This is a genomic window from Paracoccus sp. (in: a-proteobacteria), assembly GCF_035556475.1.
GTDB lineage: Bacteria > Pseudomonadota > Alphaproteobacteria > Rhodobacterales > Rhodobacteraceae > Paracoccus.
Window position 1 is genome coordinate 1 of sequence record NZ_DATMFA010000052.1, and the last position, 84358, is coordinate 84358.

77 protein-coding genes, 2 tRNA genes and 1 pseudogene are annotated in these 84358 nt (G+C 64.5%); 50 read left to right on the plus strand and 30 right to left on the minus strand.

Annotated elements, in window-relative coordinates; genetic code table 11:
- The 5 genes from VNQ78_RS06755 to VNQ78_RS06775 form a co-directional block, all read left to right on the plus strand.
- On the plus strand, positions 1–324 hold a 324-nt coding region (locus VNQ78_RS06755; RefSeq protein WP_325687949.1), incomplete at its 5' end, for an enolase C-terminal domain-like protein.
- Positions 321–1181: an amidohydrolase family protein gene (locus tag VNQ78_RS06760; protein ID WP_325687951.1), complete on the plus strand. Its 861-nt coding sequence runs from the start codon at positions 321–323 to the stop codon at positions 1179–1181. The genes VNQ78_RS06755 and VNQ78_RS06760, both read left to right, overlap by 4 nt.
- A 52-nt stretch (positions 1182–1233) precedes the next feature.
- Entirely contained in the window at positions 1234–2220 is a 987-nt protein-coding gene (locus VNQ78_RS06765) for a TRAP transporter substrate-binding protein (protein ID WP_414694049.1), read from the plus strand.
- Positions 2221–2305: 85 nt separating this feature from the next.
- A complete protein-coding gene (locus tag VNQ78_RS06770; protein WP_325687954.1) occupies positions 2306–2818 on the plus strand; it encodes a TRAP transporter small permease in 513 nt (170 codons plus the stop codon).
- A gap of 1 nt (position 2819) precedes the next feature.
- Positions 2820–4100, plus strand: coding sequence for a TRAP transporter large permease (locus VNQ78_RS06775; RefSeq protein ID WP_325687955.1), 1281 nt, complete (start codon positions 2820–2822; stop codon positions 4098–4100).
- 32 nt (positions 4101–4132) lie between these two features.
- Here VNQ78_RS06775 and VNQ78_RS06780 read toward each other — a convergent pair whose 3' ends face one another.
- The gene (locus VNQ78_RS06780; RefSeq protein WP_325687957.1) at positions 4133–5041 is read right to left on the minus strand and encodes a helix-turn-helix transcriptional regulator; all 909 of its coding nucleotides are present in this window, start codon (positions 5039–5041) and stop codon (positions 4133–4135) included.
- Between the two features lie 216 nt (positions 5042–5257).
- On the opposite strand from VNQ78_RS06780, the gene VNQ78_RS06785 reads away from it, so the two are divergent.
- From VNQ78_RS06785 to VNQ78_RS06810, 6 genes are read left to right on the plus strand one after another with little or no spacing between them, the layout of a single operon-like run.
- Positions 5258–6139 (plus strand): sugar ABC transporter permease, encoded by an 882-nt coding sequence (locus VNQ78_RS06785; RefSeq protein ID WP_325687960.1) that lies wholly within the window; start codon positions 5258–5260, stop codon positions 6137–6139.
- Between the two features lie 3 nt (positions 6140–6142).
- Positions 6143–7042 (plus strand): carbohydrate ABC transporter permease, encoded by a 900-nt coding sequence (locus tag VNQ78_RS06790; RefSeq protein WP_325687963.1) that lies wholly within the window; start codon positions 6143–6145, stop codon positions 7040–7042.
- The gene (locus VNQ78_RS06795) at positions 7042–8151 is read left to right on the plus strand and encodes a sn-glycerol-3-phosphate ABC transporter ATP-binding protein UgpC (protein WP_325687965.1); all 1110 of its coding nucleotides are present in this window, start codon (positions 7042–7044) and stop codon (positions 8149–8151) included. The genes VNQ78_RS06790 and VNQ78_RS06795 overlap by 1 nt, the downstream gene beginning before the upstream one ends.
- A 24-nt stretch (positions 8152–8175) precedes the next feature.
- On the plus strand, positions 8176–9441 hold the full coding sequence (locus VNQ78_RS06800) for an ABC transporter substrate-binding protein (RefSeq protein WP_325687967.1): 1266 nt from the start codon (positions 8176–8178) through the stop codon (positions 9439–9441).
- A 55-nt stretch (positions 9442–9496) separates the two neighbouring features.
- Entirely contained in the window at positions 9497–11053 is a 1557-nt protein-coding gene (locus VNQ78_RS06805) for a glycoside hydrolase family 28 protein (protein ID WP_325687969.1), read from the plus strand.
- Positions 11040–12152 carry a glycoside hydrolase family 88/105 protein gene (locus VNQ78_RS06810; protein WP_325687971.1) on the plus strand — a complete coding sequence of 371 codons (1113 nt, stop codon included), beginning with the start codon at positions 11040–11042 and terminating at the stop codon, positions 12150–12152. The genes VNQ78_RS06805 and VNQ78_RS06810 overlap by 14 nt, the downstream gene beginning before the upstream one ends.
- Before the next feature lie 37 nt (positions 12153–12189).
- On the opposite strand, the gene VNQ78_RS06815 is transcribed toward VNQ78_RS06810, so the two are convergent.
- The 4 genes from VNQ78_RS06815 to VNQ78_RS06830 all read right to left on the minus strand — a co-directional run bounded on the left by VNQ78_RS06815 (position 12190) and on the right by VNQ78_RS06830 (position 18566).
- Positions 12190–13497 (minus strand): nucleotide sugar dehydrogenase, encoded by a 1308-nt coding sequence (locus VNQ78_RS06815; RefSeq protein WP_325687973.1) that lies wholly within the window; start codon positions 13495–13497, stop codon positions 12190–12192.
- 77 nt (positions 13498–13574) lie between these two features.
- Positions 13575–15278: an adenylate/guanylate cyclase domain-containing protein gene (locus VNQ78_RS06820; protein WP_325687976.1), complete on the minus strand. Its 1704-nt coding sequence runs from the start codon at positions 15276–15278 to the stop codon at positions 13575–13577.
- 58 nt (positions 15279–15336) lie between these two features.
- Positions 15337–15831 (minus strand): cyclic nucleotide-binding domain-containing protein, encoded by a 495-nt coding sequence (locus VNQ78_RS06825; protein WP_325687978.1) that lies wholly within the window; start codon positions 15829–15831, stop codon positions 15337–15339.
- 8 nt (positions 15832–15839) lie between these two features.
- Complete coding sequence (locus tag VNQ78_RS06830) at positions 15840–18566, minus strand: ABC transporter transmembrane domain-containing protein (RefSeq protein WP_325687980.1); 2727 nt, start codon at positions 18564–18566, stop codon at positions 15840–15842.
- Positions 18567–18723: 157 nt separating this feature from the next.
- Between VNQ78_RS06830 and VNQ78_RS06835 the strand changes: the two genes are divergently transcribed.
- Both VNQ78_RS06835 and VNQ78_RS06840 read left to right on the plus strand, forming a co-directional pair.
- Positions 18724–19794 (plus strand): glycosyltransferase family 4 protein, encoded by a 1071-nt coding sequence (locus VNQ78_RS06835; protein ID WP_325687982.1) that lies wholly within the window; start codon positions 18724–18726, stop codon positions 19792–19794.
- Positions 19791–20549 (plus strand): polysaccharide deacetylase family protein, encoded by a 759-nt coding sequence (locus tag VNQ78_RS06840; protein ID WP_325687984.1) that lies wholly within the window; start codon positions 19791–19793, stop codon positions 20547–20549. The genes VNQ78_RS06835 and VNQ78_RS06840 overlap by 4 nt, the downstream gene beginning before the upstream one ends.
- On the opposite strand, the gene VNQ78_RS06845 is transcribed toward VNQ78_RS06840, so the two are convergent.
- Positions 20506–21471: a glycosyltransferase family 32 protein gene (locus VNQ78_RS06845; protein WP_325687986.1), complete on the minus strand. Its 966-nt coding sequence runs from the start codon at positions 21469–21471 to the stop codon at positions 20506–20508. The two genes, VNQ78_RS06840 and VNQ78_RS06845, sit on opposite strands and share 44 nt — an antisense overlap.
- Here VNQ78_RS06845 and VNQ78_RS06850 point away from each other — a divergent pair.
- The 7 genes from VNQ78_RS06850 to VNQ78_RS06880 are packed head-to-tail and all read left to right on the plus strand — an operon-like array spanning position 21470 to position 31115.
- Positions 21470–23452 (plus strand): ABC transporter ATP-binding protein, encoded by a 1983-nt coding sequence (locus VNQ78_RS06850; protein WP_325688104.1) that lies wholly within the window; start codon positions 21470–21472, stop codon positions 23450–23452. The two genes, VNQ78_RS06845 and VNQ78_RS06850, sit on opposite strands and share 2 nt — an antisense overlap.
- Positions 23449–25380, plus strand: a complete 1932-nt coding sequence (locus VNQ78_RS06855; RefSeq protein WP_325687988.1) for an ABC transporter substrate-binding protein — start codon at positions 23449–23451, stop codon at positions 25378–25380. The genes VNQ78_RS06850 and VNQ78_RS06855 overlap by 4 nt, the downstream gene beginning before the upstream one ends.
- Positions 25377–26375: an ABC transporter permease gene (locus tag VNQ78_RS06860; protein WP_325687990.1), complete on the plus strand. Its 999-nt coding sequence runs from the start codon at positions 25377–25379 to the stop codon at positions 26373–26375. The genes VNQ78_RS06855 and VNQ78_RS06860 overlap by 4 nt, the downstream gene beginning before the upstream one ends.
- Complete coding sequence (locus VNQ78_RS06865) at positions 26372–27538, plus strand: ABC transporter permease (protein WP_325687993.1); 1167 nt, start codon at positions 26372–26374, stop codon at positions 27536–27538. Before VNQ78_RS06860 ends, VNQ78_RS06865 begins: the two co-directional genes overlap by 4 nt.
- 9 nt (positions 27539–27547) lie before the next feature.
- The gene (locus VNQ78_RS06870) at positions 27548–28741 is read left to right on the plus strand and encodes a glycosyltransferase family protein (RefSeq protein WP_325687995.1); all 1194 of its coding nucleotides are present in this window, start codon (positions 27548–27550) and stop codon (positions 28739–28741) included.
- Entirely contained in the window at positions 28741–29991 is a 1251-nt protein-coding gene (locus tag VNQ78_RS06875; RefSeq protein WP_325687997.1) for a glycosyltransferase family 4 protein, read from the plus strand. Before VNQ78_RS06870 ends, VNQ78_RS06875 begins: the two co-directional genes overlap by 1 nt.
- Positions 29982–31115 carry a glycosyltransferase family protein gene (locus tag VNQ78_RS06880; protein ID WP_325688000.1) on the plus strand — a complete coding sequence of 378 codons (1134 nt, stop codon included), beginning with the start codon at positions 29982–29984 and terminating at the stop codon, positions 31113–31115. The genes VNQ78_RS06875 and VNQ78_RS06880 overlap by 10 nt, the downstream gene beginning before the upstream one ends.
- Here VNQ78_RS06880 and VNQ78_RS06885 read toward each other — a convergent pair.
- Entirely contained in the window at positions 31108–31896 is a 789-nt protein-coding gene (locus VNQ78_RS06885) for a metallophosphoesterase (RefSeq protein WP_325688002.1), read from the minus strand. The two genes, VNQ78_RS06880 and VNQ78_RS06885, sit on opposite strands and share 8 nt — an antisense overlap.
- Before the next feature lie 243 nt (positions 31897–32139).
- On the opposite strand from VNQ78_RS06885, the gene VNQ78_RS06890 reads away from it, so the two are divergent.
- From VNQ78_RS06890 to VNQ78_RS06910, 5 genes are all read left to right on the plus strand, one after another.
- Entirely contained in the window at positions 32140–33744 is a 1605-nt protein-coding gene (locus VNQ78_RS06890; RefSeq protein ID WP_325688004.1) for an ABC transporter substrate-binding protein, read from the plus strand.
- A 72-nt stretch (positions 33745–33816) separates the two neighbouring features.
- Positions 33817–34824 (plus strand): ABC transporter permease subunit, encoded by a 1008-nt coding sequence (locus tag VNQ78_RS06895; protein ID WP_325688006.1) that lies wholly within the window; start codon positions 33817–33819, stop codon positions 34822–34824.
- Entirely contained in the window at positions 34821–35723 is a 903-nt protein-coding gene (locus VNQ78_RS06900; protein ID WP_325688008.1) for an ABC transporter permease subunit, read from the plus strand. The genes VNQ78_RS06895 and VNQ78_RS06900 overlap by 4 nt, the downstream gene beginning before the upstream one ends.
- Positions 35724–35726: 3 nt before the next feature.
- Positions 35727–36566 carry an ABC transporter ATP-binding protein gene (locus VNQ78_RS06905; RefSeq protein ID WP_325688010.1) on the plus strand — a complete coding sequence of 280 codons (840 nt, stop codon included), beginning with the start codon at positions 35727–35729 and terminating at the stop codon, positions 36564–36566.
- Positions 36563–37405 (plus strand): dipeptide ABC transporter ATP-binding protein, encoded by an 843-nt coding sequence (locus VNQ78_RS06910; RefSeq protein WP_325688012.1) that lies wholly within the window; start codon positions 36563–36565, stop codon positions 37403–37405. Before VNQ78_RS06905 ends, VNQ78_RS06910 begins: the two co-directional genes overlap by 4 nt.
- A 54-nt stretch (positions 37406–37459) precedes the next feature.
- On the opposite strand, the gene VNQ78_RS06915 is transcribed toward VNQ78_RS06910, so the two are convergent.
- Positions 37460–38512 (minus strand): lysine-2,3-aminomutase-like protein, encoded by a 1053-nt coding sequence (locus VNQ78_RS06915; RefSeq protein WP_414694050.1) that lies wholly within the window; start codon positions 38510–38512, stop codon positions 37460–37462.
- Between the two features lie 130 nt (positions 38513–38642).
- On the opposite strand from VNQ78_RS06915, the gene VNQ78_RS06920 reads away from it, so the two are divergent.
- Positions 38643–39410 (plus strand): SDR family oxidoreductase, encoded by a 768-nt coding sequence (locus VNQ78_RS06920; protein WP_325688014.1) that lies wholly within the window; start codon positions 38643–38645, stop codon positions 39408–39410.
- A gap of 60 nt (positions 39411–39470) precedes the next feature.
- Here the strand turns inward: VNQ78_RS06920 and VNQ78_RS06925 are convergent, their stop codons facing one another.
- The gene (locus VNQ78_RS06925) at positions 39471–40667 is read right to left on the minus strand and encodes a calcium-binding protein (protein WP_325688016.1); all 1197 of its coding nucleotides are present in this window, start codon (positions 40665–40667) and stop codon (positions 39471–39473) included.
- A 377-nt stretch (positions 40668–41044) separates the two neighbouring features.
- On the opposite strand from VNQ78_RS06925, the gene VNQ78_RS06930 reads away from it, so the two are divergent.
- The 18 genes from VNQ78_RS06930 to VNQ78_RS07015 all read left to right on the plus strand — a co-directional run bounded on the left by VNQ78_RS06930 (position 41045) and on the right by VNQ78_RS07015 (position 55408).
- The gene (locus VNQ78_RS06930; RefSeq protein ID WP_325688018.1) at positions 41045–41905 is read left to right on the plus strand and encodes a sugar phosphate isomerase/epimerase family protein; all 861 of its coding nucleotides are present in this window, start codon (positions 41045–41047) and stop codon (positions 41903–41905) included.
- 229 nt (positions 41906–42134) lie between these two features.
- The gene (locus VNQ78_RS06935) at positions 42135–42566 is read left to right on the plus strand and encodes a hypothetical protein (RefSeq protein WP_325688020.1); all 432 of its coding nucleotides are present in this window, start codon (positions 42135–42137) and stop codon (positions 42564–42566) included.
- Positions 42563–43867 carry a helicase RepA family protein gene (locus VNQ78_RS06940; RefSeq protein ID WP_325688023.1) on the plus strand — a complete coding sequence of 435 codons (1305 nt, stop codon included), beginning with the start codon at positions 42563–42565 and terminating at the stop codon, positions 43865–43867. The genes VNQ78_RS06935 and VNQ78_RS06940 overlap by 4 nt, the downstream gene beginning before the upstream one ends.
- 99 nt (positions 43868–43966) lie before the next feature.
- Positions 43967–44269, plus strand: coding sequence for a hypothetical protein (locus tag VNQ78_RS06945; protein ID WP_325688025.1), 303 nt, complete (start codon positions 43967–43969; stop codon positions 44267–44269).
- Positions 44270–44364: 95 nt separating this feature from the next.
- Complete coding sequence (locus VNQ78_RS06950) at positions 44365–44592, plus strand: DNA-binding protein (protein WP_325688109.1); 228 nt, start codon at positions 44365–44367, stop codon at positions 44590–44592.
- Between the two features lie 82 nt (positions 44593–44674).
- Positions 44675–45910, plus strand: a complete 1236-nt coding sequence (locus tag VNQ78_RS06955; protein ID WP_325688027.1) for a phage portal protein — start codon at positions 44675–44677, stop codon at positions 45908–45910.
- Positions 45897–46286, plus strand: a complete 390-nt coding sequence (locus tag VNQ78_RS06960) for a hypothetical protein (protein ID WP_325688029.1) — start codon at positions 45897–45899, stop codon at positions 46284–46286. The genes VNQ78_RS06955 and VNQ78_RS06960 overlap by 14 nt, the downstream gene beginning before the upstream one ends.
- Positions 46286–47791: a phage major capsid protein gene (locus VNQ78_RS06965; RefSeq protein ID WP_325688031.1), complete on the plus strand. Its 1506-nt coding sequence runs from the start codon at positions 46286–46288 to the stop codon at positions 47789–47791. Before VNQ78_RS06960 ends, VNQ78_RS06965 begins: the two co-directional genes overlap by 1 nt.
- 363 nt (positions 47792–48154) lie before the next feature.
- The gene (locus VNQ78_RS06970; RefSeq protein ID WP_325688034.1) at positions 48155–48634 is read left to right on the plus strand and encodes a hypothetical protein; all 480 of its coding nucleotides are present in this window, start codon (positions 48155–48157) and stop codon (positions 48632–48634) included.
- Between the two features lie 2 nt (positions 48635–48636).
- Positions 48637–49077, plus strand: a complete 441-nt coding sequence (locus VNQ78_RS06975; RefSeq protein WP_325688036.1) for a hypothetical protein — start codon at positions 48637–48639, stop codon at positions 49075–49077.
- A 1-nt stretch (position 49078) separates the two neighbouring features.
- Positions 49079–49408: a head-tail connector protein gene (locus VNQ78_RS06980; RefSeq protein ID WP_325688038.1), complete on the plus strand. Its 330-nt coding sequence runs from the start codon at positions 49079–49081 to the stop codon at positions 49406–49408.
- Positions 49396–49830: an HK97-gp10 family putative phage morphogenesis protein gene (locus tag VNQ78_RS06985; protein WP_325688040.1), complete on the plus strand. Its 435-nt coding sequence runs from the start codon at positions 49396–49398 to the stop codon at positions 49828–49830. The genes VNQ78_RS06980 and VNQ78_RS06985 overlap by 13 nt, the downstream gene beginning before the upstream one ends.
- Positions 49827–50234 carry a DUF3168 domain-containing protein gene (locus tag VNQ78_RS06990; protein WP_325688042.1) on the plus strand — a complete coding sequence of 136 codons (408 nt, stop codon included), beginning with the start codon at positions 49827–49829 and terminating at the stop codon, positions 50232–50234. Before VNQ78_RS06985 ends, VNQ78_RS06990 begins: the two co-directional genes overlap by 4 nt.
- Positions 50231–50545 carry a head-tail adaptor protein gene (locus tag VNQ78_RS06995; RefSeq protein WP_325688044.1) on the plus strand — a complete coding sequence of 105 codons (315 nt, stop codon included), beginning with the start codon at positions 50231–50233 and terminating at the stop codon, positions 50543–50545. Before VNQ78_RS06990 ends, VNQ78_RS06995 begins: the two co-directional genes overlap by 4 nt.
- Entirely contained in the window at positions 50542–50931 is a 390-nt protein-coding gene (locus VNQ78_RS07000; protein WP_325688046.1) for a phage terminase small subunit P27 family, read from the plus strand. The genes VNQ78_RS06995 and VNQ78_RS07000 overlap by 4 nt, the downstream gene beginning before the upstream one ends.
- On the plus strand, positions 50931–52589 hold the full coding sequence (locus VNQ78_RS07005; RefSeq protein WP_325688048.1) for a terminase large subunit: 1659 nt from the start codon (positions 50931–50933) through the stop codon (positions 52587–52589). The genes VNQ78_RS07000 and VNQ78_RS07005 overlap by 1 nt, the downstream gene beginning before the upstream one ends.
- Before the next feature lie 9 nt (positions 52590–52598).
- A complete protein-coding gene (locus tag VNQ78_RS07010; RefSeq protein ID WP_325688050.1) occupies positions 52599–55058 on the plus strand; it encodes a phage tail tape measure protein in 2460 nt (819 codons plus the stop codon).
- Positions 55055–55408, plus strand: a complete 354-nt coding sequence (locus VNQ78_RS07015) for a phage tail assembly chaperone (RefSeq protein WP_325688052.1) — start codon at positions 55055–55057, stop codon at positions 55406–55408. Before VNQ78_RS07010 ends, VNQ78_RS07015 begins: the two co-directional genes overlap by 4 nt.
- 300 nt (positions 55409–55708) lie before the next feature.
- Here VNQ78_RS07015 and VNQ78_RS07020 read toward each other — a convergent pair whose 3' ends face one another.
- Both VNQ78_RS07020 and VNQ78_RS07025 read right to left on the minus strand, forming a co-directional pair.
- Entirely contained in the window at positions 55709–55852 is a 144-nt protein-coding gene (locus VNQ78_RS07020) for a hypothetical protein (protein WP_325688054.1), read from the minus strand.
- Between the two features lie 501 nt (positions 55853–56353).
- Complete coding sequence (locus tag VNQ78_RS07025; protein ID WP_325688056.1) at positions 56354–56722, minus strand: hypothetical protein; 369 nt, start codon at positions 56720–56722, stop codon at positions 56354–56356.
- 242 nt (positions 56723–56964) lie between these two features.
- On the opposite strand from VNQ78_RS07025, the gene VNQ78_RS07030 reads away from it, so the two are divergent.
- From VNQ78_RS07030 to VNQ78_RS07045, 4 genes are all read left to right on the plus strand, one after another.
- A complete protein-coding gene (locus VNQ78_RS07030; protein ID WP_325688058.1) occupies positions 56965–57234 on the plus strand; it encodes a hypothetical protein in 270 nt (89 codons plus the stop codon).
- A gap of 122 nt (positions 57235–57356) precedes the next feature.
- The gene (locus tag VNQ78_RS07035; protein ID WP_325688060.1) at positions 57357–57743 is read left to right on the plus strand and encodes a hypothetical protein; all 387 of its coding nucleotides are present in this window, start codon (positions 57357–57359) and stop codon (positions 57741–57743) included.
- A gap of 641 nt (positions 57744–58384) precedes the next feature.
- Positions 58385–58624, plus strand: coding sequence for a hypothetical protein (locus VNQ78_RS07040; RefSeq protein ID WP_325688062.1), 240 nt, complete (start codon positions 58385–58387; stop codon positions 58622–58624).
- Positions 58621–59715, plus strand: coding sequence for a tyrosine-type recombinase/integrase (locus tag VNQ78_RS07045; protein ID WP_325688064.1), 1095 nt, complete (start codon positions 58621–58623; stop codon positions 59713–59715). Before VNQ78_RS07040 ends, VNQ78_RS07045 begins: the two co-directional genes overlap by 4 nt.
- A gap of 54 nt (positions 59716–59769) precedes the next feature.
- Here the strand turns inward: VNQ78_RS07045 and VNQ78_RS07050 are convergent.
- The 13 genes from VNQ78_RS07050 to VNQ78_RS07110 form a co-directional block, all read right to left on the minus strand.
- A tRNA-Phe gene (locus tag VNQ78_RS07050) sits at positions 59770–59845 on the minus strand.
- A gap of 77 nt (positions 59846–59922) precedes the next feature.
- Complete coding sequence (locus VNQ78_RS07055) at positions 59923–60072, minus strand: DNA gyrase inhibitor YacG (RefSeq protein WP_325688066.1); 150 nt, start codon at positions 60070–60072, stop codon at positions 59923–59925.
- Entirely contained in the window at positions 60072–61130 is a 1059-nt protein-coding gene (locus VNQ78_RS07060; RefSeq protein WP_325688068.1) for a ribonuclease E/G, read from the minus strand. The genes VNQ78_RS07055 and VNQ78_RS07060 overlap by 1 nt, the downstream gene beginning before the upstream one ends.
- Positions 61127–61756 (minus strand): Maf family protein, encoded by a 630-nt coding sequence (locus VNQ78_RS07065; protein ID WP_325688070.1) that lies wholly within the window; start codon positions 61754–61756, stop codon positions 61127–61129. The genes VNQ78_RS07060 and VNQ78_RS07065 overlap by 4 nt, the downstream gene beginning before the upstream one ends.
- A gap of 49 nt (positions 61757–61805) precedes the next feature.
- A complete protein-coding gene (gene infA, locus VNQ78_RS07070) occupies positions 61806–62024 on the minus strand; it encodes a translation initiation factor IF-1 (RefSeq protein ID WP_010397442.1) in 219 nt (72 codons plus the stop codon).
- 170 nt (positions 62025–62194) lie between these two features.
- Positions 62195–63271: a FliM/FliN family flagellar motor C-terminal domain-containing protein gene (locus tag VNQ78_RS07075; protein WP_325688073.1), complete on the minus strand. Its 1077-nt coding sequence runs from the start codon at positions 63269–63271 to the stop codon at positions 62195–62197.
- Positions 63272–63336: 65 nt separating this feature from the next.
- Positions 63337–66015, minus strand: coding sequence for an ATP-binding protein (locus VNQ78_RS07080; RefSeq protein ID WP_325688075.1), 2679 nt, complete (start codon positions 66013–66015; stop codon positions 63337–63339).
- Positions 66005–66265, minus strand: a complete 261-nt coding sequence (locus VNQ78_RS07085; RefSeq protein ID WP_325688077.1) for a hypothetical protein — start codon at positions 66263–66265, stop codon at positions 66005–66007. The genes VNQ78_RS07080 and VNQ78_RS07085 overlap by 11 nt, the downstream gene beginning before the upstream one ends.
- Positions 66262–67569 (minus strand): short-chain fatty acyl-CoA regulator family protein, encoded by a 1308-nt coding sequence (locus VNQ78_RS07090; protein ID WP_325688079.1) that lies wholly within the window; start codon positions 67567–67569, stop codon positions 66262–66264. The genes VNQ78_RS07085 and VNQ78_RS07090 overlap by 4 nt, the downstream gene beginning before the upstream one ends.
- A gap of 3 nt (positions 67570–67572) precedes the next feature.
- On the minus strand, positions 67573–68256 hold the full coding sequence (locus VNQ78_RS07095) for a response regulator transcription factor (RefSeq protein ID WP_325688082.1): 684 nt from the start codon (positions 68254–68256) through the stop codon (positions 67573–67575).
- Complete coding sequence (locus tag VNQ78_RS07100; protein WP_325688084.1) at positions 68253–69620, minus strand: LapD/MoxY N-terminal periplasmic domain-containing protein; 1368 nt, start codon at positions 69618–69620, stop codon at positions 68253–68255. The genes VNQ78_RS07095 and VNQ78_RS07100 overlap by 4 nt, the downstream gene beginning before the upstream one ends.
- Before the next feature lie 91 nt (positions 69621–69711).
- Positions 69712–72837 (minus strand): efflux RND transporter permease subunit, encoded by a 3126-nt coding sequence (locus tag VNQ78_RS07105; RefSeq protein WP_325688086.1) that lies wholly within the window; start codon positions 72835–72837, stop codon positions 69712–69714.
- A gap of 34 nt (positions 72838–72871) precedes the next feature.
- Positions 72872–74152, minus strand: a complete 1281-nt coding sequence (locus VNQ78_RS07110) for an efflux RND transporter periplasmic adaptor subunit (RefSeq protein ID WP_325688088.1) — start codon at positions 74150–74152, stop codon at positions 72872–72874.
- A 206-nt stretch (positions 74153–74358) separates the two neighbouring features.
- On the opposite strand from VNQ78_RS07110, the gene VNQ78_RS07115 reads away from it, so the two are divergent.
- Positions 74359–74432 (plus strand) — tRNA-Gly (locus tag VNQ78_RS07115).
- Positions 74433–75061: 629 nt separating this feature from the next.
- On the opposite strand, the gene VNQ78_RS07120 is transcribed toward VNQ78_RS07115, so the two are convergent.
- Both VNQ78_RS07120 and VNQ78_RS07125 read right to left on the minus strand, forming a co-directional pair.
- On the minus strand, positions 75062–75436 hold the full coding sequence (locus VNQ78_RS07120; RefSeq protein WP_325688090.1) for a sugar transferase: 375 nt from the start codon (positions 75434–75436) through the stop codon (positions 75062–75064).
- A 137-nt stretch (positions 75437–75573) separates the two neighbouring features.
- A pseudogene (locus VNQ78_RS07125) lies at positions 75574–76155 on the minus strand (IS5 family transposase); the annotation flags it as partial.
- 522 nt (positions 76156–76677) lie between these two features.
- Here VNQ78_RS07125 and VNQ78_RS07130 point away from each other — a divergent pair.
- On the plus strand, positions 76678–78492 hold the full coding sequence (locus VNQ78_RS07130; protein WP_325688092.1) for an ATP-dependent nuclease: 1815 nt from the start codon (positions 76678–76680) through the stop codon (positions 78490–78492).
- 1279 nt (positions 78493–79771) lie between these two features.
- On the opposite strand, the gene VNQ78_RS07135 is transcribed toward VNQ78_RS07130, so the two are convergent.
- The 4 genes from VNQ78_RS07135 to VNQ78_RS07150 form a co-directional block, all read right to left on the minus strand.
- A complete protein-coding gene (locus VNQ78_RS07135) occupies positions 79772–80071 on the minus strand; it encodes a hypothetical protein (protein ID WP_325688094.1) in 300 nt (99 codons plus the stop codon).
- Positions 80068–80556: a hypothetical protein gene (locus VNQ78_RS07140; protein WP_325688096.1), complete on the minus strand. Its 489-nt coding sequence runs from the start codon at positions 80554–80556 to the stop codon at positions 80068–80070. The genes VNQ78_RS07135 and VNQ78_RS07140 overlap by 4 nt, the downstream gene beginning before the upstream one ends.
- Before the next feature lie 3 nt (positions 80557–80559).
- Positions 80560–82704 (minus strand): DNA polymerase, encoded by a 2145-nt coding sequence (locus tag VNQ78_RS07145; protein ID WP_325688098.1) that lies wholly within the window; start codon positions 82702–82704, stop codon positions 80560–80562.
- A 304-nt stretch (positions 82705–83008) separates the two neighbouring features.
- The coding region (locus VNQ78_RS07150) for a helix-turn-helix domain-containing protein (protein WP_325688100.1) at positions 83009–84358 on the minus strand (1350 nt) is incomplete at its 5' end.

Below are 84358 nucleotides of genomic sequence, written 5' to 3' on the forward strand. Positions count from 1 at the left end.
GGCTGCGGCGGGCTGTCCGAGGCCATGAAGATCGCGGCCATCGCCTCGTTGCACGGGGTCCGCATCGTGCCCCATGTCTGGGGAACCGGCGTCCATATCGCCGCCGCCTTGCAATTCATGGCGGCGCAGACCCCCGACCCGGTGCGAGTGAACCCGGTCGAGCCGATCATGGAGTTCGACCGCACCCACAACCCCTTCCGCCAAGCAGTGCTGAAAACCCCGATCGAGGCAGTGGACGGCGTCGTCGCCATTCCCGACGCGCCGGGCCTCGGGATCGAGGTCGATCGCGACGCGCTGGCCGAATTCAGGATGCCTGACGCATGATCACCCGCAAGCTGACCGGGACACCACCGAAACAACCCTTTCCCAAGGGCACGGTGGACACGCAGATGCACATGTATCTGCCGGGCTATCCGGCTCTGCCCGGCGGGCCCGGATTGCCGCAGGAGCCGCTGCCCGATGCCGGGGCCTATCGGCAGGTGATGGGCTGGATGGGGATCGACCGCGTCATCATCACCCAGGGCAATGCGCATCAGCGCGACAATGGAAACCTGATCGCCTGTCTCGATGAGATGGGCGATTGTTCATTTGGCGTCGCCGTCATCGACGAGACGACCAGCGATGCCGAGATGGCGGCGCTGGCCGCGAAGCGCGTCGTCGGCGCGCGGATCATGGACCTTCCCGGCGGCGCGATGAACCTCGCCCATCTGGAGGCGGTGGACGACCGCGCCCATGCAGCGGGCTGGATGATGGCGGTGCAGTTCGACGGCTCGGACATCCTGACCCATCTGCCGCGGCTGATGGCCTTGAAATCGCGCTGGGTGCTTGACCATCACGGCAAGTTCTTCCGCGGTGCGACCGCCGACGCGGCCGAGATTGACGCGGTGCTGAAGCTGATTGATCGTGGCAATTGCTGGTTCAAGTTCGCCGGCGTCTATGAAAGCAGCAGGCAGGGCTGGCCCTATGCCGATATCGAGGGGTTGTCGCGCCGCATCGCGGCCCATGCCCCCGAACGTATCGTCTGGGGCACGAACTGGCCGCATAACGGCGTCTCGCGGGCGGAGGACTATCCCGACGAGGTCGAACTGGCAGAACTGGTGCTGGGCTGGCTGCCCGAGGGCGCGAGGGAGCGCGTCCTGGTGACCAACCCGGAGGAGCTTTACCGAATACCGCCCCTTTGAGGCGATAACGAAGCGGGCCGGAGGAAGGGCCCGCAAACAGGGAGGAAGACCAATGAAACTGACCCGCACATTGCTGATCTGCGGCACGATCCTTGCCACCGGAGCCGGGGCCGCCGCCGCGGCCGATTGCGAAGTGACGCTGCGCTCGTCCGACACGCATCCCGACGGCTATCCAACGGTCGAGGGCGTCAAGGCGATGGCCACCGAGGTCAAGGAAAAGACCGGGGGCCGCGTCTGCATCGAGGTGTTCCCCTCGTCCCAGCTTGGCGAGGAAAAGGATACGATCGAGCAGACCCAGTTCGGCGTGATCGACATGATCCGCGCAAGCTTCGGTTCCTTCAACGACATCGTGCCGGTAACGCAGACCGTCTCGCTGCCCTATCTCTACCGGTCGGAAGACCACATGCATAAAGTGCTGGACGGCCCGATCGGCGCGGATATCGCCAAGGAATTCGAGCCGCATGACCTGGTGCTGCTGGCCTATTACGACGGCGGCGCGCGCAGCTTCTACAACTCGCAGAAGGCGATCAAGACCGTCGACGACCTGAAGGGGATGAAATTCCGCGTCATGCAGAACGACGTTTTCGTGGACATGATGTCGGCGCTTGGCGCGAATGCGACGCCCATGCCCTATGGCGAGGTCTATTCCTCGATCCAGACCGGCGTTATCGACGGGGCCGAGAACAACTTCCCCAGCTTCGACAGCGCCGGCCATGCCGAGGTGGCGAAGTTCTTCACGCTCGACCAGCACCTGATGGTGCCCGAGCTGGTCGCGATCTCCAAGACCAGCTGGGAGAAGCTCAGCCCCGAGGATCAGGCGGTTCTGCGCGAGGCGGCCGTGAATTCGGCCACGCTGCAGCGCAAGCTCTGGGCCGATCAGGAGAAGGCCAGCGAGGAGAAGGTCGTCGCCGCGGGCGTCGAGGTCACGCGCGACGTCGACAAGACCGCCTTCATCGAGGCCATGGCCCCGGTCTACGAGAAATACGTGACCACGCCCGAGGCCAAGGAACTGGTCAAGCGCATCCAGGAAACCCAATGAGCCCATCGGCCCGCAGCATCACGCTGCGGGCCGTTTCGCTCCAACCCGTGACATGGGGGGAATAATGGGACAGGGAATTGCCGTATTGTCCCGGCTGAATGCCGTGCTGGCCAGGGCAAGCCTGTGGCTGGCCGGTTTCGGCCTGACCGCGATGACGGTCATCGTATTCGCGCAGGTCTTCATGCGCTACGTCATGAATGACAGCCTGCTTTGGGTCGAACCGGCCGCGATCCTGTTGATGAGCTGGTTCATCTTCCTGGGCTCGGCCGTCGGTGTGCACGAGAATTTTCACATGGGCTTCGACGTGCTGATGCATTTCCTGCCCCAGAGCTTCGGCACATGGCTGCGGCTGGCATCCGATCTGTCGGTGCTGGTCTTCGGGTTGGGCATGTCGGTCTATGGCTGGCAGCTGATGGCCAAGACCTGGGGCGCGACCCTGCCGGTGATCCGCTTGCCGGGCGGCATGAGTTACATGCCGCTGTTCGTGGGCGGGATCCTCATCACGCTGTTCGTGCTGGAACAGATCCTGCTGCGCCTGACCGGCAAGACGCTCGAGGCCGAGCTTGATGCCGAAGACGTGCTGATGACCGAGGCATGACATGGAATATCTGATCCTCTTCGGTGTCTTCACCATCCTCATGCTGATCGGCACGCCGATCGCCTTCTGCCTCGGGATTTCGAGCCTCGCGACGGTCGGCTATCTGGGCCTTCCGGCGCTGGTCGTCTTCCAGCGTGTCTCGGCCGGGATCTCGGTCTTCACGCTGATGGCCATTCCCTTCTTCATCTTCGCGGGCGACCTGATGGTCAGGGGCGGGATCGCGGCCAAGATCGTGGCTTTCGCCGGATCGCTCATCGGGCATGTCCGGGGCGGGCTCGGGCAGGTCAATATCGCGGCCTCGACGCTGTTCGGTGGCATCTCCGGCTCGGCCGTGGCCGAGGCGGCGGCGGTCGGCGGCATCATGATCCCGCAGATGAAGGCGCGGGGCTATGGCGCGGATTACGCGGTGAACGTCACCTCGATGGCGGCGCTGATCGCGTTGCTGCTGCCGCCGAGCCATAACATGATCATCTATTCGATCTCGGGCGGGGGGCGGATCTCGATCGCGGACCTGTTCACCGCGGGCATCATCCCGGGCCTTCTGCTGGCCGTGGCGCTGTCGATCACCGCCTATATCGTCGCCCGCAAGCGGGGCTATCCGACCGAGCCCTTCCCCGGCTTCGCCCGCGTCTTCCGCTTCCTGCTGGAATCGCTGCCGGGAATGCTGCTGATCGTGATCATCTTCGGCGGCGTGCGCTCGGGTGTCTTCACGGCGACGGAAAGCTCGTGCATCGCGGTGATCTATGCGCTTCTGGTAACGGCCTTCGTCTATCGCAGCCTGAGCTGGAGCGATTTCGTCCACGCGACCCAGCAGGCCGTGCGCACGACCGCGATGGTCCTTCTGATCATCGGCATGGCCGGGGCCTTCGGCTGGCTGATGGCCTATCTGCATGTCGCGCAGATCTCGCTCCAATGGATGCAGTCGATCTCGAACAACCCGTTCGTGATCCTCCTGATGATCAACATCGTGCTGCTGGTCCTTGGCACATTCATGGACATGTCGCCGCTGATCATCATCACGACGCCGATCTTCCTGCCGGTCGTCTCGGCCTTCGGGGTCGATCCGGTGCATTTCGGGGTGATCATGATCCTGAACCTCGGGATTGGCCTCAACACGCCGCCCCTGGGTCCGGTGCAGTTCGTCGCCGCAGCCGTCGCCCGCATCACCATATGGGAGGCGATGCGCAGCGTCTGGCCCTTCTATGCGGCCGGGCTGATCGTGCTGATGCTGGTGACCTATATCCCGGCCCTGTCGCTCTGGTTGCCCTCGGTCTTCCGGTGACCCGGAAAGGCCCGCCCCTCCGGCGGGCCTTTTCAATTCCCGGCGAGGTGTTCGGCCTGCTCCGGCTCATCGAGGCGCATCAGCCCGCCATGCCGGCTCTTCTCGATCCGGCGCATATGCTCGCGCGGGGAGAGGCCAAGCGTGCGCTTGAACATCCGCGAGAAGTAATAGGGGTCGGAATAGCCCACCTCCGCCGCCGTGGCCGAGACGCCAAGCCCGGATTCAAGATGGTGCATCGCCCTCTCCATCCGGCGGTATTCCTGATATTTGCGCGGCGTCCGCCCGACCCGGCGCTGGAACTCGCGCAGGAAATAGTCGCGGTTATAGGGCGCCGCATCGACCGCGCGCGCGGCGATGGCCGGATCGGTCGGATTGGCCGAGATCATCGTCGCGGCCTTCATCACCGCCAGATCCAGCGCATCCGCGCCCTCGGGCTGATAGGTCGCGCTGTCCCGCCAGCCAAGAAAGGCGTCCTCGATGAAGGCGATCAGCAGGACCATGAACAGGTGATGCTGGCCCAGCGTCACCGATTCCGGCGGTGCGCTCTGCCGGTAATGCCGGGCCATCGGCTCCAGCAGGCCCCAGCGCGACAGGTGCAGATGCGGGCGCAGCTCCATCTGGCCGATCAGGTCGTGCCGGCCGTAGATGTCGAGAGTGAAATGCTGCGCCACGCCGCGATAGGTCGCAGGCCCCTCGTTCCAGCCGCGAAAGCGCTGGCCGCGCCGGATCAGCATGGCGTCGCCCGGCGTCATCACCCGCGTCTCGCCGTCGATGTCATAGAGGCCACGCCCCTCGAGGCAGATGACGAGGTCGTCAACCGGGTTCACCTTGTCGATCGCCCAGGTCAGCGAATGCTCCATGCGGATCGCCGCGCGGGTCAGGGTCAGGGTCAGCGCCGAGGGAGGAATGGCGGCCAGAATGCCACCTTCGATTTCGTCCATCTTTTTTCCCTCCTTTGTCAATTCAATCTGCGGGCTGATTCCGGTTAAGTCACCCCCGAACAGACAGTCATCGACCGAATTCCGAAGGGGGGAACCGGGACAGCCATTGCCGCATCGCCAGGCGCGGGCGGCGGCTTTCAACCCGGTCTGGAGGTAACATTTGCACAATTCCGAAACTCGCAAACCTCGGCACGCCCGGACGGGAAGGGGCCGCGCATGAAATCGCAGCGCTTCCTGGGCCTTGCCTATCTGGCGCCCTATGTGATCGGGCTTCTGGTCTTTACCGCGATCCCGTTCATCGCCTCCTTCTATCTCAGCTTCACCAGATATGACCTGATGAGCGAGCCGCGCTGGGCCGGGCTCGCGAATTACCAAAAGCTTTTCACCCGCGACCGGACCTTCGAGAAGTCGCTATGGGTGACGCTGACCTATGTGCTGCTGACCGTCCCGCTGAAGCTCGCCTTCGCGCTTTTCATCGCGGCGATCCTGAACTATCGGCTGCGCTTCATCAATTTCTTCCGCACCGCCTTCTATGTGCCGTCGATCCTTGGCGGGTCCATCGCGATCGCGGTCCTCTGGCGCTACATGTTCGCGTCCGAGGGGCTGGTCAACATGGCGCTGGCCGTGGTGGGCCTTGGGCCGGTGGACTGGTTCGGCGATCCCGGCAACGCGCTTTTCACCATCACGCTGCTGCGCTGCTGGCAATTCGGATCGGCCATGGTGATCTTCCTCGCCGCGCTGCAATCCATCGACAAGTCGCTTTACGAGGCGGCGGCCATCGACGGGGCCAGCAAGACGCGGGTGTTCTTCTTGATCACGCTGCCGCTGCTGACGCCGGTGATCTTCTTCAACCTGATCATGCAGATGGTCCAGGCGTTTCAGGAGTTCAACGGCCCCTACATCATCACGCAGGGCGGGCCGCTGAAATCGACCTATCTGCTGCCGCTCTACATCTACGAGGAAGCCTTCAAGAAATTCAACATGGGCTATGCCTCGGCGATCGCATGGGTGCTGTTCGCCATCATCATGGTCCTGACCCTGATCGCCTTCTGGTCGTCGCGGAAGTGGGTCTATTACGCCGGCGACAAGAGGAGCTGAACCATGGACGCAAATGCAATGCTGGACATGGAGGCCTTCAACGAGGCGCAGGCGTCCCGGCGCGCGCGGCTGCGCACCGTCTCTGCCGCGATCCGCTACATCCTGCTTTTCGCGGTCGGGCTGGTCATGCTCTATCCGCTGATCTGGCTGATCGGGGCAAGCTTCAAGACCAATTCCGAGATCTTCTCGGGCGCGGGCTTCATCCCGCGCGAGCCGACGCTCGACGGCTATATCAAGGGCTGGCAGACCTCGACGCCCTATACCTTCGGGCATTTCTTCTGGAACTCGTTCCTGATCATCCTGCCCAAGACCATCGGCACGGCGATCAGCTGCACCATGGCCGCCTATGCCTTCGCGCGCTTCGATTTCCCGCTGAAGAAACTGCTGTTCGTGACCGTGATCGGGACGCTGCTGCTGCCGAACGTGGTGACGCGCATCCCGCAATACATCCTGTTCCGCGATCTGGGTTGGCTGGACAGCTACCTGCCGCTCTGGGTGCCGTCGGCCTTGGCGGGGGATGCGTTCTTCGTCTTCATGCTGGTGCAATTCCTGCGCTCGCTGCCCTCGGATATGGAGGAGGCGGCGCGGGTCGATGGCGCGAACAGCCTGCAGACGCTCATCTATATCGTGGTGCCGATGCTGGCCCCGGCGCTGATCTCGGTCTGCCTCTTCCAGTTCATGTGGACCATGAACGACTTCCTCGGGCCGCTGATCTACCTGTCCTCGGTGGACAAGTATCCGGTCAGCCTCGCGCTCAAGCTTTCAATCGACACAACCGAAGCCTTCGAGTGGAACCGCATCCTTGCCATGTCGGTCCTGACCATCGCGCCCGCGCTGATCATCTTCTTTGCCGCGCAGCGCTATTTCATCGAGGGCATTTCTTCAGGGGGGGTAAAGGGCTGATGGCACGCGTCCAGCTTCGCAACGTCGAAAAGGTCTATGGCGGCACCGTCAAGGCCGTCCACGGCATCAACCTCGACATCGAGGATGGCGAGTTCATGGTCCTTGTCGGCCCTTCGGGCTGCGCGAAATCGACCACGCTGCGCATGGTCGCCGGGCTTGAGGACATCACCGGGGGCGAGGTCATCATCGGCGGGCAGCGGGTGAACGACCTGCCGCCGGGCAAGCGCTCGATCGCGATGGTGTTCCAGAACTACGCGCTCTACCCGCATATGAAGGTGCGCGGGAACCTTGGTTTCGGGCTGAAGATCGCCGGCAAATCCAAGCCCGAGATCAATACCGCCATCGACGATGTGGCCCGCATCCTTGAAATCGAGCCGCTGCTCGACCGCCTGCCCAAGCAACTCTCCGGCGGTCAGGCGCAGCGGGTGGCGCTGGGGCGCGCGCTGATCAAGAAGCCGGGCGTGTTCCTGTTCGACGAGCCGCTCTCGAACCTCGACGCGAAGCTCCGCGCCTCGATGCGGGTCAGGATCACCGACCTGCACCGGCGGCTGAAGGCCGAGGGGCTGTCCTCGACCGTGATCTATGTCACCCATGACCAGACCGAGGCGATGACCATGGGCGACCGCATCTGCGTCATGCAGGCGGGCCGGATCATGCAGGTCGCCTCGCCGAAGGAGCTTTACAGCCACCCCGCCAACCTGTTCGTCGCGGGCTTCATCGGCAGCCCCGAGATGAACCTGATAGAGGGGAACCTTCAGGGCGGCACGTTCCGCATCGGCAGTCAGTGCCTGCCGCTGGGCGAGGAGGTGCTGTCGCGCCTTGCCGCGCAGCCCCGCGACGCCGTGCTGGGCATCCGCCCGCAACATCTGGTGCTGGCCCCGGACGGTCTTCGGGCGCGGCTGACCAATGCCGAGTTCATGGGGCATGAGGTCTATCTTCATGCCGAGGCCGAGGGGCAAAAGATCGTGGCCGTCGTCGGCGCCGCCGAGTTTGACCGCATGGGCGGGGCGGAGACCATCGGCCTGATGCCGCTGGCCGAGCATATCCACGTCTTCGACAAGGCGGATGGCAGCAATGTCTCGCTGCATCGTCAGAGCCTTGCCGCGTGACGAAATAAGCAGAGGAGGGGAAGAATGAAACTTGATCGTCTTGCGGCGGCCCTGACCGGGACGGCGCTGATCACCATGATGACGCTTCAGGCAGCGACGGCGGAGGAGCTGCGCATGTCCTGGTGGGGCGGCGAAAGCCGCCATGTCGCGACCCAGAAGGCGCTTGAGGCCTGCGGGGTCAAGCATGGCCACACCATCAAGGGCGAGTTCACCGGCTTTGACGGCTATCTGGAAAAGCTGACCACCCAGATGGCCGGCGGGACCGAGGCCGATATCGTGCAGGTCAACTGGCCGTGGCTGCCGCTTTTCTCGCGCGATGGCACCGGCTTTGCCGATCTCGGCAAGCTGCCCGGCCTCGACCTGACGCAATGGAGCGAGGCCGACCTCGCCTCCGGTTCGGTCGACGGGATCTTGCAGGGCATCTCGGTCTCGACCACCGGCCGGGCGTTTTTCTTCAACGAGACCACGTTCCAGAAGGCCGGGATCGCCATTCCGACAAGCTGGCCGGAACTGGAGGCGGCGACCGCGCAACTCAAGGAAAAGCTTGGCCCCGATTATTACACCTTCAACGCGGTGAAGGAGACGGCGCAGCTTCTGGTCACGCTGGCCGTGGTGCAGAAAACCGGCAAGGACATGGTCGATCCCGCGACCAACCGCGTCGCATGGACGCCCGAGGATCTGACCGCCGGCATCGCCTTCCTCGGCCATCTGGTCGAGATCGGCGCGCTGCGTTCGCAGAAGGAGGAAGCCTCGGACGGGAACGTGAACCTTTTCGAGAAACCGGCCTGGGCGGCAGGCAGGATCGCGGGTTCCTATGAATGGGATTCGACCTTTTCCAAATACGCCGATCCCTTGGAGGAAGGGCAGGTGCTGAAGCCGGTGCCGATGCTGCATGTCGAGGGGGCGGTGACCGACGGGGTCTATCGCAAGCCCTCGATGCTGCTCTCGGTCTCGAAGAACTCGAAACATCCCGAGGCGGCGGCGCAGATCCTGAACTGCCTGCTGAACGAGCCGGAGGGGATCGACGCGCTGGGCACCTCGCGCGGGCTGCCCTCCTCGAAGATCGCGGCCGAGCGGCTGGCCGGGCAGGGTGAGCCGGAGGTCCGGCTTGCCAACGAGATCGTGGTTGCCGCTTCCGGGCCGACCGTCTCGCCCTTCAACGAACATCCCGAGATCCGGGGCATCTTCATAGATACGCTCGAGGAATATGCCTATGGCCAGCTGACCGCCGAGGACGCCGCCGAGCAGATGATCGACGGCATCAACGACGTGCTGGCCGAGTTCGACTGACCAGACGCCCGCCGCCCCACTGACGGGGAGGCGGGCCATCCGCAAAGGCAAAACCATGTCACGACCCATCCCCCTTGCCGTCACGGCACGGGTCGCCGCTTTGCGGCTGCCCGTCAGGGGTGCGCTTTACCATCTGCCCGAACCGCTGGGGTGGTCGCTGACCGCGCCCGGCCTGCCCGCGCGTCGCGGCACCGCGCTGACCGCGACCCTGATGCTGGACGACCTGCGGCCAGACACGCGCTATCATCTGGCGGTCGACGGCCTCGTCCCGATCGGGTTCGCCACCGCCCCCTGCGCGGGTCTGGCCCGGCCCGAAGGGCTGGTGGCCGAGGCCGATCCGGCCGATCTCGACGCGGCGCGCCACAACGCGCTGGTGATCTCCAATGCCGTCGCGGCGCTGCCCGAGGGGGGGACGCTGCTTTTGCCCGAGGGCGAGTGGCTGGCGCTGCCCGTGTGCCTTCGCTCGATCATGACCCTGCATCTGGCGCGGGGGGCGGTGCTGCGCGCGCCCGCGCGCCGCGAAGGCTGGCCGATCCTGCCCGCACGCGACGGCGCGGGCCGGATGCTCGGAAGCTGGGAGGGCCTGCCCGCCGCCTGCTTTGCCGCACCGCTCCATGCGATCCATGCCACGCGGCTGGTGATCGAGGGCGCGGGCACCATCGACGGCTCGGGCGATCTGGGCGACTGGTGGAGCTGGCCAAAGGAGGTGCGGGAGGGCGCGCGCCGCCCGCGCGGCCTCCATCTGATCGGTTGCCGCGACGTGGCGCTGCTGGGCTTCACCATCCGCAATGCGCCAAGCTGGACCATCCATCCGCAGGGCTGCGACGGTCTCATTGCCGCTGGCCTGACCATCGAGGCGCCGGCGGACAGTCCCAATACCGATGGCTTCGACCCTGAGATGTGCCGCGATGTCACGATCGAGGGCATCCGCTTTTCCGTGGGCGACGATTGCATCGCGGTGAAGGCGGGCAAGCGCGGACCGGGGGGCGAGGCGGACCACCTTGCGCCGACGCGGCATGTGCGGGTGCGCCACTGCCTGATGCAGCGCGGGCATGGCGGGCTGGTGATCGGGTCGGAAATGTCGGGCGGCGTCCATGATGTCGCGATCGAGGATTGCGAGATGATCGGCACCGATCGCGGTTTGCGGATCAAGACGCGGCGCGGCCGGGGCGGCGAGGTTCGCGACATCGCCATGCGCCGGGTGCGGATGACGGGGGTGCACACCGCGATCTCGGTCAACGCGCATTACCATTGCGACGCGGACGGCCATGCGCCATGGGTGCAGGACCGTACCCCCGCGCCTGTCGATCAGACCACGCCCCGCATCGCGGGCATCACGGTCGAGGATGTGACCATCCGCGACCTTGCCCATGCGGCGGGATGCTTCCTCGGGCTGGCCGAGGCGCCGATCCGCGACATCCGCATCCGGGGCCTCAGGATCCTGTCCCTTGACCCCGAGGCGCGGCCCGCCCCGCCCGACATGGCCGATCACCTCCGGCCCATGCTGCACGAGACTCTGCTTTGCGAACAGGCCGAGGTCGATTGCGACGATCCGGGCCTGATCTCCTCCGCCCCGATTACCCTGCAAGAGGTTCCCCATGTCCGTGACTGACTATTTCGATACCTATTGTCGCGCGTATCGCGCCTATAAGGGCGGGGCATGGTGCTATGAGGACGGCTGCATCTATCGCGGTCTGGACCTGCTTTCCGAGGCGACCGGCGATCCGCACTGGCGGGTGCATCTGCACCGGCTGGCCGATGCCCAGATCGGCCCGGACGGCGCGCTTGCGGGCTATCGCGCCGAGGAGTTCAACATCGACAACATTCTCTCGGGCCGGGTGCTGCTGCCGCTTGCGCGCGAGACGGGCGATCCGCGCTATATGGCGGCGGCGCGGCTGCTGATCGGGCAGCTTGACCGCCATCCCCGGACCCAAGCGGGGAATTACTGGCACAAGCTGCGCTATCCGCATCAGGTCTGGCTGGACGGGCTTTACATGGCGCTGCCCTTCCAGATCGAATACGGGCTGGCAACCGGCGAGGCGGGGCGCATTGCCGATGCCCTCGCCCAGTTCCAGACGGCGCTGGACCTGACGGCGACGGTCGCGGGCCTCAACGTCCACGGCTATGACGAGAGCCGCGCGCAGGGCTGGGCCGATCCGGTGACGGGCAAGTCGCCTGCGGTCTGGGCGCGGGCGATGGGCTGGCTGGCCATGGCGCTGGTCGATGCGCTGGCGCTGCTGCCCGCCGATGCGCGGACCGCCACGCTGCGCGGCCGGGCCCTTGGCATCCTCCTCGCGCTGGCGGATCGGCAGGGCGCATCCGGTCTTTGGCCGCAGGTGCTGGACGCACCGGACCTCAAGGGCAATTACGAGGAAAGCTCGGCCTCGGCCATGATCGCCTATGCCTTCCTTGCCGCGGCGCGGACCGGGCTTGCCGAAGGGGTGGAGGCCGCGCGGCTGCGGGCGGCGGGGCAGGGGGCGCTCCTCGCCCTCAAGACGCAGCGGCTGGGTGCCGAGGGCCTTTCCGGCATCTGCCGGGTAGCGGGCCTTGGCGGCTTTGACGGGATCTATCGCGACGGCACCCCGGCCTATTACCTGACCGAGGACGTGGTCGCCGACGATGCCAAGGGCGTCGGGCCGCTGATGATGGCATTCGCCGAAGCAGAGTATCTGGCGAGCCAGCCCGAAGCCGCCGTTCAGGCGCAGGTATAGCCCTGTCGGGGCGGGGCCGAGGCCGGCCGCGCGCCCTTCAGGCCGGAACGATATGCGGCGCGGGCTGGCTGCTGAAGCGCCCGCGCGCGTCGATGATCAGCCGGGCATTGTCGCGCAGCATCGCGTAATCCACATCGCTGTGATCGGTCAGGATCAGCACCGCGTCGTATGAGGCCACGCCCTCGGGCGTCAGTTCGACCGAGGCGAGGTCGAAGCTGTGCTCGCGCATGACCGGAAAGACCGGAACCTGACTGTCGCAATAGTCGATCTTGGCCCCCCAGTCGCGCAGGCGTTCCATCACCAGCACGGCGGGGCTTTCGCGCACGTCGTCCACGTCGCGCTTATAGGCGATGCCAAGGACCAGCAGCCGCGCCCGCGACATCACCAGCCCGCGCGCGTTCAGCGCCTGCAGGGTCTTGCCGACGACGTATTCCGGCATCGAGGCATTCACCTCGCCCGCGAGTTCGATGAAGCGGGTGTGGATGCCGTATTCGCGCGCCTTCCATGTCAGATAGAAGGGATCGACCGGGATGCAATGCCCGCCGATTCCAGGTCCGGGGTAGAAAGCCTTGAAACCGAAGGGTTTTGTCGCCGCGGCGTCGATCACCTCGAAAATATCGAGGCCCATGCGCTGCGCGACGATCTTCAACTCGTTCACCAGCCCGATATTCACCGCGCGATAGATGTTTTCGAGAAGCTTCACCATCTCGGCCGCGCGCGAGGAGCTGACCGGGACCACCGTGTCGATGAAGGCCGAGTAAAGCGCGACCCCGGCCGCCTGCGAGGCCGGGTCGTCCCCGCCCACCACCTTCGGGATCCGGCTGGTGTCGAAATCCGGGTTGCCGGGATCTTCGCGCTCGGGCGAATAGACAAGGAAGGCGTCCCGGCCGGGGACAAGGCCTGCTGCGTCCAGATAGGGGGCCAGCACCTCGGCCGTGGTGCCGGGCCATGTAGTGCTTTCCAGCGCGAGAAGTTGGCCAGGGCGCAGATGCGGGGCAAGCGAATCCATCGTTGAGATGACGAATTGCAGGTCCGGCTCGCGGTGCTTGTCGAGGGGCGTCGGCACGCAGATCAGCAAGGCATCGCATTCGCCGGCGCGGCTGTAATCGCAGGTCGCCTCGAAACCGCGCGCGCGCATGGCGCGGATCGCCTCGGGCGGGATGTGGCGGATCGGGCTTTGGCCGGAATGGAGCTGCTCGACCCGCTCGGGCAGGATGTCGAAGCCGAGGACCGGCAACCCGACCTCGCTGATGCGCATGGCAAGGGGGATGCCGACATATCCCAGCCCGACAATGCCGACTTTTGCCCTGCGGTCCCTGATCTTCTCAAGCAGTTCGTCCAGCATCGGGCATCCTTCGGCTTAGGGCTGCCACCGCCTAGCACGCGGCGGCGTGGCCTGTCACGCGGCCGCCTTGGCGCGGGTCACAAAAACCGGGCGCTTTCCTCGTCTTGCAGGGCATAGACGACCAGCCCGCTCTCGCGTCCGCGGATGCTGACCATCTGGCGCGTCAGATCGCCCCACGGCCGCTCCTGCGCCTTCATCACCACTTCCGAGGCGACGATGGGAACTTGCAAGTCCTTGGCGACCCCTTCGAGGCGGCTTGCGACATTGACGGTGTCGCCGATGGCGGTCTCGCTCAGGTCTCCCGCAAAGCCCATGGCCCCGATGATCGCGGAGCCGGCATGGATGCCGATCCCCACGTCGATGCTGAGGCCGAGATCCCTGACCAGTTCTGCATTGAGGACACCGATATTGCGCCGGATCATCGCGGCGGCGCGCAGCGCGGCGCGGCTGGCGCTGTCCATGTCGGTCTCGATCCCGAAGATCGCCATGGCGCCGTCGCCGATGAACTTGTCGACCTTGCCCCCATTCGCCGCGACGGCATTGCCGACCACGTCGAAATAGAGATTCAGCAGGAACACCACGTCATAGGGCAGATGCCGCTCGGTCAGCGAGGTGAAGCGGCGCAGGTCGCAGAAAAGCACCGCGACATCATGTTCGCGGGGCGGCATGGTCGCGCCCTCGATGGGCTGGCTGCGCGGCGGTTCGACCAGACGGGCGACGGTGACCGCGCCCAGCGGACGCAGCTGGCAGGCAAGGCGCACATCCGGCCCGGCTTGGATGCGCGAGAGCGTCGCGGCCTCGAGCGGCGAGGGCTCGGGCAGGGGGCCGTCGCTGGCCATGATCCGCACCCGGCAGGTCGAGCAGCGCCCGTTCCCGCCGCAGACCGAATAATGCGAGACGCCGTTGGACCAGCTCGCCTCGAGGATCGACATGCCGGGGCGGGCGCGGGCAACCTCGCCGCCCAGATAGCTGATCTCGATCTCGGCCGACCGGCCGAGCAGGGCGCGGATCTGGCGCAGGATCAGGACGAAGGCGACCAGAAGCACCCAGCCGGTGCGCAGCCCGGTCGAGATCATCGCGATCATCGTCGCGCCGGGCGAGGATCCCTCCATCGAGGGCATGGGCGGATGGACCGACATCATCTCTTGCGCGATCCGGGCGCGAACCTCGAACCCGGCGACGCCATAGCCGATGAGGGCCAGAACCGGCAGAAGGACGGCGGCCGAGATCAGCGCGGTTCGCATCCGCCAGAAGGCCGGGCTGGAACCGAGCGCACGGCCAAGGCCGAAACAGCCATGGAACCAGACGATCAGCAGCGCCACCGATTGCTGGACCGACATGATCGGGTTGTCGTGGAAATGTGCCGTCAAGACCAGCCGGTAGCTTGGCTCGATCCCCCGCATCGGCTCCTGCAGGCGCATCGCCAGCGCGTGGTCGATCAGCAGATAGGGGATCAGCAGGCCCAGGATCAGCAGCACCAGCTCTCCCAGCGGCATCTGGAGGGTGCGCCGGGAATAGAGCGTCCAGAGCGACAGCCCGGCATGGACGAGGCAGGAGCCATAGAAGAGAATGGTCCCCGGAATCGTGCGCCACGGCTCGGCCAGCCATGCCCGCGCCGCCTCGGCCAAGGGCAGCGAGGCGATGAGGAGCGAGTGGTTGATCAGGTGCATGATGACAAAGCACAGCATCACGCAGCCCGAGACCTGCCGCGCCAGCAGGAAGCCGTGGCTGCCGCGCCCGGAAAACGCGCTTGCGGATATGTCCTGGCCAGCGACGCTCATGCCGATGCCATCGGGGTTGCCGGTCCTTCGCCCGGAATTGCTGCGGGGAACATGCGCGTCACGCCCCGCCCGGCTTCCCCTGATCAGGCGGAGTGAAGCCTGCGGCGTTCTGCGCGCGGGCGGCGATCAGCTGCTCGGTCGTCCAGGCCAGGCGCTCGGCCAGAACCTGCATCATGCGCACGCAGACGCTGCTGTCCTCGCTGAGGATCTTCAGGAAATATTTCGGCTCGATCGCCAGCAGGTCCAGATCCTCGGCGGCGCGCAGCGTGGCGGTTCGCGGGCCGCCGCAGAGCAGGGCGATCTCGCCGATGATGCTGCCTTCGCCAAGTTCGGCGACCTTGATCGGCGGCCCCGGCTCGCCCGCCAGCACCTCGACCCGGCCGCGGATGATGATATAGGCGGTATCCGCGTCGTCGCCCTTGTGAAACAGCACTTCGCCCGCATCGAAGTGAATGCGATGCGAGGCGAAGGCGAGCTTCTTCAGCCGCCCTATCTCGATGCAGGAGAACAGCGGGGTCTGCCTCAGCGCGTTCACTTCGTCATTCAGCGCCATGTCGGGCCTCATGTGAATACCAGCGATCTGTCCGATTTCTGCGCCTCCTTCAGCTCGGAATAGCTGCCGTCGAATTCGACGCTGCCGCGATCGAAGATGATCACCCGTTCGAAGTGACCGGCCATCTGCGTGTTGGACAGCACCCAGATCACAGCGGGCTTTTCCTCGTGCCGTTGCAGAAGCTGCAGGGTCGTCTTCACGATAGCCTCGTGCTGGCGCTGGTCAACTACGGAAAGCGCCTTGTTGAGGACGTAGTATTCCGACTGCCGGATCAGCGCGCGGGCAAGGCTGAGGCGCTGGCGCTGCGCAAGGTTCAGCCGCCGCCCCGCGATGCCGATATCGACACCCATTCCCAGCTTGAGCACGTCCCCCGCCACCCCCGCCTGCCGCAGATAGGCGACGATGAGGTCATGCAGCTTGCGCTGAACCTCGGGGTTGTTGCGGGCAAGCTTGCCGAACAGGATGTTGTCCATGACCCGCGCCGAGTCGTTGTAGACATCCGCCTCGTAAGGGGTGATCCGCAGGCGCAGCCGCTCGGGCAGCTCCTTGATCAGTAGGGGGCGGATCTGGACGATCTTGTCGCTGAGTTCCGGGGTCATCAGTCCCAGCCGCATCTGGGATTCGTTATAGGCCATGCTGAGCGTCATGATCCTGAACCGGTCATCGGGATCGGCGTCGACAACGCCCCCGCGCCGGGTCCGGCCAAGAACCTGCCGCAATTCCGGTATGTCGCGCGGATGCAGGGACGGCATGCGCGCGAAAAGCGTCTCCTCCTCCTCCTCGCCATCGTCGCCGACCAGCTCGACGATGTTCTCGGCAATGTCATAACCCAGATCGAAAAGCTGGCTGCGCAGCCCGCTGCGGTCGGCGATCGTGCGCGCCGCCGCGCTGCGCAGGACTTCGGCGCCGACCTCGGGGGACTCGGTCTCGCCGAAGAGCAGGTTTTCCCCCACGCTGGCGCGGGTGTTATAGCGCGTGCTGTCGAAATGCTCGATCGGGATCTTGACCTTGCCGCGCTCCTGATCGTCGTTCAGGCGGCGGCGCAGCTGGACGATGACCGCTTTCAGATGCTCATGCTCGCCCGGTTTCAGGCGGGTGCGCAGGCCCATGCCCATCACGTCGGGCGCGAGCCCGGTCGCCTCCAGCGCCTCGACGATGGCGGCATCCAGATCGCGTGCGCCGTCCGGGCCGAGCGGGATCAACTCACGGTCGATCCAGTCCGCGTCCAGCGGATATTCGGCATTGCCCGAGGCGCGCGCCTCTTTCTGTTCCCAGCGTTTCTGCCGCGCGGCGGCGGCATCGGCGGGATCGGGAACGCGGTAGGGGGCGTGGCGCAGGCCATAGAGCAGGTTGTCATAAAGGCTGCCCTGAAAGAAATAGTCCTGCGCGGTGATATAGGTGATCCGCCGCCCGACCATGTATTCGGGCATCTCGTCGATCAGATGCCCGCCGACGGTCAGGCGCCCGCTGCTGGGCCAGACCGCGCGACCCATCGCGGCGGCAAGGACTTCGGCACCCGACCCGGTATCGTCGATCATCGCCACCGTCTCGCCCGGCGCGAAGGAGAGCGAGACGCGGTCGAGCAGCTTTTCGCCGCCATCCTCCTGCACGACCAGCCCCGAGGCGGTCAGCGGCGCGCCCAAGGCGCCGGCCTCCAAGCTCAGGCAATGCAGCTGCTCGTCGATCAGGACGGGGGCGCGGAACTGCTCGACCACCTGCTCGCATTTGACGCGCACGTCCTGGCGGGCCTGATCCCAGTCGATCAGCTCCTTCAGCGGGCCGGGCAGATCCTTGTAGGCGTTGATCACGGCGACGAGCTGGCCGACATCCAGCTCTCCCCTGATGGTGAGGAAGCCGCCGAAGGAATAGAAGATGAAGGGCGTGATCTGGGCGAGGAAGTTGTTCAGGAACTTGACCATGAACTTCCACTGATAGAGGTCGTAGCGGATCTTGAAGATCCGGCCCAGCCGGGCGCTGATATCGGCGCGCTCGTAATTCGTGGTGTCGAGGGCGTGGATGGTCGAGATCCCGTCCATCAGCTCGCCGATGCGGCCCGAAAGCTCGCGCGCGGTCAATTGGCGCTGGCGGCCAAGCTCGATCAGGCGGCGGCGCATCCGGGGAATGATCGCGACCTGAATGCCGGCGATGAAGCCCGCAACCGCGCCCAGCCACAGGTTCTGCACGCAGATGAAGATCATTGCCATCAACGCCTGCCCGGTCAGCATCACCGGCTGGACGAAGGCGTCGCCGGTAAAGCCGCCCAAGGGCTCGACCTCGTCCTTGATCATGCTGGCGGCCTCGGCCGGCTTGATGCGGCGGAACTGCTGGGGTGGAAAGCGCAGGATGCGGTCGACAAGCTGATAGCGCACGCGGCGCAGCAGCCGCTCGCCCATGCGGCCCTTGTAGGTGTTGATGTAGAACTTGAAGAGGCCGTTGATGATCACCAGCCCAAGGAAGGTCAGGCTCAGCGCCATCAGCATCTGCATGCGTTCGAGCGGCACCCCCTCGAACAGGACGACCTCGCCCAGCCAGGGCAGGTCCGGGGCGATGCGCATGAACAGCTGGGTGGCGCCCTCGGTCTCGAATCCATTGGCCTGAATCGGGCCGTTGACGATCTGCTTGGGCAGGTCGAAGGCGAGGTAATAGGGGATCATCGACACGACGACGACCAGCAGGATCCAGATCTGCGAGCTTCGCGTATAGGTCCATATGAACCGGGTGAGGCCTTGTTCCATCGCAAATTCCTGCCTGTCCCCATCCGGGTCCGCGAAATGCCGGACGGCGCAACGGGTTGTTCAGGATCGTTCGCAATTGCGTCTGCGGAATGCAAGTGCTTGTGTCGCATGGATCCTTCACCACGCCGCAGTTCCGCGTTTCCGATTGCCCGAGCCGATGAAAACCGCCTTCTACGCGCCACTCAAGCCGCCTGACCATCCGGTGCCCTCGGGCGACCGGACGATGGCGCGATTGCTGATGCGCGCGCTGGCGTTGGGTGGGCATGAGGTCGGGCTGGCCTCGTCGCTGCGGGTCTTTCTGAGCGCCCCGGATCGGGGAGGGCTGGCCGAGGCGCGGGCGGCGGCCAGCCTCGAGATCGAGCGCATCTCGGGCGAGTGGCGGCGCGACGGCGCGCCCGATCTGTGGCTTTGCTATCATCCCTATTACAAGTCGCCGGACCTGCTTGGCCCGGAACTCTGCCGGCGCTTCGGTCTGGCCTATGCGACGGTCGAGGCCTCGTGGTCGAGGCGGCGGGGTCACGGCGACTGGGGCGAGGCGCAGCGCGAGGTGGTCGCCGGGCTGGAACAGGCGGCGGTCAATATCTCGATGACGGCGCGCGACGCGCGGGGCCTTGCGGGGCTTGGCCTCCGTATCGCGCGGCTGTCCCCCTTCATCGACGCCGCCCCCTTTGCGGGCGGTGCCCGGCCGCAGCCGGGACATCTGGTGACGGCGGCGATGATGCGGCGGGGGGACAAGCTTTCCAGCTTCCTCGCGCTGGCCGAGGCGCTGGCGCTGGTGCCCGGCGACTGGCGCCTTTCCATCGCCGGAGACGGTCCCGCCCGCCCCGAGGTCGAAGCCGCCTTCGCGCCCCTTGGCCCGCGCGTGCGGTTTCTGGGGCAACTGGACCAACCCGCCCTCGCCGCGCTTTTCGCGACCGGGGCGATCTATCTCTGGCCCGGTCATGGCGAGGCTTACGGGCTTGCGGCGCTCGAGGCGCAGGCGGCGGGGCTGCCCGTGATCAGCGAGAACACCGCAGGCGTCCCCGAGGTGCTGCGGGACGGCGTGACCGGCCTGCTGACGCCCGAGCGCGAGGTGCCCGCCTATGCGGCGGCGGTTGCCGGTCTGCTGGCCGATCCGGCGCGGCGCGACGCCATGGCCCTTGCGGCACGAAGCTTTGCCGGGCAGGAGCGCAGCCTCGGGCGCGCGGCCGTGACGCTGGGCGCGATCCTTGACGAGGCGATGCGATGATCCAGACCTTCCGGCGCGCGCTTGCAGCGGCAAGCGATCAGGGCCGCGTCTTGCGCTTCTGGCTCCGCGACGATGACGCGACCCGGCCGGGGCCGCGGCTGGAGCGGCTGATGGCGCTTTGCCGGCGGCATGGCGTGCCACCCACCCTGGCGGTGGTGCCTGCGGGCCTCGATCCGGCGCTGGCCGGCCTGCTTCCGCCCGAAGGCAGGGTCGCGCTGCATGGCTGGTCGCATCAGAACCATGCCGGCCCGCGCGAGAAGAAGCAGGAGCTTGGCCCGCATCGCCCCGCCAGGCTGGTGCTGGACGAACTTGCGCAAGGCCGGGCGCTGCTGGCCGAGGTCTTTCCCGGCCGCGCGCTCGACCTGCTGGTGCCGCCTTGGAACCGCATCGCCCCGGAGGTGACGGAGGGCCTGCCGACGATCGGCATCCGGGCGCTTTCGGCCTATGGCAGGATCAGCGCGCGTTCGTTGCCGGTCCTGAACGCCGATATCGACCCGGTCGACTGGCGCGCGCGGCGGGGCCTGCGCGATCCGGCGCTGCTTTGGCAAAAGCTCACCCTCCGGGCCGAGGTGGACCGGCCCATCGGCATCCTGACCCATCACCTCGACCATGACGAGGCGGTGTGGGATTTCCTCGACCGGCTGATGGAGGTGACGGCGCATCCGAATTGCCGCTGGATCACCCCCGAGGAGATCCTGCCCGGCCTTCTGGCTACCAGCTTTTCCAGTCGATCAGCAGGCCGGGGGCGGACCTGAACCCTTCGAGTTCGGTGGCGTCGGCTCCGCGCGGCAGCCGGCCCGCCAGAATGTCATGCGCGGCGATCCCGACCGGCCCGAGCCGGGCGAAAAGCGTGAAGATCAACGGCCCCGTCACCCACCATGCCGGCGCGCGGGGCAGGGCGTTGAGCGCGTCGGGCAGGGTGCGCAGCAGCGCCGCAAGCGCCGGATGGTCCGGAGGCGTCGAGATCAGCGCATTGGTCAGCAGCACGGATCCGCGACCGGTGATGCGCGGTGTATCCTCGGCCAGCGCCGAAAGGCCCTGCGGGGGCAGGTAGGCGTCAAAGTCGCCTCCCCCCTGCGCGGGAAAGAAATCCGCGTCCAGATAGATGCCGCCTTTTGCCGCCAGCACCAGATAGCGCGCCACATCGACCGCGCCCGGCAGGTCGCCCGCCGCCAGCATCCGGCGGTAGGCGGGATGGTCCGTCGCGCCGATCGCCTCCAGCGCGGCCTCGTCCCAAAGCCGATGCTCGCGGCCATGCCGCCCGCACCAGTCCCGCCATGCGGAAAGCGAGGGCGGGGGCGGCAGGTGGCCGATCCAGATCTGGTGCAGGATGCGCGGCACGGGGCGGGTGGCCATGGTCGCGGCCTGACGCCGTTCCTCGGCCGTGAAGCTTGCCATGGGCAGCAGCGCATCCAGCGCCGGACCCTGCATCGCCTGCCAGCCCAGTTTCTCGACCTCGCGGCCCTCGGCCCGGGCGAGATGCAGGCGCGCCGCGTGAAGCCGCCTTGGCAGCCCGGCCAGCGTCAGGGGGCCCATGGGACCGGGCGCGCCCTCGCCGGGCGCGGCCGCCAGCAGGTCGGCTAGCGCATGCGCCTCCTCGAAGCGGCCCGCTTGCGTCAGCCCGGACAAGTCCTCCAGCCGCGCGTCGAACCAGTGCTTGTCCCTGCTTTCGGTCATGGGCGAGACGTCCCCTTCTCTCCGATCTTTCGGGCACTTGCGCACATGCTCTCAAGCGGCATGGACAGACCCCGGAGGCTTCACTAGCATCCCCCTCAAGGATTTACAGCCGAGAACGACCCGGCCCCAGATGACCCAAAGCCGCGATCTTCTGCGCATCGAGAACCTCAATATCGGGTTCCCCTATTACGGGGGACGAATTAATGCGGTGCGGGATGCCTCGCTGCGCATCCTGCCCGGCAAGGTCACGACGCTGGTGGGGCAGTCGGGTTCGGGAAAATCGGTGATCGGACGCGCCATCATGGGCCTGCATCCCAAGCAGGCCCAGATCGCCGGGCGCATCCTTTTCGATGATCCGCTGATCGCGGATGGCGGCGTCGTCGATCTGGCCCGGCTTCCACCGGACGGGCCAAGGATGCGGGCGATCCGCGGCAACCGCATCGGTATGATCTTTCAGGAACCGATGAGTTCCTTTTCCCCGGTCCATACGATCGGGAACCAGATCGACGAAGCTCTGCGCATCCATTCCGGCCTGAGCCGCAGCGAGCGTGCCGAGCGGGTCGAACAGATGCTGGCCGACGTGGGGTTCTCGGAACCCCGCAAGATCATGTCGCGCTATCCGTTCGAGCTTTCGGGGGGCATGCGCCAGCGCGCCATGGTGGCGATGGCGCTGATCTGCGATCCGGCGCTGCTGATCGCGGACGAGCCGACGACCGCGCTGGACGTGACCATTCAGGGCCAGCTTCTGCATCTTCTGCTGAGGTTGCAGGAGCAGCGGGGCATGGCGATCCTGCTGATCACCCATGATCTGGGCGTGGTCGCGAACCTCGCCGATGAGGTGGTGGTGATGTATCGCGGCGAAATCGTCGAATCCGGCCCGACCGGCCCGATCTTCAGGCGGCCGGGCCACCCCTATCTGCAGGCGCTGATGCAGGCGGTGCCGCATTTCGACATGGCCCCGGGCGAGCGGCTGCGCCCGCTGGTCCCGGTGCGGGTCGACAGTTCCTCGCTGGGGATGGCGAGGGCGCGGGGCGGCACCGGTCCGCTGCTCGAGGTCCGGGGCCTGACCAAGACCTTCATCCCGCGCGAGGGCGGGATGTTTCGCAAGCCCGTCCCGGTGCGCGTCGTCTCGGATGTGAGTTTTCGGATCGAGCGCGGCAGGACGCTGGGTCTGGTCGGCGAGTCTGGATCGGGCAAGACCACCGTGGGCAAGATGATCGTCCGCGCCATCACCCCCGATGCCGGAGCGGTCCGGCTGGACGGTCAGGACTTGCTGGCCGCGACGGGAGACGAGTTGATGGACCTGCGCGGCCGGGTGCAGATGGTGTTTCAGGATCCGGTTTCCTCCCTCTCGCCGCATATGACCGTGGGCAGCATCCTGAAGGAGCCGCTGGAGGTTCACCGCATCGGCGACCGCGCCAGCCGTCGCGCCCTTGCCGGCGACCTGATGCGTGCCGTGGGCCTGCCCGAGCGCGATCTGGCGCGCTATCCGCACAGTTTCTCGGGCGGGCAGCGCCAGCGGATCGGGATTGCGCGGGCGCTGGCGCTGGGACCAGAGCTGATCGTCTGCGACGAGGCGACCTCGGCGCTGGACGTCTCGGTGCAGGCGCAGGTTCTGAACCTGCTCAAGGATCTCCAGCGCGATCTGGGGCTGACCTACCTGTTCATTTCCCACAACCTCGCCGTGGTGAACTATATGTCGGACGATGTCGCGGTGATGCAGGCTGGCCGGATCGTCGAGATCGGGCCGCGCGACATCATCATGCAGGATCCGGCCCATCCCTATACCCGCGCGCTGCTGGCCGCGGTGCCCTATCCCGACCTCGACCGGCCGCTGGATTTCTCGGCGCTGGGGGCAAATTCCAAGCCCGCGCAATGGGCGCCCGCCTTTCAGGGACCGGCGCTTGAGCCGATCGACCTTGGCGGCGGCCACCGCGTCCTGGCCCGGCCCGGCGCCGATCACGCGGAGCTGCGGGCATGAAGGGGCTGTCCCGACGCGAGGCGCTGGCCCTTCTGGCCGCCGGGGCCGCGCTGCCCCAGGCCTTGCGCGCCGAGCCGCAGATCTTCAGCGGCGCCCCCTCGCTCGAGGCGCGGATGCTCAAGGGCGAGTTGCCGCCCGTGGGCCAGCGCCTGCCGCTGATCCCCCGTGTGATCCATCTGGAGGAGGAGGGGCGCGCGACGGGCCGGCATGGGGGGCGGCTGCGCATTCTGGTCGGCGGCGCGCGCGATGTCCGCTATGTCCCGGTCATCAGCTACTCGCGGTTGATCGGGTATGACCGGGATCTGGTGCTGCGTCCCGATATCCTCGAACGTTTCCATGTCGCGAACGAGAGCATCTTCACCTTCCGGCTGCGGCGGGGGCATCGCTGGTCCGACGGCTCGCCCCTCACGGCCGAGGATTTCCGCTTTGCCTGGGAGGATATCGCCCTTCATCCCGAAATGTCGCGCGGCGGCCCCCCGGTCGAGATGCGGGTCTATGACCGGCCGCCGATCTTCGAGGTGCTGGACGAATTCACCGTGCGCTATTCCTGGGACCGGCCGAACCCGGCTTTCCTGTCGCGCGTGGCCGCGCCGGTGCCGCCGCGGCTGGTCCTGCCCTCGGCCTATCTGCGCCAGTTCCATGCCGATTATCAGGAGGCCGACGAACTTGCCCGCCTTGTCGCGCGCGAGCGGGTCGATGACTGGGTGGCATTGATGCAGAAGATGTCGCGCCAGAACCGGCCCGAGAACCCGGACCTGCCGACGCTTGAGGCATGGGTGCCCCGCACCGTGCCCCCCGCCGAGCAGTTCGTGTTCGAGCGCAATCCCTATTTCCACCGCGTCGATCAGACCGGGCAGCAGCTTCCCTATGTCGACCGGCTGGAGCTGAACGTCAGTTCGGCCGACCTGATCCCGGCCAAGACCGGCGCAGGGGATTCGGATCTGCAGATGATCGGGCTCGATTTCAGCGATTACACCTATCTCAAGCAGGCCGAGCGTCGCTTTCCGATCCGCCTCGACCTGTGGACGCGCATCCAGGGGTCGCGCATGGCGCTGGTGCCGAACCTGAATTGCAGCGATCCGGGCTGGCGCGAGGCGCTGCGGGACGTGCGGGTCCGCCGCGCGATGTCCTTGGGCGTGGACCGGCACGAAATCAACATGGCCGTGTTCTTCGGCCTTGGCGTCGAGGGCGCGAATACCGTCCTGCCCCAAAGCCCGTTCTACAAGCCCGAGCTTGCGACGCTCTGGGCGACGCATGATCCCGATCAGGCCAACCGGTTGCTGGACGAGGCGGGCCTCGTGCGCGAGGGCAGGGGCTTGCGCCGCCTGCCGGACGGACGCCGGATGCAGGTGATCGTCGAGACGACGGGCGAAAGCACGCTCCAGACCGACCTTCTGCAACTGATCGACGGCCATTGGCGCGAGATCGGGATCCAGATCATCCCGCGCGTCAGCCAGCGCGACCTGTTCCGAAGCCGGGTCATGGCCGGGCTGGTGGTGATGGCCGCGTGGGAGGGGCTGGATAACGGCATTCCCAACGCCGACACGCCGCCGACCGAGTTCGCGCCCGTCACCGACGACCGGCTGCAATGGCCGCTCTGGGGTGTCCACCACCTCTCGGGCGGCACGGCGGGCGAGGCGCCCGATCTGCCCGCGGCCATGGAGTTGCTGGATCTCTACAAGCAGTGGATGCGAACCCCCGCGGTCTTCGGACGCGAGGAAATCTGGCGGCGGATCCTGACGCTTTGGGGTGAGCAGGTCTTTACCATCGGCACCGTCAACCAGACGCTGCAACCCGTGGTGCGCCATGCCGACCTGCGAAACGTGCCGAAAAAGGCGCTGTTCGGCTATGACCCGACCGCCTATCTGGGCATTTACATGCCTGATACCTTCTGGTTCGACAAAAGCGGCGGGGAGGGCAAGGCATGATCCGCTATCTGATCTGGCGCGTCGCAGTGATGGTGCCGACGCTGATCCTGATCTCGATGCTGGTTTTCGCCATCATCGAGCTGCCGCCCGGCGATTATTTCGAAAGCTATGTCCAGGAATTGCGCGCAATCGGCGAGACCGCCGACCTGCAGGAGATCGAGGACCTGAAGGCGCGCTACGGCTTCGACCAGCCGTTGCCGATCCGCTACCTGCATTGGGTGACGGGGATGCTGCACGGCGATTTCGGCTATTCCTTCGAATACCGGATGCCGGTGCATGAGGTCGTGCAGAGCCGGATGTGGCTGACCGTCCTCGTCTCGATGGCGACGATCATCGTCACCTGGCTCATCGCCTTTCCGATCGGCATCTATTCCGCGACCCACCAATATAGCTGGGGGGATTACGGCCTCACCTTCCTCGGGCTGCTGGGCATCGCCATCCCGAATTTCATGCTGGCGCTGGTGCTGATGTATTTCGCGAATGTCTGGTTCGGCGTCTCGATCGGGCATCTGATGGACCGCGAATATCTCGGCCAGCCGATGAGCTGGGAGAAGGCGCGCTCGATCCTGTCCCATCTCTGGATCCCGGTCCTGATCATCGCCACCGCTGGAACCGCCGGCATGGCGCGGCGTCTGAGGGCGAACCTGCTGGACGAGCTGGGCAAGCAATATGTCGTGACCGCGCGCGCCAAGGGGCTGCACCCGTTCCGCGTTCTGACCAAATATCCGCTACGCATGGCGCTGAACTTCTTCATTGCCGATATCGGTTCGATCCTGCCCGCCATCGTCTCGGGGGCCGAGATCACGGCGATCGTCCTTTCGCTCGAGACCACCGGCCCGCTGCTGATCCGGGCGCTGCAATCGCAGGACATGTATCTGGCGGGGTCGTTCCTGATGTTTCTGGCCTTCCTGACGGTGATCGGTGTCCTGATCTCGGATATCGCGCTGGCGATCCTTGATCCCCGGATCCGGCTGGCCGGAGGGGCAACCAAGTGATCCCGCTTCCCCCGCCCGGCGCGCCCCTGCCGCACAGCGTCTCGGAGGCGCCCTTCGATCCCGTCGCGGATCAGGAGGCCGATGGCGGCAAGCTGGCCGGGGCGTCACAATTGCGGGTGACATGGTGGAAGTTCCGCCGCCATCGCCTCGCGCTCTGGTCGGCAGTTTTCCTGACCCTCGTTTATCTGACCGCGACCTTTGCCGAGTTCCTGGCGCCCTATGACCTGCACAGCCGCGACACGGCCAACATCTTTGCGCCGCCCCAGCGCGTCCATCTGTTCCACGAGGGCGAGCTGGTCGGCCCCTTCGTCTATGGCCGCACCATGACGCTCGACATGGAAAACCTGCGCCGGGTCTATACCGAGGACCGCTCGGCGCCGATGAAGCTGCGGTTCTTCTGCCAGGGCGACGGATACATGTTCATGGGGATGGTTCCGGGGAACCGCCATTTGTTCTGCCCGCCGGAGGGCGGGACGGTCTTTCTGCTGGGCACCGACCGGCTGGGACGGGACATCCTGTCCCGGATCATCCACGGCGCGCGCATATCGCTGACCATCGGCATTCTGGGCGTCACGATGAGCTTCGTTCTCGGGATCGTCCTTGGCGGGCTGGCCGGATATTACGGCGGCTGGATCGACGCGGTGGTCCAGCGCATGATCGAGGTGCTGCAATCCATCCCGTCGATTCCGCTCTGGATGGCGCTGGCCGCGATCATGCCGGTGACATGGAGTCCGCTGCTGGTCTATGCCGGGATCACCATCATCCTCGGGATGCTGGACTGGACCGGGCTGGCCCGCGCCGTCCGATCGAAGCTGCTGGCCCTGCGCGAGGAGGATTATGTCCAGGCCGCGCAGATCCTCGGCGCCAGTCCGGGGCGGATCATCGGCCGCCATCTGGTGCCGGGCTTCATGTCGCATCTGGTCGCCTCGGCGACGCTGACCATTCCGGGGATGATCCTGGGCGAGACGGCGCTGAGCTTTCTCGGCCTCGGGCTTCGTCCGCCGGTGACAAGCTGGGGCATCCTTCTGACCGAGGCGCGCAGCGTCAATACGCTGGCGCTTTATCCCTGGCTGCTGTTCCCCGTCATTCCAGTGATGCTTGTAATCCTCGCCTTCAACTTTTTGGGCGACGGCCTCCGCGACGCCGCCGATCCCCTGAGATAAGAGAGCCAGATGACCATTCGCCTCAGCGACGCGCGCGTCCTTCTCTACAGCCACGACACTTTCGGCCTGGGCCATCTGCGCCGCTGCCGCGCCATCGCGAATGCGCTGGTCGAGGCCTATGGCGGCTTGCAGGTGCTGATCATCTCGGGCGCGCCGATCGCGGGTGCCTTCGACTATCGCGCCCGCGTCGATTTCGTGAAAATCCCCAGCGTCATCAAGCTGCGGAACGGGGAATATACCTCGCTGGCTGAGCATGTGGACCTGTCGGACACGCTGAAGATGCGCCGCGCCATGATCCTCGAGACGGCGCGCAGCTTCCAGCCCGACGTGTTCATCGTCGACAAGGAGCCGATGGGCCTGCATGGCGAGATCGAGGATACGCTGGACTGGCTGAAGGGGCAGGGGACGCGGCTGGTCCTTGGCCTGCGCGATGTCATGGATGCCCCGGCGCTTCTGGCCGCCGAATGGCGGCGCAAGAAGCTTGTCCCGCGCATCTGCAAGTATTTCGACGACATCTGGGTCTATGGCCCGCGCGGGTTTCACGACCCGCTGGCCGGGGTAGTGGTGCCGGCCGCGCTACGCGAACGGATGCGATATGTGGGTTTCCTCAAGCGGAAATGCCGCGCGACCGCGCCGCGCCCGGCCGAGGGGCCTTTCGTCCTTGTCACGCCGGGCGGGGGCGGTGACGGCGCCGATCTGGTGCGAGACGTCATCGCCGCCTATCGCGAGCATCCTGACCTGCCGCGCGCGCTGATCGTCTGCGGACCCTATATGCCCGCCGAGGAGCGGGCGATCTTCCGCGCCGAGGCCGAGGCCATCCCGGCGCTCAGGATGATCGACTTCACCCCCCGGATGGAAGACCTGATGGGTCAGGCCGAGGCGGTGATCTGCATGAGCGGCTATAATACCTGGTGCGAAGTCCTGTCCTTCGACAAGCCCGCCCTGATGCTGCCCCGGACCGAGCCGCGCGAGGAGCAGCTGATCCGCGCCATGCGCGCGAGCGAGCTGAATGCCGCGACCATGCTGCTGCCCGAGGAGGCGCGCGACTGCGACCTGATGGCCGCGAAAATCCGGGCGCTGGCCACGCAGCTGCCGCCCTCGGTCGGCTATCCGCATCCCGATCTGGACGGATTGCCGAACATCATCCGCATCGTCGGTGAATGGCTGCGCCCGAAACAGGTCTCCGGGGCAGTCGCCAGCTGATGACCTCGCCAAAGATCGTCGTGCTGCTGAAGGGCTATCCGCGCCTTTCGGAAACCTTCATCGCGCAGGAATTGCGGGGGCTGGAAAAGGCCGGGCTGCGGCTGCACCTCGTCTCGATGCGCCATCCGACCGACACCCGCCGCCATCCCGTCCATGACGAGATCGAGGCGTCAGTCAGCTATCTGCCCGAATACCTGTATCAGGAACCACTGCGCGTCCTGCGCAGTCTGGCGCGGGGCGCGGGGCGGCGCGGCTTCTGGCAGGCGGCGCGGCGCTTTCTGGCCGATCTGGCCCGCGACCCGACCCCGAACCGGGTCCGCCGTTTCGGGCAGGCGGCGGTGCTGGCTGCCGAATGGCCCGCTGATGCGGACTGGCTGCATGTCCATTTCCTGCATACCCCGGCCTCGGTCGGAAGCTATGCGAGCCGGATGATCGGGACCGGCTGGACGGTCTCGGCCCATGCCAAGGACATCTGGACCTCGCCCGACTGGGATCTGAGGCAGAAGCTTGGTCATGCCGAATGGTGCGTGACCTGCACACAGTCGGGATGGGAGCATCTGCGCGGCCTCGCCCCCGATCCGGCCCGCGTGCATCTGAGCTATCACGGCCTCGACCTTGGCCGCTTCGGGCCGACGGACCGGCCGCATTCGGATCGGGACGGCGGCGATGCGGCTGATCCGGTCCGGCTGGTCAGCGTCGGGCGGCTGGTTCCGAAGAAGGGCTATGACGTCCTGCTGCACGCGCTGGCCGCGCTGCCCCCGGACCTTGCCTGGCGCTTCGAGCATATCGGCGGCGGGCCCGAGGCCGAGCGGCTGAAACCGCTGGCGCGGGAACTGGGGCTCGAGGGTCGGATCATCTGGCGTGGCGCGCTGCCCCAGCGCGAGGTGCTGGAGCTTTACCGCGACAGCGATCTTTTCGTGCTGCCCTGCCGGATCGCGGCGGATGGCGACCGCGACGGGCTGCCCAATGTGCTGGTTGAGGCCGCGAGCCAGAAGCTCTGCTGCATCGCCAGCGCCATCTCGGGCATTCCTGAACTGTTCCGCGACGGCGAAAACGGGTTGCTGGTGCCGCCCGAGGATGCGGGCGCGCTCTCCGGCGCGCTGGAGCGCGCGATGCGCGACCCCGTGCTGCGCGCAAGGCTCGGTTCGGCGGCGGAAGCGCGGGTGCGGAGCGATTTCGACGCCACAACCAGCGTTGGCGACCTGAAGGCGCTGTTCAGCGCGGTGCGGGGGGGCTGCTCATGCGGGTGATGTTCCATGTCCAGCATTTGCTGGGGATCGGCCATCTGGCGCGGGCCAGCCGGATTGCCGAGGCCTTGGCGCTGAGCGGCGCGGAAATCACCATGGTCACGGGCGGGATGCCGGTGCCGGGTTTTCTGGCGCCGGGGATCGGGCATCTTCCGCTTACACCCATGGCGGCGGGGCAGGAGGGGTTTGCCGATCTTGTCGATGGCGCGGGCCGGCCGGTCGATGACGCCTTTCGCGCGCGGCGCCGGGACCAGCTTCTCGACGCGTTCCGGGCGCTCGATCCCGATGTGCTGCTGATCGAAGCCTTCCCCTTCGGTCGCCGTCAGGTGCGCTTCGAGGTGCTGCCTTTGCTGGAGGCTGCGCGGGCGCGTCCCATCCCGCCCCTGATCGTCAGTTCGGTGCGGGACATCCTTCAGGCCAACCGCAAGCCCGGCCGCGACGAGGAGACGGTGGCGGCGCTTGCCGGCTTCGACGCGGTGCTGGTCCATGGCGACCCGGCATTCTCGCGCATCGAGGAAAGCTTTCCGCTGGCCGACCGGATCGCGGGGAAGCTGCGCTATACCGGCCTTGTCGCGCCGCCCCCGCCGGTCCCCTCGGCCGAGCGGCATGACGTCATCGTCTCGGCCGGCGGGGGCGCGGTCGGGGCCGATCTGATCCGCACCGCCATGGCGGCGCGGGCGCTGCTTTCATCCGATCTGGATTGGTGCGTCCTGACCGGACCGAACCTGCCGCAAGCCGAGTTCGATGGCTTCGCGGCCATGGCCTCGCCCCGGCTCTCGGTCCAGCGTTTCCACAGTGATCTGGCGGGGCTGATGGCGAGTGCGCGGGTCTCGGTCTCGCAGGCGGGCTACAATACCGTCGGCGACGTGCTGCGCGCCGGATGCGAGGCGGTGCTGGTGCCCTTCGCCTCGGGCGGCGAGACCGAGCAGAGCCTGCGCGCCGAAAAGCTGGCCGCGCGCGATCTGGCATTGATCCTGCCGGAAGCCGGGCTGACCGCGCCCGCCATGGCCGCGGCGATCGGGACGGCGCTGGGACGGACCGGCAGGCCGCGCCCGGCGCTGGATCTTGAAGGCGCGGCCGCCACGGCCCGCATTTTGCGCGACATGCTGCGGGACCGGGTCAGGTAATCAGTTCAAGCAGGCGGGCCGAGGCATCCGTGCCGCGAAAGCTGGGCGGGCCAAGGCCGACATTGCGACATTCCACGCCCTCGATCACGCCATCGGGTGCGCCATGGGCATGGCCGAACAGCCAGCCCTGCGGGCGGTGCTTGCGCATCAGCCAGCCGAGGTCCGAGGCAAAGCCGCCGGGATGGCTATAGTCCGGCGGGACCAGCGACGGATGCGGGACGTGATGGGTCACGATGGCCGCCTCGCCCCCGCAGGCGTCAAGCCGCGCGTCGAGCCATGCGACCTGACGGCGATGCAATTCCCTGAGGTCGTCGACCCGCAGCACGCCGCCGCCCGGACCCTGGATGCGGCGGAAATCATCCATCGCGGCCGGATCGGCGGGCAGCGAGAAATCGGTCCAGAGCGTCGTGCAAAGAAACCGCCGCCCGCCAATCACCACTTCGGATTGCTGGGCATAGTTCAGCCCGTGCTGGTGGCAGAGACCCGCAAGCCTGTCCTCGGCGTCGATGGCGAGGTCGAAGAAATCGTGATTGCCCGGAAAGACATGGATCCGGTCCGGCGGCAGTTTCGCCGCCAGCCGGTCCAGAAAGCGTGGCCATTTCCGCAGGGCCGAATTGGAAAGGTCGCCCGCGATGATCATTCCGTCGAGCATCCCCCACGCCTCGGCGTCGAGATGATCGAGCGGGTCGAGCCCCGCATGTTTCCATTGGTCGAGATGCAGGTCGGCGACGATCAAAATGCGCGGCTCGCTGGCAGAATTCATGTCATCGGCAGGTGTCACGAATATTTCCTCTTGCTCTCCGACAGCCTTCTTGCGTGATTGGACGGCCTCTGGCGAGTATTTATTCAGGTAATCTGCCCTGCTGTGAACCCATGTGGCGAATTGACGAATGCCTCGTCTTTTTTCACCATGTCCTTGCGTCACTTCGAGAGAATCGCCCGGAGGCGGAAAGCTGCCACTTGACGTCTGGCCTGCTTTCGTTTGCATCGGACGCGAAGAATAAATGCCGACATGGGAGGCCAAATGTCCATCTTCACCACTCGCGTCCTCGCTGCTTCAGCGCTGGCTTTTATGGCTGCGGCGCCGCTGCACGCGAAAACCTTCGTCTATTGTTCGGAGGGTTCGCCCGAGGGTTTCGACCCCGCGCCCTATACCGCCGGCACCACCTTCGACGCCTCGGCGCACGCGATCTACAACCCGCTGCTGCAGTTCAAGCCGGGCACGACCGAGGTTGAGCCGGCTCTGGCCGAAAGCTGGGACGTGTCCGAGGACGGGCTGGAATACACCTTCCATCTGCGCAAGGGCGTCAAGTTCCACTCGAACGACAAGTTCACCCCCACGCGCGACTTCAACGCCGATGACGTGATTTTCTCGTTCAACCGTCAGGCCAATGCCGATGATCCGTGGCACGCCTATATCCCGGGCATCACCTACGAGTATTTCAGCTCGATGGAGATGGACAAGCTGATCAAGTCAATCGAGAAGGTCGATGACTACACCGTCAAGTTCACGCTGAACCAGCCGGAAGCGCCCTTCGTCGCCAACGTCGCGATGCCCTTCGTGTCGATCATGTCCAAGGAATATGCCGACGCCCTCGACGCGGCTGGCACCAAGGAAGACCTGAACAACACGCCGATCGGCACCGGTCCGTTCAAGTTCGTGGCCTATCAGAAGGACGCGGTGATCCGCTATCAGAAGAACCCCGATTTCTGGGGCGACGCGCCCAAGATCGACGATCTGGTCTTTGCGATCACGCCCGACGCCTCGGTCCGCCTGCAGAAGCTGAAGGCCGGCGAATGCCACCTGATGCCCTATCCGGCACCCGCCGATCTGGCCGCGATCAAGGCCGATCCGAACCTGAAAGTGGACGAGCAGGCCGGCCTGAACGTGGGCTACCTCGCCTATAACACCACCGTCGCGCCCTTCGACAAGCCCGAGGTCCGCAAGGCCCTGAACATGGCGATCGACAAGAAGGCGATCGTCGAGGCGGTCTATCAGGGCAGCGCCGAAGTCGCGAAAAACCCGATCCCGCCAACCATGTGGTCCTATAACAACGCGATCGAGGACGACAAATACGATCCCGAAGCCGCCAAGAAGATGCTGGAAGATGCCGGCGTCTCGGGCCTCAGCATGGAAGTCTGGGCGATGCCGGTGCAGCGCCCCTACATGCCCAACGCCCGCCGCACGGCCGAGCTGATCCAGAACGATTTTTCCAAGATCGGCGTCAAGGTCGATATCGTCAGCTATGAATGGGGCGAGTATCTGAAGAAGTCGATGGAAGAGGGCCGCAAGGGCGCCGTCATCCTCGGCTGGACCGGCGACAACGGCGACCCGGACAACTTCCTGTCGGTGCTGCTGAGCTGTGCCGCCGCGACGCCGGGCGGTGCGAACCGCGCCTTCTGGTGCAACAAGGAGTTCTCGGACCTTCTCGCCAAGGCCAAGGTGACTTCGGATCAGGCCGAGCGCACCAAGCTCTATGAAGAGGCGCAGGTCATCTTCAAGGATCAGGCACCCTGGGCGACGCTGGCCCATTCGACGCAATATGTGCCGATGTCGAGCAAGGTGACCGGCTTCGTGCAGTCGCCGCTTGGTGACTTTGTCTTCGATACGGTGGACCTGGCCGAGTAAGGCGCCACCGATTTGAAAGTGATGCGGCCGTGCAGGGGTTCCTCCCTTGCACGGCCCTTAGGTTAGGGTTCGATGCTCAGATTCATCCTCTCGAAACTTCTCTATCTCATCCCGACCATGCTCGGGATCACGCTGGTGGCCTTCAGCTTCATCCGCCTTCTGCCCGGCGATCCGGTTCTGCTGATGGCAGGCGAACGCGGCGTCTCGCCCGAGCGTTATGCCCAGATTTCGGCGCAGCTCGGCTATGACAAGCCGATCTGGCAGCAATATTTCACCTATCTCGGCAATCTGCTGCAGGGCGACCTCGGCAATTCCATCGTCACTAAGAAGCCGGTCCTGGCCGAATTCCTGTCGCTGTTCCCCGCGACGGTCGAGCTTGCGGTCGTGGCCATCATCATCGCGACGATGATCGGCGTTCCGGTCGGCGTGATCGCGGCGATCAAACGCGGGTCGTGGTTCGACCAGATCTCGATGACGGGCGCGCTGGTCGGTTTTTCGATGCCGATCTTCTGGTGGGGGCTTCTCCTCATCATCATGTTCTCGGGCATCCTGCAATGGACGCCGGTTTCGGGCCGCATCTCGCTGATGTATTTCTTCCCGCAGGTGACGGGTTTCATGCTGATCGACAGCCTGCTCTCGGGGCAGAAGGGGGCCTTCACCTCGGCGGTCAGTCACCTCATCCTGCCTTCGATCGTGCTGGCGACGATCCCGCTCGCGGTGATCGCGCGCCAGACCCGCTCGGCCATGCTCGAGGTGATGGGCGAGGATTATGTCCGCACCGCCCGCGCCAAGGGCCTCTCCACCCGCCGGGTGATCGGCGTCCACGCGCTGCGCAACGCCATGATCCCCGTCATCACCACCATCGGCCTGCAAATCGGCGTGCTGATGGCCGGCGCCATCCTGACCGAGACGATCTTCTCATGGCCGGGGATCGGCAAGTGGATGATCGACTCGATCTCGCGCCGTGACTATCCGGTTGTCCAATCCGGCCTGCTGCTGATCGCGGGCATCGTGATGATCGTGAACCTGATTGTGGACCTGACCTATGGTCTCATCAACCCGAGGATCCGCCACAGATGACCGAAACAACCGTCACCATTTCGGATTCGGCCATCCGCCGCCGGATGCTCAGGGAGTTCTGGTTCTACTTCAGCCAGAACCGCGGCGCCGTCATCGGCCTGTTCGTCTTTGCCCTGCTGGTGCTGACGGCGCTTTTCGCGCCGCTGCTGGCCCCCTATGACCCGACCCAGCAATTCCGCGACGCGCTGCTTGTCCCGCCGTTCTGGCAGGAGGGCGGCAGCACGCGCTTCCTGCTCGGGACCGATGCCGTCGGCCGGGACATGCTGTCGCGGCTGATCTATGGCTCGCAATATTCGCTGTTCATCGGCATCGTCGTCGTCGCCATCGCGCTGACCGGCGGCATCATCATCGGGCTGGTCGCCGGCTTCTTCGGCGGCTGGGTCGATACTGTCATCATGCGCGTCATGGATGTGGTGCTGGCCTTCCCGTCGCTGTTGCTGGCCCTGGTGCTGGTCGCGATCCTCGGGCCGGGCCTGACCAATGCGATGATCGCCATCGCCATCGTCTACCAGCCGCATTTCGCCCGCCTGACCCGCGCCGCCGTGATGAGCGAGAAGGCCCGCGAATATGTCACCGCCGCCAGGGTGGCAGGGGCATCGAACCTGCGGCTGATGTTCAAGACCATCCTGCCGAACTGCCTCGCGCCGCTGATCGTGCAGGCGACGCTGAGCTTTTCCTCGGCGGTGCTCGACTCGGCCGCGCTCGGCTTCCTCGGCATGGGGGCGCAGCCTCCGGCCTCGGAATGGGGCACCATGCTGGCCGAGGCGCGCGAGTTCATCTTGCGCGCATGGTGGGTCGTGACCCTGCCGGGCCTTGCCATTCTGGTCTCGGTCCTCGCGATCAACCTGATGGGCGACGGTCTGCGCGACGCGCTCGACCCGAAACTGAAGCGGAGCTGAGCCATGGCATTGCTGAACATCCGCAACCTGACCGTCAGCTTCGCGACCTCGACCGGCAGCTTCAAGGCCGTCGACGGCATCGACGTCCGCGTCGACAAGGGCGAGGTGCTGGCGATCGTCGGCGAATCCGGCTCGGGCAAGTCGGTCTCGATGCTGGCGGCGATGGGGCTTTTGCCCGACACCGCCACCGTCACGGCGGACGAGATGACCTTCGACGGCAGGGATCTGCTGAAGATGACGCCGGCCGAGCGCCGCAAGATCATCGGGCGTGAGATCACCATGATCTTTCAGGAGCCGATCGCCTCGCTCAACCCGTCCTTCACCACGGGCTACCAGATCGAGGAAGTGCTGCGCTTCAACGCCGGCCTCTCGCGGCGCGCGGCGCGCGCCCGCGCGCTTGAGCTTTACCGCCAGGTCGGCATCCCCGATCCCGAGGAAAAGCTGAAATCCTATCCGCACCAGATGTCGGGCGGGCAATGCCAGCGCGTGATGATCGCCATGGCCATCGCCACCAACCCGCGCCTCCTGATCGCGGACGAGCCGACGACGGCGCTGGACGTGACCATCCAGAAGCAGATCCTCGACCTCCTGATGGAGTTGCAGGAAGAGACCGGCATGGCGCTGATCCTGATCACCCATGACATGGGCGTCGTGGCGGAGACCGCCGACCGCGTCCAGGTCCAGTACAAGGGCAGGAAGATGGAGGAAGCCGACGTGCTTTCGCTGTTCGAGCATCCTGTGCATCCCTATACCCGTGCGCTCCTCTCGGCCCTGCCCGAGAACGCGACGGGCGACCGCCTGCCCACCGTCGGCAGCTTCCTGGAAGGCGAGGTGCAGCAATGAGCGTCGTTGTCGAAGGCACGGACATCATCCGCGACTACCACGTCCCCGGCTCGCTCCTGCGCGCCTCCAAGGTGGTGCGCGCGGTCAAGGGGATCAGCTTCTCGGTCGAGCGCGGCAAGACGCTGGCGATCGTCGGTGAATCCGGTTCGGGCAAATCGACGCTCGCCCGGATCATCGCGCTGATCGACGAGGCCTCCGGGGGCGAGCTCAGGATCGAGGGCAAGCCCATCGACATCGCGAAGCGGAAACCCACGCGAGAGATGCGCTCCAAGGTGCAGATGGTGTTCCAGAACCCCTATGGCAGCCTCAACCCGCGCCAGAAGATCGGCGACGTGCTGATGGAGCCCTTGCTTCTGAACACCGACACGCCCGCCGCCGAACGCCGCGACCGCGCGCGCGAGATGCTGGTGAAAGTCGGCCTGCGGGCCGAGCATTTCAACCGCTATCCGCATATGTTCTCGGGCGGGCAGCGCCAGCGCATCGCCATCGCGCGCGCCCTGATGCTGAAGCCCACGCTCCTGGTGCTGGACGAGCCGGTCTCGGCGCTCGACCTGTCGGTGCAGGCGCAGGTCCTGAACCTGCTCGCCGACCTTCAGGACGAGTTCAACCTTGCCTATGTCTTCATCAGCCACGACCTTTCGGTGGTGCGCTATATTGCCGATGATGTTCTGGTGATGAACAAGGGCGAGGCGGTCGAGCAGGGCACGCGCGAGGCGGTTTTCGCCAATCCGCAGCATCCCTATACGCGGGAACTTTTCGCCGCGACCCCGATCACCGATATCGAGGCGATCCGCCAGCGCGTCGCGCGCCGTCAGGCGCTCCGCGCCGCAACCGCCTGATTTCTTCGTTCGGCAAATACTCTCGGGGGGTCCGGGGGCGAAGCGCCCCCGGTCCTACCCCTCCAGATCACGATATTCGTGCCATTCCCCGCGCCAGTCGCGGATCCGCCATTGCCCCGGTCCCGCGGGCTCGACCTGACCCGCAGCCAGCGCCACCTTGCCATGCCCGCCCGGCAGGTCCAGCACATAGGTCGGCAGGCATGTCCCCGAGATCCGGCCGCGCAAAGCCGCCATGATCGCCTGCCCCTCGGCAATGGTGGTGCGGAAATGACTGGTCCCCCGCGCCAGATCGCAATGATGCAGGTAATAGGGCTTCACCCGGTTGCGGATCAGCGCCCGGAATAACACGGCCAGCGTCTCGGGATCGGCATTGACGCCTTTCAGCAGCACGCTCTGCGACAGCAGCGGAATGCCCGCGCCTGAAAGCCGGGCAAGTGCCGCACAGGCCTCGGGCGTCAGTTCCTGCGCGTGATTGATGTGCAGGACCACCCAGACCGCCAGTCGCGGCGCCTTCAGCGCCTCGAGCAGCGCGGTGTCGATGCGCTGCGGGGCAACCACGGGAATGCGGGTGTGAAAGCGGACCACGTCCAGATGCGCAATCGCCTCCAGCCGCGCCATCAGGTCGGCGATGCGGCGCGCCGACAGCACCATCGGGTCGCCGCCGGTCAGGATGACCTCATGGATCGCGGGGGTCCGCGCGATATAGTCAAGCGCCGCCTGAAGATCGCGCTCGGGCAGGGTGCCTTCCCCGCCCACCACCTCGCGCCGAAAGCAGAAGCGGCAATAAACCTCGCAGGTGCGGGTGATGTGCAGGATGACCCGGTCGGGATAGCGATGGGTCAGTCCCGGCGTGGGGCTGAAGGCCTCGTCGCTGATCGGATCGGTAAGTTCGTCGGGATGGACCGTCAATTCACGCGGATCGGGCACGAATTGCGCCGCCACCGGGTCGGCGGCCGTCCCCTCGATCGCGCCCTGCATCGCGGGAGTGATGCGGATCCTGAACTCGCGCGCCACCTTCTCCAGTTCTGCCGCCTGACCGGTCGCGGCAAGGCCTGCCTCAAGCAGGGCGGGAACGGTGGTCAGCGGGCGGGTAGAGGGCAGGGACACGAGGATACCGGTTCGTCTCGGGAAAGGGCGCATATGCGCCCTGCGGCTGAAAATTGCAATGGCGCCTCCTGAAACAATGTATACATTGCCCCGAGGGCGGAGGATGCCCATGCATCAAGGAGGCAGTTTCATGAGCATTCAGCTGTTCGATCTTTCCGGCCGCACGGCGCTTGTCACCGGCTCGTCCCGTGGCCTTGGTCGCGCCATGGCCGAAGGGCTGGCCGCCGCCGGGGCGCGCGTCATCGTGAACGGCGTCAACGCGGCGCGGCTGGACGAGGCGGTGGCCGAGATGCGTGCGGCCGGTCACGATGTCCTGCCGATGGTTTTCGATGTCACGGACGAGGCCAGCGTGATCGCGGCCTTCGAGCGCATGGACCAGGACGGGATTGCCGTCGATATTCTGGTCAACAATGCCGGCATCCAGTTCCGTCGCCCGATGCTCGAGCTTGAGACCGCCGACTGGCAGCGCGTCATCGACACCAATCTGACCTCAGCCTTCGTGGTGGGGCGCGAGGCGGCGAGGCGCATGGCCGCGCGCGGATATGGCAAGGTCATCAATATCGGCTCGCTGACCTCGGACCTCGCCCGCGCGGGGATCGCGCCCTATACCGTTTCCAAGGGCGGCATCAAGATGCTGACCAAGGCGATGGCGGCGGAATGGGGCGCGCTTGGCATCCAGACCAACGCGATCGGGCCGGGCTATATGCTCACGGACATGAACGAGGCGCTGATCTCCAACCCGGACTTCGACGCATGGGTGAAGGGTCGCGTTCCGATGCGCCGCTGGGGCCAGCCCGAGGAGCTTGCGGGCATCGCGATCTTCCTTGCCTCGAACGCCTCGAACTATGTCTCGGGGCAGCTCATCCATGCCGATGGCGGGATGATCTCGGTCCTCTAGGAGGGCAAGGCCGGGCGCGATCAGGCGCCCGGCGTTTCTTCTGACCTGTCTGGTTCGCGCTCAGATGAAATCGAACACGTCCGAGAGCAGGACCGTATCGCTGCCGCCGGCAAAGGTCAGCAGGGTGCCGCCCGAGACCTCGCGCGCCGAGAAGCTGCGCCCGCCATGGTTCAGCACATCAAGCCCGGTGTCGAAGCCATAGATGGTATCCTGCCCATCGCCGGCGCGTAGGATGATGACGTCGCGGTCACCATCGCCGCTATTTCCCTCGCCGATCCACAACTGGTCGCGTCCGGCCCCGCCGGTGATCGTGTCCTTGCCCTCGTCGGCGACCAGCGTGTCATTGCCGCGGCTGCCGGTCAGCACGTCATGCCCCCAACGGGTGTTGAAGTTGAAACCCGCCTGATTTGCCGCGACCTTCGCGGCCGCCCCATTGACCGTATCGTTTCCGGCATGGGTCCAGCCCAGCTCGAACTCGAAGAAGCGCAGGTTCGAGGCGCCGCCGATATTGGTGCTCGCCCGTCCGGCAAAGCTGCTCTCGCTGTTGATCTGGTTGATCGTCACCGAGACGCCATTGACGCCGATGGCGTCGTTCTCATCGGTATCGCCCTGCTTGATCCAGATATTGATCAGGTCGTTATCGGCGCCGCCATAGATCGTGTCATTGCCGGGCCGATGGTTGGCATCGCCATTGCCCCAGCGGATATTCTCGCCACCCGGGCCGCCATAGATCAGGTCGTTTCCGGTGCTGGACTGGATGAAATCCGCGCCACCACCGGCGCGGATCGTGTCATTCCCGGCGCCACCATCAATGATGTCGTCGAAGGCCGAGCCGATGATACTGTCATGTCCGCCACGGGTGATGATGGTCAGGCCATGGCCCGGCGTGCCGTCATGCGCTGCGTTCAGCTTTGCCTTGCTGGCATCGACCACATCATTCCCCGCAGTGCCCCAGACGCGTTCAATTCCCGTGAAGGTCAGGGTATTCCCGCCGATCTTGGCGGTTCCGGCCTCGGTCGTGCGGAAGGTGATGGTAGCGCCCTGGTTGCCTTCCAGAACCAGCCGGTCCCCGCCCGGATTATTGGGGGTATAGGGATTGATGTCGTATTTGTCGTTGGTATCTCCGCCATGGATGGTGTCGTTTCCGATCCCACCTCGCCAATAGAACACATCGGCGCCACCAAGGCCCGAGAGCACGTCGCTCGCTGCAGTGCCGCGGATTATGTTATCCGTGTTTGATCCGTTTACGATTGCCATTTTGGTCTCCGGCAAAGCTGATGGATGAGGGCCATTCCTGGCGGGAACTAGACAGACAATTGCGTCAAATCACACCTGCTTCGAGGAGTATGCCACCTCTCAGGCGGATAGCTGCAATCTGGTGTCGGGATCTCGGCGATTTTACGCTGAGCGTGCGGCTCCACGACACGCTTTTGGATATGTGCCCGGTCACCCGTCAACTTGAGGACGATTTCTGCCGCCGGAAGTTTTTCCATGTCCATATCGAATGAATTGGCCGCGACCTCTCCAACCGATTCTATTGCCCCGCTGCGTGAGAATGGATCGAGAGTGTTGAGGCTTTGTTACGAAGATGCGACCAAGTCATTTCTCCGGCGGCAAACAGAAATAGGGACGAGATGAAAATAGCGATCGACGGATACTGCTATCACCGCTTTTTCGGAGAGGTCTATCCGCAGCTCGAAACCGAGCCGGAGGCCCCGATGAGCCTTCGGGATTTCATCGACCGTGCCGTGGCCCATGGTGTCGAGGGCGTTTCGATCGAATCCTTCATGGTCGCGAGTCCCGAACCGGCCGATCTCGACGCGCTGCGCGAGGCGCTGGACGCCGCCTCGCTCGACCGGATGTGGGCCTGGGGCCATCCGAAGGGGTTGGGCAGCGGCACCACCCCCGAGGCACTGGAGGATCTGTGCCGGCATGCCGATCACGCGGCCTCGGTCGGGGCGCGCGTCATGCGGATCTGCGCCGGTGGGCGGGGGACACGCACGCTGGAATGGGATGAGCACAAGGCGCTGTTGCTACCCCTGCTGCGAAGGGCGGCGGACCACGCGGCCGCTCGCGGCGTGGTCCTGGCGGTCGAGAACCATATCGATTTCTCCGCCGAGGAACTGGCCGAGTTGATCGAAGCCGCGGCCCATCCCGCTTTGGGCGTGTGCCTTGATACTGCGAACAATCTGCGGATGTTCGAGGATCCCGATACCGTCATCGAACTGCTGGCCCCCTATGCGAAGGCCGTGCATCTGAAGGACATCACCGCCTATCGCGGCAGCCCGCGCAGCTTCGGTTTCTGGCCCAGCGTGGCGACGGGCAGCGGCCTGATCGACATTCCCTTCGCGATCGAACGGCTGAAGGCCGCGGGGTTCGACGGTCTGCTGGCCATCGAGTTCGACTACCTGCACCCGAGGTATTCGGGCGTGGACGAGGCGCTGGCGGAAAGCGTCTCCTATCTTCGCAGGCTTCTGGGCCGCGGTGCGGAGTGAGAGGGGGGCGGTGTGGGGGCCCCTGGAAGGTGCCGCGGCGCACGCTGCCGAACATCCTGCCGTGCGACGATCAACCTGATTGTCCGAGGGGGCGAATGCAGGGCCATACGGACCGGCCTGCCTGCGCAGGTAAGACACCAACGATTTCAAGGGGAAAAAGTGGTGCCCGGAGGCGGATTCGAACCACCGACACGCGGATTTTCAATCCGGGGCTAAGGCTTCGGAAACAGTGTCTTGCGAAGGTGCGTCGCGTCAAACCGGCAACAGAAAATCAATCGCTTACGCGGAAGGTGTCAAACCTCTCCCGGAGGCTAAAAGCGAAAATCCCGGCGCGCTGGCGGGCGCAACCGGGACCGATATCGAGAGCTTTTGGGACTGGTTCGATTCTAACGCAACTCGCAATACCAAGGCAAGCAACCTGGCTAAGGCCGTAGCAGACTGCGATCCTGCCGATCAGATCCTTTTCCTTGAAACGATGCTCGACGCTCTGAGGCCCGGTTGGCCCCAGTCGTCCTACGGGCTTCTGATGGAGGAGGCCGGCTGGTGGGCTGACAACTCAACCCGCGCCGAGAAGAAGGCCTACATGCTGGCGTGCTATCGTCGGCTGCCCCTGGAGGACCGGAAGGCCTTTCTAAACTACATCACGGGGGCCTCGGCATGACTGTTCATCAGCACAATGATTTTGCCGAACTGGAGCGCATGGACCCGGTGCCGGGCACAAATCCTTTCATGGAGGATGCGACGCCGCGTGCGAAGGAGCTGGCTCGCTTTACGCGTCGCATCACCGAGGTGAAGCCGGTCCTCAAGTCTCGCTATCTGGTCAAAGGGTGGTTGGATCGCGGCACTTCCAGCGTCGTCTATGGCGAAAGCAACGTCGGCAAGACGTTCTTTGCCCTCGATCTCGCGATGCATGTTGCAGCAGGAATGGACTGGCACGGGAACCGCGTACCCACGGCCGACAAATGGGCGGGACCGGTTCTCTATATCGCAAGTGAGGGCGGATACGGCATCAACAGCCGGATCGAGGCGATGCGCAGGGACAGACCCGATCTCATCAAGGCAGTCGGTAGAAACTTCGCGCTGATGAAGGTCGGCCTGGACCTGTGCACTTCGCAGGATGCCGCTCACCTTATCGAGATGATACGCGCCGATTTTGAACAGGCGCCGTCTCTCATCGTGGTGGACACGCTCGCGCGATCCATGGGCTCCGGTGACGAGAACACCGCGCAGGACATGGGCAAGTTCATCAAGAGCATCGATCAGCTGCGTGAGGCGACAGGCGCGCACGTCATGATTATTCACCATAGCGGCAAGGATGCCAGCAAGGGTGCGCGTGGATCAGGTAGCCTGCGGGCCGCGGCCGATACCGAGATTGAGTTGACGCGTGCCGAAAGCGTAGTGACTGCCGAGACTCGCAAACAGCGCGACATGGCCTGCGATGGGGTGTTTTCCTACAGCCTGAAATCTGTGTTCATCGGGCATGATGAGGATGGGGATAAGATCACCTCTGCCGTGATCGAAGAGGCCGAAGCCGCACCCAGGAAGGTCAGGCTCACCGGGGGCGACAAGATAGCCCTGCAAGCCCTCTCCGATGCTTTGGCGATGCATGGCAAGGTCATGCACAGCCCGCTATTCCCGGCCAATCGGCAGTGCGTCACGCTGGAGGCTTGGCGGGCCATGTGCGATCGGCATTCGCTGTCCAGTGGGGAGAGTGCCAGCGCGCAGCGTACGGCCTTCATGCGCATAAAATCTCGCCTGCAAGACAAGGAGATTATTCGGGTCGTTGATGGCATGGTTTGGTGCGTTTCGCCTGCGGATCAGCCGTCACATCCGTCACACGGTGTCACAATTTCGCACTGTGACGAGGCCCCCGCAGCCGTCACATCCGTCACACCACCCTATAGGGGTGTGACGAGTGTGACGCGGGTCGATGCGCTGCAATGTGGGGAGGATGACCAGTGATCTGGTCGGTCCCGGACCACAATTTGTCAGTCAACCACTGAAAGGGTATACGGCGTGAGAATTCACCGACTTTCTAAGAACGGGAGCGCAGCAGGCGCGATGGCAGACAGTGCCGTCATCCGCTGGGGGAAAAATTGGCGCGATCCCGAAGAACAGACCGGCTCCGACATGGAGTTCAACTTCTCGATCCAGACACGGGATGGCACCAAGGCGGTGCACGGCTTCTTCCTTCACGCGGCCGGCGCACATGTGATCCGTATCCGGGCTGATCGCGTGGCCCTGTCCAGCGTCGTGCGCGGTGTCACCCTCATCGACAAGGAAATGGGCGTGTATCGCGTGCGTCGGGTCCTGCCCGTCGAGGGCGGCGCTTGGATGAAGGTGATCTGCCAGAAGGTCATGTGAGGGCCGGGGGTGGTCTGGAACTTTGCCCTTATGGCGGGGACCGGCGCGGGGAGCAGCGCGCAAGATATGACAGAATTGGAGATTTCGCCGTGCATATGAAACACGACTTCCCACCCCTCGATCGGTGGCGTGTCGATGCGGTTCTTGAGCCCGAGCGGAAGATCTGGGGCCTTCCGCAGATCGCCGAGGTGCTGGGCGTTTCGGTCGACAAGGCGCGGGCGCTTGCGAGACTTCCCGAGGTGCCAATCTATCGCCCGGCCGGATCGGGCAGCTATTTCGCTTTCCGTTCGGAGCTTCTGGCCTGGCTTCGCCGCAAGCCCTGACTGCGAAATCCCTCGACTTCCAACGATTTCCTAGGTTTTACCAGCTTACCGCGAAGGCCCCGCATCACGCATAAACTGGTCTATGCGTATTTGGCCCTTCTCCCGCAAGACCGTCCAGCCCGAGCAAAAGTCGCTTGCCTCGCCCGATGCGGCGCTGCTGGCGGCGTTTGGGCTCACGGAAACCACATCGACGGGCATCGTGGTCAGCCAAGCTGACGCGCTGAGGGTGCCAGTGGTCGCGAACGCGATCCAGCTGATCTCGGAGGCCGTGGCCTCTCTGGACATTTACGTCAAGCGGATCGAGGGGCAGGACGAGGTGGACATTCCCGACCACCCCCTGCTGCCGCTGCTGCGGGGCGAGGCGAACGACTGGACCACGGGCTTCGAACTGATCCGCCAGATCGTCCGCGACGCGCTGATGAGCGATGCGGGCGGGCTTGCATGGGTCAACCGGGTGAACGGAGAACCGCGCGAGATCATACGCTATCGCCAGTCCACCCTGCAATTCGACGTGGATCTGGATACCGGCGAGCGTCTCTACCGCCTGATCAATCGCCCGGTCCCGGCCCGCGACGTGATCCACCTCTTGCCGCCCCTCGATCGTGCCCCGCTGTCGCTGGCGCGTGAGGCGATCGGTATCGCGGTTGCACTCGATCGTCATGCCGGCAAGCTGTTCACGCGCGGGGCTCGTCCCTCGGGTGCGCTGCTGATCCCTAAAGGGCTGGGTGAGGAAGCCATCAAGGCCGCCCGCGCTGCATGGCGTGTGGCGCATGAGGGCGAGGATCAGGGCCGCACCGCGATCCTTTATGACGGGATGACGTTCGAGCCCTACACCTTCAACTCGACCGATTCACAGTTCCTCGAAAATCGCCGGTTCCAGATCGAGGAGATCGCGCGAGCCTTCAACATCCCGGCGCCGATGGTGGGCGACCTGTCTCGCGCCACCTGGTCGAACTCGGAACAGAAGGGACGCGAGTTCTTGTCCTATACCCTGGAACCGTGGCTGCGCGGGCTGGAAGGTGCGCTGCGCCGGGCGCTGTTCTCGGACGAGGAACGTGCGACCCACGTCATCCGCTTCGACCGTGATGACCTCACCCGAGCCGATCTGGCGACCCGCGCCACCACCATCAACAGCCTCATCAGCTCGCGCACCATCAATCCGAACGAGGGCAGATCTTGGCTTGGTCTGCCGCCGCGCGACGGCGGCGACGAGTACCTGAACCCAAATATCAGCGCGGCAGATGCCCCCAAAACTGGGGACGTCTCCGATCCGCTCAAAAATGAGCGCAGCCCCGAGGACGACAATGCATCTGAATGACATTCTCTCCAATGCCGAAGATCAGGACCGCGGCCGATGGTTTGATCTGGTCGACCCGGTGACGGGCAAGGCGACTGGCATCCGCTTTCTCGTCGCCGGTCCGGACAGCGCCACCCAGTCGCGCGCCCGGCTGAGGATGGTGGATGATCTGGCCGAGGCTGCCGACGATGAGGGCAAGGTGAGTGCTGCCGCTCGCGAGAAATGCAGGCTGAACAGCCTGGCACGCTGCATCCTCGGCTGGGAGATTGTCGAGGACGGCGAGGCGCTGCCCTTCAATCAGGCGAACGTCCTTCGCGTCCTTCGCGCCGCGCAGTGGGTCCGCCAACAGGTCGACGCCATGGCGGGCGATCGCGCCCCCTTCATGCGGGGGCGCTGATGGATCGCATCGAGAGCAAGGCCGCTTTCAGCGTCGATGACGAGGGCCGGATCGAGGGTCTGGCCTCGGTGTTTGGCACCGTCGATCGTGGCGGTGATGTCGTCCACAAGGGCGCCTTCGCTGGCGCGTCTTTTCCGATTCCCATGCTCGCAGGTCACGATCAGGCCGAGGTCATTGGTGTCTGGCAGGAGGGTGTCGAGACCCCCGCGGGTCTGGCGGTCAAAGGTCAGCTCACCCTGTCGGTGCAACGGGCGCGCGAGATCCGCGACCTTATCCTGGCCAAGGCAATTCAGGGCCTGTCGATCGGCTACCAGGCGACGCGCAAGGCGGCGCGGCGTGGCGGCGGTCGGGATCTTCATGCCGTCGACCTTCTCGAAATCTCCGTGGTCGCGGTGCCGATGCATCCCGGCGCGCGCATCACCTCAGCAAAGGACATGACCATGACTGAACAAACTGAAGATCAAGGCATCGCGGCGCTCGAAGCCAAGATGACCGAGATCGAAAAGAAGGCCGACACCGCGCCGATCATTGCCCGGCTCGACAAACTGGAAGCGAAGATGAACCGGCCCGCGACCGAAAAAGCAGAGGATCAGCCGGACGAGCAGAAAACGGCCTTCGTGGAATACTTGCGCTCGGGCAAGGTCGAGGGCAAGGCGCTGACCACGGCCAGCGACACCGCGAACCATATCCTCGCGCCGGAACAGGTCGAGAGCGAGTTCATCCGCAACCTGGTCGAGTACTCGCCCATCCGTCAGATCGCGGATGTGCGCTCGACCACGGCGGCCAAGGTGATCCTGCCCCAGCGGACCAGCGTCACGAACGCGGTCTGGGTCGGTGAAACCACCGCGCGCACCGGCAGCGAACCGGGCTTCGATCAGGCTGACCTCGACGTGAAGGAACTGGCGACCTTCGTGGATCTGTCGCTGCAACTGGCCGAGGATAGCGCGAACGTGCTTTCCGAGGTCAATCTCGCGCTGGCCGAGGACTTCGGGCAAAAGGAAAGCGCGGCCTTCGTCAACGGCGCTCTGGCGCTGGAGCCCTCGGGCTTCATGGCTAATGCCGATATCGTCACCACCGATAACGGCCATGCCGCCAATGTGTCGCCCGATGCGCTGATTGCGCTGATGTATGCGCTGCCCGCGACCTATCGGCAGGCCGGCACCTGGGTCATGAACGGCACCACGCTGGGCGTGATCAGGACGCTCAAGGATGGCGATGGCCGCTATCTGTGGCAGCCCAGCTATCAGGCCGGCCAGCCGGAAACCATCCTCGGCCGCCCGGTTGTCGAGGCGGTGGACATGCCCGACATTGCCGCCGATGCCGAACCCATCATCTTCGGCGACTTCAAGCGTGGCTACCGGATCTATGACCGCCTGTCGCTGTCGGTCCTTGCGGACCCCTACAGTGTGCGGGTGAACGGCCTGATGCGCTATCACGCCCGTCGCCGTGTCGGTGCTGGGGTGGTTCGTCCGACCGCCTTCCGCAAGCTGGCGATGGTGGTCTGATGCCTGGCCGCGCGCCTCGCATTTGTTCATGCGGCAAGCTGGTTCCGGCGGGAACCGTCTGCTCGTGCCAGGCGAGGCGCGCGGCACAGCGCAATGCGGCCCACGACAAGAAGCGGCCCAGCAGCAGCCAGCGCGGCTACGACGGCACATGGGAGCGACAGGCGAAGGCCTTTCTCGCCCGTCCGGAGAACAGGGTTTGTGCCCGCTGCCAGCGGGCCACCGCCGTCGTCGTTATGCACATTCAATCCATTCGCATGCGCCCCGACCTGCGCATGGACCCGGCCAACTGGCGCCCCGGCTGCCGCAGTTGCAACGCAATGGAAGCCGCAAGAGAGCGGCGCAACATCACAAGGAACTGACCCCATGACTATCTATGCGACGAACGGTACCAAGATCTTCATCGGTGCTGCGCTGGCCGCCAAGCAAACCGATTTCATCCTTTCGGATTTCCCGACCACGGGATGGGTCGAGGTCGGCGAGACCGAGGGGCTGGGCACCGTCGGCGATACCTCGGCCGAGATTGCCTTTGACGGCATCAATTCGTCCCGGACCCGGCGCCTGAAAGGCACCCGCAATGCCGGCACCATGGAAGTGGTCTGCGGGATCGACTATGCCGACCCCGGCCAGATCGCCGTGATCGCGGCGGAAAAGACCCCGCACGATTACGCGTTCAAGATGGTGCTGAACGATGCGCCGGCCGGCGGCACGCCTTCCGAGCGTTATTTCGTCGCCAAGGTGGCAGCGGCGACGGAGCAATACGATACTGCGAACAGCGTCCTGAAGCTCAACGTCAGCCTTTGGGTGAACTCGAATATCGTCAAGGTTGACGCGGACGCGGCCTGATCGTGCTTTACCCGACCGCTGGATCTCGCCTTTACATCGCGGATGCCCCGGCAGAAGTGCCGGGGGCGTTCCCGGCTTCCGGCTGGGTCGAGGTCGCGGAGCCCGAGGCCCTTGGCGTCCTTGGCGTCGAATGGGAGGCGGTCGAGGTCTCCGATATGGCGATCGGCGAGGTCGGAACCCTCAAGGGCGTCCTTCGCCGCCAGCCCATGCAGATCATCCTGGGCGATGATCCCGCAGATCCGGGGCAGGCCCTCATCTGGGCGGCGTCGCGCTCCAGCCTCAGCTATCCGTTTCGGCTTGTGCTGCCCGGCGGCGTGCTCACCCGCCGATGGTTTGGGCTGGTCATGGCGATCGGCGAAGTTTTCGACGCGGCCAACAGCGTGATCAGGACGGAAGTTACCTTGCAACCCACATCCCAGATCACCCGCAGCGAGGCCAGCTGACATGGAAGCAATTTTGATCGATATCGGTGAGGTCAAGCGGCAACTCGGCCTCACCATGGATAATGGTGACGACGATTGGATGATCCAGGGCAAGATTGAGGCCGCCGAGAACTTCATCGATCGGGAGCTTGGATTCCGCATGCGCACGCGGTGGCCGCCGTATTCTCCGAACACTTACGGGGGTGAGAACGTGCCAGCCGCGCTGAGAGAAGCGGTCATGCAACTGGCCGCATGGTGGTATGAGAACCGTGAAGCCGTGACGGATCTGTCGCGCGAATTGCCATTTGGCGTTCGCGAAATCATCAACCAGCATCGCGAATGGACGTTCTGATGGCTGATGACGGTGGCCTCGCGAGGTTCCAGCGGCGCATGGAAGCGATTCCCCGGGAAGCGCGGCGGGCAGTTAAGCCGGCGCTGATCAAAGCCGCGAATGGCGTGGCCGAGATCCAGCGCAGCCTTGCCCCGGACGATCCGGCGACAAGCGCCCCTGACCTCAAGTCGAGCATCGCCGTCACCGGGCCGGGGGAGGCCACACCGGCCTATTCGCAGCCGGGCGGTTCGATGATCGTGCCGCCGAACCAGGTGGTGATCACCGTCGGTAATACCGATGTTCGCTATCCGCATCTGCAGGAATACGGCACCACGCATCACGGCGCGCAGCCCTTCTTCTGGCCCGGCTTCCGCCTCGGTCGCAAGCGCGCCCTGAGCGCCATCAAGCGCGCTGTCAGCAAAGCTATCAGAGAAGCGAAATGAATATCGATCTTGAGGTTCAGAAGGCCATCCGTGCCAGGCTCACGACTTATGCCGTCGGCGTGCCCGCGGCGCAGATTGTCGATGCGAACCAGCGCCCCTCGACCTTGCCAGCAATTCTTCTGGGTGACAGTCAGGCTCTGGACGAGGGCACCAGCCTGCGCCGCGCCCATACGCGCGTCTATCACACACTGCATGTCTGGAAGAAGGAACCCTCGCTGGAGGGCGTCAAGACCATCGCCGGGGCGATCCGCAGCGCGGTCCGCTCCGCTCGGTTAGTGTTGGCTCCGGGCCTGCATTGCGCCGATACGCTGGTCTCCTCGATGCGCTTCCTGCGCGACCCTGACGGCGAGCATTCCCATGGCGTCGTGGTGGTCGAAGTTCTGGTATCGGAGGCCGTGGCGTGAAGTCGGGCAAGCTGGTCGAAACCATCCGCATCGATCGGGCGACGACGGATATCAACGATGCCGGCACGCCGGTCGAGGTCTGGCGTGCCGTTGCCAAACTGCGGGCCGAACGCGTGGACCAGACGACCGAGGAGTTCATTCGCGGCTTCGGTGCCAGTGACGAGGAGGTGGTGATCTTCCGCGCCCGGTTCTTTGACGTCACAACCAAGCATCGGCTTGTCTGGAACTTCCAGGCCTTCAACATCAAGCAGGTGACGCCGATCGGGCGCCGCAAGGGGATTGAGCTTCGCTGCGTGAGGTGGCCGGAGTGAAGGGCACCAAGCCGCAACTGCGCGAAGACGTTGACGCACTAACTGCCGCTCTGGCCGCGCCCGACTGGCTGGCCGAGGAGGCCCGCAAGGAATGGGACCGGGTGATGCCGATCCTGACTGAGCGACGCATCCTGACCGACGCCGATCTCGGCGGGCTGGAGAATTACTGCATCTGCATCGGCCGCGTGCGCGAGACCGAGGCACTGATCCAGTTGGGGCAGGAACCCGATATGATGCTGAAGCTGGCACGCTTGCAGGACAAGGCGATGGCCTCGGCCCGTCAGCTTGCCGCAGAACTTGGCCTTACCCCCGTCAGCCGGTCCCGCCCGACGATCCGCGACGATGGCGACCAAGACGATACCGCGAACCCGCTGGAGATGGGCTGATGGCTGGCACCTTCCCGGAATGGATCTATGACGGATCGGAGATCCCCGATCCCTTCGGGCATGGCGAGCGTGCGGTGAGATTCCTGCGCGCTCTGCGGCACCCGAAATCCATCTTGCCGAATCGCGCGTTCCAGCTTGATCCGTGGCAGGAGAGGATCGTACGGCGGATCTATGGCCCGCGGCATGAGGATGGCGCTCGCATCGTTGGGCGTGTTGCGCTGCTGCTGCCACGCGGTAATCGTAAGACCTCGCTGTCGGCGGCGCTGGCGCTGCTGCATACCCTCGGCCCGGAGCGGGTGCCGAATGGCATGGCGACCTTTGCTGCGTCTGACCGCAAGCAGGCCGGCATCGGCTTCCGCGAGGCGGCGGGCATCATCCGCGAGGATAAGCGCCTTGTGGCGGCGACCAAGATCCACGATGCGTTCAATGCTCCGAAGATGATCCGCTATCGCAAGGACGGGGCGCAACTTGAAGTCGTGTCCAGCGACGGCGGGCGCCAGCATGGCGAGACGCCCGGCTTCGTCTTGGCGGACGAAATCCACGTTTGGAAGGGGCGCGATCTTTGGGAGGCCCTGACCACCGGCCTCGATAAGATCGACAACAGCCTGCTGGTGGTGGCATCGACCGCCGGCAGGGGACAGGACAATCTCGCCTGGGAGTTCTTCGAGGATGCCCGCAACGTCGCCCGCGGCAATGTGGATGATCCCTCGATTCTGCCTATCCTGTTTGAAGCCGATCGCCGCGATGACTGGGAGGATGAGGCCCTGTGGCATCGGGTGAACCCCGGCCTCCAGTATGGCTATCCCAGCCTGCGGAAATTTCGAGACCATGCCAAGCGCGCGCAGCGCGGCGTCGGCGAGCGGCAGTCTCTCAAACAGCTCAAGCTTAATATCTGGCTCGACGCCTCGACCGATCCCTTCGTGGACATGGATATCTATGACGCCGGGGCCAAGGACTATGATCTGGACGCCTTGCGGGATGAGCCGTGCTGGCTCGGCGTTGACCTGTCCTCGACGGTTGACCTCTCGGTGATCGTGGCCTGCTGGCGCACCGCGGATGGCTATTTCGTCAAGCCGTGGTTCTTCTGCCCGCAGGAGGCCCTCGACAAGACGGACGGGGGCGAGGCCTCCCTTGACGACGAGGACGGCATCAGCGCCCGCGAGGATCGTTCCGGCGCCCCCTATCAGGCTTGGCATGACGATGGACTGATCACGGCCACCGCCGGTTCAGTGATCGACTATGCCGAGATCGAAAGCCGGATCATCGAACTCTGCGAGGAGTTCAATGTGCAGGAAATTGCCTTCGACCCGCACATGGCGCGGCAGGTGCAACCGAAGATCCTGGAGGCCGGGTTGCCAGCGGTGGACTTCCGGCAGGTGCCCTCGCTGATGATGCCCGCGGTGTTGGAACTGGAGCGGGCGCTCCTGGGCGGCGAGTTCTTCCATGGCGGGCATCCCGTCCTGCGGCATTGCTTCGCCAATGTCGTGGTGAAGCGCAACGACCATGGACATGTCGTGAAATTCACCAAGCCCAAACGCTGGCTTTCGATCGATGGCGCGGTGGCTTCGGCCATGGCTGTGGCCCGCGCCTCGGCAAATGAGAACGTCCTGACGACCAGGGCAACCTGGTTCACCGAAGACCTTTGGTCGCCCGTATAGGAGGCAAAGATGGCAGATGACGAACGCCTTGTCGTGCGGCTGGAAGCGCGGATCAACGATTTCGAGAAGTCGATGAAGCGGGCCGAGAACACCGGCACCCGCACCTATCAAGGTCTGCGCCGCAATTCCCGCTCTGCCACAAGGCAGATGGAACAGGACATGGCGCGATCGGCCAACAGCATCAAGCAATCCGTCGCCAGCGTCACCGGCAGCGTCGGCAGCCTCGGCAAATCTCTGGCCGGGGGCTTCCTCGGCGGGCTGGCTGTCGGCGGCATGGCCGAGATCGTCAGCAGTTCGCGGCAGGTCGTGCAGGGCATTGCCCAGATCGGCAACGAGGCCAAGCGGGCCGGCTTGTCGGCGCAGGCCTTTCAGGAATGGAAATACGTCGCCGAGGCGAACCGGATCAGCGTCGATGCACTGGTTGACGGCTTCAAGGAACTGTCGCTGCGCGCGGATGAGTTCATCACCACGGGCGTCGGGCCTGCGGCCGAGGCCTTCGGGCGGCTGGGCTTCCGGGCCGAGGATCTGAAGAAGAAGCTGAAAGACCCTTCGGCGCTGATGCTGGAGATCATGCAGCGCCTCGAAGGCATGGACCGGGCGGCGCAGATCCGCATCGCGGACGAGATCTTCGGCGGCACGGGCGGCGAACGCTTCGTGGAGATGCTGGGGCAGGGCGACGACCGGTTGCGCGACACCATCGCCCGCGCGCACGAAACCGGGGCCGTCCTCGACGATGAACTGATTGCCAAGGCTCAGGATCTTGATCAGCGGTTTCGCGACTTGCAGACCACGGCGGGGAATTTCTTCAAGCGGGTGATCGTCGGCGCGGCCGATGCAGCGGTTGAGATCGCCGACATGCGCGCCAAGCTGGACGAGGTATTCAGCAACGAGACCGAGGGCCGCGCCGCTCTGGGTGATGATCTCTATGACGCCCTCAACCGCAACCGAGATCTCGTCGATCAGCATGCGGCCGAACTCGGCACGCTGGAAGGGCAATATCAGTCGCTGGCCGAGGAGGCAGCGGTTGCCGGGAACGCCTTGCGCGGCTCGATCGGGCAGCTGGACAGCTGGGGCTATGGCGAGATTGCCGATCAGCTGCGGGGGCTGGTGGCCGAACAGGATGAGCTTGTGCGGGCCTTCCGCGATGGCGCGATCGGCGGCGATGACTTCGCGGTCAAGCTGGACGATATCCGCACCCGCGCGACCGACGCTTTCGATGAGCTCGAGGCGGGCGACCGAACCAGCTTCGAGGGCGTCATTTCTCAGCTTGGTCGGCTCGGCGGGGTGATTGCCGGGGTCGTCTCTCTGGCCGGCAGGCTCAAAGGGGCGCTGGCATCGGCGGCCGGTGTGTCGGCGGGGCAGAAGGACCTCGACGCCATGCGCCAGCGGCAGGCGGCGGAACAGGCGTCCATGGACAGCGCCAAGGCCATGGCCGAGGCCAACGACAAGTTCACGGCATCCGAGACCGCCCGCAACGCTGCCACCAAAGAGCAGATCGCGCTGGATCGCGAAATGGCCGAGGTGCGCAAGCGCGCCAAGGACATGGGCGCCACCCTGACGGATTCCGATGTGCGCGGCTTTGCCGAGGCGGCGCTTGCCGGCGATGCTGCCCGCGCGCCTGCCGGAAAGGCTGGCGGTTCGTCCCGATCGAAAGCTGGCGGCGGAGACAGCCTCAAGGGCTTCGACCGTGACCTGCAGCAGATCAGGGAACGCACCGAGGCCCTGAACATCGAGGCGCAGGTTCTCTCAGCCGCGGCGCTGAGCGGGGCAAGCTACGGCGACATGATGTCCTATGCCAGCGAGAAGGCCCGGCTCTTGGCGGCGGCGCAAGAGGAGGGCCGAGCAATCACGCCCGAACTCGCGGCGCAGATCGATCAGTTGGCGGAGGCTTATGCTCAGGCGGGGAAGAAGGCGGATGAGGCCGCCGATCGGCTAAGGGAGGTTCAGGAGGCAGGGAAGGCGGGCGCCGATGCAGTCGCGGGGATCTTTATGGCTGCTCTGGATGGGGCGGATGCTGCCAAGCGGGCGGTCGTCCAGCTTCTTGACCAACTCGCGCAGGCGATGATCAGCAAGGCGTTTTCCGGGTTGGCTGCTTCGGGCGGCGGCGCCGGGGGTATATTCACGGGCATCGGGAAGCTGCTGGGCTTTGATGGCGGTGGCTATACCGGCAACGGCCCCAGAACCGGGGGCGTGGATGGCAAAGGAGGCTTCCTTGCCGTCATGCACCCGCGCGAGACGGTCACGGATCACACCAAGGGGCAGACCGCTCCGGGCGGGAACGGAGGTGCCAACGTTCACATCACGGTCGGCGTCGATCCCAAAACCGGCAACCTGACCGCTTTCGTGGATCAACGTGCGGCGGCGCAAGTTCAGAGGGCCGCGCCCTCGATCGTCGGGCAGAGTGTCCGTGAGGTAAACAACGCCATGGTCAGAACAAAGTCCTTTGGTCAAGGCAGGAGGATGTATTGAAACGACTGGAAAAACAGCTTTGCGCCACGGTGAAGGCCTCGCAGACCGGCACGCTCCGTCCGCCGCCCGAGGCGGGGCGGGAGCTGTGGAACGTCTTTCAGGCGATCTCCGCGACGCGGACCTATCACCCGGCCGGGCCGAACCCGATCCAGCCTTCAGAGATCCGCGCGTGGTGCGATCTGATGCGCCTGCCGCTCGGGCCCCAGCATGTCGGGATACTCCTGGCGATGGATGCCGCCTGGCTCGATCAGGCCTATGCGCGGGTGCGTGCGCCCGATGGGGTTAAGGTGCTGGCGCCGATCTCAGCGCAGCCTCTCAGCGCGGCGCTCTTGGATGCGGTGCTGGGGTGAAGGATTCAAGCCGGGCAGCTCGCGATTGGAGTTGCAGCCCTGATAGCGGAGCTGCCCGGTAAGAAGGTGGTCGGGGTTGTCGGTAGGAATTGCCGCTCCTGATGATGATGCTAGCGGCGCTCCTCGATGGGATCAAGACCCCTCACCGGCAGTCCCCCGATCCTCGCACCCCGTGGAGCCCTGCAATTGCTGCCACGTCCGAGTTTCGGGTCTCTTGTCCCCTGATGGTCGGGGGACAGGAGACCCGACTACGCAATGGCGTGGAAGCTGTAAGGGCGAAGCCTAAGCTCCGCCCTCGTATTATCGCTTGTTGCCCTTCTTCTCGTCCTGCGAGAGGACAGAAGCGGCGAGGGTTTTGGCCTGCGATGCTGTGGGCTTAACTTTGCCGCTCAGCACTTTGCTTGCCAGGGTGGAGGTCTTCGACGTCGATTGTTTGGTAGCCATCACGGGCTCCTATCTTTCGGTTGTGATAGGTATCCGCCTTGACTTGGGAGCCATGCTGTGGGAGTCTCCCCAGCGTGAATTCACAAATCGCAGCTGGATACGGCTGCATTTCTCAGATGCAGTCGGGACCACGAATCCCGGCTGCATTTTTCTATCTAACTGATCCGAATCGAAAAATCTAGCGGATCAGCGGCGCCAACTGTCTATATCTGGGCGCAGACACAAGTTACGGTGTTTTTTCCGCCACAGTCCCCTGATCTAGCTGCAACAGTGCGTCCGGTCGACGGATTTTGAGGCATGCGCCTCACCCGTAGTTTTCGGGTCGAAGTCGGAGCGTTCCTACGCGCGAGCGCAGAATCGGCGGCCTTTCGGCCCAGGTTCCGACCCGATTCCTACGGGTTGCCGACCCGAAAACTACGGGTTGGGTGCGAGGGCATCCTCAAATTTGATAGGTGCAAGTGTGTTATTGAAGCAGATCCCTGACTACGTCCGGTCGTCAGCCTAGTCGCTGGGGCGATGTCGTCGTTCGCCAAAGGTGACCGTCAAGATCCCTGATGGCCCCCGGGGGACTAGATAAACTGAATAGCGAGGCATGTTAGCCATGAGAACGGCGTCCGCTTCTTCCACGAACCTCCGCATTTCTTCGGGATCATCACCATAGTCCGTCCGTTCCATCCAAGTTGAAAAGAACTCGTCCAGGCTGAACCCGTCAGGTGGGTACTCCTCCTCTAAAGTTGCAACTATCTCTTGCGAGAGGCTCCGATGAGCTTTCTTTGCAGCGGCTTCCACCCGCGACTTAAGGTCGGCGGGCAGCATAAGCTTGAATTGCACTAGGCGACCATCTTCATCCATGCCGGAATGGATGGACAATATTTGTCCTTGACGCAACGGACATTTATTGTCCATATAGGGACATGAATTGTCCGTTTTGGGGTGGCTCGATGAACGATGTCGTACAGTTCAAGCTGAATATCCCTGCAGATCTTAAGGCATGGATAGAGGCTCAATCACGGAGAAATGTCCGATCGCAGGGGGCCGAGATTGTGGCGTGCCTGCGCGAGCGGATGGAGCGTCAAGAGGCCATGAAGGCCTGACGAGAAAGAGAGGAAGCCATGGAACTGCAAAAGCGCCTGCGGGCGAATAACCCTGCCATGCCGACCGGCGTGGAGGATCGACTTGCCTTGGTTGCCGCTCAAAGCGGCCTGACCCCGCCTGACCTTATCCTGGTCGACTGCGGCGACGGCGACTCGTTCAGCGACGAGTTCCTGACCTTCTGCGGTCAGTCTGGCTTTGTGCTCGATTGGGTTTGGATCGGGGAAGGACCCCAAACGCGGGCCGAGGCATTCCGTATTCAGCAGGCCGAGATGAGGGCCGCTGCGTGATTGAAGGTCCCGCCCTTGGTTTCGACCGGCAGCATGAGCGGTGGGCACGCGATGCCCGCCGTGGCAAGCTCGGCCGCGGGCGGTATCGGGCGCTGGTCGAGCAACTGGTGACGGTTACGCACATGGCATTTGAGGCTGGCGCCATCGGCTCGCTCTGGGGGCTGGAAGGGCCGATGAGAGCGGGTATTCGAGAGGATCTCTGCCGACAGGCATGGGGGTGGAGCGCCGCTGACCTGATGGCCCGCGACCTGCTGGCTAATGCCTTCCGGGTGCTGGAGGGCAGGTTTGAGGCCGAACGGCCGGAATGGAACGAGGGGCAACCGGAATGGGTAGTTCACGAGGGGCTGCTGATCGAACGGACGCGCTGCATCAACTGCCATTGCCAGTTGCCAGAGGGGCATCACAAATACTGCAGCAGATTATGCGCTGGAGCGACCCAACAGCGCCACTATCGGAGATTGGTGGCGGGCGAGGGTCTAGCGATCAAACTGGCGATCGACTCGATCTGACCGCGCGATGCGAGCATTGTGCAGGCGCATTACTCGACACGGCAAGGTCCAATCAGAAATATTGTAATGCTCATTGCCGCAATGCCGCTCGCATGGAACTGGTTAGCCGTGCAAGGGCAGAAGCGGTCGCGGGCAGGGTCTGTCAGTCCTGCGGTGCGCCGATCGAGGCAAGCCGGCGAGTGGGGGTTAAGTTCTGCAATCCCGATTGCTGCCGCGACGGAACGGCAGATCGGCTTAGGTCCGCGCGGGTCGCGGCACGGCTGAGTAAGACATGCTTGTTCTGCGAAGGTCCCATGCGGCGAGATTATCGGGGATACATGTACTGCAGCCGCGTCTGCGCTTGGCGCTCTGCAAGAGATCTGGCGCGCATGCTGCGAAAGCGGAATTGCGCCCATTGCGATAAGCCCTTTCGGGCCAGTGCAGAGGGGCAGAGGTTCTGCTCCAAGACGTGTCATTATGACAGCATACGTTCCGATCCGACGCGATATCGGGTCTGTAACTGGTGCGGTGACAGCTTTCGGCTCAGGCGCGCATCGCGGCGTTTTTGTAGCCATTCGTGTGCGGCGAGAGGGCGAGAAGCGAAAAAGCGGGTTCTCGACTTCAAGCCTGCTGAGTTTCGCATATCGAGAGGGTACTGATCGATGGCTGCGGCAACGCTAAACCTGACCGTCTTGGAAAAGCGGATGCTTTCGGCAGCCGAAGCCGCGTCCTATTGCGGGATGGTGCCAAAGCACTTCAAGGCGCTGTGTCCAGTTCAGCCCGTCAGCATGGGCGGGCGCTTCGTCCTCTGGGACAAGCGCGACCTCGACCAGTGGATCGATACCGAGAAGGCGGGATTTGTCGATGCGAGTCATGACGCCATTCTCGGGAGGCTCGCATGACCCTGATCCGCGTCACAGGTTTCAAGATCTTCAAGGACCGCCACGGAAAGCCGCGCTGCTATCACCGCAAGACCGGACATAAGGTGGATCTGGACCGCGCGCCTTTGGGCAGCGCGGCATTCCTCGCGGAGTGCGAGAAGATTTCGGCGCTTGCGAAGGCGCTGGAGACAAAGCAGCCGAAGGCCGGGACGCTTGGTGGTCTGATCGCCACCTACTTCGCAACCGAGCATTTCAGGGACACGCTGGCCGAACGCACCCGCAAGGACTATCGCAAGGTGGCCGACTACCTTGCGCCGATCGGTGATACGCCCGTCTCTGCGCTGAATACCCCGTTGATTGCCGCGATTCACGACAAGGCATCGGTCAAGCTCGGCTGGCGGCAAGCAAACATGCTGCGAACCTTCCTCGGGGAGGTGTTCAAGTTCTGCATCCCTAAAGGGTTAATCCGCGAGAACTTCGCCGTGGGCGTCATTCCCAAGCCGCGACCGAAGGGCAGGGCGCGGGCTAACCGCCCGTGGACCGTGCAGGAACTCGACACGGTGCTGGATCTTGCACCCGCACATATCCGGGCCGCTGTGGCGCTGATGGCGAACACTGGCCTTGATCCGTCCGACGCTTTGAAGCTTCGCCGTGACAAGATCGAGAACGGGGTGATCTGGGCGCAGCGCGGCAAGACCGGACAGGCAGTGCCGCTGCCGATCAACGGGCGCCTGCAGGTCGCCTTAGATGCCGCGCCAGCTCATGATGCGATAACAGTCCTTGCAACGATCAAGGGCACGCCCTGGACCTATGACGGCTTCTCAACCGTCTGGCACCGCTGGCGCGCAAAGCAGGTAGAGGCGGGCCATATCCCGGCCGATCTGACGCTCAAGGGGCTGCGGCACACGGTCGCCACGATCCTGCGAGAGGCGGGTTATACGCCGCGGCAGATCGCCGACTATCTCGGGCAAAAAACCGAGAGCATGGCTATCCACTACTCGCGTGATGCCGACATGGCGGAACGCAATCGAACGACAGCTTCGCTCCTGGATTCGGAGATCGAACGCAGAACGAAAGTTGTCAAACCCTTCTCGAAAAACCGTCAAACCTAACTAACGGAGACAGCTTTGCGTTTGCAAATCACCAACGATTTCAAGGGGAAAAAGTGGTGCCCGGAGGCGGATTCGAACCACCGACACGCGGATTTTCAATCCGCTGCTCTACCAACTGAGCTATCCGGGCGCCGTTGTCTTTCGCTTTCGGCAGGCGCGTAACTAGGCCAGCCGCGCCGCCATGTCCAGAGCGAAAAGACAGAAATTTCACTCTTCTGTATCAGTCTCTCCGGTCGGCTCGCCAGGGATGCGGTAATCGCCCCTCAGCCAGCGCGCGAGGTCGACATCGGCGCAGCGGCGCGAGCAGAAGGGGCGGTATTTCTCGACGGCGGGCTTGCCGCAGATCGGGCAGGCCATCAGCGCGACTCCAGCCCGGCCAGCCGGCGCAGGGGAAGCCGGTCGCGCTTGCGGCTGATCTCGTAAAGGCCCATCGCGGTCCAGCCGATCAGCACGGTTTCGGACGATTCGGATTTGAAGGCCGCGCGCAGGATCTGCTCCAGCGTGCCGCGGTCCCGCTTCGGCATCGGGGCGAAGTCGACCACGATCTGTCCGCCAAGGCCGCGCAGCCGAAGCTGCCGGGAAAGGTCGCGCGCAAGGGCGATATTGGCCTTGAGACCCGCCGCCGGCGAGGTGTCCGAGCCGGTATTCACGTCAATGGCGACCAGCGCGCGCAGTGCCTCGATCTCGGCCCAGGCGCCGCCGCCAAGCTCGACCCGGGACGAGAGCATGGCCTCGACCGCATCCGTCGCCCCCGTCACCTCGAACGAATCGGGCGCGTCCTCGACCGAATCGGGTTCCGGCTCGGCCCAGTCGTTCCAGGCGGCAATGGCGGGCTCGGCCGCATCGACCAGCAGTTCGGGCTGGCCGCTGTCATCGGCGAGGACATTGCGGGCGAGGGTCAGAAGCTCGCCCAGTTCCTCGGCCACGCGTTCCGGGTCGGCGGTTGCCGACGCGCTGCGAAAGACCAGACCCGGCGCGTCCGGCGCGTCGCCGAGCGCCGAGGCGCCAAGCGCGGCCAGTTCCTCGCGGATGGTCTCGTCCTTGATCCGGCGCGAGATGTTCACGCCCGGCGCGCCCGGCGTGACGATGACATGGCGTCCGCGGAAGCTCAGGCGCGAAGAGACGGGGATCGCCTTCCCGTCTTCGGCGCTGCCGCTGATCTGGACGAGCAGCGATTGCCCCTCGCGCAGGCCGCCGCGGTCGCGCAGATAGCCGCGCTCACCCTCGGGCAGGCGCAGGAAAACGCCGCCCTGTCCCTTGACCAGCCGGTCCACGCGGGCGCGGCAGATCGCGCCGGGGGCGAGCGGCGTGACGTCGCCCGCGTCGATGATCAGATCCTCAAGCTGGCCGTCCTGCATCAGCGCGGCGGCGTCGCGGCCAAAGACCTGGCCCAGAACGATCTGGCGTCCCTTCATGGATTGGTTCCCCGAATGCCGGCATGGGCCAGCAAGGTTGCGGTTTCGGCCAGCGGCAGGCCCACGACGGCGCTGTAAGATCCCTGCATCCACAAGACGAAGCTGCCGGCGCGGCCCTGAATGCCGTAGCCGCCAGCCTTGCCCTGCCATTCGCCCGAGGCGACGTAATCCTCGATCTCGGCGGGGGAAAGCGGGCGCAGGCGGAGGGTGGTTTCGACCAGACGCTCGTGCAGGCGGCCGTGATAGGCCATCGCCACGGCTGTCAAGACCCGGTGGCGGCGGCCCGAAAGGAGGCGCAGGAAGGCTCGCGCCTCGTCGGCATCCTCGGGCTTGCCGAGGATGCGCCGGCCCGCCGTGACGGTGGTGTCCGCGCAAAGGATCGCGCCCTCGGCCTGACCCGAAAGGGCCTCGGCCTTCTCGCGCGCCATGCGGCGGGTGTAGTCGCGCGCATCCTCGTGCCGGTGCGGGGTTTCGTCGATATCGGCCGGCAGGACGGCATCGGGGCGGATGCCGATCTGGGCCAGCAATTCCAGCCGGCGCGGGCTGGCCGAGCCGAGGACCAGCCGCGCAATGCCGGAGGCCCCGCCGGAAGCCTGTTCCTCGCGGGGGGTGTCGCCATGATTCATCTTGGTAGGTCCGGGCTGGGCCCCTGCCTGCAGGATTGCGGCAGCGGGCTCACTTGAAGCGGTAATTGATCCGTCCCTTGGTCAGGTCATAGGTGTTCATTTCCACCTGAACCTTGTCGCCGGCCAGAACGCGGATGCGGTTCTTGCGCATCTTCCCTGCCATATGCGCGATGATCTCATGGCCGTTCTCAAGCTCGACCCGGAATGTCGCATTGGGCAGGAGTTCCTTCACGACGCCGGGGAATTCGAGCATTTCTTCCTTGGCCATGTTCTCTCCTGTAAGGGTGACCCGCGGGTGCGGCGGGCGCAAGCTACATGCGTCCGGGAGCCCGGATTTTCAAGGGGAATCTGATCCCCGGCCCCGTCCTGCGGCAATTACGCCGGGCGCGCGGCCCCTGATGCGCCGCCGCGCGGGCCTTTCGCCGCGCTTTCGGGGCGCTATCCGCGCAGACGCGAGAGGAGGGGCTCGTCCGTCTCTGTCGCGCGGAACGGGTCGGGTTCGTCCAGCGCATTTCCTTCCGCGTGGTCCTTCGGGCTCGGCAAAGCGGCGCTGAGCCGGATCGCGTGGAAGCCGTCCGCCTCGCCCAGCTTTCCCCGCGCGACAAGCTGTCCGGTCCCGGTCTCGATCCGCGCCTCGTCCAGTGCGTTCTGCGGCAGGGGGATGGTCGCGCCAGGTATGAGGCCGCGCAGGCTTCGCAATGTCATCATGCGGCGGCAAAGAACGCCGGTCAGCGCCACGGGGGCCTCCTGCACCACGGCGGCGAGCGTGGTGCCAGCGCCTTCGGCCGGGACCGGCATGGCCCCGGGGTCGGGGGCAGGGGGAAGCTGCGCCAGCGGCGCCGGCTCCCTTCGGGGCGCGGGCGCGGGAACCGCGATCAGGACCGTGCCCATGCGCTGCCCGGCCGGGCCGATGCGGAAACCCAGCGTCAGCCGCGACATTCCCGCATCCTCCAGCATCAGCGACAGCGGCCGTGGGTCGTCCAGATAGGTGACATAGCGAAAACCGCCGAGTTCGGGAAAATCCCGCCCGCCGCGCAGCTCGCGGTGAAGCTCGGCCAGAAGGCCGTTGACGAAATCCTCCGAGATCGCGGCATCGGTCCGGGTGGCGCGGCGCGGGATCGCGGGTCGCGAGGTGACGCGGCCAAGCGCCTGCATCTCGATCAGCGAGGCGAGGAGGTTGGGGCAGATCGCGACCACGCCCAGCTCCTCCCCCGGCCCCTCGACAACGGCGAGGAGGGCGCGCTCGGGCAAAAGCTCGGTCAATTCCGGCAGTGAGATCGAGGAATGCGCGACCTTCTCGACAAAGACGGCGAGGCGGTGCGCACGCTCGGCCGCGCGCGCAAGCGCGGTCGATGCCGCGCGCTCGATCCCCGGCGCCTCGGCCGGACCTGCCGGTGGCCCGCCCGTTCCCTCGCCGGGCCGCTTGCGCGCCTGACCGGCGATCAGCCGCCGCAGCACCGTGCTGCCCCTGCCTTCGCCGGTCATGCCGGCCGCATCGCTTTCTGCGCCATTCATGTCTTTGCTGTCCGAATCGCCTTCGCCCTTGCGGCGAGCCTTTCAGAAAGCGGTTTCGAAAGGGTTTACCCGGCCTCGGCGGCGGGGGGGTCTTCCTCGCTTCGGGCGGGGTCGCGCGGCCAACGCGGCAGGCTGATGCGGAAGGCAGCCCCGCCCTGTCCGGGCAGATAGCTGATCGACCCGCCAAGAAACTGCATGATCTCGCGGCAGATGGCGAGGCCGAGGCCCGCGCCCCCGGCCTGCGGCGTATCGGTCAGGCGCGAGAATTTCTCGAAGATCAGCGCCTGGTTCTCGGGGCGGATCCCCGCGCCATTGTCGCTGATGTCGATCTCGGTCCCGCCATTGCGCAGGCGGCGGGCGTCGATCCTGATCTGCGGCGCGGGCACGTCGCAATATTTGCGGGCATTCGCGATGACGTTGATCAGCACCTGAAGTAGCCGGTCCGCATCGGTCATCACCATCAGCTGTTCGGCCGGCAGATCGCGCAGCACCGCGAAATCGCGCCGCGCCTCGGTCGCCTGGGCCAAAGCCAGCGCGCGTTCGATCAGGTCATGCAGGTTCACCACGCGCGGCGTCAGGCGGGCGCGCCCGCCCTCCAGCACGGTCAGGTCCAGAAGATCCTCGATCAGCCGGGTCAGGCGGCTGGCCTCGTCATGGATGATGCCGGCAAAGCGCGGGCGGTCGCGGTCGGGCAGACCCGGCTCCATCAGGATTTCGGAAAACGCGCGGATCGAGGTCATCGGTGTGCGCAATTCATGGCTGATCTGGCCAAGGAAAGCGTCCTTCTGGGCGGAAAGGGCGGTCAGCTTGTCATTCGTCTCGCGCAGCTTGCGGGCCGTCCGCTCCAGTTCCCCGGTCGCGGTCTCGAGGCGCTGGTTGTCGGCGCGGGCAAGGCTCGCCTCGCCCGCGACATCCATCAGGTCGGCAACCGTCACCGCGCCGCGACCGGCGACCCTGCTCATCAGCGCGGCGGCGGTTGCCGCGCCGACGGTGCCGGCGATGGTGCGCTCGAACTCCGAGAGGAAGCGCGGGGTCAGGTCGGGCAGGTAGCCCGACTTGCCCTGATCCGCCGCCGCCTCGCGGAAGATCTCGAGCGCGTGGTCGCTGCCCCAGAGCCGCCCGGCCAGCGTCAGCACGGCCTCGGCGCGGGCCGAGCTGGTGCTGTCGGCAGCCGAGCCGTCGGGCGCGATCGCATGGACGAAGGAGAGACCCTGCATCCGCTCGACCGGGTTCGGGAAATCGAGGAGCGAGACGAGGACCAGCAGCATCATGTTCAGCCCGAGCGACAGCAGAACCGCCCCGGCGAAGGGATCGAGGCCGGCGGGCATGGCGGGCGGCGGCACGAGGCCCAGCGAGGGCAAATAGATCAGGCCGAGCCAGATGGCCGAGCCGGTGGCGATCCCGGTCATCGCGCCCCGCCGCGTCGCGCCCCGCCACATCAGCCCCGCGACAAGCGCGGGCAAGACCTGCGCCATGCCCGAGAATGCGACGATACCCATGACAGCCAGCGCCGATGTCCCGCCGGAAAGGTGGTGATAGGTCCAGCCCGCGCCCATGATCAGCAGGATCGCGATGCGGCGCGCGTTGAGCATCAGGACGCGCAGATCCTCGCGTGCGGCGCCCGGCAGGCGATGGGCGCGAAAGCCGCCATGCCTCAGCCACAGCCACATCGGCACCAGCCAGTGGTTTGCCATCATGGTCGAGAGAGCGATGGCGCTGACTACTGCCATCGACATGGCCGAGGAGAAACCGCCGATGAAGACGAAGCCCGCCAGCGCGTGCTGTCCCTGCGAGAGCGGCAGCGCGATGACATGGAGGTCAGGATTGGCCCCGGCGGGCAGCAGGTCATGCCCGACCACGGTGATCGGCAGGACAAGGAAAGTCAGGATGAAGAGGTAAAGCGGAAAGGCCCAGCCCGCCTGCCTGAGGCGGTCGTCGTCATTGGCCTCGACCACCATGACGTGAAACATGCGCGGCAGGACGAGGACGGCGGCGCCCGAAAGCGTGATCAGCACCAGCCACCGCTCGGGCTGGATGGTCCATCCCGCGCCCTCGGGCCGGCTGGCCATGCTGTCGATGCGCGCCAGCACATCCGCCGGTCCGTCGGCAAGGCCCCAGAGGACGTAGGAGCCGACGGCGATGAAGGCGAGGAGCTTCACCACCGCCTCCAGCGCGATGGCCATGACGACGCCGTGGTGACGCTCATCCGCGGCAAGGTTGCGCGTCCCGAACAGGATGGCGAAGGCGGCAAGCCCCAGCGCCGTCCAGAGGGGGATATTACCCGGCGGCGGGCGGCCCTCCTCGGCGAAGGCCGAAAGCGCCATCGAGACGGATTGCAATTGCAGCGCGATATAGGGCGTCGCGGCCGTGACCGCGATCAGCGTCACCAGCGTCGCAAGCCCGGCGGATTTCCCGAAGCGGCTGGAGATCAGGTCCGCGACCGAGGTGATGCGATGCATCCGCGCCACGCGGACCAGATGCCGCAGCCCCCACCATGCGCCGGCAAAGACGATGCCGGGGCCAAGATAGATCGTCATGTATTCGAGACCGGAGCGGCTGGCATAGCCGACCGCGCCATAGAAGGTCCAGGCCGAGCAATAGACCGAGAGCGAGAGCGTGTAGATGATCGGCCGGTTCATCCATTGCCAGCGCCCCGCCGCGGCCGCGCGGTCGGCGCAATGGGCAAGGATGAACATCCCCGCGACATAGACGATGGCGGCAAGCCCGAGGGTTTCAGGCGTCATCGTCTTCGTCCGCCCCTTCCGCGGTGCCGCCGATGACGTGATGCAGCGTCGCGGTCACGATGATCGTGGCGAGCCAGCCAAGCGCCAGCCACAATGCCCCGGTCGCAAAGCTGAAGACCTGCGGCCGCCAGATCGGCGGTACCAGAACCAGAAGCGCGAAGGCCACCGGCACGATCCGCGTCGCGTCGATCATCCGGCGGCGGCGGTAGGCCCGGCGGCCAAGGAACAGGCGGCGCGACCCCAGCCTCATGCCGGACCGAGGATCGAAGGCTCGTGCCGGGCGGGACAATAGCCGCGCGGGCAGATGCGGCAGGCAGGGCCGACGGGCAGGGCGGGGCGGGCGTCGTCATGCGGGGCGGGCAGCAGCAGCATCTGCGCCCGGCTGAGCGGCGGGCCGTCGAAACCCATCGGCAGCAGCCTTTCCGCGACCGCCCAGGCCAGGAAGCGCGCGCCGCCCGGCGTCTCGATCAGGCGCATCACCGGAAGCTGCGGCTGGGCCAGCGCCTCGAAGAGTGGCCAGAGGGCGCAGCCCTCGCCCGGACGGGGCAAAGCGAAGCCCGGCGGGGCCTGCCGGAACAGCGGCGCGCCCGAGCCGTCGCAGATGATCAGCCCCGCCTGCGCCCAAAGGCCGGGCCGCAGCATCCCGAGGCGGCGCAGGACCAGATCCAGCGGCCTGCCGATCCGGGCCGCCATCGCCGCCGGGTCGAGGCCGCCCGAATGCCGCGCCGCCTCGGCAAGCTGGGCGTCGGGAAGCTGGGCCCGGTCGCGCCCCTGGACGGTCAGCAGATCGAAGGCCAGCTTGCGCGCCGCATCCGAGGCCAGTTCCGTCGCCTCGCCCGGTTCGGGCTGGCCGGCGGCGATCCAGCTTTCCACCTCCTCCTGCGGTGACATAGGCACGGCGTCATCCTCGAACGTGTCGAGATAGGCGACCAGCGATTGCGCGGTGCGCGACAGGCGCTGGCTGTCGGTGTCGAGCGAGTGGTGGAAGCGGTCGCGCCAGTCGGCTTCGATATCCGGCGTCTCGGCAAGGATCGACGCGGTCGAGCGCACCGAGGTCACCGCCGACTGGACCTCATGCAGGGTCGCGAGGAGATAGGGGTCGCGGGTCATGCGATCCGAGAGCGCGACCAGCCGCCGCTCCAGCGCATCCGCCCGCCTGACCGCCGCGGCAAGAACATTGGCCCAGCCGGGATAGCGCGCGACGAATTCGGCGATCTGGTCCAGCTCGACCGTCAGGGACTGGTCGCGCGCCATCGCCACGGCCTCGCGCAGGGCGGCGACCATCTCCTCCTCACGGTCGGAGGCGAGTTCGGTCACGTCGATCCTGAGCGCCTGCGCCAGCCGTCCCAGCAGCGCATCGTTCACCGGACGGCGGTTATGCTCGATCAGGTTGAGATAGGCGGCGGATATGTCGGCGCGCTTGGCCACTTCGGTCTGGCGCCAGCCCTGCGACAGCCGCCGTTCGCGGATCAGCGTGCCGATCAGCGAACGCTTGGCTCCGCTGCGGCCTGCGGCCGGTCGTCCGGGGGGAGTGTTCGATGGCGCGCGCCCCATGCCCTAGGCCCTGTCGCCGGTCTCGTCGAGGTGGCGGATCGCCTTGACGACCAGATCGGCGAAGCTTGTCGCGCCCAGCTTGTCCTTCAGCGTCTGGCTGACATTCGAGACGGTCTTGTAGCTGATATTGGCGCGCTCGGCGATCTCGCGATAGGCGAGGCCTTCGGCGATGGACCGCAGGATGTCCAGCTCGCGCGGGGTCAGGCGTGGCTGCGCATTGATCGCGCCCGGCCGCTCCATCAGCGCGATCTTGCGGGCGAGGTCGGCGGGGACATAGTCGCGACCGCGGGCAAGTTCGCTCAGCGCCTCGCAGATCTCGTCCGAGGGGGAGTCCTTCATGATGATCCCGTTGCAGCCGGCCTGCAGGGCGCGGCGGGCGATGATCGGGCTGCGATGCATGGTGAAGACGAGGATCGGCAGATCCGCCCCCGCCGCGCGCAGGCGCTGGATCAGCCGGACCCCGGCCAGCTTCGCCTCGCCCATGGTCAGATCGACCACGATCACATCGGGCTGCTGCCGCCGCCAGGCGCGAAAGCCTTGCGAGGGGCAGGAGGCAGCGCTGACCTCGCAGTCGATACGGCCGCGGGTGATGCGGTCCCAGCCCTCGGCCACGACCGGATGGTCGTCCACGATCAGCACGCGCAGCGGCTTGGCTTCGGGGGCGGGGCTGGTCTGGGCAAGGCTCATGGGCAAGGTATCCTGAACTCGGTGATGGTGCGGCCTTCCAGCCGGCGGGGCGGGGACCAGCTTGCGCCAAGTGCCGCGGCCCGGTCCCGCATCCCCGCCTGACCCAGCCCCGGACGGCCGGGCGCGGCGGGGCCGGTGCCGTCATCGCTGACGCTGGCCAGAAGATCGGCTCCCGTGGCGGAAAGCCCGACCTCTATCCGGTGGGGCCGGGCATGGCGCAGGGCGTTCAGCACGCTTTCGCGCACGAAGCGATAGACGGCGATCTGGCCCGCCTCGTCAGGCTCGGGCAGCGGATCGCCCGCCTTGAGTGTGAATGCGGTATCCGGCGCGATCTCCTCGAAACCGATCAGAAGCTCCTGGATCATGTCGCTGAGGCTCGCCCCCTCGGCCGGGCTCAGGCGAAGGTCGTCGATCGCGCCCCTGACACCCTTGCGGATCGCCTCGGAATGGCGGGCGACCGCGCCAAGCGCCTCGGCAAGATCCGGGGCGGGTGCGGCGCGCGACGCCTGACCCACGGCGGCTTGCAAGGCGAAAAGCTGCGGCCCGATCTCGTCATGCAGGTCCGAGGCGATGCGAGCGCGCTCGCCCTCGGCCAATGTCATCATCCGGCCCTGCAGGCGACGGTTCTCGGCGCGCTCGCTGGCGAGATGGGCGGCGAGCGTATTGATCCCCTCGCCAAGCGCATCGAGTTCGATAAGCCCGGTCGCCGGCGCGTGGCGGTCGAGGTCGCCCGCCCGCATCCGCCCCAGCGCGCCGTTCAGCTGGCCAAGCTGGCGCAGCACGAGGCCCGTGACCGCAAGCGTCACCCCGATCGCCACGAAGGCGGTGCCAAGCAGCAGCGGCACTAGAACGCGCAGGTCGCGCCAGGTTTCGGCGATCTCATCCTCGGGTGCGGTGCTGATCTCCAAGACGCCAAGGACGTTGGGATATTGCACGATCGGGAAAAGATCGCGGGTCGGGGCGGGGCGCAGGATCTCGGTGAACCAGGCCGGGGCCGGATGCTCGGGCGCGGCGCGGGGGGCAAGCGCCACGGGCTTGCCGGTGGCATCGCGCAATTCCGCGGTGACATGGCGCTGCGCCCGGATCTCATTCGCAATCGCGGCCGCCTCGAGCATCATGTCGCGCTGACCGAAGGATGTGGGCAGCCTGACGGTCGCGACCGACTTGGCAAGGATGAAGGCCGATTCCGTCTCGTTTCCGACCGAGTCTCGGGCGTGCCAGATCACCACCGAGACCGAGATCGCGAACATGGTGATCCAGGCAAGGGTCGCGCCCACAAGCGCGATCGAGCGCAGGCGCAACCGGCGGCCCCCGAAGGCGGCACGCCTTCCGCCGATCGCGCCGATCTGGCCCGTTGCGTCCATCGTCCTCCCCTGCCGGCCTCGGGCGGCTTCCCCGAGGAAAAGACTAGGCCGCCGCCGCGCGCCGGACAAGCCTCGACTTTGACGGAGAAAATCAGCTCGTGGCGGGTTTCGCTTCCAGAACGTCCGGGCGGCCAAGCAGGCGGCGGACCAGAACGAAGAACAGTGGCACGAAGAGGATGCCCAGCACCGTCGCCGAAACCGTTCCGCCCAGCACCGTCGCGCCGATGGTATTGCGGCCATTCGCGCCCGCGCCGGTCGACATGACCAGCGGCAGCACGCCCAGCGAGAAGGCAACCGAGGTCATCATGATCGGACGGAAACGCTGGCGCGCCGCCTCGATCACTGCCTCATAAAGCGGCTTGCCCGAAATCTCGGCCTGTTCGCGGGCGAACTCCACGATCAGGATCGCGTTCTTGCCGGTCAGGCCGATCACGGTGAGCAGGCCGACCTGGAAGAACACGCCATTGTCGAAACCGCCCAGCCATGCCCCGATCAGCGCACCAAGAACCCCGATCGGCATGGCGAGCATGACCGCGAAGGGAATCGACCAGCTTTCGTAAAGCGCCGCGAGGCAGAGGAACACCACCGCCAGCGACAGCGTATAGAGAAGGGTGGTCTGGTTCCCCGCATCCTGCTCCTCAAGCGAGAGGCCGGTCCAGGCGACATCGAAGCCCTCGGGCAGCACGCCCGCCAACTCCTCCATCGCGGCCATGCCTTCGCCGCTGGAAATGCCGGGAACGGGACTGCCCTGGATCTGCATGGCCGGCACGCCGTTATAGCGGTAGAGGCCCTGCGGCCCATAGGTCCAGCGCCCCTCGGCGAAGTTCGAGAAGGGCACCAGCCCGCCCGAACTGTTCCGAACCCGCCATTTCTCGATATCGGTGGGCACGGACCGGGAATCGGCCTCACCCTGCACATAGACGCGCTTGATCCGGCCCCGGTCGATGAAGTCGTTCACATAATTGCCGGCCCATGCGACCGAGAGGAGGCTGCCCACATCGGTCGCGGTCACGCCCATCGCCCCGGCCTTGCGCCAGTCGATGTCCAGATTGTATTGCGCCGCGTCCTCAAGCCCGTTCGGCCGGGCCGAGGCGATGCGCCCGTCCTGCGCCGCCGCCCCAAGCAACTGGTTGCGGGCATCCAGCAATTGCTCATGCGTCTGGCCGCCGCGGGCCTGAAGGTAGAAGTCGAAGCCCGAGACGTTGCCAAGCTCGATGACCGAGGGCGGAACGATCGGAAAGACCATGGCGTCGCGGATCTGGCTGAGCGCCGGGAAGGCGCGTCCGGCGATCGCCTGAACCGACTGGTCGGGCCTCGTCCGCTCGGACCAGTCCTTCAGCCGGACGAAGGCGATGCCCATGTTCTGGCCCTGTCCGGCAAAACTGAAGCCGGTGACGCCGAACATCGATTCGACATTCTCTTTCTCGGCGGTGGTGAAATAGTCCTCGATCTGCTCGATCACCGCCGCCGTGCGTTCGGTCGTGGCTCCGGTCGGGCCCTGCACCAGCACGAACATGATCCCCTGATCCTCGTCCGGCAGGAAACCCGTGGGCGTGCGCAGGAACAGGAAAACCATTGCCGCCCCGATGCAGAAATAGACGATCATCATGCGCAGCGGCCGCCGGATGATCCAGTTCACCCATGAGCTGTAGCCATGCATCGTCCGGTCGAAGCCCCGGTTGAAAAGGCCGAAGAAGCCGCGCGTCTTGTGGCCATGCTCGTTTCGCAGGAGCGTCGCGCAAAGGGCAGGGGTCAGCGTCAGGGCGACCACGACCGAAAGCCCCATGGCCGAGGCGATGGTGATGGCGAACTGCTTGTAGATCACCCCGGTCGAGCCGCCGAAGAAGGCCATCGGCACGAAGACCGCCGACAGGACCAGCGCGATCCCGACCAGCGCCCCGGTGATCTGACCCATGGATTTCTTGGTCGCCTCGCGCGGTTCGAGATCCTCCTCCTCCATGATGCGCTCGACGTTCTCGACCACGACGATCGCGTCATCGACCAGAAGGCCGATGGCCAGCACCATGGCCAGCATGGTCAGCGTGTTGATGGTAAAGCCAAGCGCCGCAAGGATGCCGAAGGTGCCAAGGATGACGACCGGCACCGCGAGTGTCGGGATCAGCGTCGCCCGCCAGTTCTGCAGGAACAGCAGCATGACGAAGAACACCAGCACGATGGCTTCCACCAGCGTCTTGACCACCTCCTCGATCGAGATCAGGACGAAGGGGGTGGTGTCATAGGGGATGACATAGCTGACCCCCTCGGGGAAGAAGCGGGAAAACTCCTCCATCCGGGTCTTGATGCGCTCGGCCGTGTCGAGCGCGTTCGCGCCGGTCGCGAGGCTGATCGCGATCCCGCCCGAGGGCAGGCCGTTATAGAGCGCGTTGGTGGCATAGCTTTCCGACCCGATCTCGACCCGCGCCACGTCCTTGAGCAGGATCAACCCGCCATCCGGTTCCGCCCGCAGCACGATCTGCTCGAAATCGGCGGGGGTCGACAGCAGCGATTGCGCGGTGATCGTGGCGTTCAGCATCTGCCCGGCCGGCGCGGGCCGCGTCCCGAACGCCCCGGCCGAGATCTGTGCGTTCTGGGCCGAGACGGCCGAGATGACGTCGCCCGGCGTCAGCTCGAAGGCGGCAAGCTTCGACGGGTCGAGCCAGATCCGCATGGAATATTGCGCCCCGAAGACCTGCACCGAACCCACGCCCTCGATCCGGCTGAGGTCGTTCACGAGGTTCGAGATCATATAGTCGGAGAGGTCCACTTCCTCGAGCGAGCCGTCCTCCGAGATGAGGGCGATGACCATGAGAAAGCCGGAAGCCGATTTCTCGACTGTCACGCCCTGACGCTGGACGGTCTCGGGCAGGAGGCTCGTCGCCTGCGAGAGCTTGTTCTGGACCTGAACCTGCGCGATGTCCGGGTCGGTCCCGGTCTCGAATGTCAGCGTCGTCGAGGAGGTGCCGGCAGCGGTCGAGCTTGACGAGAAATACCGCAATCCGTCGAGGCCGGTCATCTGCTGCTCGATGATCTGCGTCACCGTATTCGCGACGGTATCGGCCGAGGCGCCTGGATAGGTCGCCTGCACCGTCACCGTCGGGGGCGCGATCTGCGGATACTGGGCCACCGGCAGGGTCAGGACCGACAGGATCCCGATGCCCATGATGAGGATGGAGATCACCCAGGCAAAAACTGGCCGGTCAATGAAAAATCGCGCCATGTCAGGTTCCTGTGCGGATTTCCTCGATCTGACCTCAGCCCTTCGGGGGTTCGGTCTGCTGTGGTTCCGCGGCCGGGTCCGCGGAAGGCTCGGATGGTTCGGAAGGCGCGGCCGGCGCGCTCGCCCCCGGGTTTTCGGTCGGGGCGGGAGGCGGGGCCTTTTCGGGTGCTGTGGCCTCGGGGGCTGGGGCGGCGGCCCGTTCCTCGGGCGTGACCGGCATTCCGGGGCCGATCCGCTGGACGCCCTCGACGATCAGGCGGTCCCCGTCGCCCAGCCCTTTGCTGACGACCCAGCTATTGCCGAGATCCTGCAGGATGGTCAGTTCGCGCTGCTCGACCTGATTCTGGGCATTGACCACCAGCGCGATCGGCTCGCCCCTGCGGTCGCGGCTTACCCCTTCCTGCGGGGCAAGGACCACGTTCTGCACGGTCGCCTGCTGCACGACGGCCTGCACATACATGCCGGGCAGCAGGATCCGGTCCGGGTTCGCGAAGGAAAGGCGCAGCGTCATCACGCCGGTCGTCTCGTTCACATAAGGTTCGGCTGCGGTCAGCGTTCCCTTCTGGTCGTATTCGCTGCCATCGGCGAGGCGCAGCGTCACCGTCCGGTCCGGCGGCGCCTGCATCGCCATCTCGCGCCGCCACCGGATGATGTCGGCCGCGGATTGGGTCACGTCGACATGGACCGGGTCGATGGTGCGGATCACGGTCAGCGGCGTCGCCTGACTTGCTGTGACCAGCGCGCCCTGGCTGACCTGGGTAAGGCCGATCTCTCCGTCCAGCTCGGCGCGGACGGTGGTGCGGTCAAGTTCGATACGGGCGGATTGAAGCTGCGCCTCGGCCACCTTCAGGGCGGCCTCGGCGGCATCGCGCGTGGCCATTGCGGTGTCGCTGGTGCTTTCGCTCGCGACATTGCGCTCGCGCAGGGCGCCAAGCCGGTCCGCCTCGCGCCGGGCATTGTCGGCCTGTGCGCGGGCCTGCGCGACGGCGGCTTCGGCCTGCGCGACCGCGGCCTCATAGGTCGTGCGGTCGATGTGGAACAGGGGATCGCCGACCTTGACGCGGCGCCCTTCCTCGAACAGGCGCTGGGTAATGATGCCATTGACCTGCGGGCGAACCTCCGCCTCGGCCGAGGCGGTGACGCGGCCGGGAAGCGTCGTCGTCAGCGCCACCTCCTGAGCGTGCAGCGTCACGACGGTCACGGTGGGCGGCGGCGCATCGCCACCCGGCTGCTGTGCCGACGATGGCAGGGGCGCCAGTCCGACCGCAAGCGGCAGGACCAGGGAAATGGCAATCCGGCACGCGCGCGCTGGCATGGTCTGTCTCCGGAGAATTGCAGGCCTGTGGGTAATAACGACGAGTTGAAGAGGATGATCAATCCCCATTCTGGCCGCCGTAGCAAGCAAATTCCGGGCGGGATCACCGATTGCCGGCGTTGTGGTTCCGCGAGAGGTCAGCGCGATCCCGGCGGGCAGATTGGACTTGCGATCCGGCCCGGCCTGATGCTATCCGATGCGCCGACGCGGGTGTAGCTCAATGGTAGAGCCGCAGCTTCCCAAGCTGATGACGAGGGTTCGATTCCCTTCACCCGCTCCATCGTTTCCATATAACGCTATGAAATTGCTGCGAAACTTGCGGGGCTGTCTTGCACCAGTCCACCCTTGAAGCCACCCGCTTGAACATGCAGGCCGGGCTGAAAATATGCGGGAATTGTCGCTCGCGGGATCTCCCAAGGCATACAATTCAACTGCCGGTGCAAGCTGGGGAATCAATGCTTAGCGCTGCGGTTCACCGATGATGCTTCCACGATCATCTCATTCAGGGCATGAAACTGCCTGATGGTCGCGGTTTTCCCCAACCAACTCCTTGGCTGGTCACTGAGGAGATGGCCCGTGCGGCTGGATCTCGGATGAGAAAGGTGCCCTTGAATGTCGTACCGAGAGGGTTGGCCATGTGGTCGTGACCGCGTTCATCCAGCATCGCATATGCGGGAGTAATGTCGATTGACTGGAGGCCTTCAGGGCAAGGCGCATATGCCGTCCGGTACCACTGCTCGGTCATCATGGGCATCTGGAGCAGCCTGTTGAAATTCCGCACCACCCCCAGCTTCCCCTGAAAGGGGTGCGATACGGGTTCAACTTCTGTCTTGGTCACTATAAAAGTCAACTAGTTAGGAGATATGTCCTGGGACATGTGTCGAGAATGGCCTTCGGACGGGATGCGTATCAACCGCCTGTCGAATCGCGGTTATACATTTGGAGTAGGTGGCAAAAACCGCGCCCCGCGATGCGGAGATCGTAGATCAAGCTCGCGTTCAGGGCGTAATCAGATGACTCATCACGGGGCGGTGAAATCAGTCCCGGCTTCATCCCGTAGTAATCGCATTCCTCATGGATAGATCTTGGAGCGGGGCCAACCATAGACAGTTCTCCCCGCAGCAAATTCCATAGAAGTGGCATTCCCTCAAGTCCGGTTCGCCGAAGCAGATAGGCGAGTTGCGGGCTGTGAGCAGAGAGTTCGGAGACGTTGAAGAAGAGGCAATTGATCACTTGACCCCTATGACCCCAAATCCGTCGAGTGTGAAAAGGCTTCAAGCCCATGACGAGGAAGGGTAGGCTAAGAGCCGCTATGGCGATGGCAATAGGAAATGCCGCAATCGCGGCTAACCGTTCGATCAGGGATTGGCGTTGTTGCGCAAATCAGCGTTTGGGCTGACGTTCCCCTTTCCTGCGGTCCTTCAGGCGATAGGCTTGATCTCGGCCCTGCCGAGGGCCGAGACGCGGTTCATGATTGCGATGCGGATCTGGATTTCGGCGGTCTGGCGGTCGGGGTCTCGGGACATGATCCACTCACCGAAGAGCTTCAGGCGGTTCATCTGGGCCTCGACCCGACTTCGGACATGGTAGCCCGCCCACTTCTTCCAGAGTGCCCTGCCGATGTGCCGAGTTGCGCGCAGGATCTCGTTTCGCGCAACTGCGGCGGGACAGTCTTCTTTCCATGCGCGACCGTTCCGGCGGATGGGTATGACAGCATCGCCGCCGCGCTCGATGATGGCAGTGTGGCATCGCCGCGTGTCGTAGGCGCCATCGGCGGTGACTGTGGCGATCTCTTCCCCCTCGGGGATTTGCGCCAGCAACTCCGGCAGCAGAGGGCTATCACCCTGGCGGCTCGAGGTGAACTCGACTGCGCGTATGTCCCCGGTCTCTGTGTCCATCGCGATGTGAACCTTGCGCCATTGCCTGCGCCGCGACGGCCCGTGTTTGCGCGCCAACCATTCGCCATCTCCGCGAAACTTGATGCCGGTGCTGTCGACGAGCAGGCAAACGCAAACCGCGTAATCCAGCGTAACGAATCTGCGCCAAGGCGCAGATAGAGGTCCCATGCAGGGACGGGCGGGCAGGCAATTCCGAGCGGGGCTTGAACGCGGCCCATGCCGCAATTTGCAAAAAAGATTGGGATGCCTCTCCTTCCGACCCCATCATGAAGCGGCCCGGTGCCGACCTCAAAGAGAAGCAAGACACCTGCCGGGATTGACCGCAACGCGCGGTGACATCACTTAAAGTCTGGCCCGGCTTGCAAAGCAGGTGGGTAAGGTCGCTTTGAGCCCATACCGGTCGCTCGGCTGGGCGTCCGGTCAGAGATCTAGCTGGATCTCTCGATCCCCAAAACTGCCGTTAGCTTGCAATGGTCTGGGTCTCGCAACGATGCCGATTGTAAAGCCTTGACTAGACCGGACTTATTAAATCACTTTGGTCCAACGGACCAACATCGTCTGCGGAACCGCCCCGTCGGGAAGTCACACATTTTTCTCGGCCTACACTTTTTATAGAGATTGAATCCAATGATCAGCAAAATATCAATACGAAACTTTCGATCCATTGCAAGTGCTGACATTGACGGAAATTGGATTACGACACTCGTTGGGGCAAATGATGCGGGGAAATCTAACGTTTTGCGCGCCTTGAATCTATTCTTTAATAATGAAATAAATTCAGGGGAAGATTTCGAATTTACGCGGGACTACAATCAATTTGCGCCGGTGCGAAATCGGAAAGCTCCACAAATTGAGATTTCGATTACTTTTGATCTTCCCGATGGATACAAGCGAGAAGGTCAGTCTGATCAAGTTGTTTGGAAAAAAGTCTGGCGTAAATATGGTGAGGTGCGTGATTTGGAGAAGCGCACTCTCTCTGACGGTCAACCGTTTCCACAGAGAAGCAAAATACCAGCGTTACTTGACCGAATCAGATTTACGCATATTCCGGCGATTAAGGATAAGGCGTTTTTCGCCGATCTCCAGGGGCGACTGTATGACGTGCTCGCCTCCGTCGCTGAGGGGCCATTAAAAGATTCAGCGGGAGAGTTTCAAACTCAGCTAGGTGCGCAACTGCAGGATTTGCTTTTAAACCTGAGAGCGGCATTCGGGGCGGAAGCCACCATGCGGCTCCCGGAAAATCTTCGCGAAATTTTTGAAAGCTTGGAGATAAGTTCTGATGAAGTTCCTCTCTCAAGGCGCGGGGATGGAATTAAAATCCGACATATACCATTGATGCTGAAGTTTATTGCGCAAAAGCAGGATGACCTTTTTACAAGGGGCGGAGTCCGCTATACACATATCTGGGGATTTGAAGAACCGGAGAATAACGTTGAGATGTCTGCCGCTTTTGCTATGGGAGATGAGTTCCTCGAACTCATTGCAGAATCGGATCGCTTTCAACTTTTTTTGACTACGCATTCTCCAATTTTCTATCGTCTCGACCAACGCAGGCCCGAAGCTGTCGATTGGCTCACCTCCCATTTTGTTTCGAAAAGTGGTAGCCAAACGATAGCGACAACCCGAGCCCCCGACGAGGTCGATGAGAGCATGGGCTTAATGCCGATAGTGGCGCCGTATGTCGCAGAGGCCAAGAAGCGCTATGATGAGATTGGTGCGCAACTGGAAGCCGTCCAAGACATTGCGGAGCAGCGTCGCCCGACAATTTTTGTCGAAGGCGATAGTGACCGCGTTGTCTTGGCGAAAGCTTGGCAGCTCTTTAGCGGCATCGCAGATGATCGTGTTTATATCTGTGCAGGTGGAGAAGCATATGGTGGAGCCTCAGCCCTGTATAGTCGTTCGCTCGCTTGGATGTTGACAGTGCGACATCGACCTGTAGCCGATCGCGTAAAGGCAGCATCGGTATTCGACAATGATGCCAGCGGCAACGCTGCGCGGGTATCTCTCGGAAATGACGTTACTAGAATGAATCTGGGTAACTGTGGTCTAAAATCCTTTAAGCTCGATACCCCGCCCAGACTTCAGCCTCTCGCTCGGCGCGGGTTCAACGTTTCGGTGGATCTAGAATCTTACTATACCGATGCAGTATGGGAGCGTGCGATCGAGGATGGCTGGCTCGAGCCTATAGACGATCTTGCAGGCCTACTTTCCCCCAATTTGTTAAATCAGATTGCAGCAGGCGGAGCTAATCCATTTGCTGAGCTCAATCAGAGCGACGCGGCGCGAATCTGTAATAAGTTTAATGATCAGGGTAAGCGGCGGGCGTCGATGTTTATTCAGCGCCTGACTCAGTTAGAAGCTGAGCGGGAGCTCGAGAGTTTCCGTCCTATGATCGATAAATTACGCGGTCATCTTTTTCAGGGAGGCGCAGCTGCGGAGTAAGGTGAAAAACTTCGACTGAATGCAGACTAGCGAACGGCAGCATTGTCCCAAAAGCTCGACTGACCGCTGCAGCAGTGGCCCTCGTGTCGAGCGGCCGCTTAGTCCCGCAAAGCGGGCGTTGACCCATCAGAAACTCTTGACAGACGATCACCCAATAGAGAAGACCCCGCCTATCTGGCGGGGTCTCCATGCAACCTCAGCATGATCTTGGGAAAAACGGTGAGCATGTTGCTCATCTGTTATAGCTTGGAACCACCCACGACATCCAGCACCAAACTCCCATCCGATAGCTTTCTCAGTAGGTAGTACACCTGACCTGACCAAATCCGTAATTTATACAGGATGCCTGTTTAGGGAAGCTATTTGCGAGGCGATCCATAGATTCAGAGAAAGCAGCTCTATCGGCTTCCTCTTTTCTCACCTCTTGAACATGCTTAATGGCTGCATACTGGACTTGGTTACATACATTCTGTGTTACCCTTGGATATGGCGGGAAAGATTGTATCAACCTGTTATGCGCGGCTTCTTGCTCCGCTGGGGGCATTCTGTGACGGATTACTGATTCTCGGTAACTGGCATATTCAGATACGCTGTGGAGATCCCTCACTGCTCCCAGCTGGACACAGGTCACAGCTGCATTGTACCAGAAGACTTGAAAGTCCTGATCCTGCGGAGACAGTGGCTCAGGAGGAGCGCATCCAGCTACTCCCAGCATCCCAGCTGCAATCACACCAAGCTTCAGAAGTCTCATCACATTTCCCCCAAGATATTCCTCTGTCTAGACCTATAGGCAATAGGCTGCCTACAGGTCCAGAACCATCAGATTACCTTCCAGACTACCATCAGGTCACCGCTCCCCAGAGGGGTGTCATACGGGGCGGAATTTCGGGAATGGGCCAACCTTTTTGGCGGTTTTTTTCGTGCGGACGCCCCTACCGTGCGGTCAGCGGGGTCGGACCCCGAAATCCGTAATACGCCCCCCTCATTTAACTTGACCGCCGCCGTGAGACGTGCCGCAGCGCAAGACGGGGTCGCGAATCGGCAAGGGTCGTTGCCTCGGGTCGGGGGATGGTCGGGGGTGGGGTGCCGGTATGTCGGCGGATGACTCCGGCTCCAAGGCTCGGGTCCGGGACGGATGCTCGCGCGATCCACGCCGCAGCGCAAGGATTATATCAGGGGATCAGGCAGGCAGCAGGCACCGAGACCCTGACGTTTTGCGACGCACAACAGCGCAGGCACCGAGAATTTAAAGAAGTCTCGGTGCCTGCTGCCTGCCTGATCACGCTGCGGGGGTGCCGCGTCGTTTGCTAGGCGGGCGCGGTGCGGTGGCTGCAAGCCGATCCATCACGGACTGCAATGCAATCCAGCCGGACTCCTGCGGGCAGTCAGGATGCAGCACCAGCCAGCCACGGCGAGTCGGCGACATGGCACCAGCCACAAAGTCAGCCAGCGGCATCTTCTGCGACAATGGATAATTGCCGCGCCAGATCTCCACAGCATCAAAGGGTGGGTAATAACCTAGCGTGTGATCCGGCAGCCGTGTGCCAATCTCGCGCAGGATCTCGGGATAGAGGCTCAATGCAGAGGCTCCCATGTCAGAGATAGCCGCGCGGGAAAAGTCACCTGACTAAATTCCTCTGCTTTGCGCTTGACGCTCTCCATGATCGCATTGCACGGCAGCAGCAGGGTCATGCCTTCTTCAAACACGTTTTGCAGCAACGCGCACAAGGCACCGAATATCTGCTGATCTCCCAGCGACAGGTCGCAGCGGTTCATCGGTGGGCGGTGTTTGGTTCCGTTGGTCATCATAACGGAGTTCACCAGCGTGTTTACGTTCTGGAACAACCGACTTGGCTCACTGTAACCGTTCCCGCGCGAGTCGCGATACTCGCCGTAGCGTGCCACAGTGTCCATCAGTGCCCGATAGGAAATCTGGCTGATTTCATATGCCACATCGCGCAGGTGATCCGGGTCTTTCGGCGAAGGCACCGGCGCAGCTTCCCGGCGCGCGGCAATATGTGCGTTCATGATGCGGGCATCACGGGTCTCATGCTTGACCGTCATAGTTCAGTCCTCCACAGGCTGAATTGCAGGGGCGACCATTTCGCCCCAATTATACCCGATTTTCACGTCCACGATGTCTGTCACCGGGGCGGTCGGGAATACGGCGAGAAACGCATCGGCCATATTCGCCGTGACCAGATCCGAAACCGCGCGGATGATGGCGGGATCATCTGGGCACTGCACGACAAGCTCGTCATGCACTTGCAGGATGATCAGGGCACCATATGGCGCGATGGCATCCGCCACCCATGCCAACGAAAGCATCACGATCTCGCTGCATGATCCTTGAACCGGCATGTTCAAGGCGAGCGTGTAACGGAAGCCGTCAGGCTCAGCGCGATCATCGTATTCATCGACCGCAAAGCGTTCCCATGCCCAATACCAACGCCGCCCGAGAACAGTTTCTGTGTAGCCTTGCTTGCGTGCGGAGGCTGCCTGCCAGCCCTGCCATGCCCGCAGGCCGGGATAGGTGCTAAAGAAGCCATCACGGTGCCCGGCGGCTTCTTCAATGCTCATATCAACGCCGTAACCGGCAAAGGCCATGTCGGCGAAGCGGGCGGCACCTGTGCCGAATAGCAGACCGAAATTCGCGGCTTTGGCGATGGTCCGCTCCGGGCTGTCTGCTGTCAGATCCATGCGGCCGGAAAGAGATTGTGCCGTCATCATATGCAGGTCATCGCCGCGCTCGTAGACGCCCAGCATGGTACTGTCCTGCGACAGCAGCGCCGCCGCCCTCAGTTCCATCTGAGAGAAGTCACACGCGAGCAGGACGCAGCCGGGATCTGCAACGAAAGACCGCCGGAAAGCCTTTTCGGTGCGCTTCGGCATCTGTTGCAGGTTGGGCGATGTTGACGCGAGTCGGCCGGTCTTCGCCCCCGGCAGACGGAAGCTGGTATGCAGCTTTCCCGTAACCGGGTTGCGCTTGTCGAGCAGCGACTGCCCGAATGATGACAGCATCTTGTCGTATCGCTTGAGTTCAAGCGCCGTGGCAATGCCGGGGATCTGACGGGCACGCAACATGGCGAGCTTGTCAGTCTTGATCTGGCCGGAGTCGGTTCGAGGCCATGATTCGAGCGCATCCGGTTCCAGATGCAACGCGATCCATGCCGCGATCTGTGCCGGAGTCTTGAGTGGGTGCCCGCCGGTTTCGACAAGCAGCCTAGCTTCAAGCTGAGCCTTCTGTTCCTGCCATTCGGTGATCAGGGCGCGATGCCAGGTCTCGTCTATGGCAATGCCCTGTAGCTCGGCACAGGCAACGGCATGAATAGCCGCGTCACATGCCTGCTGTGACTGCTGCTGGCCGGGGCTAAGCTGATGCCAGATGTCATCATGCAGCCGGTGAGCAAGCACGGCATCCAGCGCCGCATAGACGATCTGTTCGGGGCTAAGCGCCGATGCCGACCAGTCGGAAGCGCCCAAGGCTTTGGGCACAATCACCCCGTAACAAAGCGCCACGGCCCGAGCGAGGCTGCGGCTTTGGCTTTTCGCCCAACGCCCGCCGTCAATATGCCACATCAGCGAAAGGCAGTCCCCCATCTCTGCCGATACCGGGAAACCGGCATGACTGAGATGCGCGGCTTCGAATTTCGCATTTGCGGCAGTCCACGGATATTCAGTGAGGGGCCGCAGTATTTCAGGGTCGATGCGGTCCAGATCGAATACCACGGCCTTATCTCCCCCGGCATAAGCCTGAAAGAGCCGGGGCCGTGAACGATGGGGATCAAGGGGGGCTTCCTCATCACCAAGCGGCTTCTGACGGGCTGCCCGCCTGCCGGTCTTGGTTAGAGCAACTCTCCTTTGAGTTGTTCTGTAGGCGGACAGCGCCGCCGTCTCAATATCGACGCCGATAGGCAATCTGTTCGCCATGGCCGACAAGCAGAGGGCGAGCACCATGTCTCCGGCCGTCACTGCATCCGTCACATAGACGACTGTGACGCCCTCATCTGCGAGGATGTCGGCGGCAGTCGCAGCATCAGGTTCTGGCGGCGGCGGGGCGAGAAGATCCGCGATGCCGGGGGTGGTGATCAGGGCATCCCGGATCTCGACCGGCAGCCCCGGCTGATCGGCGAGCACCGCGCCAGAATGGCGATCCGTGGCGATGTCGGTGACGTGCCGGGCGGCTTGAGCGAGGATCTTTTCGGCGATCATCTGGTCATCTCCAAGAGGGGAAAGCAGCATAGAGGGGAGGGAGGGGGTGGGGGACCGTGGGACAGCGGGACAGCGGGACAGTGGCTGTTTTCATTTTTATTATCAGTTACTTAACTGTACCAACCGGCCATGGGACACCTCCGGGGTTTTGGGACACCTAGGGTAAAGTGTCCCAGACCCTCACACTGTCCCAGAACAGAGCGGGGACAGCTATATTTCTGTAATCATTACAGAAATAGGCCACTGTCCCGCTGTCCCGCTGTTCCACGATTCCCACCCCCTCCCTTCCCTGTGTACTCATGTCTCATCTGGACTCGGTTTCACCCGCGAGGTGTTGGGCCAGCTGATCAGGGGTTGGTAGCACCGGATCTTCCGTCACGGTTTCTGTCACCGCATCCCCTAATTCGAGGATCATCGGAACTCCGCTGCGGTCCTCCCTGTCACGCAGGAAGCCGTCAGCCTTTGCCTGCTTGACCAGTCGCTGCACGCTCGATTTCGACATATGCAGCTTCTCCGCCAGCTTACGGACAGAAATGGTCAACTGTGTCTGCGTATCGGGGCGCGGGTGAAAGGCCATGCCCGGCGGAAGGGCTGCCGATTGAGATGCGGTAGCCTCGGCCATCATCTCCCTGATCATGTCCAGCAGGCGCAGCAACTCAACCGCAGGCTGTCTCTCGGCGGCAACTTCCACAGCGACATGCAGGGCCATATAGGCAGCCTCATAGTCGGCAACGGTGGCGAAGATCCGCCCCTCGACAATCTTGCGATGCTCCCTATGCAGGATGGCCGATGCCCTGATCATGCTCAGCACCTGCTCAAAATCGCGACGGGTGCGAGTCTGCGCGATCTTGATCAATTCACGCAGCGCCGGGGCGAAGGGTATTGTAACCGCAGTTGATTGCCCGGCCAGCCAGCGAATAAAACAATGCCACTCGGCTATTTCCGCCGAATAGTCTCCTTGATTATCCTGCCCGGCCGCGCGTATTGCCGCCCGCGTGATTACTTCGGCGGTTTGATCGGCACCCCCGTCGATGCCAATGCTGATCACCCGCGTCGAAAGCTCGGCATCCATCTGATCCGCGACATTGCAGGTGAGCAACCCTACGGGGCCTGCCTTCTCGATGGTGACTGTCTTCAGCACATCATCGACAAGCTCGACCTTCTCGTGGATCAGACGGCCCTCTGACAGCAGGACACGCAGCATATGCGCCACATCGCTGTTCTTGGAATCGACACGCAGCGGCGCGGCTTCTTGCAGCACGATCAGGCTGTGGCGGAAATCGCGATCCGAATAGATCAGCGATTTCGGTGACAGGGTTGTCAGCACCGTCAGCCGCTCGGGCGGCATCAACCGGGTTGCGGTCAACATCACCGTGCTTTTCCCACCGGAGCTTGCGCCCTGAAGGATCAGGGCGTTCGGCTTGGCCGTCAGGCAACTGATCATCGTCAGGATCACGGCTGTAACGGCGGAAGTTTCGCCAACTACCCCGAGCTTGGCGACAAGCTCGACACCAGAGCGCAGCACCTGCGGATCTGCCCGCAAGCTGGCGCATCCCTCACGGGCTTCGGCAAGGGCAGCGGCCTTTTCCTCAGCCGTGGGTTCTGCCGGGGCAGCCTTGGCCGGGCGGTGATCTCGGAAAGCCTTCCGAAGAAG

What these genes read in the sequence shown, in the direction of transcription:
- VNQ78_RS06760 (WP_325687951.1), top strand. Translation starts at nt 321, where the DNA reads ATGATCACCCGCAAGCTGACCGGGACACCACCGAAACAACCCTTTCCC.
- VNQ78_RS06765 (WP_414694049.1), top strand. Translation starts at nt 1,234, where the DNA reads ATGAAACTGACCCGCACATTGCTGATCTGCGGCACGATCCTTGCCACC.
- VNQ78_RS06775 (WP_325687955.1), top strand. Translation starts at nt 2,820, where the DNA reads ATGGAATATCTGATCCTCTTCGGTGTCTTCACCATCCTCATGCTGATC.
- VNQ78_RS06780 (WP_325687957.1), bottom strand. Translation starts at nt 5,041, where the DNA reads ATGGACGAAATCGAAGGTGGCATTCTGGCCGCCATTCCTCCCTCGGCG.
- VNQ78_RS06785 (WP_325687960.1), top strand. Translation starts at nt 5,258, where the DNA reads ATGAAATCGCAGCGCTTCCTGGGCCTTGCCTATCTGGCGCCCTATGTG.
- VNQ78_RS06790 (WP_325687963.1), top strand. Translation starts at nt 6,143, where the DNA reads ATGGACGCAAATGCAATGCTGGACATGGAGGCCTTCAACGAGGCGCAG.
- VNQ78_RS06795 (WP_325687965.1), top strand. Translation starts at nt 7,042, where the DNA reads ATGGCACGCGTCCAGCTTCGCAACGTCGAAAAGGTCTATGGCGGCACC.
- VNQ78_RS06800 (WP_325687967.1), top strand. Translation starts at nt 8,176, where the DNA reads ATGAAACTTGATCGTCTTGCGGCGGCCCTGACCGGGACGGCGCTGATC.
- VNQ78_RS06805 (WP_325687969.1), top strand. Translation starts at nt 9,497, where the DNA reads ATGTCACGACCCATCCCCCTTGCCGTCACGGCACGGGTCGCCGCTTTG.
- VNQ78_RS06810 (WP_325687971.1), top strand. Translation starts at nt 11,040, where the DNA reads ATGTCCGTGACTGACTATTTCGATACCTATTGTCGCGCGTATCGCGCC.
- VNQ78_RS06815 (WP_325687973.1), bottom strand. Translation starts at nt 13,497, where the DNA reads ATGCTGGACGAACTGCTTGAGAAGATCAGGGACCGCAGGGCAAAAGTC.
- VNQ78_RS06820 (WP_325687976.1), bottom strand. Translation starts at nt 15,278, where the DNA reads ATGAGCGTCGCTGGCCAGGACATATCCGCAAGCGCGTTTTCCGGGCGC.
- VNQ78_RS06825 (WP_325687978.1), bottom strand. Translation starts at nt 15,831, where the DNA reads ATGGCGCTGAATGACGAAGTGAACGCGCTGAGGCAGACCCCGCTGTTC.
- VNQ78_RS06830 (WP_325687980.1), bottom strand. Translation starts at nt 18,566, where the DNA reads ATGGAACAAGGCCTCACCCGGTTCATATGGACCTATACGCGAAGCTCG.
- VNQ78_RS06835 (WP_325687982.1), top strand. Translation starts at nt 18,724, where the DNA reads ATGAAAACCGCCTTCTACGCGCCACTCAAGCCGCCTGACCATCCGGTG.
- VNQ78_RS06840 (WP_325687984.1), top strand. Translation starts at nt 19,791, where the DNA reads ATGATCCAGACCTTCCGGCGCGCGCTTGCAGCGGCAAGCGATCAGGGC.
- VNQ78_RS06850 (WP_325688104.1), top strand. Translation starts at nt 21,470, where the DNA reads ATGGGCGAGACGTCCCCTTCTCTCCGATCTTTCGGGCACTTGCGCACA.
- VNQ78_RS06845 (WP_325687986.1), bottom strand. Translation starts at nt 21,471, where the DNA reads ATGACCGAAAGCAGGGACAAGCACTGGTTCGACGCGCGGCTGGAGGAC.
- VNQ78_RS06855 (WP_325687988.1), top strand. Translation starts at nt 23,449, where the DNA reads ATGAAGGGGCTGTCCCGACGCGAGGCGCTGGCCCTTCTGGCCGCCGGG.
- VNQ78_RS06860 (WP_325687990.1), top strand. Translation starts at nt 25,377, where the DNA reads ATGATCCGCTATCTGATCTGGCGCGTCGCAGTGATGGTGCCGACGCTG.
- VNQ78_RS06870 (WP_325687995.1), top strand. Translation starts at nt 27,548, where the DNA reads ATGACCATTCGCCTCAGCGACGCGCGCGTCCTTCTCTACAGCCACGAC.
- VNQ78_RS06875 (WP_325687997.1), top strand. Translation starts at nt 28,741, where the DNA reads ATGACCTCGCCAAAGATCGTCGTGCTGCTGAAGGGCTATCCGCGCCTT.
- VNQ78_RS06880 (WP_325688000.1), top strand. Translation starts at nt 29,982, where the DNA reads ATGCGGGTGATGTTCCATGTCCAGCATTTGCTGGGGATCGGCCATCTG.
- VNQ78_RS06890 (WP_325688004.1), top strand. Translation starts at nt 32,140, where the DNA reads ATGTCCATCTTCACCACTCGCGTCCTCGCTGCTTCAGCGCTGGCTTTT.
- VNQ78_RS06895 (WP_325688006.1), top strand. Translation starts at nt 33,817, where the DNA reads ATGCTCAGATTCATCCTCTCGAAACTTCTCTATCTCATCCCGACCATG.
- VNQ78_RS06900 (WP_325688008.1), top strand. Translation starts at nt 34,821, where the DNA reads ATGACCGAAACAACCGTCACCATTTCGGATTCGGCCATCCGCCGCCGG.
- VNQ78_RS06905 (WP_325688010.1), top strand. Translation starts at nt 35,727, where the DNA reads ATGGCATTGCTGAACATCCGCAACCTGACCGTCAGCTTCGCGACCTCG.
- VNQ78_RS06910 (WP_325688012.1), top strand. Translation starts at nt 36,563, where the DNA reads ATGAGCGTCGTTGTCGAAGGCACGGACATCATCCGCGACTACCACGTC.
- VNQ78_RS06920 (WP_325688014.1), top strand. Translation starts at nt 38,643, where the DNA reads ATGAGCATTCAGCTGTTCGATCTTTCCGGCCGCACGGCGCTTGTCACC.
- VNQ78_RS06925 (WP_325688016.1), bottom strand. Translation starts at nt 40,667, where the DNA reads ATGGCAATCGTAAACGGATCAAACACGGATAACATAATCCGCGGCACT.
- VNQ78_RS06930 (WP_325688018.1), top strand. Translation starts at nt 41,045, where the DNA reads ATGAAAATAGCGATCGACGGATACTGCTATCACCGCTTTTTCGGAGAG.
- VNQ78_RS06940 (WP_325688023.1), top strand. Translation starts at nt 42,563, where the DNA reads ATGACTGTTCATCAGCACAATGATTTTGCCGAACTGGAGCGCATGGAC.
- VNQ78_RS06945 (WP_325688025.1), top strand. Translation starts at nt 43,967, where the DNA reads ATGGCAGACAGTGCCGTCATCCGCTGGGGGAAAAATTGGCGCGATCCC.
- VNQ78_RS06950 (WP_325688109.1), top strand. Translation starts at nt 44,365, where the DNA reads ATGAAACACGACTTCCCACCCCTCGATCGGTGGCGTGTCGATGCGGTT.
- VNQ78_RS06955 (WP_325688027.1), top strand. Translation starts at nt 44,675, where the DNA reads ATGCGTATTTGGCCCTTCTCCCGCAAGACCGTCCAGCCCGAGCAAAAG.
- VNQ78_RS06960 (WP_325688029.1), top strand. Translation starts at nt 45,897, where the DNA reads ATGCATCTGAATGACATTCTCTCCAATGCCGAAGATCAGGACCGCGGC.
- VNQ78_RS06965 (WP_325688031.1), top strand. Translation starts at nt 46,286, where the DNA reads ATGGATCGCATCGAGAGCAAGGCCGCTTTCAGCGTCGATGACGAGGGC.
- VNQ78_RS06970 (WP_325688034.1), top strand. Translation starts at nt 48,155, where the DNA reads ATGACTATCTATGCGACGAACGGTACCAAGATCTTCATCGGTGCTGCG.
- VNQ78_RS06980 (WP_325688038.1), top strand. Translation starts at nt 49,079, where the DNA reads ATGGAAGCAATTTTGATCGATATCGGTGAGGTCAAGCGGCAACTCGGC.
- VNQ78_RS06985 (WP_325688040.1), top strand. Translation starts at nt 49,396, where the DNA reads ATGGACGTTCTGATGGCTGATGACGGTGGCCTCGCGAGGTTCCAGCGG.
- VNQ78_RS06990 (WP_325688042.1), top strand. Translation starts at nt 49,827, where the DNA reads ATGAATATCGATCTTGAGGTTCAGAAGGCCATCCGTGCCAGGCTCACG.
- VNQ78_RS07005 (WP_325688048.1), top strand. Translation starts at nt 50,931, where the DNA reads ATGGCTGGCACCTTCCCGGAATGGATCTATGACGGATCGGAGATCCCC.
- VNQ78_RS07010 (WP_325688050.1), top strand. Translation starts at nt 52,599, where the DNA reads ATGGCAGATGACGAACGCCTTGTCGTGCGGCTGGAAGCGCGGATCAAC.
- VNQ78_RS07020 (WP_325688054.1), bottom strand. Translation starts at nt 55,852, where the DNA reads ATGGCTACCAAACAATCGACGTCGAAGACCTCCACCCTGGCAAGCAAA.
- VNQ78_RS07030 (WP_325688058.1), top strand. Translation starts at nt 56,965, where the DNA reads ATGGAACTGCAAAAGCGCCTGCGGGCGAATAACCCTGCCATGCCGACC.
- VNQ78_RS07035 (WP_325688060.1), top strand. Translation starts at nt 57,357, where the DNA reads ATGGCATTTGAGGCTGGCGCCATCGGCTCGCTCTGGGGGCTGGAAGGG.
- VNQ78_RS07040 (WP_325688062.1), top strand. Translation starts at nt 58,385, where the DNA reads ATGGCTGCGGCAACGCTAAACCTGACCGTCTTGGAAAAGCGGATGCTT.
- VNQ78_RS07045 (WP_325688064.1), top strand. Translation starts at nt 58,621, where the DNA reads ATGACCCTGATCCGCGTCACAGGTTTCAAGATCTTCAAGGACCGCCAC.
- VNQ78_RS07055 (WP_325688066.1), bottom strand. Translation starts at nt 60,072, where the DNA reads ATGGCCTGCCCGATCTGCGGCAAGCCCGCCGTCGAGAAATACCGCCCC.
- VNQ78_RS07060 (WP_325688068.1), bottom strand. Translation starts at nt 61,130, where the DNA reads ATGAAGGGACGCCAGATCGTTCTGGGCCAGGTCTTTGGCCGCGACGCC.
- VNQ78_RS07065 (WP_325688070.1), bottom strand. Translation starts at nt 61,756, where the DNA reads ATGAATCATGGCGACACCCCCCGCGAGGAACAGGCTTCCGGCGGGGCC.
- infA (WP_010397442.1), bottom strand. Translation starts at nt 62,024, where the DNA reads ATGGCCAAGGAAGAAATGCTCGAATTCCCCGGCGTCGTGAAGGAACTC.
- VNQ78_RS07075 (WP_325688073.1), bottom strand. Translation starts at nt 63,271, where the DNA reads ATGAATGGCGCAGAAAGCGATGCGGCCGGCATGACCGGCGAAGGCAGG.
- VNQ78_RS07080 (WP_325688075.1), bottom strand. Translation starts at nt 66,015, where the DNA reads ATGACGCCTGAAACCCTCGGGCTTGCCGCCATCGTCTATGTCGCGGGG.
- VNQ78_RS07085 (WP_325688077.1), bottom strand. Translation starts at nt 66,265, where the DNA reads ATGAGGCTGGGGTCGCGCCGCCTGTTCCTTGGCCGCCGGGCCTACCGC.
- VNQ78_RS07090 (WP_325688079.1), bottom strand. Translation starts at nt 67,569, where the DNA reads ATGGGGCGCGCGCCATCGAACACTCCCCCCGGACGACCGGCCGCAGGC.
- VNQ78_RS07095 (WP_325688082.1), bottom strand. Translation starts at nt 68,256, where the DNA reads ATGAGCCTTGCCCAGACCAGCCCCGCCCCCGAAGCCAAGCCGCTGCGC.
- VNQ78_RS07100 (WP_325688084.1), bottom strand. Translation starts at nt 69,620, where the DNA reads ATGGACGCAACGGGCCAGATCGGCGCGATCGGCGGAAGGCGTGCCGCC.
- VNQ78_RS07105 (WP_325688086.1), bottom strand. Translation starts at nt 72,837, where the DNA reads ATGGCGCGATTTTTCATTGACCGGCCAGTTTTTGCCTGGGTGATCTCC.
- VNQ78_RS07110 (WP_325688088.1), bottom strand. Translation starts at nt 74,152, where the DNA reads ATGCCAGCGCGCGCGTGCCGGATTGCCATTTCCCTGGTCCTGCCGCTT.
- VNQ78_RS07120 (WP_325688090.1), bottom strand. Translation starts at nt 75,436, where the DNA reads ATGGGCTTGAAGCCTTTTCACACTCGACGGATTTGGGGTCATAGGGGT.
- VNQ78_RS07130 (WP_325688092.1), top strand. Translation starts at nt 76,678, where the DNA reads ATGATCAGCAAAATATCAATACGAAACTTTCGATCCATTGCAAGTGCT.
- VNQ78_RS07140 (WP_325688096.1), bottom strand. Translation starts at nt 80,556, where the DNA reads ATGACGGTCAAGCATGAGACCCGTGATGCCCGCATCATGAACGCACAT.
- VNQ78_RS07145 (WP_325688098.1), bottom strand. Translation starts at nt 82,704, where the DNA reads ATGATCGCCGAAAAGATCCTCGCTCAAGCCGCCCGGCACGTCACCGAC.